We start from the raw sequence: 115343 nt of genomic DNA, 5'->3' as shown, positions 1-115343 counted from the left end.
CATTTGATCTATATAGTTAGATTCTTCTTCCTGTATAGTATTTTTTGTAACTCCCTTAAGGTAATCAAGCATATCTTTTCCAGTCTTTTCCCAACTTGCAGCATCTGCATATTTTCTATCATTATTGATTACATCCTTTAATATTCTTCTATCATCTATCCATTGTTCAGCATGCTCAAATAGCGTCCATCCTTCATTACCACAAATATCAACATCAGCTCCATTCTCTATCAGGTACTTTACTTTGTCCAATTGCCCATGCCTTACTGCATGAATAAGTGGTGTCCAGCCTTCACTATCTCGAACCTCAATATTTGCATTATTCTTTATTAAATATTCTAATATCTCTTGATTTCCTAAATTAACAGCAAAGTGTAAAGGTGCTAAACCGTAACTATCTTTAACATTAACATCTGCACCATGCTTTATTAGATATTTAGCCACTTCCATGTTTTTTATACTCATAGCAAAATGTAATGGAGATTTACCAGAACTAATATCTCGAGTATTAATATCTACATTGTGATCTATTAAGTATTTAGCTATCTCTGTATGTTTGAGTTCAATAGCATAATGTAGTAGTGTTTGAGCAGAGGTGTTTTTGACATTAAGATCTGCACCATGTTGAGCTAAATATTCCACCATATCCAGGTCACCTAGCTTAACAAAATGGAATATCGGATTACGTACATTAATATCTGCACCATTGTCCACAAGATATTTTACTAAAGCTGTGTTCTTTATAGCATAGTCGAGCGGCCTGAGATTGTGAGCATCTGGAATATTAGGATTTGCACCATGTTCCACTAAGTATTCAACTATTTCCATGTTTCCCGATTTTATGGCATAGTGCAAAGGTGTCTTAAAACAAGAGTAATCAGTTCCTTCGTAATAAATATCTTGAGAATTGAGATTTGCACCTTGATCGATAAGATATTTTGCTATTTCTGTATTTCCTGATTTAATAGCATGATGTAGCGGTGTTTGTCCGGCTTTATCTTTCGCGTCAATATTTGCGCTATGTTCTACAAGTTCGATAACTTCATTCAAATCCCCTGATAAAGAAGCAGAGTGCAAACGCGTCGCACCGGTTACCTCATTTGTTTCATTTATGTTTCCTATAGTATCTTCTGCATTATCTTCTTCAACTGCCCTTTTCTTTCTAGATTTGACTTCACTTTTCACTGTAACTTCTTCGTTCATAGGTTGATCACTAAACATAACTTCTGCATCTATCTGGTTACTATCTTTCTCCAACTCATGAGATAATTTTTCAGATAGCTGATCACCACTCAAATATGGTTCCTTTGAATATTTAGCGTAATTATAGGGATCAGTGCTGTCTGCTGAATAAAACCCACTTTCAAAGTCTGAGTAGAAGCTTTGATTGAGCGCGAAAAATAAATTTTCATAATCAAGTAGCATGTCATAATCAGAGCTAACACAATGCAAGAATTCACTATCTTCATAATCTGCTATATAGAATTTTTCGGAATCAAGGGTAATTTCATTTGTCCCCTTACCTTCTGCAGTAAACTGTAAAACTACTTCTGAACGCCCGTTACCTACGTCATTACCTTTTACCACTTTAAACAAGGTAATTTCACCTTTTTCTATGAACTCCTTTAATTTCTCATTCTTTTGATCTAATTCTTCTTCTGCTTGTCTTTTCTCTCTTATCAATTTCTCCTCTTTTTCAGTAGCTCCATTTTGCAACTGTAAAAACATCTCTTGTGTGGTTAAGCTATTTGTGTTGCTTAAAAAATTATCTAACATATTTGATGCAATTGGTGACAATTCACCGTGATCATCAAATACTTTTTCCTTTGCCTTATCATAGTGATTTGGGTTATAGATTGCATAAAGAGGATAAAAGCCATAATCTGCTATTGACGCCCCATCAGATGATAGTTCCATTGAGAATCCATAGTGATTAAGTGGAAGATTGGAAGTTAAATATCTACCGTTATCATCCCTAACGTATAGCTCACTTCTACCATTGTGCTCACTATATTTATTGTAGTAGATATAAAAATTCTCATGGTTAAGATTGAAGTGATCATCTAGGTTATCGAATTGAATTGTACTGCCAAGCTTCTCACGCAAAAGATTTTTGCTTTCATCTGTAAGCCTCATACGTGCAGAAAAGTAGTATCGATCTATAGGTTCGCCTTTTTCTATCTCAAAGTTCAAAGTAATCTTGTCGTTGACCATTGGTAGCCTCCAAACATTATGTAAATCTATTCATTATTTTATTTATCAATCATACGGTGTGTACTATGAAAAATGTGTTAAGTATTAAGATTTTTTTTTCTGTATCTAGATAAGGTAACAGTAATCTGTCATTTCAGCGCGTGAAGCTGGAATCCAGCTTTTTAAGTCATGAGAGCTACGAAAAATTACTTTACAAACTCCGCCAGCCCCCTTATCATGAAACTGAAGCTATTTATTTATCTTCGCAATCTGTGCAGGTTAATGACAAAAAACTTAGGGTATTTGGCGTCTCATGTTTAATTTTTCGCACTACGTGCATCGCATGTCTTTAAAAATTTCTGGGTTTTTACCTATAAAAGCCGAAACGCGCTTACAAAGCGTTTAAGACAGCAAAAAACGTCAAATTGACAAGGGAGAATTTGAATGCTAGCTACTACGGGGTTTCTTTGCCTTTTTTTCCGCTCAGTAAATTTCTTAACGTTTATAATTTAGGTTAGTTGCAAGTTAAAAGCAGCTAAATCGCTCTTAATCAAGCGTTTTAGAATAAAAAAACGCCGATATTTTAGTACATAGTAAATAGCCAACCACCAACGGGGTTTCTTTTGCCTTTTTTCTTCGTTTAGTAAATTTCTTAATGTTTATAGCTAAAGTAACTTAGGTTCATCGACAATCGTCATCCCGCTACGTGTTAGCGGGATCTATGCTAAGAGATACCGCGAATGAATCGCGGTATGACGGTTAATTATTCCGTGACGGTATCTGCTTTTTCCTTGATCCTAAGTTCCTGCATTGGCAATCTATTCTCATCAATACTCGTGCCATCTTCAAGTACTGCAGGTATTATGATCTTCTCAAACTGTCGCTCTGATTTTTTCTCTAAATAACCAAATATGTCGTAAACACTGATCCTTTGACCAATCACTAAAAATGGCGTATCAGCAGTATTACGCCTTGAAGTTATGCATTGTTCAAACTTTTGACAGGCACTGATCAGCGATACCCGACTATAAGCGCAGCTTGCATCATGTAAATCATCAAGGATAATGCAACCACCGTACTTTCGACCTTCATCAAAATCAAGAGAACTATCCCCAGCTCCTGTACCTGTTACATGCCCTGATATTGAAAAGCCATTAACAAAACCTCCTTCTTTAGTTCTAATTACTCGCGTACTTTTGCGACCAACTACTTTTACGTTTGGAAAGACTTGACGGTAAAATGGAGACTCAAGGACAATGTGCAGTTCATTGATTTTTTCACGCATCAAATCTCTTTGGTGCGTAATATACATAAACTTTGCCCTTGGATTATTACCGAGGGCAAACGCCACATGAAATATAAAACCCAGTGTTGTCTTAGCACAGCGTGGTGGTATGTTCCACCATTGACTGTGTGCTTTTTCAAACACCAAGCGATTAATGCTGCTGAACAGCACCCACAAATAGTTTTTGCTGCCATCTTTTCTTTTTAAATTTAATCTGATATTAAACACTCGCAGCATGCCTTGAAACGCAAAGAAACCAAAATCTTTGCGGCATAAAATAATATCCTCCTGAGATAGCATTTTTCATCCTTTAAACTAATTCCAGCATACACTAATTTATTGAAAAATTAAAAAAAATGTTGTAAAATTGTTACAGTAGTAGATTTTGGTAAAACTTATGGCAGACTTAAACGCTAATATAGTTCTCAGTAAAGAAACTTTACTGCACCTTGCCGAGCTAGCTGAGCTCACTAAGCAGCCTGCTCAAGAATTAGCAGAGAAACTACTCAAAGAAGCAATTGAGCTTGAAATCGAGGATTTTTTAGTGTCTAAAATTTCTGATGAGCGTGATGTTGAAGGCGCAGAAACAGTTGATTTTGAAGATATTAAGTGGGACTAGAACGTTATAAAATTAAGTCTCTAAAGAGCGTTACTGAAAGGGATTTACCAAATCTTCCAAAGACAATAAGGCTAAGAGTTCAAAAGGCTATAAAAGAACGACTTACAGTCGATCCAATAAATCTTGGTGAACCACTACATCATAACTTAAAAGGGCTCAGAAGGTTAAGAGTAGGTGACTATCGTGTGGTCTACAGGGTAGATCAATCAGAACGTACAGTGGTTATCACAGAGATAGGACATAGAGATACTATTTACAAGAGATAAGTACATTCTTTTCTTTATTGAAAAAATAAAATGCTGTAGTTGGCTATATTGCAGCCTTACCCGCAATCTGACCAAAATTATCTAACATTTGATTCATAGCTATCCAACGATCATTTAAAGATTTTCCGTAAGAAGTGTAACCACCACCTAGATTTTGACCAATTTGTGCACCAAGTCCATGTGCTCCGATAAGACTTTGCAGCCCTCCTAAAGATGAACCGATAAAGTCATTCAAGCCACGCGACGCAAGTTCAGAGTTTAAACTTGCAACTTTAGATAGACCATAGCTTGATTGATCAAGCCTACTTGCTCTTAATTGGTTGCCAATCATTTGATTGCTAATAAACTGCTGGTAAGGATTGCCTTGATATTGCGATGCTATTTGATTAATAAATCCTCCTGGACCATCTTTTCCTAAGCCCCCAAGACTATCCATGAATTTATTGTACCGACCATACAATTCTTTTTGTACTCCGATATTATTTTCAAATTGGCGATTAGCTTTAGAACTACCAAAAAGAAAGTCAAATAAATCTCCTAATACCAATTCCCGCTATACAAGTAACGGATAGACAATAATGGAAAAAAGCCATACTGGAGTAAGTAAAATAGCGAGGTTTAAATGGCATTAAGATCAAAATTATTGGATGAAAAAGTGAGCAAAAGAAATGCTGAAGAAAGTAAGAAATAATGCATATGTTGCAAAAAAACTAAATGCTGTAATTGCAGCAAAAAAGCATAGTATAACAGCCGTAGCAAAAATATGTTGCATTTCAAGAAAGGCACTTACTGCATGACCTAAAATTTGGCAGAGAAGAAAAATTATTTGCTCCACCTCAACGCCGTAGAAAAACTATATTGAACCAAAGCCAACTTGAACAAGTTGAAGCATGGATACAAGCATCGAACAGACGAAATCTGTCAAATCAGAAAGAAACACACAAATTTAAGTTTTTAGTAGTTTTCAAGTATAGTTGTACAGGGAGCGCCTCTGCAGTTATGACCGACATTTTCAATGGTGCCTAAGTGCCCGTATGCAAGCATGGTTTTGGAAGGAACGGTCAAATCATTGATGGAGTCATTTAGACTACCTCGGTTAGGAGATTGTACTATCAACCGTTCCAAGCTGAAGCGTTTCCCTATTACAAATTATATGTAGGAGTTACCATGAAAAAAGCAAAAAGTAAATTAGAAATCTAATGCAGCAGGAATAGACATTGGTTCAGCTGTACACTATGTGTGTGTACCTGAAGGAAGAGATGAACAACGCGTTCAGAAATTTGGCTGCTTTACTGAAGACCTTCATAACTTAGCACAGTGGTTGAAAAAGTGTAAAGTTACAACAGTAGCTATGGAATCAACAGGAGTATACTGGATTCCTTTATTTCAAATACTTGAGTCATACAAATTCGAGGTAAAATGCACGGCATGTAAAGAATGTACCTGGTAGGAAGTCTGACGTTCAAGATTGCCAATGGCTCCAACAACTGCATAGCTACGGACTGCTTCATGGATCGTTTAGGCCAGATAATCAGATGTGTGTATTGCGCAGTTACGTGCGGCAACGCAAAAATCTCACTGAAAGTGCATCTACACATATTCTGCGTATGCAGAAGGCATTAATTCAAATGAATATACAATTATACAAGGTTATTAGTCATATTACTGGGATAACTGGTATGAAAATCATTGAAGCTATAATTGAAGGCGAAAGAGATTCTGAAAAATTAGCAGAATTCAGGGACGTGCGAATGAAAAATGATCAGTCTACTATTGCAAAAGCGTTAGCTGGTGACTATAGAGAGGAACACTTATTCACGCTAAAGCAAGAATTTGAATTATATAATATTTATCAAGAAAAAATAGCAGAATGTGATAGAAATATTGAAGCCTATTATAAAACGTTTGAAACAAAGTCTTGTGAAAGCAAACAGCTAAGTAAGCAAAAGAATAAAAATAGCAAAAGTAAGCCAAGCTTTGCTTTGTATGAGGAACTGCACCGAATAACTGGTATGGATTTCACTAAAATTCCTGGATTTGATGTATTAAGTATACAAACCATAATTTCAGAAGTTGGTATAAACCATAGTAAATGGCCAACAGAAAAGCACTTTTCGTCGTGGTTGGGACTCAGTCCTGCTAATAAAGTTACAGGGGAAAAAGTGTTTAACACAAGAACACGTAAAGTCATTAACCGTGCTGCGAATGCTTTGCGAATAGCTGCTCATTCTGTAGGAAATAGTAAAAGTGCGTTGGGTGCATACTACAGAAGATTGAAAAAACGACTAGGAGCACCAAAAGCAATAACAGCTACTGCAAGAAAAATGGCATGCATATTTTATAGTATGCTCAAATACGGACAGGAATATGTAGAAAAAGGAATGGAATACTATGAAACACGCTATAAAGATAGAACTGTAAAAAATTTGATCAAAAAAGCGAGCGAATTTGGCTACATATTAGTTCAACAAGAAGAGTTAGTTGAGTGAGTTTCTTAGGAGAAAATCCCAACATTACCATTAAAGAAACGAGAATAAGAATTCAGGAAAAGTTTGGTTTAGCAAGTCTACAGTACACCGTAATATGCAAAGAATGAAATTCTCATATATCACACCAAGACCAGTGCATAACGGACAAGATAAAAGTAAACAAGAGGAGTTTAAAAAAAAATCTTAATGAAACTATAGTATTTTCTAAAACGAATGATAAACGTCTAAAATGGTATTACCAACTAAAAGGTGTAAGTCTGTACATTGATGCATTAGAGGTCTGAGGCGACTTTTGATGGTGTGCCAACAATGCTCTATCGGATTTAGATCGGGAGTGTTAAATAAACTGTGTCAAACCGAAAAAAAAGTAATAAATTGATATAAAAAAATGGAGGTTTGACAATGAGTCAGAAAGTAGTAAACAGAACTACCGGTTTGGTAGATTATAAAGAATTAGAAACAAATATCCTGTCGTCTATACGAGAAGGAAGACCGTTGACAGGAAGAGATGGAGCATTAACACCGTTTATAAAAAAGTTGCTGGAGGTAAGCCTGGAAGGTGAAATAGAAAACCACTTGTCGGCTGAAAGCGAAGAGAATAATCGAAGAAATGGGAGGAATGCAAAGACTTTACGTACAAGCGCAGGGTCATTTGAGCTTTTGACGCCAAGAGATAGGGAAGGAAGTTTCGAACCACAAATAGTCAAAAAAAGGCAAACAAACTTACATCCAGAGCTTGAAACGAAGATTTTGAGCACATTTGCCAGTGGTATGGGCTATAGAGATATAGTGTCACATGTTGAGGAAATTTATGATCACAAAATATCGGTGGCAGAGATATCAAGTATTACTGACAAATTGCTACCAGTAATCAACGAATGGCGTAGTCGCCCGCTGCAGTCTGTATATCCGATAGTTTTCATGGTTTTTTAAAGTCAAAGAGGACGGGCATTGCGTAAGTAAATGCATGTATAACATATTAGGCATAGATCAAAATGGCAAAAAAGAAGTATTAGGTTTTTATTTGGCTGAAAGTGAAGGAGCTAACTTCTGGTTGGGAGTGCTAAATGACCTCAAAGAAAGAGGAGATACCGTCTTGTTAGTCAACAAAAAAATTATAAAAATTTCCCAAGTTGCATCATAAAATACTTCCAATTGTGTAACAGTACACAGATTATAGTTAGTGGATATGTTGATAAGTAAACTTCATCTGTTTTGTGCGTATAAAACTAATTTATAGCTCTTCTCATAATAGTCAGAATAAAAAAGCAGAATCAACAGCTTGACGGAAAGACTTAAAAATAGGGATATTTTTTCTAGCTCTATTCTTTATAGCAAACCAATTATGCTCAATTTCGTTAAAGTCTGGAGAATATGGAGGAAGATAAAGAATTTCAGCACCAACTCCTCTAGCAAGATTATCTATTTTTTTAGATTTATGGAATGTAGCGTTATCAAGAATTACAGTTTGGCCAGACCTTAAAATTGGAGTTAAAAACTGCTCAAACCAAGCCTCGAAAACATCCTTATTGCAGTATCCTTCAAAGGTCAATGGAGCAATGATCTTCCTTTTATTTAGAGCTGCAATCATACTGACACGCTGAGTTTTTTTACCTGATTTTAATGAATGAAACCTCTCTCCTTTTCTGCAATATCCGTATGGGTAGTCTTCTGTATTATCTATTCCAGATTCATCAATATATACAAGATTTTCATGACGTTTTGTTGCTATAACCTTTAAAAATTGAGCTCGCTTTCCTTCATTTCTTTCTTTATATCCGTAGGTCTTTTTTTCTTGTAAATCCAATATTTTTAAGTGCGCGGTGAATCGTTTGTCGACTGATATTACCCCAGAGTTTAGCCATCTCTGACTGAGTTTTGCCACCATGGTTTTTTGCAAATTTGGTAAAAACATTCCAGTCAGTAATTTTATGGTTATATCCTACGCTTCCAGGCTTTTTTGACTGAAAATCTCCCGTTTCCTTACGCCTTTTCTGCCACTCATATAGAGTCGTTTTTCCAATTTTAAATCTCTCTGCAACAGTTGCTCTACTTTCTCCTTCATCCAATGCCTCCATTGCTTTTTTCCTTAAATCGTAACTATACGCTGCTGGCATACAAACCCCACTACCATAAATCCATATCTTAACTTGTTTGGATTATTATGAGAAGAGCTATACTTATCAACATATCCACTAACTATAATCTGTGTACTGTTACACAATTGGAAGTATTTTTTGATTTTATAATGCAACTTGGGAAATTTTTATAATTTTTTTGTTGACTAACAAGACGGTATCTCCTGTCATCCCAGCACCTTCTTCCTGTTATCTGAGTAGCTGACACTGTACGAACATTGTCTATCAGGAAGGTGTCATGCAAGTAGCTGACACTGGTTCTTTTATGACGGTGTCATTCTAGTCTGGAATCCAGGAAACTTAATTGCAAGTAATGCATTGGGTTTGGTGAGTATAAAAGTGTTGTGTTATGGCTAACGCTGGCTAGGTTTTCCTGCATCATACCCGCCGCGGTATCTCTAGATCCCGCTAACAAGTAGCGGGATGACGATTGTCAGGGTGTCATTCCAGCGCCCCTATAATGTCATCCCAGTGCTCCTATAATGTCATCCCAGTGCTCCTATAATGTCATCCCAGTGCTCCTATAATGTCAATCCCAGTGCTCCTATAATGTCATCCCAGTGCTCCTATAATGTCATCCCAGTGCGTGACACTGGGATCTCATTTCACTCTATAATAGCAGTGCTCCTTTCTTGTCATCCCAGTACTGATTAGCTATAAAATTTAAGAAGATATTTAAGAAATTTACCAAGCGGAAAAAAAGGCAAAAGAAGCCCCGTGGTGCGAGTTTTGACTCTATATTACTGTAAGTGGCGCTGTAATAATGTGCTAACGCTTAAAATAAGCGCGATTTGGCTGAATGTAGAAAAAATAAAAAAGACATGCAGCCGCTATAATTTTATGTAATCCGCCAATAAATACCCTGAGTTTTTACTGAATTTTGTCATTGAGCCTGCAGGTCAAAAACAAGTTTTGAGTCATGAATACCCTTATTATTATAATAAGGGGGCTGGCGGAGTTTGTCAAGCAAGTTTTTTTTCTACTGAATGACAGTTGTGGCTTGGGAGGTAGTGCAAGAAGTCTATTTCCACAAAAATGCTTCAATTTATCTTAACATTTTGTCAACTACCTTTATAGGAACGACAATTTAAAAGGGCATTTTTACATATTCCATATGGCTGCCAGTTGCACCCCTCACATGCGTAATCAAATTTCTTTAAAGACATTTTCTCTCTAATCTTTTTTACCGCCTCATTCCAAGTTAAAGTCTCGCCAATTTTTATTCCTAAAATTCCCATATGCCTTCTATCTAGCTCTAAAACTTTAGCTTGTTCGGTGCATTTACCTTGTTTAGTCTGGTTTGGGCAAGCACTACAAATACTATCAAGATTGCCAACTACTTTGATTTGAGTGTTAGGATCACTCATTACTTTGCTTGCTATCTTTTTATAATTTTCTACAAAAGCCTGAGAATACCCATATCCCCGAAACGCGAGGGTGCACATGAAATGATGAGGACGAAACCTTATCACTTTTTCAAATACTGCAAAACCGCTACGAGTAGAAAAATTTTTACCAAACCAGGAAGGATAAATGGTAAAATACCCACCATTATTGCTTGTCCCAGACCCAAGTAAACAGCAAGCCAACTAACACCACAAATAAAGATTACAACTGTACCAGCCAGACAACTTAAAGAATTGCGCGCGAGTAATTCACATTTAAGGCTTAAGAGTTCATTTACTTCACCCATCACTATGACAGCAGCTAAAAAGCCAATTAAATATCCACCTGTTGGTCCGAGAAAAATGTGATAACCACCAGAAAAATTCGCAAAAACAGGAAATCCTGCTGCACCAAGTGATAGATATGTAAGCACAGAATAGAATGCTGTTCTGCGGTTAAATTTAAGCCCAATAAGCATTACTCCTAAAGTTTGCAATGTGATAGGCACAGGCTGCAATGGTACGCTTATTTGAGCCATCAAGAATAAAAGTAAAACGCAAGACAATATTTCAGCCAGTGTTGATCTACTGCTAGATTGTGTTATAAACATACCTTCCCAATAAAAATAACTTATAAAATATAATATATATAAGAGGTTTTGCAATTTAAATTTTGCTTATATTGTGCTACAATGAATTATTTATGCACTATTAAATTAAAAATGATAAGTAAACAAGATCTATTATCGTTGATGAAAGCAAGACACAGCGGACGTTCATACGATACTACAAGAGCAATATCTCAGGAAGACATGGATATTTTAATGGAAGCTGTAAGGCTGACTCCCTCATGTTTTGGTGATGAACCTTGGAGATATGTGATATGCAACAAACAGAACAATCAAAGCGCATGGGAAAAGCTGCTAAATTGTCTTGATGAATCTAATCAAAAATGGGCAAAAGATGCACAAGTGTTAATCATATCTTTCAGTGCTAAAAACTTCCGTAAACGAGGTAAAGGAGAAAATCTTTGGGCTAGTCATGATACTGGTGCAGCAAATTATGCACTTATGCTACAGGCTGCATCTGTGAACTTAATGGCTCATCAAATGGGTGGATTTGATAGAGATAAAATAGTAGAAAGATTCAACATATCCGATGATTTTAATGTAATGTCAGTGATAGCGGTTGGTTACGAAGAAGAGGGTGCTGAAACAAGTAAGAAAAAAAGAAGACCAATAGAAGAAATATTTTTTTATGATGAGTGGCCAAGGTCCTAAAAATTTTATCAAGATGCACGGTACTGGCAATAATTTTGTTATCATAGACTCACGTTCAACAAACAATTTAGACTGGAACTATAGACAAATTGCTGATCAAAGCAGTTGTGATCAAGTGATAATTATAACAATGTCTAATGCTGCAGACTGCTTTATACATATCTATAATGCTGATGGTAGTCGAGCTGAAATGTGCGGAAACGCAGCACGCTGTGTTGGATATTTGATAATGTCAGAAAAAGGTACTGAGTATATCACTATTGAGCTGGTAAACAAACGCATTTTAGAGTGTTTTAAAGTTGGTGATAAACCCATAAAGGTTAACATGGGTAAACCTTTGCTAAAATGGCATGAAATTCCCTTGTCTACTGAGTGTGACACTCTTCACTTACCTATAGAGCTTGAAATGCTAAAAGATCCTGTTGCAGTAAATATTGGTAACCCTCATATAGTTTTTTTTGTTGATAACATAAGTGAAATACCATTGCGAAATTTAGGACCAAAGCTAGAAAATCACGTACTATTTCCTCAGAAAATTAATATTAGTATTGCACAAGTTGAAAAGTCTGGAGAAATAGCTTTAAGAGTTTGGGAAAGAGGTACAGGCATTACTGCATCATGCGGTAGTGCAGCCTGTGCAGCACTTGTTGCATCCACACTACGTGGATATCTGACTGCCCAACAGACTTCAGTAGATTTACCAGGAGGTAAGTTATTAATCGAATGGGCAAATAACGTATTCATGACCGGTGATATAGGATTTTTGTGATCGTTGTTTTCACAATGCAAAACTACTTGACAAACTCCGCCAGCCCCCTTATTATGATAGTGAAGGTATTCAGTTATCTTCATCTGTGCAGATTAAACAGCAAGAAAACAACGTAGTTGGCGTCTTATTTTTAATTTTTTGCACTATGTGCACCTTATGTCTTCACAACATTTCTGGGTTTTTACCTATATAAGCTGAAACGCGCTTATAAGTCGTTTAAGACAGTATAGTACGCCAATTTGCAGGATTAGAGAGTGACAACTAGCTAACACGGGATTTCTTTTGCCTTTTTTTCTGCTTAGTAAATTTCTTAAACATTTGAACTAAGGTGAGCTGCACTTAAAAGCAGCTAAATTGCAGTGTTTAAGACTTAAAAAAACGCCAATACAGAAAATAGACAATGACCAGGGCTTCTTTTGCCTTTTTTTTCGTTTGGTAAATTTCTTAACGTTTGTAGCTAAAAGAGCCCAAGAGAGGTTTCATCCCGCTGCTTGTTAGCGGGATCTATGTTAAGAGATACCGCGAATAAATCGCGGTATGACGTAGGAATGAATCGCGGTATGACGTAGGACTGCTGTCATCCCAGTGCCCAGACACTGGGATCCAGCTAAGTTAGTGAGTGTAAACAGTAGCCAACCTTACGTTAAAACACAACGTTCTTGATGAGATTGCATAAAAACTGGATTCCTTACATCATAGAGGCACTGCCATTATAGAGTGAACCAGTGTCTGGGCACTGGGATGACAAAAAAAGGGGCTACTTGGATGACAAAAAAGAGGCACTGGGATGACACCCTGACAATCGTCATCCCGCTGCTTGTTAGCGGGATCTGCTGAGATACCGTGGCGGCATGACGCAGAGCTCACGTTAGCTATACTTTTATACTCACCAACTCAGTATCCAATCTGGATCCCAGTGGGCTTTGTTGCATAGCAGCAGAAAAGCTAGTGATTACTGACTAAATTCATTATAAAATGACGATTTAAGGATAAATATGCCACAAAAAATGAGAGTCAGTAACCATAGAGAATATAACAAATTTCTAGAAAAAAGAGGAAATATTTTTTATTATATCAACGAAGCCATAGAAAATTGGTATGAAATTGGGCCAAAAATGTAGGGTGGCAACAATATTTACAGCAACAAAGTGGTAATTTTGATACATATAATAACCCATCTATTCAGAATAGGTTTGAGTGGGATTTTTAGAGGGATACATTGAACAAATAGGAAAAAATTTGCAGCTATTCACAAGCATCAAAAGAAACTTGATATTAAGATCAATGATTGCAGAGTTGATAAAAATAACATGGAAGATATCGAAATTGCTATAGACAGTACAGGAATTAGTATATACAACAACACACAGCAAAGAGAATAGCAAAGATAGAGAGTACCGCGGCTATAAACAAGTAAGAAAATTGCACATAATGTTGAGCAAACAAGTCATAGCTACAAAATACAGTAATGGCGTTTACTCTGATCACTATGGAGCATTGGGGAAATTTGATGTTAAATATGCTATAAAAGCTCTATAAGCTGTGTAATCAATATGGCATAAAAACGAAAATTCCTCCGAAAAACAACGCAGCAGAGCATCCAAAATTGGATTATATGCTTGATAGAAATGCCGCTATTCAGTTAATGAAATTACATGGTGAGAATGGTATAAAAAGATGGAAAGAAGAAGTAAATTACGGAAAAAGATCGTATATTGAAGGATTTTTCTCAAGGTTGAAGCGAATATTTGGGTTTAGTTTTAAGAATAAATCTGAGACAAATAGAGAGAAGAAACTGCTTATTAAATGCTACTTAATGAACAAATTTACTGCAATTGGTATGCCTAAATTTGAAATAGTCGCATAAAATTATTTACTCTGGAAAAAACTTACGTTGCTATGCAACAAAGCCCACTGGGATCTAGAAAAAAGAAATGTGGATTCCAGTGTCAAGGCACTGGAATAACACCACTTACTAAGTATTTAAACTATAATGTTCATCATTACACGCTGGCAGGATGTCATATATAGTGTTACCCAGGTAGCTGTGCTGGGGCTTATCGTCTTTAAGATCCCAATTAGATAGAAGGTTTATACTTTTTTCAAATCAAAGCTTGAATTTTTGCTTGAAAATCAATATATTATATATATGAAGTTTTAATTTAAATTGTTATGTTGACCCCAATGGCAAGCTTATGTGTTGATAGCAGAACCAATCTCATGCAATATATTGCTAGAGTGCAAAAATTTCCTATGCTGTCTCAAGAGGAAGAGGTACGATTAGCAAAAAATTGGAACCAATATAAGGATATTTCTTCTGCTCATAAATTGATTACCAGCCATTTGAATTTGGTAGTGAAAATTGCAATGAAATTCAAAAATTATGGACTATTGTTGATGGACCTGGTCATGGAAGGGAATATGGGTTTAATGCATGCAGTAAAAAAGTTTAATCCTGATTTAGGGTTTCGTTTTTCAACTTATGCAGTGTGGTGGATTGAAGCTTCAATAAAAGACTTTATATTGAAATCTTGGTCGTTCGTGAAAATAGGCACAACGCAAGCACAAAGAAGATTATTTTTTAGTTTACGTAAAATAAAAAAAAGAATTTTACAGTATACAAACAGAGAGACTTTAAGCAATGAAGAAATAAAAGCAATATCTAATGAGCTTTCTGTATCCGAAGGAGATGTTCTGCAGATGAATTACCGTTTGGCTTGTAAGGATCAGTCGCTAAACGATTGCATAAAAATAGGTGATGACTCTAAAAGGGAGTTGCAAGATATGATCCCATGTAACTTGGTCAGTCAAGAAGTAACCTATCAGAATCATGAAGAAAAAGAATTAAAAGAAACAATTTTAAACAATGCACTAGCAAGCCTTAACGAAAGGGCAAGAGACATTTTTATCAGTAGATATTTGTCTGAAAACACTCAAACTCTAGATGAACTTAGTAAAAAATATTGTGTTTCAAGAGAAAGAATAAGACAGTTGGCTGAGCAGGCGATGGCTAAGGTAAAACAATATATACAATCAGAAAGTTTGAAATTTGGTTTGCATGCGTAGTTTTTTTATATTTCTAATATTTTTTTCAATAGGCGCTTTTGCATCGGTTAGTGATGTGCAATTGAAGGAAAAATACAAAGACTGGCTTGTATATACTGCATCAGAAGATGGAGAGAAAGTGTGTTACATTGTATCTTACCCTAAGACAAAAAGCGAGCATTATACAACCAATCGCAAGCCGTATGTAATGGTCAGTTATGTTGATAAAAAAGCAGATGAGGTAAGCGTTACCTCTGGTTTTCAGTATGATAAGGAGCCTGTAGCTCTCAATATCGACAAAAAAATTAAATATACACTGCCTATAATACAGGGAAGTTTTGCGTGGGCAGAGCATACAAAAATAGATCAAGATCTCATTCTAAAAATGAAGCAGGGATTATCAATGGTAGTTAATGGAAAAACAAAAACAGTGACCATTGATGATACTTATTCCCTACTTGGTTTTCAAAAAGCGTATCAAAAAATGCATGATTTATGTCATACAAAGTAAATCATTGTAACAAAATACCCAGCTATAGTATAAACTGGACTACTCTTTCAATGGAAATATAAATAGCACTTTACTTTATATAGGATGTGGATATCATTTAAAATATATTTTTGAGAGTTAGCAATGTCAGAGGTTGCAGGTGTAGATACAGAAATCAAAAAGCAAAATTCTGTGTGCGAGCAGATGCGTTTTAGCGTGAGCCGTACAAGTCTTTTAAATACATTATCCAGAGTAAGTGGAGTGGTTGAAAGGCGTAATGCAATAGATGTTTTGGCATGTATAAATATCAAAGCACAACACGGCAGCATAAAATTAATGGCAACTGATCTTGACATTTCAATGTTTGCCTCACTTGCTGCAACCGTATTAACAGAAGGAGAAGTAAAAATTTCAGCGCATACTTTACATGACATAGTGAAGAAGTTACCCGCTGATTTGGATGTCAATTTTGAAGTAAACAACCAAAGAAAATTATTGATGTCTTGCGGAAATGCAAACTTTTCTTTACCGAATGTAGTTTCAAGCAGCTTTCCTGCTCTTGAAGAAGACAATTATAAACATGATTTTATTCTACTAAATACGGACCTGATAGACTTATTAACTAAAACAAAATTTGCTGTATCACTAGATGATACAAGGTATAATTTAAATGGAATATATCTACATACAGACGAGCAGTTTCTGTACTGCGTTGCAACTGATGGTCACCGTTTATCATGTATAAAGAGACCAAAGCCTGGGAACATCAATGGCGAATTTGGTGTGATCATTCCACGTAAAACTGTTATGGAGCTGTTAAAAATATTGGACGACTGTAATGAAATTAATGTAAAACTCTCAGACAGAAAAATCAAGTTTACATGCGGTGAATATATTCTAATATCAAAATTAATAGATGGGACTTTTCCAAATTATAAAGCAGTTATTCCAGCATCTCAAGATAAGCATATGATTATTGAAAGTAAAAAACTTTCAGATGTTATAGATCGAGTTTCCGTTGTTGTATCTGATAAAGTAAAATCCATTAAATTCTCACTACAAGAAAAGCTGCTGACTCTGCATTCAAACTCTCAAGAGTGCAATGATGCAACTGAATCCATAGAAGTGGACTACAATGAAGCCCCTATAGAAATAGAGTTTAACTCGCGTTATTTACTTGATGTTCTATCCTGCATAAAAAATAAATGTAAGTTTAGCTTAGCCGATGGTAATAGTGCTACAATTATCACTGATGAAGACGATTCAAGTGTATTATATGTAGTGATGCCAATGAGAACTTAAACTTGTCATCCCGCTTCTTGTTAGCAGGATCTGGAGATACCGTGGCGGTATGACACTTATTTCACTAAGAACGTTACTTTTTATTAAATTAGTAATCTATCTTTACCAAATATAAGCCAAAAGGTGGTGCAGTAACTCCAGCTGCATTTCTTTTGCATTGGTTTAATATATTTAGCATTTCTTGTGGATTAGTTCTATTTTTTCCAAATTCAACTAAAGTACCCACAATGATCCTCACTTGGTTATGTAAAAAGGAAATAGCAGATATTTTGATGTGTATATGATTCCCATTTTGTATTATATCGATATCATCAATTGTTCTCATCGGATTTGCGGCTTGACAATCTTTTGAACGAAAACTTGAAAAGTCATGTTTTCCAAGTAGATGTTTAGCAGCTTCACGCATAATATTTACATCAAGTGGGTTAAACACTTGCCATACATAACCTGTCTCCAGAGCGGCAGGAGCATAGCGATTAACTATTCTGTATTCGTAATATCTTTTTTTTGCTGAAAACCGTGCGTGAAACGCATCATCTACAACTTCTGCATTCAGTACAACTATGGGAATTGATTTTAAATGATAATTTATTGCGTTTCTTATTCTATAAAGCTCAAATTCCTTTTCCATATCAAAATGAGCAATTTGTCCTAAAGCATGAACCCCTGCATCAGTCCTGCCACCGCAGTACAAAGTAACTTTCTCACCACTAAAATTAAATATAGCATTTTCTATGGCTTCCTGGATTGAATTAGCAGAATGTTGCTGCTTCTGCCAGCCAGAGAAACTACTACCATTGTATTCTATCGTTATTTTGTATCGCACTGCAGAGTCTATCTAACTTTCTATCTTAATATAATTTAGGTAGCTAATTTTTCTACGATAACGTTCTTCGTTATTAAAAAACCCTTGGCAGGTTGTTCACGTTTGATTATCATGGAAGTTATACAAGTTAATAAATGATCCATGGCAAACAACTCAGAAGAAAGAAATAATGATAAGCAAAAAGCATTAGATAACGCAATAAGCCAGATTGAAAAAGCATTTGGTAAAGGTGCAATAATGAAGTTGAAGCAAAACCCTGTAGAGAAAATAGACACAATATCCACAGGATCAATTGCGCTTGATTCGGCTCTAGGTGTTGGAGGTCTGCCAAAAGGACGTATAATTGAAATATTTGGTCCCGAGAGTTCTGGTAAAACCACTCTTGCCTTGCACGTGATTGCTGAAGCACAAAAAAAAGGAGGATCATGCGCATTTATCGATGCAGAACATGCATTGGATGTCTTATATGCTCGTAAACTTGGGGTAAGCACTGATGATTTAGTAATTTCGCAACCAGACACTGGGGAACAAGCATTACACATTGTTGAGTACTTAGTGTGTTCTGGTGCGGTTGATGTGATAGTTATTGACTCTGTTGCAGCGTTAACTCCAAGAGCTGAAATTGAAGGTGATATGGGTGATCAACATATGGGGCTGCAAGCAAGGCTTCTAAGTCACGGGCTACGAAAGCTAACCTCTGCCGTTTCAAAAGCGAACTGTATATTGATATTTATTAATCAAATTCGTATGAAAATAGGAGTAGTGTATGGAAATCCTGAAACTACCACGGGTGGAAATGCATTAAAATTCTATACTTCTGTAAGGCTTGACATAAGAAAAGTTGGTGTAATAAAAGACAAAGAAAATATTACAGGCAATGAAACAAGAGTTAAAGTTGTAAAAAATAAAGTTGCTCCTCCATTTAGAGAAGCGAAATTTGATATAATGTACAATGAAGGTATATCAAAACTCGGAGAAATAATAGATATGGGAGCAAAGCTTGGTGTGCTTGAAAAAGCAGGTGCTTACTATTCATATAACAATACACGTCTTGGACAAGGAAGAGAGAATGTAAAAACTTACCTAAAAACAAACAAAGAAGTCGCAAATGAAATAGAAATGAAAATCAGAGATTTACTCAGAAATCATGATAATTCTATTATAATAGACGAGGATAGTGAGCAACTTTTAGAAGAATCAGTGTTCTGATCTAAACTTAGTTTGTGTTGGATGGGTTGTTACAGTATGACGGTGTGTGCTAATCTGTAATGTTACCTTGTATCAAGAGGACTTTGCTGAAGCAGTTAAAAAAAGCTTTTCATGAGAAATTATAAATGATAAATTGTTAACAATAGGTTATTGTGAATAAGATTATGTGTTTTAGTTTACCTAATATAAACAGGGAAGGTTATTTATTTATAGTCGTTGCCTTTATAGTAACGTGTATAGCATTCTCTATATCTTGGGGGTTTGGTGTTACGTGCTTGTTTCCGACATTATTGTGTACTTATTTCTTTCGCGATCCAACAAGAGCTGTGCCAAACAACAAGGATCTTATATTAAGTCCTGCTGATGGTGTGATTTCAAAAATTGAAGAAGTTAATTATCCTTTATCGGCAGAAAATGGAGAAGAGAAGAAGTTCACGCTTGTTAGCATATTTTTAAGTGTTTTGAACGTCCATGTGAACCGTATACCAATATCTGGTACGATAAAGGAAATGAATTATAAAAAAGGCAAGTTTGTATCCGCAATGAGCAATAGGTCTAGTAATGAAAATGAAAAGCAGGTTATTGTGATTGAATACGAAAAGGGAAAAGAAATTATTGTGGAGCAAATAGCTGGATTAATTGCACGTCGTATCGTTTGTAATTTAGGAGTATCCCAGAATGTGAAAGCAGGTGAAAGGTTTGGAATTATAAGATTTGGTAGTAGAGTGAATATTTATGTTCCTGCTGATATAGAAGTCAGAGTTTCAGAAGGGCAAACTGTTATTGGTGGTGAAACAATTATAGCAAACTTAAATAAGGAAAACGTTCAAGAGAAGCTTACTTTTGACGTTATATGAATAACGATGGAAGTAACAGTAGATTCTTACCTATTACTAAATTATTCCCAAACTTTATAACTTTATTGGGTTTATGTTCTGGTCTCACTTCAATTAAATTTACATTTAATGAACAATGGGAATTCTCAGTAATTTTTATCATCATTGCAGCAATAATAGATGGAATGGATGGCAGAATAGCTAGAATTCTAAAATCAACTAGCGATTTTGGAGCCCAGCTTGATTCTTTTGCAGATTTTCTAAATTTTGGTGCAGCGCCTGCATTTCTTTTGTATTTTTGGAAGCTAAACGAAATCAAAGTCATAGGTTGGATTTTAGTAATGATATACGTAATCTGCATATCAATAAGACTTGCAAGATTTAATGTTTCGCTACACTCAGAACAATCACACTGGGAAAAATTTTTCTTTTCTGGTGTTCCAGCTCCAGTGTGTGCTTTACTTTCTTTGTTACCAATAATTATTACCTTTCAATCTCATGAGAGTGAATACTTACTTCTCATAGAGCGATTTTTTAACACAAGAAACGTAGCTTGTTACTTTCTGGCCATTTCATTTTTTTCGATAAGTCACATTCCAACCTTCTCTGCAAAATATATTTATGTTCCCAAAAGCCTATCCTATATATTTGTGTCATTTTTTGGAGTACTTATTATATTTTTCATCAGTAAGCCCTGGATGACGCTACCAATTTTAGGTGTAGTGTATGTACTTACTATTCCAGTAAGCACTGGGCTTTATATATATTACTCGTATAAAGCTCGTTAGCTATAAGTTGTAATAAAAAGTAGTGAGCAGCATGATTGTAAAAATAAGTGAACTGTTAAATTCATTTCTGTACATAAAGATATTCAACATTCCATTTATAATTATTTGGGTAATTGCAACTGGGGTTTTTTGTACCATCCAATTCAAATTCACTAACTTTAGATTGTTCAAGCATGGAATACAGACGCTATTCAATCTAAAGTGTAATAACAATAACAATGGCATAATCACTCATATTCAAGCGTTTGCAACAGTAATTTCAGGAACAGTTGGTCTTGGAACAATATCAGGAGTTGCAATAGCTATCACAATAGGGGGCCCAAGTGCAGTTTTTTGGATGGTAATTACCGGAATACTTGGTATGTCGATAAAGTTTGCCGAGGTGGTGCTTGCATTCACCTATCGCTCTGAAAATGCAACTGGCGGGGCTTTTTATTACATGAAGTACGGGCTTGCAAAAATTGGATTTGCAAAAACTGGTAGATTTCTTGCCTTTACTTATGCGATTATGCTACTTATTGCAATGATTTTGGGCGGTATACCATTTCAAGCGAATCAGATAGCAGCATTGTCAAATAACCTCTTCGAATACAACGCATCTATTATTATATCCCTGCTTGTCTTTATTGTAATATTGGGAGGAATAAAGCGCATTGCTTTCGTTTCAACGAGCTTAGCACCAATTATGATAGTGCTATATATGGGTATGTGTATATATTTAATTTATGTAAACAGAAGTAATTTGCTGAATGCTCTATCCATAATATTCCAAGACATCTTCAATAAATCAGCTATAGGAGGCGGAGTATTGAGCGGATTAATAGCAGGAGTGAGAAGATCAGTGTTTGCTAACGAAGCAGGTACCGGAACAGCAGCTATAGCACATTCAGCTGTAAAAGAAGAAGATCCAATTAAAGTTGGATGCGTTGCAATGATTGCACCACTTATAGACACAATACTAATCTCATTTTTGACTGGTATCGTGATAATTATTACTGGTATGCATAGCACTGATAACGTGGGTGATATTACACTAATTAGTTCGGTATTTTCAACAGTTTTGCCCTTGTTCAGCAAGTTAGTTTTTCCGCTAATGATGTTTTCCTTTGCATTTTCTACAATAATAGCTTATTGTTACTACTGTGAAGTTGCTCTGCTGTATTTATTTGGTAATAAAAAAATACTGATACCGTTCCAAATTCTTATAGTGGTTTCAGTATATATCAGTTGTATGTCAAAAAATATAGAATTTATATCTTACCTAGGCGACAGTTTGTTCATGTGCCTTATGATTCCAAATGCTGTTGCAATATATCTACTAAGAAGGGAAGTTTTGAATACAATAGATTCTTATTACAATTCTAAAGGGTATTAACATGATTTATAGATTACTTTGTATGGTGTTATTTTGCCTATTGTTTAATGATGTGTACGCTGCTTCAGGTTTTTATGAAAGTTATGATGCTGTGTTGAATGGAATAAATAACTTCATGAATGAAGTGCTGTTTTTCAAAATCCTTTACGTGCCATTTATAATCTTTCTACTAGCTTTTGGTTATGTGTTTCTAACATTACGTTTTGGATTTCTCAACATAAGAATGTTTAAGCATGCGTTTGCTATTTTATGTGGAAAATATGACACGAATCACCATGATGGTCATATTACGCATTTTCAGGCATTTATGACTGCACTTTCAAGCACAGTAGGCCTTGGAACTGTTGCTGGAGTCGCAATTGCAGTTTCAATGGGAGGGCCAGGAGCGGTGCCTTGGATGATGATTACAGGTTTTTTTGGTATGTCAGCAAAATTTGCCGAAGTGACTTTAGCATTTAGACATAGAACAGAAGATCAGGAGCAATTGTTTAGTGGTCCCTTTCAGTATATAAGGAATGGTCTGGAGGAATTTGGATTTAAAAAACTTGGTATTGTTTTAGCTGCAATATATGCAGTATTCTTTGTATTATCAGGTCTTGGTGGAAGTGTAGCGTTTCAAACCAACCAAATGGTTTCAATATTATCTGGCTATTCAAGTTGGGTAGATGGTCACTCTTGGTTTCTTTCTTCCATAATCTCTGCGCTGCTTGCTCTAGTGATTATTGGCGGAATTAAAAGGATAGCTAGAGTATCTTCTGCACTAGTGCCTATTATGTCACTCATATATATATGTAGCTGCCTTATTATTATTGGATTTAATATCCACAATCTTGGTCACACATTTAAGATATTATTTTCCAGCATGATAGATTTTAATGCTGTTGGCGGAGGGATGGTAGGAGCATTTGTTGCTGGAATTCAAAGAGCAATTTTTGCCAGCGAAGCTGGTGTCGGCTCTGCTGCAATTACTCATGCAACAACTAAAGATGAAGAACCAGTAAGAACTGGGCTTGTTGCTATGATAGAACCGTGTTTTGATACAATGCTCACTTGCTGTTTAACTGGAATAACGATAGTAATAACAGGTGCATACCAGACTAGTGTTGGTGAAGGGATATTAATCACTCAAAAGGCATTTGAAACTGTTTCTTCATGGTTTCCTATACTTTTAACCATAGCTGCACCTTTGTTTGCATTTTCTTCAGTAATTTCGTTTGTATATTGTTGTGAAATGGGGTGGCTATATTTATTCGGTGCAAAAAGTATAGTGATATATCGCATAGCAGTAATAATTGTAGCGTTTTTTTCTGCTCTTTCTAAAGATATAATGGCTATTGCCAATATCGGTGGAACTTTGTTCTCTTGTTTAGCTCTCATCAATATGACAGCGCTTATACTGTTTAGTAATCAGATTAACGATGAAGTTCAGTGCTACCTAAAAAGGCTGAGGAATAATAAAATTAATTAGGTTCTTGGTATAATGGAAAAGCATGTAGTCCTTATACTATCCTACATATTAGGTTCAATACCGTTTAGCTTAATCATTACAAAAATAAAAGGGATAAACTTAAGAGAAGTAGGTTCAGGAAACATTGGCGCTACAAACGTTGCAAGAACAGGAAATAAATGTCTTGCTGCTCTGGCATTACTTCTGGATTCCTTAAAAGGATTCATCGCAGTTTATATAGCACAACAATTTTGTGATAATAACGATTTTTATATATATGTATCTGCAATTTTAGCAGTTTTAGGGCACATGTTTCCTATTTGGCTAAAATTTAAAGGAGGTAAAGGAGTTGCAACAACTCTGGGAGTGTTGATAGCGTTTAACATACCTGTGGCATTAGTGTTTATATTTGCCTGGATAGTGGTATTTTTTATCTTTAGATACTCTTCTCTTGCTTCTTTGACTGCTACTTCAACGGTTGTAGCATGGTCCTTTTTTTTTCAGAGGAATTTGTTCTTAACATTACTAGTTATAGGAACACTAGTTTTTCTCAAGCACTACAAGAATATTATGAATCTTCTGCAAGGCAAGGAACATAAATTTTTATAATTCATGTGCTGACCCTGTTGCTTCTTATATTATCGATGTTTGGGTCGGTTAATTTTCCTGGATTAATATATTCAAGATTTTCTATTGTATCTACTACATTCTGTTCACTACAATCCAAGCTAAACAAATTTCTCATTAAAGGTATCTTGATTTCTTGAATAAAATTAGAAGTTATTTGGTTACTGCTATCATCTGACTTATCCCAGGCATTGAGGATTTCTTTATGATTCTTCTTTTTTTGCAGCTCTTTCTTAATAAACTCACATGCCTCATCTTCTGCACATATTCCAATTCTATCTTCTACAAGGTATTCTACTCTAATACCAGGGTGTATTCCTTCTAATGACTTTAACATTGCACCAATAATACCAGTAAAGCAGGTTTCAGGAACAATTGTTCCTTTAGCATAGTTCATGGCATACATTAAAGACTTTACTAACTCTTGCCTTTTTACTGCAACTGATTCACTATCTCCACTATTACAAGCCTTTAGAACCAAATATAAAATTTGCCCCCCCATGAGTCCAGAAACATGAACTTGTTCATCATTATTGCACCATTCATTAAGAAAGTTAATAAATTCTTTTTTATTATTGTTTCCAAGCTCTTTTTCCCCTTCTACGAACTTAATAAACTTAACAAATTCATCATTATGTATAACACCATTAGGTTCTGGTATCTTCTCACCATATTTATCTTTTAGTGTATTAATACTGTCAATAATGCTATCATTTGCCATATGAGGCATCATATGTTCTTTCATAGCATTTATTACATTTTTTGTACCAACTAAATTCTCATACAAACCATCGGAAAGTAGCTTTAATGAAGCTTTAAGTAAGGCTATAGGGTTAAGTGTTGCTGGCCTTGTTTCGGGCTGCAATAGGATTATTCCAATTGCCAATGGTATCGGCGCCAGCAGCCAAGCTAATATTAAAGACTTAGAGAAAAAATAATAAATTGTTAGCCCAGCAATACATGAAACTGCGATTGACTTGATTATGTTACCTTGACCAAATATTTTTCAATATTCTTTATTACTTATTTTTTCCCCACCTTTTATTTTTTTATATCCAAGAAATGTTTTAATTTCTGTATCATATAGAGTAGATACTAAGCTAGCTATTATCGAAGTAGGAATGGTTACTATAGTTAACGCATAATAAAAAGATAAATAGAGAGCAATTCTAACTTTACTGGAACCACTGCGAGGAAATTGTATTTGAGAGATACCTATCATAGCTTACCTTCAACATCATTACGCTCTAGTAATAGCATAGTAATTTAAAACGTCAATGTTTAAGTATCTTATTATCCGCACACTCATCGTATTCGATCTCGACTGTAGAGTGTGCTATCTCGAACCTATTTAGTAGTATTTTTTTTATCTCATACAAAATATCAGTGTGTTGTGCATCTTGCTTTACTTTGGCATGCATGGTAATTATAAAATAATTATCAGACAGTGACCATGCATGTATGTGGTGCACATCTATCACTTCAGATAATTCTGATGTGATCTTACTTTTTATTTCCTCAGTAGATATCCCTTCAGGTGTGCCTTCAAGAAGTATGTGGCAAGAATTCTTTAGAATTTTGTAGCCACTATTCAAAATGATTATACTGACAAATACCGATAAAATCGGATCCACCATTTGCCATCCAGTAAACATGATAATTATGGATGCAAGTATAGCAGCTACAGAACCTAAAATATCTCCTATAACGTGTAGTACAGCACTTTTTATGTTTATATTGCTCTCGCATTTACTATGTAATATAAAAAAGACTATAATATTAGAGATCAGGCCAAGTGTAGCAATTACTAACATTACTTTCCACTCAACATTTACCGGAAAAATAAATCTTTTTATTGACTCAATTATAATGATTACTGCAATGAAGAATAAAGTTAAACCATTAACAAATGCTGCAATTATCTGCAACCGATGATACCCGTATGATCTTTGCAAATCAGATTTCTTAGCTGAAAATTTGTGTGCTAACCAGCTTAAAACTAAGGCAAAGAGGTCAGTGAGCATATGCCCTGCATCTGATAGTAGAGCAAGCGAATGTGAAATTATTCCACCTACTATTTCCATAAACATTGTTATCGCAACTATTATTATGGAATAGATTAAGCGCTTGGACTGTGCTGCTGAGTGTTTGCCGTTATGCACTGCTGTCATATAAAATCTTTTCATGAACAAAAACGTGGGTAACACTGGGTTCGAACCAGCGACCGCTTGCACGTCAAGCAAGTGCTCTACCAACTGAGCTAATTACCCATCGTGGTTTTAGTATAGTGCTTTGGTGGAATGAAAGTCAATTTGCTTTTAAATTCTTACCCTATCCTAATGTAACGTTAGAATTTAGATTTTTTTTGTGGTCAAGCTATAGAGCCTATAGCTAGTGCAGGTCAGGTTTTCCTACGTCATACCGCGATTCATTCGCGGTATCTCAGCATAGATTCCGCTAACACGTAGCGGAATGACGAGTTCATAGCTTACCAAATTATCGGTAAATCTAAATTGCTTTAGTTATAGCTATATCTTATATTGTTCATATTAAATTAATTACTTATATTTCTTCACTAAGATATAGATTATACCAATATAAAAATTCACACTTTTTTAGTAGAGATCACCTTATATTTGAAGAGTTAATAAATTAGAGATTAGAATTATGACAATCAATCAACAAATAAATAAAAATATAACTAAAGAAGAATACTTTAACAATAACGGCAAAGGGTTTAATTCGCCACATGTTGTAGAAGTTAAAGATTTAAATATTAAAGTAGAAGTTTATTCTCATAATTTAAGAGCAAGTAAAATTGCAACAATTGAAAGTGAGATAAAAGAAACAGCTACTAGTTTTAAAGATACATTCAAGTTAGAACACAGCAACTCAGAACAAACATTTAAAATTTATATGTTTGATGACAAGGATGATTACACTCACCTTGGCAGAAGCGAGCGTTTCGGTTCTTACCTTGGAGATGAGGGTGGTAAATGTTACTACAAAGGGGAAGCTGATGTTTTTGCTGAAATGTATGTCTATCAGCAAGGTGGCGTTCATAACCTTCAGCATGAATTTGCACATGGTTTAACTTACTTGGCTACAGGAGGTAAGCACCTACCTACAGTATTAATGGAAGGAATTGCAGATTACTTTGAGCATCATTCAGATCATAAATTCAATTCTCAAGGATCAAGTATCGATAAAACTGAAGCTGCAAATTTGGATTTAGATAAAATTTTAAGTTTAGAATATTCAAAGGACAGCGAAGCAAATAGCCTGGTTTATAAAACAGGTCATGCGTTGATAATGTACTTACAGGAAAAAGATCCTAGTTTATTAAGAGACTACCTAGATGCTTTACGTCAAGGTAACTCAGATGAGTCAAAAAGTTTCTTGAAAGACATAAAAGGACATGATGCTGACTTCAAAAGTTGGCTTGCTGAGAATGATACAGAAACTGCTATGGAAGAAATTAATGCCCTACAAGTTACAAAAGGAGATTTTATAGCAACTGGTCAAGAAATAGTTGGTGGAGAAATTAAAAACATATCCTACTATAAAGCAAATATAGAAAAAATAGATGGAGAAAACGTTGGAAGTTTTTCTCCTGTAGAACATGTGTCGTTTTATGATTATGCTCGTGCTGTTAATAGGGCAACAAATGATAACCTCGATATATCAAAGGAATATCATTTCTTAAAGGCAGTAAAAACTGCTGATGGGCAGGTTAAGCTGACTTACTCTGACCAACAAGGTAATGAATATCAAAACAGTCAAGAGTATAAAATGCAAGCTTTAAGGATGCTATCAAAATATGGTGAAGATCTAAGAAAATCTTACTCTAATGGGAAAGAAGACTTAGAAAAAATACGTGCGAGCGAGCTAGAAGACTTAGATAAGCAGAAGGATATAGAATATGATGATGTGTTGAAAGGCCTGCGTGAACAGGAGGAAACACAGCATCATGATGCATACGAGCAACACAAAAGAGGAGAGATCTCTTATGAGAAATTTGTAGAAAAATGCAATTCAGCCAGCACTAATTATTGTAATGAAGATAAGAGATTATATAGTGCTACACAAGACAAATATACACAACTGAAAGATGCAATACTAGATAAGTATGAAAATTTAAAAAGTACCTTGCTTGATAAAACCATAAACACTGGCTTAGAACAAGTAAAAGCGACTAAGAACATCGATGTAGAAAAGATGTTAGAAGAGATGATCAATATCGATCCAAACTTAATCAGAGGTACTCACATTAATCTACAAGAAGGTAAGATTTTTTCTATGCAAGCTCATGGTCAAGGAGATATGGGTGCACTGTCTATATATGACGGAAATACAAAGCTTGGAGAATTATTGAGCGAATCAGGATTTTTTAAGCAAGTTGAAGGCCAAACTAAAGAAACTTTTGTTTTTGAGGACATATTGCACAACTTAAATGTTCAATATGATGGTGGTGCTTATATGGCGGTTACAAAAGAAAATGGTCATTATAAAGCTTCTCTGATAGATGGCAGAACAGTTGAACGCGATGAATACTTTGATGAAGCACATTTACATGAAAATGAATTGTTGCATCCTAGCACTGGACACATCCAAAAAGATTTAGATTCTCTGCTCCTTAGAGGTACCAAAATTTTGAATCATCAGGATTCAAAGCATGCACAATATTCTGATGAGCAAAAGGCAAATGGAGTAATCGTGGAAAAAGGAAAATTACTGGATAATAAGGGAACAGATAGGACAGACGACGATGTATACGAAGCGGTTGTAAAGCAAGGAGACGAGCGCTTACATGAATTCAAAAATATGGGCTTTTATATTACCGAAGAGGTGAAAAATGAAAGAGGTGAAATTACAAATGGAAGTAACTTGTTCATTCATGATCACGGAAAAAATGTGCGCTATGAGTTACCTGAAAAAGTTACTCATCTAAAGTTAGTGCAAAAGGATGGACAATATAAGTTAGCACCATCTGATTCTGAAGGGAGAGAGTATAATGGCATACCAGATGAATATAGATATATAGATCCAATATTTGCACATGAATATGAGAAGAGAGATTATTCCCATAAACATGTAAATGTGGGCCTTATAAACTTAGAGAAATATGGCTCTGGCAAACTTTTTGCTATAAAGTACGATCCAAATGATTACCAAATACAAAGAAACTCTAGCGGTGAAATAGTTAGAATAAAAGATCAAGCATATTTCACTAAAGTAAAACTATTTGATGGTGATACTGATGAAGAAATTGGAATGTTATCTAATAATTTCCATAACTTCAAAGGGAAAATATTCTTTTCTGCTGATTATAACTACAGTTATAACGACTTCCTCGCATCTGTTTCTCCTCAAGTTGAAATTGAGGACATGGGGAATGGAAGTAAAAAAATAACTTTCGATCAAGGTGATGGTGATATCGGTGACACTAATAGAGGCTACACGGACTATCAGAGAATATTCACAAAAGAGAAACAAACCGAAAGTCCAAAAGGGCAAGTAAGTGAAACTAAGACAGAAGTTGATACATCACACATAAGTCACAATACTACTAATGTTGTTGCACAAGCTGCTGAAGAGAGAACTGTATCAAACGACAATAGTGAAATGCAGTCTGATCAGCCAATTCCATCACAAAGTTTAACAAGAACGAAAAGAACAGCTTCAGTGGAGGAGAAAGAGCAAGAACAGGTAGTATTAAAAGACACAATTCTCAAAATAGAAAAGAGTCGCGAGCAGGACTCAGAAGGGAAGCACAAGGCAAATGTAACCATAGATTATAATGATGTGAAAGCCTTGTATGATAGAGCGGAAGGAGCAGAAAAGCAATCTGTGTTAAAGTTTTGGCACAAATTGGCTGAATCAGGATATAAGGTTGGTGCTTTGCCGGAAGACAAATACTATTTTGAAAAAGGCAAATTCGTAATCCACGATAGTGGCACAAAGAAGCTTATAGTGTTACCTGAAGATAAGGTGTCCATCAAAATAATGAAGGATGGTGATAGTTATAGTTTAGCTATATCAAGTGGTAATGGCAAAGTAATAAGCAGCATTAGTAAAATAGATAATCCAAATTACGAATTGCTGTCAGATTCAAGTCATTTCAATTTAGGGGAGCAAGATAATATTGTATTATCAGATCAACATCACGAATATAATCTTTATCTAGAGAATGGCTTTGTGAAAATGTTTGATTACACAAGCGACCACATTTATCACGACCACAACTCAGCCTACATCTAATACATACAAGGAGGCAAGTATAGCTGACCCAAGCAACACGTCATACCGCGATTCATTCGCGGTATCTCTTAGCCGCTAACAAGTAGCGGGATACTTAACCGTCATACCGCGATTCATTCGCGGTATCTCTTAACATAGATCCCGCTAACAAGCAGCGGGATGACACCTCTCTTGGGCTCTTTTAGCTACAAACATTAAGAAATTTACCAAACGAAAAAAAAGGCAAAAGAAGCCCTGTGGTGCGAGTTTTGACTCTATATTACTGTAAGTGGCGCTGTAATAATGTGCTAACGCTTAAAATAAGCGCGATTTGGCTGAATGTAGAAAAAATTTAAAAGACATGCAGCCGCTATAATTTTATGTAATCCGCCAAAAAATACCCTAAGTTTTTTACTGAATTTTGTCATTGAGCCTGCAGGTCAAAAACAAGTTTTGAGTTAGAAATACCCTTAATACTACAATAAGGGGGTTGGCGGAGTTTGTCAAGGAAGTTTTGCATTTAATCCGTTTATGGCTTAGGTGCCGGCCAGCTACTTGACTCCCGGCTGGGTCGAATTTGTATAGCTACATTGTCGGTAAATCTAAATTGCTTTAATAATTTTGATTGAAAAATAGTTTTTCTATTATATAAATGCTACTTTAGGGTAATCAAAATGGAAGACGATAAATATAGCCTAGGTTTAAGAGTTATCCATTGGTTGATGGCTGTTTTTATTATTGGTATGCTTTGCTCTGGACTTTATATGAAAAGCTTACCACTTAGCAATGAGATTAAGTTCAACATATACGCTATTCATAAGGCTTGCGGTATCACTATTCTTGGACTAATCATAGTACGCATATTTTTTCGCGTCTTTACTTATGTTCCACGACTTCCAGCAAATTTTTCTCGATTTGTAATCAATGCAAGTAAAACAGTACACTTTGGTTTATATTCTTTAATGGTGCTAATGCCACTATCTGGCTATGTTATGTCTTCTGCTTCTGGCAAAAAGATCAAGTATTTTTTTCATATCCCTTTGTTGATTAATCAAAACAAAGATCTAGCTAACACGGCTAATCAGCTATATTCGATGCTTGCATGTTTTATGGTACTCTTTATAATCTTGCATATACTTGGCGCTTTGAAACACACATTTATAGATAAGCAAAACATTTTTAAACGTATGATATAGGTTATATGTTAAGTAGCCTCTGGAAAAAAGGAACAGATTTTCTTGGTAGTGAGTTTGCGATAATGGGTGGTGCTATGAGCTGGGTTTCAGAGAGAAACTTGGTTTCGGCAATCTCAAACGCTGGTGGTTTTGGTGTAATTGCATGTGGTGCAATGTTTCCAGACCTATTGAAAAAAGAAATCATAGAGACACAGAAATTAACTAACAAATCATTTGGTGTAAACCTAATTACTATGCACCCAAAGTTGAGTGAGTTGATAGATGTGTGCATTGAAACGAAAGTGAGCCATATAGTGCTTGCTGGCGGATTACCAACGAAGCCTAATATAGAAAAAATCAAGAGTGCAGGCATTAAAGTTATGTGCTTTGCACCAGCATTAAGCCTTGCGAAAAGGTTAGTAAAAATGGGAGTAGATGCGTTAATAATAGAGGGAATGGAAGCAGGCGGGCACATAGGGCCAGTTAGCACTTCTGTTCTCGCACAAGAGATATTGCCTCATTTTAAAAATGAACAAATACCAGTGTTTGTTGCAGGTGGAATAGGAAGAGGTGAAATGATAGTTAATTACTTAGAAATGGGGGCAAGTGGCTGTCAAATAGGTACATTATTTGTCTGCACTAATGAGTCAATTGCCCACAAAAATTTTAAGAAAGTGTTTATTAAATCAGCCGCACGTAATGCAATACCTTCTGTACAGATAAGTGCTGATTTTCCTGTAATTCCAGTAAGAGCTATAGCCAACAAAGCAAGTGATGATTTTATGAAGCATCAAAAAAAAGTTATTGATGAATACCAAAAGGGACAGATCTCAAAAGAAGATGGGCAGCTTGAAATAGAAAAGTTCTGGGCTGGAGCTTTAAGAAGAGCAGTAATTGATGGAGATGTTGAAACGGGATCTTTAATGGCCGGTCAAAGTGTTGGCATGGTTGATAGGGAAAAGCCTGTAAAAGAAGTGATAGACATATTAATTCAACAGGCAAACAATTATATTGAAATGTAGAAGTAGAAGAGCAAATAATTATCCATAATACGGCATAATTGCCCAGTTTTAATGTAAAATTAACGCTAAAAAGGTATCTATACATTTTATTATGTATGGAGAAGTCTATGCCAAGTTCTAAAAAAGATATTAACCAACAATTGCGCGACACTATATACAAAAAGGTAACAAAAAAAACACATAGTAATCAAAGTCCAAAAAAAAATGGAGATGGAACTATCGCAAAATGCATAGAGTTGTTCAACAAAGGAGCTGACCCTAACGTATTAATTCAATTAGAAAAATCACTGAGAGAGCAAGAAAAATATCAAAAATACTATAATTATTACACCGAGAAATTTCTTCCAGCATTGGAAGTAGAAATAACAAACTCAAAAAAACTAACTACAGCAAAAAGAACGGAAATAGAAAAAATAATTATGGAACTAATAACTTTAGATGTTGTTAGCAAGAGCAGCAGTGTAAGCTCAATACCAAGTGCTGTTAAAGAAAATATTGAAGATCAAATGCAGCTAGGACATATTGAAGAGCAAAACAACACACAAGAAACACCCTTGAATATAGCTGAGAAAAAAAGTGGTGATAATAAAATACTTAGTAATTTAGGTATTACAGAAGAAATACTTGAAAAAGATAGCAAGGTTGTGGAAGAAATAAAGGAGCATAAGCAGACTTCTGAACTCAGTAATGATAATGATTCAGATAGTAGAATAGATTCACCTAGAAAGAGTGAAGAAAGTTTGGAATTACCAGTAAGGAGCAGTATAAGCTCTACTGAAGAAGATAGTAATCCACAAAAAGCAGAAACTGAAAATAAAGTGCTGCTAGAACAGACCACAGAAAAAAAGCCAGCTCAGGTGTCATACCAGTGCGTGACACTGGGATCCAAAAAAAAAGAAAATATGGACCCAAGTGGTCAGGCTACTCAGAGGACAGGTAGTCAGCCAGTGAAATCTGAAGAACAAAAGGACAAAAAAAATACCATTACAACCATGCAGAAACCTCCTGTGAATGAGAAAAAGGGTGAAGATACTCCACTTAAACAACCCAATAACAGAAATCTTCACGTTGCACTTGTAGCAGGTTGTGCTCTCTCTACAATAGGGTGCATTGTTGCAGGAGCAATGACATCAGGACTGGTAGGAGCAGGACTACTTGCTATGGCTGCAGTGTTTGCTATAGCAGCAGTAGCTGAATTGCATTCAAACTTCCTATCAAGTAAATTAACATCCATTAATGTGGAACCTCTTGTTGATGATAAAAAGCTTACAGCATGTTCACATCTGTAAAAATTAAATATGTGTTACTTGTAGTGGATAAGTGAATTCAGTTCTTGCCTATTGATATAAAAGTTGTTATATTTGAGGAATATTTAAAGGGTATTTAGTTGATGCGCATTCAATTGAATAAAGTTTTGGTTTTTATAGCCTTATTAAGTTTCATTTTTGCATCATATTCTAGCGAAGCTTCGGTGAGTGATGAATTAAAGGATGTACAAGAAACAGTAAAAGATTTTATTTCTTCATTTTCAATTAAAGATACTGTAGAAAATATGAGTCCTTCAACAATCATAGGGTTGTGTATAGCTGCGGTGATACTTGCAGTAGTGTTCAGAGGTCTAATCTTTTTTATGATAATGTTTGGTGTACTGATCATGATGTTTGGTAGTACAGAAAAGGCAACAGACTACTTAAAAGAAAAATTTAATTTTGCAAAAGATATAAAATTACAATCCGATAGCGAAAAAAAAGATAAAAATTAAGATAGTATTTTTATCTTTTTTAATTATCTTTATTGAATACGCATATGCAGCTAAAAGTACAAGCAATTAACTCTAAGTTTGAAAAAAAGAACAACTTAGCATTACTAGAGAGCATTGATTTAGATTTCATTCCTTATGCTTGTCATTACAATGAAGAAACTATACTAACAAAACAGGGAGAGTTGTTAAAAATAATCAAGTTAGAAGATTATTCTTCTGTTGATAATTACAGCGACCTTAGAACTGAAATTAGAAAAAGCATATCAAAAAATATTAATAGCCTATATTTTACCGTTTGGATTCATACTGTCCGAAAGCGCAATAAATTGAGCTTAAAATGGAATAAAACTGAAGACTTCTCTGATAAGCTACATTCAGCGCGGTTTGATAAACTCACTGATAGTAAATTACAGTATATAAATGAATTATATATTGTAATATTGTTTAGCGATTTTGGTAAGAATACTAATAATTCATTTTTTTTTAATAGAATAAAGAATAAGCATAAGCTGTCTTTACAAGAAAGCCACCAGGAGTTGCAAAAGATAACTGACTTAATTCACGATGATTTAGGACCTTTTGGAGCTAAAAAACTGGGTCTAAGATTTAGTGAAGGTAAAATATATTCTGAAATGATAGAATTTCTCCACTATATTGTTACATTAACGCACAAAGATTATCCAATACATGAAAGGGACCTGTCGCAATATATTAGAAATTTTAAAATAGCTTTTGGTTTCAATACGTTTCAGACAATCTTTGAAAATCAACAGAAATTTGGCTCTGTTTTCAGCATAAAGGAATACCGAGAAATCTCCTTAGGCAATATAGATAGGTGCTTGCAGCTTGAATCTGAATTTATCATTACAGAAATAATGATATTTACTAGTAATAGTAAGGCAATAAAAGAATTTAATAAACAAATTAACATGCTGCAAATTAGTGAGGATAATACCTTACTTAAAAGCTCAGGAATTGAAGAAATAATAGAGCTTGAAAAGACCTCTAGTCTAGACTTCTGCCAACAGAAAATTATTTTTACAATATTTGCAGACGATAGGAATAAGTTAGCCGAAAATATTAGTGATTTATCTTCTATAATGTCATTAATTGGCTTCATGATATTTAGAACTGATCTACATATGGAAAGTCATTTTTGGGCACAACTTCCGGGCAATTTTACCTTTATTACACAACCGAAAAATATATTAGCAAAATATGCTTGCAGTTTTGCTATGCTGCATGATTTTACGTCAGGTACATTAAAAGGAGGAAGGTGGAAAGAAGCGGTAACAGTTTTTTTCTCAAAAGAAGGAAATCCTTACTTCTTTAATTTCTATGGAAAAAGAAATAATGGCCATACTACGATACTTGGAGCTCCAAATTCAGGCAGAACTTCACTCATTAATTTCCTATTATCAGAATCAAGAAAGTTTAACCCAAGAATTGTCATATTGGATAACACTGGAAAGTCGATAATTTTTACTAAAGCAGTGAGTGGTAAATATTATATAATCGATCCGAAGTATAAGGACAAAAGCCTAAAATTTAATCCACTAAACATTGAAGATAGTGCTTCCAATCGCAATATGTTGGTTGAACTGATCAAAAGAATGGTAGCCGATACGAGCTTGGTGGACGTAGAAGAAAAGATAAGAAAAATTGTGGATTCTATATTTGCTATACCCAAGGAGTCACGTTCTATTGCGCAAATTTCTGAGGTGCTTTTGCTCCTCGGGGGTAAAATAAGTAGATGGTGTGACGGTGGTGAGTTTGCTTACTTATTTCAAGATGGTAATGAATCAGATATTGACTGGGAAACAAAAATTATATCTCTCAACACCGCAAACCTCACAAAACGAAAAGAATGTATGTCCGTGATACTTTACTATTTTTTATATTCTTTTGAGGCAAAATGTGATGGCTCGCCTGCAATACTTGTTTTGGATGAAGCATGGGAGATAAGTAATATCTTTCCTACAGAGAAAGAGTTTGATAACTGGATGCAAAGAATGACGGAACTAAATGTTGTAGTAATCCTAAGTACTGAAAACTTAAACCTCGCATTTGCTAGCAAATTTACTCAATACTTAGATAAACATGTTGATACAAGGATCTTGATGCCAAACGTCAATGCAAATAGGTTATACATGAAAGCATTTTCTTTATCGAAAGAGGAGCTGAATATAATTCTGCAGACGCCAACACAGGAAGGTTTATTTTTGATAAAGCAGTATAAAGGGTTAGTAACTTTAAATTTAGATTTAAAGAATATGCAAGAAATACATGTACTTTCAGCTAACAAAGAGACGATAAAGTATATGTACGAGGCAATAAAGGAAAAAGGAGAAGAAGTTAATGAGTGGTTACCGGTGTTTTATGAGAAGTGTAAAGCTTAATTTCTTATTGATGTTCTTTTTGATACTTGGTCTTTCGTATCAAGGATATGCTGATTGTCCGAATTTTGTAACGAGTAATACTTGGTTAGAAGCAATAGTTAGCGGAGATTGGGTAAAAGAAATTAAAGTACAAGCAATAAAAGATCAAGGAGTTGATGGCTATTTTAATCCTAAAATTAGAGTATGTGCTTATGATGGAAAAAGTTATTGTTATGACTTACAAAGCGGGGAATCCTGCCGCCAAATACATGGAACACAAAGTACAGGTGGGGGTGTTTCTGCTGCAGCTTTTATTGACTGGGGAGGGGATAAAATGCTGAATGGTGGAAAAATTCATGGACAGGTGACACGGGGTCTTGAGTGGGAATGGGCAGATGGTGTTACTGATGAGGAAAAAAGAAGATTCGCTAACTCTCCTAAAATATGCGCTTGCAGTCAAAAGGGTGCTTGTATATCAGGTATTTCTGCATGGGGTTCTAGAGTTTTTTCAGGGGAAAATATCTTTCGCCCTGGAGAAATGGAAAATGTTTGTGATACTTGCTATCAGGAAAAAGTAAAATGTGCCCCTGTGCCACTTGCACCTGGCCCCCCTCCGTTCTGTGAGCAACTTGCGATGTCACCTCCACAAGTTAGAATTGTTCCTATAACAGATGAAGACAATGATTACTTTAACCCTAAAGTTAAGGTAATCATTGGTGATCTGAAAGGAGGAGACGGAGAGATTGGAGAAAAATTAGATTTCCCTAAAGGGTATGGAGAAGATAAAGCTGAGTGGCGCTCTATTTTAGACAAAGATGGCATCACGTACTACTTCAAAACTTATAGAGAAAAAGATAAGCTCTGCGCTGAATACCTTGGAACTCAAAGTATAGATGAAAAAAATCCACAGTTCGTCCGCTGTTTCCCGGCACCACCTACTCCAGAGCCTGAAGTAGTAGAGATAGTAAAAAGTAACACGCCTGGAAAACAGAGTAACACGTTAAAGATAAGAATGAAGATGAGTGAGAACACTTGTACTTATGAAGCACGTGGAACCTACAGCAATGGTTTATGTACTTTTAATGTTAATGCTGGTTCTTCTACAAACATTGGCCCTCTATCTTTAAAGGTAGTAAAACTGAGAATAGTTAAAAAAACAACTGATAGTAATAACGAAAAAAGTTATATTGATAATATTATAGAAGGTATATTAGAAAGTAATCCGCAACAATTTAAAGTTCTGAAAGAATATGACTATGTTCCTGATATTGAAACAGAATGTAAAGAGTTTCAAGGAAATAAATGCAAATTGAACAGCTTAGGACAACCAGAAGTAGAAATAAAATATAAAGAAAATTCTAACAGTAGAATGCTTTGTCTTTCTGGATGGCAGCCAGAACCAGAAGAGTTTGTTCTTGAAAGAGAAAATAAAATAATACCACTAAAATTAATGGGAACAAAATATATTAAATACAATGCTGTTTATTCAAAGGAATCAAATCGGTTCTATTATCTTCCAAGCAAGGAAAGGGAAACAGTCGACCTCTTAAAAATAAAAAGACTTCAAGATCAGTTGGATAAAATAATATTTAATAAGCAAGGGTATGTTTTCTTCCCTGACGACAATAAACAGGAAAAGGGGAAATGCAGTTACTGTGTAAAAAGAAATGATGAGATAGACAAGGCATTTAAATCTGGTAAAGGACTGAAAGTAGTATACAAATTGACTGATGTAGAGCATAGAGAAAAATGTAATCAAGGTGATGATGGTTGCATCTGCTCTGATGGAAAATGCAGCCGTTCAAAACAATATTTGAATAAAAATGAAAATGATAAGCCATTCTACTTAAGGTATGAGGAAGTGGATTGTAAAGATAAGGATGGTAAAGTATTAAGAGATGAAAAAAATGAAGTACAAAAGTGTACACAATTAAAAGATCAACTGATTAAAGCAGATAGAACAGAGGTCTTTTACGCTGATAAATTGTGTAGGTTCGATTTAGAAGGTCTCAAAAAGAAATTAAAAGAAAAATTAAAAGAGATAATCAAGGAACAGCTGAAAAATAAGAAACCAGATCTTGAAAAAAATAATGAAAAATCCTATGATCATGAAAATAAAGATGTTTATACAGATGACTTATCAATAAAATTTGATCGTGTTGAAATAGAAGCGTGGGGAAGTGGTGAAGCAGGTCATATAAAAGATACACCTATTAACTGCGAATCTTCTGTATGTTCCACTGAAAGTAGAGCAGGAATGCCAGGCGATTATATTAAAGCTAAACTGAAAATTGACCCTAATTATCCTGTAATTAAGGTGAAAGTTACAGAGGGAGGGGGTAACCAGGAAAATAACTCCTCAGATAAGGACGGAGGAGCTATTTTTATAAAAATGTGTCGTTCAGACAAACAAGATTGCAAGCCATTAATCACTGTTGCAGGTGGAGGTATGTATAGAACATATGGTCCTGAACGTACAAGTTATCGGGACACAATAATTCATGAACCGAGTTTAGAGTTAGAAAAAACAGTCATACCAGCAAGTGCATTGAAGTCTACTGAAGATAATAAAATAACATATATAGAAGATGGTCAAGTCAAGTATGAAATAATAGAGTGTGGAAGTGGTTTGAGAAGCAGTAAACCTGGTGCAGGTGGTTGCATTTATAAAAGCAAAGAAATTTATGGTAAAGGCTCTCCAGGGTATGTGAAGATTAGACCTATTATAAAGGAATTTGACAAAGAAGAAATAAATGATGCTATTGAAAAAGTGACAAGAGATCTATATGATCTTGAAGCTATGACTGATTTTTCGACGAAGGACCTTAATGTGAATATAAGAGAGAAAGTTGAAGAGGAAATCAAAAAAGAATTGTTAAGGTAAAAAGATATAACTCTGAAAATTATGCTCTCGTTTTAATAATTAATTAAAGTAAAGCATGTAGTAAATGGTGTATCTTAACAAAAAGGTATAACGAATGTAGGAGGGTGCTTTATGTCTCTAAAGAATAAAATTTCTGAGCTAATAGAACAACAATTTAGCATTAAATACCATGACAATTATTTGGCTACCACTATACATAAGTGGGCTGCAAATGAAATATCTAATTCTATTGCTTTTTGCATAATTGGTTGTGGAAATTGCAAGATTGGATATTAAGATGTTGCAAATTCATTCAACATAACAAAAGAAGAAATTGATCAAGGTAATATTGCAAGCATAGAAAGCAAAATAAAAAGTGAAGCTGAAAAATCAGGTAGTGAGTTTCTTAAGTTGATTTCTAGAATGGATCAATCGCTAAGAGAACAAAGTGAAAAGTCTATTGTACAAATTTTAAACTCATCTGCTGAGGAGATGTTACAGAGTTTTTGTGACAGCACTATATGGCAAAATAATTCTCCAGAACCTCAAGAAGTTAGTGCAACTCCTGCTTCATCTGAAGAGTCTGCTACAGAAGGTCCGGAAACTAGTGTTAATCCAGATCCTTTATCAACCTAATCAACCCCATATATATGTTTTTTTTGTACCCATGCTTTACGTTTTGGGGTGGAAAGAAAGCACCATTCTTCGTTGCATTTTTCTATTTTCATTACAACGAACTTGTCTATTTTCATAGTAATCTTGCTGTCTACACTCTGTTTTTGATATCCATAAGTATCTTCTTTTATCATTGCGTGGTGCTTATCACTAAGCAGATTGCCTTTTATCCATCCGCAGTCTTCATCTATATCGCAGACCTTTTTCCAACTCTCAAACTCTTCTATCACTTTCAGGGGCAGATTTTTGCAAGTGTATATCCATTTTACAGGATAGTGAAACCCTGGCCCTGTTCTCATGTTGATTTTGTTTGACTTTGTTGAAACAAAGTTATTAGCAAACAAGCTATGACTAAATAATAAAAACAATAGGATAATAGTACTGAACCAAGATCCCAGTGTCACGCACTGGGATGACGTGAGGGATAGTGTAACAGACTTATTCATCATAATTCACGATTAGATTGACATAAGATAAAGAGTAAATTAAAAATTGAATAGATCTTTAAATGCAAAATCAATGCCTATAGAAATATTAATGCCTGCTCTTTCACCGACAATGAGCAAAACTGGAGGAAAAATTGTCAAGTGGCATAAAAAAGAACAAGACAAAGTTGAAGTAGGCGACGTAATTGCTGAGATAGAGACTGATAAAGCCATAATGGAGTTTGAATCTATAGATGAAGGAGTTTTAGCAAAAATTTTAGTAACAGAAGGAACAAGTGGCGTGCCTGTAAATCAACCAATAGCTTTAATGCTGGAAGAAGGAGAAGATGAAAGTGCACTTAACAACTATACTTCAACTTCCATCAATAGTGCAGTTAAAAAGGAAGTGACAAAAAGTGCTGTTGATAATCAAAAATCAGAACACCAAGATTTAAACGGAAAGCCAACAAGTCATTCTTCGGTGTCATTCCAGCGCGTGACGCTGGAATCCAGAAGAAAAGAACCAGTGTCAGCTACTCAGATGACAGAGGGTTATATAGAAGGTAGAATAAAAATAAGCCCATTAGCTAAGAAAATAGCTCAAAATGAAGGGGTTAATGTGCAGCAATTAAAAGGTACAGGACCATATGGTCGCATAATTAAGGCTGATGTGTTGGAGTCTTTAGGTAGTGGTACACGCATTGAAAGTCGTGAAAGGCCCGAGGAAGATACCATGGTTGAAGTAAGCAATATGCGCCAAGTGATAGCACAGCGCTTAACTGAATCCAAACAGAATGTTCCACATTTTTATTTAACTGTAGACTGCCAGGTTGATAAGTTAATATCGTTAAAAAACGAGATTAGCTCAGCAGATGAAAATAACAAAGTAACAATTAATGACCTAATCATAAAAGCTGCAGCTTTCAGCATGAAAAAATTTCCTGATATAAATTCTTCGTGGATAGATAATAAAATACTTAAATACTCGAATGTAGACATTTCAATCGCTGTGGCACTTGAAGATGGGCTAATTACTCCTATAGTAAAAAATGCTGATAAAAAGGGTATTTTATCTATATCAAAAGAAGTGAAAGATTTAGTAAGCAGAGCAAGATCTGGAAAATTAAGGCCAGAAGAATTTCAAGGAGGTGGGTTTACTATTTCCAATTTAGGAATGTTTGGTATAAAAGCCTTCAGTGCTATAATCAATCCGCCGCAATCTTGCATTATGGCAGTTGGTGCATCCAAAAAACAACCAATTGTTATGAATGAGAAAATAGAGATAGCAGAAATAATGACAGTAACACTTTCTGTTGACCATAGAGCAGTTGATGGAGCATTAGGAGCAAAATTTTTAAATGCCTTTAAGCATTATATAGAGAGTCCTCTGGCGATGCTTATTTGAAACCTATTAGCATCGTTATTACAAAATTAATACCTCTAAGTTTATAATTCTACTAGTTAATAGGCTTAGAGGTAAAAAAATGAATACTACAGTAGAAAAAAATAATCCAAAAATTTTTCCTAAAAATGAAGGAAAGATTAACTCAAAAGGCATGGTTGCCCCACCGGTACCACCAAGAGCACCAGAGACCAAGTTATCGTCGCAGAATGAGTTAGAAAAAATAGTAAAGCTTAAGAAAGTTGCTCCACCTGTTCCTCCGAAATCTTCCCAAGCTAAATTTGCTGGAATAAAAGCGATTTTTGAGCGAAATGCATCTCATTCCCAAGCAAATGATAGTAATAAAACAGTAAGTAGCAATCTTGGAAGAACATTTGGCCCAACAATGCAAAAACTCATGAAAGACAATATTCATAGCACTTCTAACAAACAACGCCGTGATTCAGGGGATAGTGGTATCAGTGATGTTAGTAGCAGTACTCTTGATAAAAAAGCTAAAGCTTACAATCCACTTGATTGGAATCCAATCTATCAAGGTAAAAAGCGCTTTAGCTTAGACAATATGTCGAGTAATTCGTCTTCATGTAGTGAAAAAAGCAATATTTCAGATATAAGCGATAAGTCTAATAATTCAAACATTTTCAGATGTAATATTACTAGGAGTAACAGTAAGGAAGACCTTCGTAAACCTGATGCTTCACATAATGACAAATCTGCAGGTAAAAAATTATCTAATGTCAACGTAAGCGAATTAATCAGAAAGTTTGAACAAGGTAATAACATAGTAAAGGGGCGTTAATCAAATATTACCCTATCTTTGTATATGCAAAGGTAGGGTATCTTTTCAAAATATTATATCCTTTATAGCTTTGTTAATTTTCGATTCCTTCTCTGCAAAAGCAGCTTCTAGAGAGGTTTTAAGTTTTTCCCATTCCTCTTGACCATTTAGAATTAAAGATTTATATTCATTTTCAATTTTTTCCAATGCTCTTTGACATGAGGAATCTAACTCCTCATACAAATCAGTATTTACTGATTGCAGTATTACCAAAAACGAAAACAAATTTGGAGCAGGTAATTCTTCTCTTGTGTAATTCAGAAGACACAGCTTTATTTTTTTTACGCAGTATTCTATTGTTTTTAACGATAGTAAAAGGCTTTCTGCATAAAATATAAAACTATCTACAATCAAATTTTTTGACTTTTTCGGTAATTTAATATTTTCAAATAGTTCTTTTGTAAATTTTTCTATCGGTTGCTTCGGTAAATGTAAAGAGAGATCAGTAAAAGATTTTAGGTCAAAATTTGGTCCAAGTATCGTGCTAATGGCTTTATGCACATTGCTCTTATCTTTACTTACAGAAATAATGAAAACCAGCCCCTCCACATCAAGCATATACTTTATAGATTCCAAAAAATCGACAACGAATTTAGGGCGGCACACATCAAGATTATCCACCATTATATAAATGTTTTTGTCTTTTCTAATTCTATTAACTACTTTTGCCAATTGTGTTTTAAAATCCTTAATGTTTTCTTCTCTTCTTTGAAGAGTATTCAACTCTCTCAGTACAGAACCAATATCTTTCCTATCAGCCTCTTTTGTAGCGTCAAGCAATACGGAAAGCATAGCAAGTGGAGATTTACTGATCAGCTTTCCTAGTGTGTTTAGAGAAAATAGTTCTTGGTTTATGTTCTTGAACTGTTGTATAACGCTTCTTTTTACTTCATACGATGCAAATAAATCTTCAAATAGAAAATTTAAAAAAGAAGGAAGTGGTTGATCCAGTGCATTGATATCCCATGCGTTATAGTAAGCTGCAATTTCATTTTGCTGTTTTAACTCTTTTACCCACTCTTTCAGAAAAAACGTCTTACCCCATCCGTCATATCCTTCTAAAGATATTATTGTAAAAAACTGATCAATCGTTTTAATTATAGTGTTGAATTTGCCTGAAAATTGCTTATAGTTTAGACGGTCATTTTCCCAAGCCGCCACTTGAAGTGGTGGCGCTGTTTCTTTCTTCTTGAACGTTATTAACGATGCAAGTTTTTTTAAGCACATACCTTATTTTATATTTAACTCATATTCTTGTCTTGAAGTGAGGGCTGCTTTTAACGTTCCTTCATCTAGATAGTCAATTTCTCCGCCCATTGGTATGCCGCAAGCAAGACGTGATATTTTCACATCCAAATTTTTTAGCAATTCAATTATATATTGTGCAGTAACTTGACCCTCTAATGTCGGATTAATTGCAATAATTATCTCTTCAACTTTAGATTTTGTCACTCTTTCCAGAATAGTATCAAGGTTAAGTTCTTTTGGACCTATGCCGTTTATTGCAGACAATCTGCCCCCCAAAACATGGTATAAACCTGAATATATATTTCCTTTTTCAAACGCCCATAGATCACCCAATTCTTCTACTACACACAGTAACTTAGTGTCACGTTTTGGGTTAGTACAAATAGAACAAGGTGATTTAGTATCTAGATTTCCGCAAATCTCACATTCTACTATAAGATCTGCTAGCTCTTTAATCAAAGATACAAGTGGTAGCATAACTTTCTCTTTGTTTTGGAGTAAATGTATAACCAACCTGCGTGATGATGATGGTCCTAAACTTGGCAATTTAGAAAAAGCATGAACTAGATTCTTTATGTTAATGTTCATTCAATAAATTCAGAATAGTTCATCAAATGGTAACATCAAACCCTTTGTAAAGAAAGTGGTAAGTTTCTCTTGATCCCACTTTGATTAGCTATAGAAAAAATTTTTTACTCTAATGCAAAAAATTACTTCCGCACACTTAAAGCCTGATTATAATAGACTTCTTGCATAACCCAAACTAAGTAGAAAAAAGGTATAGCTGACCCAAGCGAGACGTCATACCGCCGCAGTATCTCCAGATCCCGCTAACAAGTAGCGGGATGACTACCCCTACAACAATATTGCAAGTATTGATTTTTCTCCCCATGAGAAGAGTCTGGAAGCTCTTTCACTCTAAACACGATGTTCACATCCTCAAAATTAATCTCAATTCGCTTAACTAATGTTCTAATAATATCACGTTTAGTTAGCCAGTCTGCATTATCAAGACTTGAGTTAATACTAGAGGAAAATCCCTCTAAATTTGTTACTACTAGAGTGAACTCTTGTGTGAGTTTTTTCTGATCAAATGTTTTTTTCTTTTGTTCTTCAACCATTTTTAAGTTTTGTTTCATTGCTTTAATTCTTGGCTCAAATTCTTCTTGATCAATATATTCTTGAGCATCACTATCAATTAACCTTGCAATACCACGTTTTAATTTATCTTCTTGTGCTTCAAGCAAAGCGCTTTTTTGATCTAGTGGTAAGTTCTGAAAGTCTTCGTTTATACTCCTCTAATATTCTATTCGGATTTTTTAATAGATGCTTTACTTCTTCCCACACAGCTATGTCTAATGTATCTGTACGAATTAATTTGTTGTTACACATTTTATTACCACCAAAACGGCGTGCCAATACAACGATAATACACCTGATTATTAGTTTTTTTCCCTCCTTATTCCTTGCAGTGCTAGTACCATAATATGCATAATTACAAAGCTTACATACTACTAAACCTTGCAATAAATATCTTGCTCCTCTTTGTCTTGTTCTTGCTATTTTTCTATTCTCTGCTAATTGTTCTTGAACTATATCAAATAAATCTTCGTTTACTATACTAGGTACTTTAATATAAATCCAATCCTCTTTTGGAACAGGATAAGTAGAATAATTATCTTTTGGTTGCTCGCAGGAGTTTTTTTTGGTCTTATATGTTTTAATTTTACGCCTAACCTTGTTTTACCAAAAGCTGCTTGTCCTCTATAAGCAGAGTTTTTTAACATACTCAAAACTACAGCCCTATCCCAATATTCTTTTCCTGTTCGCGTCATAACGGACATAGCACTTAGCCCACGACATACTTCTCCTATACTCGCTCTTTCTCTTCCTACCCAAAAAAATACTTTACGCACAACTTCAGCTTCTTCTTCATAAATTTCAAATAAGGCTTGTCCTGTCTCTGTATTTTTATTTATATAATGATAGCCATAAGGAGCAGCTCTCATTACACTTATATAACCCTTATTGGCTGCATAAATCTTTCCTCGGCAGCTTCCTTCCATGATTTTTGCACGTTCATATTCTGCTATCATACCTTGCATTTGTAATAGTAATTGAGATTCTGGATTATCGCTAATTAAAAAAAATGACTTCTACTCCTAGTTTCTTGAACTCTTCAAGTAATACCATCTGATATGCATACTTGCGAGATAAACGATCAGGAGAATGAATATAAACCTTATCAATGCTACCTTCTGCTATTTTATCACGTAATTTTTCTAAACCAGGACGGATTATATTAGAACCATTATCAATAAATTTATATTCATTTAATAATTTATGTCCGTCCATACTAATTTGATTCTCTATAGCAGCAATTTGACTTGCTATTGTACCTTCTTGTGCTTGTCTCCCTGAAGAAACTCTTGCATATAATCTAACTGTTACCATTTAACCCTCCTTAAATCTACTTTCTTACATTCAGAGTTTTCTTCCTTTTTGCTCACTTTTATTGGTTTACTTAACACTAATTTTTCATATGCATCTAATAGATACAACTCTGCTAATCTATTCACTTCATAACTACAACGAATACAAACTATTAATTTCTTGTTGCCCATTAGCTCTCCCATTTATTATTCATCGAGACATATGGTTATTTGATCACTAGCTCTATAAATAAATTCAACTCTCTGTTCTTTTTGTAGAAGCTTTCGGGAAATAGTTTTCTCAAGTTTCAGATTTCTTCCAATATTGTTGGCGGAGTCCCTACGTCATACCGCCGCGGTATCTCTTAGCCGCTAACAAGTAGCGGGATGACGATTCTTCAAATCGTCAAGGTGTCATCCCAGTGCCCTGACTACTTGGATCCAGAAAACTTAACTTTAAATAAGTGGCTGCATAATAAAGACTAGATTCCAGCGTCACGCGCTGGAATGACACCATTTTCGGTCTCTTAAGTTGCTTTAGCTACAAACATTAAGAAATTTACCAAATAAAAAAAAAGGCAAAGAACTCCCGTGGTGCGAGTTTTGACTCTATATTACTGTAAGTGGCGCTGTAATAATGTGCTAACGCTTAAAATAAGTGCGATTTGGCTGAATGTAGAAAAAATAAAAAAGACATGCAGCCGCTATAATTTTATGTAATCCGCCAATAAATACCCTGAGTTTTTTACTGAATTTTGTCATTGAGCCTGCAGGTCAAAAACAAGTTTTGAGTCATAAATACCCTTATTATCATAATAAGGGGACTGGCGAAACTTGTAAAGTAATTTTTTGCAATATCAGGGGATAATTTCGACCATAAACCCCTACCAATAAATTTTAACAAAAATACTTTAGTGCATTTTCAAATATAAGCATTCCATCACCATATTTTGGCACAGCAATACCTAAACGCTTGCTCTTTTCTTTTTCAAGAGGCCAATTATCTTGCTGAGTAAAAAATATTCCCCTCTCTGTATGGGGCATTAAAGCTAGCACTCTTCCACTTTTATCTGATAAAGCTGCTAGGTCGTATGTAGATCCGTTCGGATTGTAAGGAAATTGTAGGTTAGCATAGTTGCCATTTTCATCAATGTAACGTAATGCGGTGGAATTGCTCTCAATCAATTGGTTCAAAATATCTTGATCCATAAAAAATTTGCCTTCCCCATGAGCAATAGGGAGATATAGTTCACTCAGGCCCCGTAGCCAAACAGAATTACTCTGCGGATTAACTCCCACTCTAATCCAACGGCATTGATAATTGCCTATATCATTATGGATTAAAGCTAGACTAGAGAACTCTGGAATTAATTTTACTAATATCTGACAACCATTACATATTCCTATAATCAGCTTGTCCTGAGATAAAAACTCTTGAAACTCATCCAACAAGTTGTTTTTAATACGTAAAGCAAACGCATTACCAGCACCAGTGTTATCACCATAGGAAAAACCTCCTGGAATTGCAAGTATATTGCTTAATTTCAGTTCACTTGGATTATCTATGATATCATTAATGTGAACGATTTTTATTTCAATATTACTAATACCAAGTTTTCTGCTGCATTCCATAAATGCAAATGCGGTTTCTTTTTCGCAATTTAAGCCATAACCAGATAGGACTGTGATTTTCATGAATTGCTAAAAATTAAAAAATTCGAATTTCTTTTTTACAAAATTTGCTACTAAATTTAACGCAAATAACACCAATAATAAAGCTATAATTGCAATAGCAGCAAGTTCAATAAATGCAATTTCAGGACTACTTGACCATATGTATATTTGCACAGGCAGAACAGTCGCCGGATCGAAAAAGGACGTAGGTGTATCAGCAATAAATGCCACCATACCTATCATAAGTAAAGGGGAAGATTCACCTAAAATCCTTGCAATTGCAAGCACAGTACCATGTATTATTCTTGGTAACGCAATCGGTAAAGAGTGATCTAATATCACCTTGATGTGAGGCGCACCGAGCGCAAACGCTGCATCTTTTATCGTAATAGGAACATTCGCAAAGGCATTTTTTGTTGCAATTATAATATTAGGTAACATCATAAATGAAAGAGTCATTCCACCAACAAGTGGTGAAGAGCGCGGTAGCCCAAATATGCCAAGATAGAGAGTTAAGCCCACTACACCAAATATTATTGAAGGCACTGCAGCAAGATTATTCATGCTAATTTCTACAATATTAGTCATTAGCCTATTTTTAGGCATAAATTCGTAAAGACAGATGCCCGACATAATTCCTATTGGTAATGCTAATGCTATGCACACTATAATTGTCATTAATGAACCGATAAATGCCCCTAAAATCCCTGCATTCTCAGGTTCACGAGAGTCAGATTTAAGGAATAAAGACTTATTAAAAAATTTTTTCACTCTCCTCTTTTCTTTTAGCCAATCAAGTAATTTAGCATAACGATCATTCAAATGTTTATCTTTATTTATTGAATTAATTATACTTGACGCGGTAAACCAGATCTCATATTCACCACTATCTTTTACTTTCTTACGAAAAAATTTCTCTAGTTCTTTGTAAGAATTACGACTTAAAATTTCGTCACTGTCTTTAAAATCAGTTCCTTTAAACACCTTACGTAAAGAATCGTTGAGTAAGCCAATGGACTTATACCGCAAATCACTAGGATTATTTGTTAAAGTAAGATCAGCACTTATTTCAATTGGCAATAAAATTTTCGTTACTGTTAAGGCACTGTAAGAGTTAACTAATATACTCAACAATATACACACAGGACAGCCAAGTGAGATAACTAGTGCCGTGAAAGAGCAAAAGCGTAACGCTCTGTTCTTTTTATTTTTCCTTTTTATACGAGCATGTACACGCCTTGACTGAAGTAATTTAAGGGATTTTTTCTTTATACTCATTTATTTTCCCTGGATCCTATCGTCAAGCCCACAGCTGTACAAACGTCCAGTTTAATAAACGTTGATGTCATTCCAGTGCTTGACACTGGAATCCAGTTATAAAAATATTTACAAATCAGGCAATTGGTAACAGACTCCATGCTAAAAATAACATCCATGATATAGAATAAGGTAGATCCCAGTATCAGCTACTTGGATGACACTGGGGAAGTGCTGGGATGACACAATTGACATCACTCCCTATTGTATCTACTTAGATTTCTTTTTAACATAAGTAGTATGCTCTTTGATCCTTGCAGCTTTTCCAAATAGTTTGCATAGATAATACAGTTTTGCTCTACGAACCTTTCCTTTTCTTGTCACTTGCACTGAAACCAGTGCAGGAGAATAAACAAAAAATTGAGACACTATACTTTCTCCATGGCTCACTTTTCTGACTGCAAAAGAAGAATGCAACCCGCGGTTCCTTTTTGATATACATACACCTCTAAATATCTGTATACGTTCACTTGCACCGTCAACTACTTTAAAAGTGACCTTCAAATCATCACCAGGACGAAATTCTGGTATTTCTTTAGCTAACACTTGCATTTGCTGTTCGTTAAATTTTTTAAGTAAATTTGTCATTTATCTCTCCATTCAATAATTCAGGCCTACGCTTTTTTGTTATAACATGAGACTGCTTCTGCCTCCAATCACTTATTTTTTTGTGATTGCCAGATAACAAAACCTCAGGTACTTTATATCCCTTCCACTGCTCAGGTCTAGTATATTGAGGATATTCAAGCATACCACCATCATAACTAAAACTTTCTTCAATAATACTATCGGAATTATTTACTACACCTGGAAGAAGTCTAATGCATGCATCGAGAACCACCATCGCAGCTGGCTCACCTCCTGAAAGTATATAATCTCCGATACTTAATTCATAAGGAGTATACGCATCAATTATCCTTTGGTCAATACCTTCAAATCGACCACACAATATTGTTATATGAGGAAACTCTAATAATTCTCTGGCAATATTCTGATTAAACTTAGTTCCAGATGGAGTCATGTAAATAAACTTAGTGTTTTTATGAACAGAGAGCATACTATCTACTGCATCACCAACTACATCAGAACGCATAACCATTCCTGCTCCACCTCCATATGGAACATCATCCACAGTTGAATGTTTATCTTTCGCAAAAGAACGAATATTTATTACTTCAAGGTTCCATATTTTTTTTTCTAACGCTTTTCCGGCAAGAGAATAGTTCAAAAACCCAGGGAACATTTCTGGAAATATGGTTAATATTGTAACATTGAATGCCATTAAGGTTTATTTTAAGTTATTTGGAGCTATACTCTAAGAACAGTAAATTGATATAATATATAGTTAAATTAAGCATGTCACTGAATAAAACAATATACGAAGGTAAAGCGAAAGCCATTATTGAAACTGAAGACTCATCAACTGTTATACAGCACTTTAAAGATGATGTTACAGCATTCAATAAGAAAAAATATGAAATTATTGAGGGCAAAGGAATAATTAATAATCATGTTAGTGCTTTTATCATGGAAAAGCTTGAAGAAGCAGGAACTAGCACGCACTTTATAAAAACTCTAAACGAAAGAGAACAGCTAGTCAAAAAGCTCAAGATAATACCTCTTGAGGTGGTAGTTAGAAATGTTGCAGCTGGCAGCTTTTGCAAACGTTTTAATATCAAAGAAGGTGAGGCACTTACATCTCCTATAATCGAGTTTTTTTACAAAAATGATGACCTAGCCGACCCAATGGTGAATGAAAATCACATACTGTATTTTGATTGGCTATCTAGCAAAGAAATGGATGAAGTTAAAACTACAACTTTAAAAATCAACGAAATCTTAGTCCACCTATTTTCAAATGCAAGTATATATTTAGTTGATCTCAAGTTAGAATTTGGCAGATTAATAAATGACAGTACTAAAATCATTTTAGCCGATGAAATCAGCCCTGATAACTGCAGGTTATGGGATAAAAATACTTATAAAAAGCTAGATAAAGACGTCTTTCGTTTGAATTTAGGAGATTTAAAGGAAGCGTACCTAGAAGTTGCAAAAAGACTGTCAGTAAAGTTAGACTAACTAAATACTACTCTATCAAGTGGAGGGTTACATGCCTCATCAAGTTTTCCAATAATTTCAATTTTTTCTCCACGTTTTTGGAAATGATTTTTCACGTTTTGCATATTCTCAGGACTTACGATCAATACCATGCCAATACCACAATTAAATGTTTTTAGCATTTCTTTCTTCTCTATTTTACCCTCCTTTGTTAGCCATAAAAATATATCTGGCCATTTCCAGGAATTAATGTCTATGTTTGCAAATAAGTTTTTTGGAAGAATCCGCGGAATATTATCTATCAAGCCACCACCTGTTATATGTGCAATGCCTTTTACCTTTGGCATAATAGGCAACAAAGAATCAACATATATTTTTGTTGGTTCGAGCAACACTTCTTTCCAAAGCTGATTATTCCATGGAGATGAGTCGTTATAATTTATACCTAAGCCTTTGAAAATATGGCGCACCAAAGAAAACCCATTTGAGTGAATTCCACTTGACTCTAAGCCAACTATATAATCACCTACTTTCATCATGCTACAGTTTGGAAGAATTTGCTTTCGATCAACTACACCAACCACAAACCCTGCAAGGTCATAGTGATTATTATCATACATTCCAGGCATTTCTGCAGTTTCCCCACCAACCAATGCTATTTTAGCTTGCTTGCACCCCTTTGCAATGCCTTGGACCACAGATAATAAAACGTCCTTGCTCAAAACACCTGTTGCAAAGTAATCAAGGAAAAATAAAGGCGTTGCTCCTTGTGCAAGTAAGTCATTTACACACATTGCAACTAAATCTATACCTATAGTATCATGCCTATTCACTTCTTGAGCTATCAATAGTTTCGTACCTACTCCATCAGTTGAGGAAACAAGTACTGGATGGTCATATTTCTTACTTAGTGCAGCAAAATCAAACAACGCAGAAAATGAACCTATTTCGCTGATTACTTCTTCTCTAGTAGTTTCTTGAGCAATAGGCTTGACTTCTTTTATTAACTTATTATATAGTTCAAGATCTATTCCTGATCTGATATAAGTATTCATAATCCTTCTATAAATTTTAAAATTGTTAATACTATATTAATGCCTTGATATAAAAAGTGCAACGAAACTTTCTCTTAATTGACTATTATATGTTTACCAATATAGGGTAACTTAAATCATTTATAATTATCCAATGAACAAAAACATCAAAAACATACTGTTAATAACGGAGCTGCTATCAGGACGGCTGCTTCATGACTTTGCTAACTCTATGAATGGAATAATGTTTGGCTTAGAAGAGCTTGAAGTAATAGATAAGAACGATGCTGATGCGCAGAAGGAAGCGTTGTCGTTTCTTAAAGAAAGCTCCGATGATTTAATATATAAACATAAAGTTATGAAGCAGGCATATTCTTCTTCAGCAGATAATTACAGCTTTGATCAGACCAAATCTAATATCGAAAATTATTTATTAAAAAAAAAGTAAAGCTTACGTGGAAAATAGACGCATACTCTGCAAAAAATAAGGAAGATTTAATTGAAAAGATAAATAAGATAATTTCTAATATGGTGCTAACTATAGCCAGCGCAGTGGCGGAAGTTGAACTAGTGTCTGTTTTACTGAGTCAAACAGAAGATAAAATGCTATTAACTATAAAAATTCTAAATGAACACAAACCAATAAGCAAATCATTAGTAGACAAATTAATCAAAAAAAATGACACTAATTTAAATACAAAAGATATTAATATCTATATGACCTCTTTATTATTAGAGTACTATAAAACTGAAATGCATTGTACTTGCGAAAATAATTTGCTGGAGATAGGTTTAACTATACCTTGAGTTGCATATTTGGTTATTACAACTTTTTCTTCGTTTCAAGGCAAGACATTCCCCGACAAGGGGTACCAAATCTAATTTTTGTAATCACTTAAGTCTAGTACTATTTTATTAATGTAGCGCTCATTTGCATCTTTGATTATAAACTTCATACCATTTTTATATTTAATGACTTCATCTACAGAAGGCACTTTACCAGCAATCGAAAGAATCAAACCACCAAGTGTAACATAGTCTTCTTCAAGGTCACGTAATTCTATTTTTAGATCCTCTTCTATATCCTTTATAAGAACCCTTGCTGACACTTCAAACTTATTTTGAGACAATTCAGTAATGGTATATTCTGAATTTATTTCGTTCTCACTATCAATGTTTGGTATTAGCTCCTCTATAAGATCGGTCATTGAAATTAAACCATCAGTTCCACCATATTCATCCAATACAATAGCTAAGTATGACTTAGAAGATTTCATCCTAACAAAAAGATTAGTTGTCTTCATCGAGGGCGGAACAAATATTACGCTTTGTATAATATTTCTCAGATTAAAATTTTTATCCCTATTAAAAATAACATCTTTTACATAAAAAAAGCCTATTACGTTATCAAAGTTATTTCTATAAATTGGTATTTTAGTGTGGCAAGTGTTTTTTATCTTCTTTATTATTTCACGCTCGCTTGACTCAATGTCTACTGCGCATATCTCTGTACGTGGAGTCATTATATCCATTATACCACAATCGCGGAATTTTAATAGACCATTAAATATATTAAGGTCTGGCAGATCTTTCATTAATGCTTCAGTCGCACACTTTTTCAACACAGAAGCTTTTTTGAAAAGGAAGAGAAAAATTCTATATGCTATTTTTTCTACTAAGGTTCCTTTTTTACTCAATTTATTCCCTGTAATGGCAAAAACGTTTTCAGATCAGATTTATCAAGAAAACTGTTATTAAATGTTTAATAAGCATGTGAATAATGTCAAATTAATTTGTGAATTATTTGTTGATATAAAATACCAACAATTGATCAACAGTTTTTTCAACGACATATACATAGTTATGTAACAATGCATGATGGTAAAATGTTTTCCATAAAAGAAAATTACTGACACTCTGAACATCTTACTTATACACATAAATCATAACAGAAAATCAATAGCATATAGAAGTTGTTAACATATTTATCCACAAATTAAACAACGCCAATTTTTACTGAATTTTAAGTTAGTAACAAGTTGTTGATAGAACTATTATTACTACTATAATTTAGTATACAGAAAAATAGATAAAATAGATTGGAAAGCAGCAAAACAACAATAGTAGAAGTTATCAAACAAAATGAGCCAGGTGAAAGAGTGCCTATTTGGCTAATGCGTCAGGCTGGCAGGTCTCTTCCTGAGTACCGCAAAGCAGTGGAAAATATGAATAATTTTATGGAGATATGCTACAACACAGATTTAGTGACAGAATTGACGTTACAGCCGGTGACAAGATTTGACGTGGATGCGGCGATAATTTTTTCAGACATTTTAATAATAGCTGATGTTTTGGGTTGTGACGTGAATTTCCTGCGCAATGTGGGCCCGAGAATAAAACCTATAAAGAATCCTAAAGAATTGAAAAGTCCACAAGACATTGAAGCTAAAATTTTACCAATTCTAAACGCTATAAAGAAAGTCAGAAGTCAGCTATCAAAAAAAAAGTCTCTTATAGGATTTGCTGGTGGCCCATGGACAGTAGCTTCATATATCATAGAAGGTGGAAGCAGCAAAACTTTTTCCAAAGTATTAAATTTTTACCCTTCGTATTTGAAGGAAATAATTGAACGAATAACGGAAGCAACGATTATTTATCTAATTAAACAGATAGAATTTGGAGCAGATGTTATTCAGCTATTTGACAGTAATGCTGGTGCATTATCGGAACCATTGTTTAAAGAATATGTTATCGAACCAACAAAGAGAATTACCTTGGCAATAAAGGATAGATTTTCTGATTTTCCAATAATAGGATTTCCAAGGTCTGCTGGAAATCTTTATAAGGATTACTGCGAACAAACAGGTGTATCTGCAGTAAGTATAGATTATAATGTCCCAATAGAATGGGCGAAAGCGAATCTAAAAATCCCTCTACAAGGAAATCTTGATCCTAATCTTTTAGCCTATAATAAAACGGAAGCAATAAAAGAAGCAAAACGTATAATAGATTGCTTTAGAGATTCACCCTTCATATTTAATCTCGGACATGGAGTACTCCCTGATACTCCAGTTGAAAATATCACTGCGTTGGTGAATTTGGTAAAAAGCTACTAATACAATACACAAAATTCCTAGCTTTTTTGCTGTACAGGGTTTATCATTTGAATTTAGCTTCAGTAAGATATGTCAGACCTTGCAAAAAGAATGTCCCTAATAAAACCATCACCTACGATTGCTGTAACTGATAAGGCAAATAAGTTGAAAAATAAAGGAAAAAAGATCTGTGTTTTAGCTGCAGGAGAACCGGATTTTGATACTCCAGATCATATAAAAAAAGCAGCTATTCAAGCAATAAGTGAAGGTAAAACTAAGTATACTGCTGTTGATGGAACGCGTGAGCTGAAAGAAGCAATAATTAATAAGTTAAGAAGGGATAATAACCTCGAGTACACGTTTAACCAAATCTGTGTTGGTACTGGCGCTAAGCAGGTGTTATTCAATTTGTTTATGGCAACAATTAACTCTGGAGATGAAGTTATTATTCCAGCTCCTTATTGGGTTTCATATGTTGATATGGTAAATCTTTTTGGGGGCTTACCAGTTGTAGTGGAATGCAAACAAAATTTTAAACTGACAGCGGAATTATTGAAAAGCAGGATAACTAAAAAAACTAAATGGTTAATTCTTAACTCACCGAACAATCCTGCAGGAGTTGTGTACACATATGATGAATTGAAAGACATAGCACAAATATTGCTTGAATATCCACATGTGAATGTCGTTACAGATGATATTTATGAGCATATAATATACGACGAAAAGTTTTTTACTATCACTCAGGTTGAGCCAAAGCTTTACAACAGAGTTTTTGTAGTCAATGGAGTGTCAAAAGCCTATGCAATGACAGGCTGGAGAATAGGGTATATTGCAGGTAGAAGTGATGTAGTAAAAGCTATCTCTACGCTGCAGTCTCAGAGCACTTCTAACCCAAATTCGATAGCACAAGCAGCAGCAGCAGCAGCATTAAACGGTGACCATAGTTTTTTGAAAGAAAGAACAAGGATTTTTAAGAGTCGTAGAGATTTTATGGTGAAAAAGCTAAATTCTGCTCCGGGATTATCAGCATCCATTCCGCAAGGCGCATTTTATTTATTTGTCTCGTGTGAAGGATTGCTCAGTAAGAGTACAAAAAGTGGTAAAGTAATAAATAATGATCTTGATTTCACTGAATACCTGCTAGAGGATCATTTAGTTGCTGTGGTTCCAGGAATTGCGTTTGGTCTAGAAAATTTTATCAGAATTTCTTATGCAACCTCTCAGGAACAATTAGAAATTGGATGTGATAGTATTACTAAAGCGTGCCAGGAGTTAAAATGAAATAGACTATCCATAAATTACCCATTTCACCGCGTCAAAAATATTCACTAAGGGAGTGTTAAATAAACTGTGTCAAACCGCATTTTTAGTTCAACTTAATTTTCAATCTGCCAGGAAATAAAACATCAAGTTGAGAGATAGTTAATGCCCAATCATGTACAGGCATCGTCCACTTTTCCTCTGCCTTCTTTATAGCACAATATACCTGCTTATACAAGGCATTTATGCTGGTAAATGAGCCTTTGGTCTTAGTGAATTTCCTAATTTGCCTATGTAGCCCCTCTATGGGATTGGTGGTGTAGATTATCCTCCTAACTGGACCAGAATACTTAAAATAACCAGACAAGTTTTCCCAATTATTCTGCCAAGATTTTATAACCATAGGGTACTTTGTGCCCCATTTTTCATCCAATTCCAACAGATATAGCTCTTCTCATAATAGTCAGAATAAAAAAGCAGAATCAACAGCTTGACGGAAAGACTTAAAAATAGGGATATTTTTTCTAGCTCTATTCTTTATAGCAAACCAATTATGCTCAATTTCGTTAAAGTCTGGAGAATATGGAGGAAGATAAAGAATTTCAGCACCAACTCCTCTAGCAAGATTATCTATTTTTTTAGATTTATGGAATGTAGCGTTATCAAGAATTACAGTTTGGCCAGACCTTAAAATTGGAGTTAAAAACTGCTCAAACCAAGCCTCGAAAACATCCTTATTGCAGTATCCTTCAAAGGTCAATGGAGCAATGATCTTCCTTTTATTTAGAGCTGCAATCATACTGACACGCTGAGTTTTTTTACCTGATTTTAATGAATGAAACCTCTCTCCTTTTCTGCAATATCCGTATGGGTAGTCTTCTGTATTATCTATTCCAGATTCATCAATATATACAAGATTTTCATGACGTTTTGTTGCTATAACCTTTAAAAATTGAGCTCGCTTTCCTTCATTTCTTTCTTTATATCCGTAGGTCTTTTTTTCTTGTAAATCCAATATTTTTAAGTGCGCGGTGAATCGTTTGTCGACTGATATTACCCCAGAGTTTAGCCATCTCTGACTGAGTTTTGCCACCATGGTTTTTTGCAAATTTGGTAAAAACATTCCAGTCAGTAATTTTATGGTTATATCCTACGCTTCCAGGCTTTTTTGACTGAAAATCTCCCGTTTCCTTACGCCTTTTCTGCCACTCATATAGAGTCGTTTTTCCAATTTTAAATCTCTCTGCAACAGTTGCTCTACTTTCTCCTTCATCCAATGCCTCCATTGCTTTTTTCCTTAAATCGTAACTATACGCTGCTGGCATACAAACCCCACTACCATAAATCCATATCTTAACTTGTTTGGATTATTATGAGAAGAGCTATAATTCTCGGCAATTTCCTTGCTTGAAGCTTGATATACCTTCTTTAAATCGCTCAAAAAACTCTTCGCATCTTTACTGGCCACATACTTCAGTGAGTTGCGTATCTGATGCACTATACACATCTGCACTTCCGCATTAGGAAAGACACTGTTTATAGCTGCAGGAAAGCTTTTCAGCCCATCAACGCAGGCAATAAGGATATCTTCTACTTGTATCTTGTCAAAAGCATCTAATGTTTTAAGCTTAAGCATTAGGTGGAGAAGGGAGGAACTCTGTGCTTCTTCTTAGATATAAAATCTGTAGAGGAGATAAGAATTCCCTTCTCAAAAGTATAGGCTGGAAGGTATCGTAGAAAGACCTGAATGGTTCTAATTCTGTATTCACAAGACTAGCCTTACTTTTCATTTTTAATGGTAACGTATGGGGTTATATATGATCAACAACTTTTTGGGCATAGATATATCAAAAGATCGCTTTGATGTTTTTCTCTCATTTATAAGCAAAAAAGGAAAGCGTGAAACTAGAAAAAGAAGCTTTAAGAACGATGGTTTCAAAGTCTACTGAATTTTCTACACAAACATAATGTAGAAAAAGTAAAAACCTGCATGGAATCTACTGGTTGTTATAGCGAAGCACTGGCTGAATTTCTACACAATGCTGGACATTTTGTAAGTGTTGTAAATCCTTATTGCATAAAATCTTATGCAAGGAGTAAGCTGATACGACAAAAGAATGATCAGACCGATGCAGAAGTTATTGCTGATTATTGCCAAAGACAGGAACCTTCTAGTTGGACACCACCTTCTCCTGAAATGAAAAAATTAAAACATCTTTATCGTTGCTCAGTTGCGTTAAAAGATGAGTTAACATTAGTAAATAACCACTTAGAAAAAAAAGAGAGACTGCCTAAAGAAGTTGCAAATGCTTGGGAAGACCTTGCAATGAATATAGCTCAAAAAATAGAAACAATAAAAAACTCCGTACGTGAACTATTAAATCAACACAAAGAATTGTTGGAAAATTTTCAACTTCTATTGACTATTCCAGGCATAGGAGAAGAATCAGCAATAGCTATTTTAGCTGAAGTTTCTGATATAGAGGTTTTTAGAGATGCCAGGCAATTGGCAGCATATACAGGAGTTATACCACGAAATATGACGTCAGGTTCCTCTGTATATGCCAAACCCAGATTAAGTAAATCCGGTTCACAAACATTACGTAAGGCACTTTTCTTTCCTGCCATAGTAGCTAAGAATCACAATCCTATCATTATGAGCTTTTGCCAAAGATTAAAGGAAAAGGGTAAGCATAATATGGCCATCGTTGGTGCTGCAATGCGTAAGCTACTCCATATCATTTTCGGTATTCTGACATCCAAAAGTGCTTTTGATCCTAACCATATCAAAAACTACAGGGCTAGGAGGTTGACTGAAGGTTTAGTACTTTAAAATCAAAAATGCTTCCTATCTATCTTATGTAAAGTGGTATCTTACACAAATTTATTGAATGTTGTTGGTTAGTGGATATGTTGATAAGTAAACTTCATCTGTTTTGTGCGTATAAAACTAATTTACTTATCAACATATCCACTAACTATAATCTGTGTACTGTTACACAATTGGAAGTATTTTTTGATTTTATGATGCAACTTGGGAAATTTTTATAATTTTTTTGTTGACTAACAAGACGGTATCTCCTCTTTCTTTGAGGTCATTTAGCACTCCCAACCAGAAGTTAGCTCCTTCACTTTCAGCCAAATAAAAACCTAATACTTCTTTTTTGCCATTTTGATCTATGCCTAATATGTTATACATGCATTTACTTACGCAATGCCCGTCCTCTTTGACTTTAAAAAACCATGAAAACTATCGGATATACAGACTGCAGCGGGCGACTACGCCATTCGTTGATTACTGGTAGCAATTTGTCAGTAATACTTGATATCTCTGCCACCGATATTTTGTGATCATAAATTTCCTCAACATGTGACACTATATCTCTATAGCCCATACCACTGGCAAATGTGCTCAAAATCTTCGTTTCAAGCTCTGGATGTAAGTTTGTTTGCCTTTTTTTGACTATTTGTGGTTCGAAACTTCCTTCCCTATCTCTTGGCGTCAAAAGCTCAAATGACCCTGCGCTTGTACGTAAAGTCTTTGCATTCCTCCCATTTCTTCGATTATTCTCTTCGCTTTCAGCCGACAAGTGGTTTTCTATTTCACCTTCCAGGCTTACCTCCAGCAACTTTTTTATAAACGGTGTTAATGCTCCATCTCTTCCTGTCAACGGTCTTCCTTCTCGTATAGACGACAGGATATTTGTTTCTAATTCTTTATAATCTACCAAACCGGTAGTTCTGTTTACTACTTTCTGACTCATTGTCAAACCTCCATTTTTTTATATCAATTTATTACTTTTTTTTCGGTTTGACACAGTTTATTTAACACTCCCTTCACTAAGGTTATCTTGAATGTTCTAACTTGTATTTTTCTATGGAAGGCATTTTTATTGAGTGAGCAAGTGTCTTTCTAATATTGAATTCCTCATTTTTTTCATTTCGTTGCAGTAAGTTAATGTTATTTATTTTATTTACTAAATCTTTCCCTTTCTCCAGAGTCTTTAAATCACTTTCGTTAATGTGATGTTCATTGTAAAATTCTGCAACAATTTCTTTTCTTTTCGGGTGAGTATTTAAAAATTCCGACACCTGATGTTTAGCAACAGCTTGAATAAATTTCTTATTAAATCTTGAATCGTTATATAGATTTTCCAAACTTTTGTCATAATGTTTTGCTTCGTTTATAGTGAGTTTTATTATCTCTTCTATACCACTTAGAAGTTCCCTATACAATTTGTCATATCTATTGCCTGACACATGTGTAGCGAATGTTTGTTCAATGTATTTTGTTATGTAATTTTGCAGTGTGTTGTCTATTGTGCTTATGTTCATCAACCTACCTCAATGTTATATTAACTATTTTACATGTAGAAAGGTTAATATTGAGTTAATAGGGTACTTCTGAAGTCAAATTTTACTGAAAATTATAGTATTTAATATATAATTGTTAGCATGAAATAAAAACATAAATAAAATGGATCTTGTAACAAAAGTGAAGCTCAAGATAAAGATGAATAAGGGCAAAATCATAAATATACTTGTCATTTGTGGTGTAATTTTTTTCATATACCTTATTCATGAGCCAGTTGTAGATATGGTAGAAAAAATTATAAGTAAAATAAAAGGTCTCTTTTAAAAATAGAAAAAGTGAACTTTTTCCATCATCCAAACTTGAACCTGGAAAATTTAGTTAATGCATAAACTACTTATGTTGGCTATGAGTTCAACTGTATAAAATTCCGGTAAATTAAAATAAGTATTCATAAAAATATTGTTTTCTATAAACAGAGTATCTATAATACTAGCTTTGGGGTAAAGTACTGCAGAGGAATTTTTTAATCTGGTTGTTGGCGTCACTGTTTTATGCGTACCAATATATATTACGCGTAATTCCAAACATAATTGCGCCTGGATTGATAACAAAATTTAACATAAGTATTACAGATGTTGGCCAGTTTGGTGGGTTATACTATGTAGGCTATACGCTAGCTCATATACCTGTTGGTCTTTTCCTTGATAGATTTGGGCCAAAATTTGTTTTGCCTGCTTGTATTGTTTTAACATTTACCGGAACATTACCGCTTATATGTTTTGATGAGTGGTATTATTCAATACTTGGCAGAATAGTCGTTGGAATTGGGTCGTCCGCTTCAGCAATTGGGCTTTTTAAAGTTGCAAGCATGTATTTTGCGCAAGAAAAATCAGCAAGAATGGCTAGTTTATCCATAATTATAGGAACTTTGGGGGGGATATGTGGCGGATTACCGTTAGACTTCTTACTCAATAAATTTGGCTGGAATTATGTTATCTATACCTTCTCAGCATTCGGGTGTTTACTTGCTCTGTTACTGTTCTTAGTAACGCCTGAAAGCAATGCTCAACAGGAAAAAATTAGCATTAGAGACTTGAAAAACATACTTTTCAACAAGCATATTATTCTAATTAGCTTTTTTGGTGGACTCATGGTCGGTCCAATGCAAGGTTTTGCTGATGGTTGGGCGAAAGCATTCTTTTTTGAAGTATATGAAATGAATGAAGGCTTGGCATCTTCTCTCTCTTCCGTAATATTGATAGGAATGTTAACAGGATCATTCTCTTTGGCTTATTTATTGGAAAAGTATAAAAATAAGCATTATGAAGTAATAATTTCATGCTCATTTGCAATGATCGCCGGTTTTCTATTACTTTTTACTCAGATTGGTGGCTTGTATGTTGTATTACCTACGCTTTTTATTATCGGCTTTGCATCTGGATATCAAGTAGTTACAATTTATAAAGCACTAAGTTATGTAAATAATAACTTAGTAGGCTTAGCTACAGCTGTGTCAAACATGATAGTCATGGGTTTTGGCTATTTTTTTCACACTGGAATCGCAAAAATAATAAATTTGTGTTGGGATAGAACAGTAATACAAGGAAATCCTGTGTATAGTGCTGAATTGCTGATAAAAGCAACATCTATTATTCCTGTATGTTTGCTAATAGCTGTTTTTGGGCTCTTATGGTTAAAAAAGCAGGATAAGTAGTCTTAAAATTGCTTGTGCATCTTAAAATTAAAGCGAGGTTTGATCTATGATGAGTGTTTTAAAAAAAATCTGTGGCTCTAAAAATAGTTTAAAGTCTTTTGATAACGAGGTTTATCAGTTTATAGAAAAAGAGTTACAACGTCAAAAGTCACAATTGCAATTAATTGCATCAGAGAATTTTGCAAGTAAAGCAGTAATGGAAGCACAAGGCTCTTTTCTGACTAATAAATATGCAGAAGGCTATCCAGGCAAAAGGTATTACTGTGGTTGTGAGCATGTGGACAAAGTTGAAAGTCTAGCTATAGAAAGACTTTGTAAGCTGTTCGGTGTTAAATTTGCAAACGTTCAACCTCACTCTGGTTCTCAGGCAAATCAGGCGGTATTTGCTTCACTGCTTACTCCAGGCGATACAATACTTGGATTATCACTGAGTTGCGGTGGACATCTAACTCATGGTGCGGCACCAAGCTTTTCTGGTAAATGGTTTAAGTCAATTCAGTATACAGTTAACAAAGACACTTATCTGCTCAATATGGATGAGATAGAAAAGCTGGCGCTGGAGCATAAACCAAAATTGATCATAGCTGGTGCTTCTGCTTATCCGAGAAAAATGGACTTCAAACGCTTTCGCGAAATTGCAGATAAAGTTGGTGCTTATTTGCTTGCAGACATTGCTCACTATGCAGGGCTTATTGCAGCGGGCGAATATCCATCTCCTGCTGAATATGCACATGTTATGACTTCCACGACTCACAAAACTTTGCGTGGTCCTCGTGGTGGAATAGTGATGACCAATGATGAAATATTACACAAAAAAATTCAATCTGCAGTTTTTCCAGAATTGCAGGGCGGGCCACTTATGCATGTAATAGCTGCAAAAGCTGTTGCATTTAAAGAAGCATTAGCGCCAGAGTTTAAGACTTATAGCAAGAAAATCGTGGAAAATGCGAAAGTACTAGCTCAAGAATTGCAAAAGCATGGACTCGACATTATAACCGGTGGCACTGACTCTCATATAGTGCTAGTTGACTTAAGATCGCAGAAATTAACTGGAAAAGACGTTGTAGATAGCCTTGAGAGGGCTGGCATTACCTGCAATAAAAACTCTGTACCATTTGATACAGAAAAGCCAACCATCACTTCAGGGCTCCGTTTTGGCACCGCTGCTGAGACAACACGCGGACTTGAGGCAGAAAATTTTAAAGAGATAGCCAGCCTAGTAAATGAAGTGGTTCAGGGATTAATCAGCGGAAATAGCTCAAGTGTCGAAAAAGCAGTAAAAACTAAAGTTGAAAAGATTTGTAGTAATTTTCCTATTTATTAATTTATGTGGTGTCATCCAAGTAGCTGGTAGAAACGAAAAAACTTACTTGACAAACTCCGCCAGCCCCCTTATTATGACGATAAGGGTATTTATGACTCAAAACTTGTTTTTGACCTGCAGGCTCAATGACAAAATTCAGTAAAAAACTCAGGGTATTTTTTGGCGGATTACATAAAATTATAGCGGCTGCATGTCTTTTAAATTTTTTCTACATTCAGCCAAACCGCGCTTATTTTAAGCGTTAGCACATTATTACAGCGCCACTTACAGTAATATAGAGTCAAAACTCGCACCACGGGAGTTCTTTGCCTTTTTTTTCATTTAGTAAATTTCTTAATGTTTATAGCTAAAAGAGCCCAAGAGAGGTGTCATCCCGCTGCTTGTTAGCGGGATCTATGTTAAGAGATACCGCGAATGAATCGCGGTATGACCTAGGACTGCTGTCATCCCAGTGCTTGACACTGGGATCCAGTTTTCCATATAATCTCATCGAAAATGTTGTAACCACTTTCTATGCTAGTTTGCTTGCTTACAAGCAAACTTTTCTGGATCCCAGTGTCGGGGCACTGGGATGACACCATTCTTTTTCCTGGATCCAAGTAGTCTGGGCACTGGGATGACAAAAAAAGGGGCTACTTGGATGACACCCTGACAATCGTCATCCCGCTGCTTGTTAGCGGGATCTATGTGAGATACCGCGGCGGTATGACGGTTAATTATTCCGCGCGAGATGACAAGAAAGGAGCAGCAGGATGACACCTCACCATGTCATTCCAGCGCGTGGCACACATCTGTATGAACATTGTTATAATAAGAGTTCATGAAAGATGTCATCTGGAATCTTGTTCCAATGTTAAACAACACAAAGTTGAAAAAGTAGAGCAAGAATTACTTACAATTCAATAATTCTCCAAAATCAATTATGTTTGAAAAGTAATCACTATCTATAACGTCATCACTCACACCGTTAACGTGAATAAGGACTGGACGACATGAAAAGCCTTTTGGACGCTTTAGTGTATCTATTTTCTTTTGTACTTCTTGTATTATTGAATGACCGATTTTATTTTTTGAAAATTTGATTTCGCAAATGTAGAGAGTGTTAAACCTTGTTTGAATCATGTAATCAATTTGACAACCAGCACCTGTCTTCCTCTGAAAAAATGGATTTTCGCTTACTATTCCATCAATTCTCAAGATATTATGTATGCTCTTTCTATTGTTAAGCACCAAATTTTCAAACTGAAGTCCAATAATTGTATGCCACTCTGGTAGAGATGTAAGTAACCCTATAGAGTAGGTGTCGCGATTAATTTTTCCTAGATTTTTTTCAATATATTTTAGATAAAACCTTAAATAATTATCTTGAAGTCTGTACTTCCTGAGTCGTGAATCAGTACCCGTTTTTATATCCCAAGTGTGATCCTTTGCAATAAAACCGGCAAGCTCGAGCTCATATAGATACTCAGAAATGCGTCCGTGTCTTGCAATATTTAAAGCAGTACAAATTTCTTCCTGTTCTTTAGCTCCAGTAGAAAGAGCTCTCACTACTTGCTTATAAAAAGCTGTTTTTCGCATGAATAGATCTGAAAATATTTGGTCAAACTCCTCAACTAAAAACCCACCTTTTGTAAAACAAAGCTTTTTAATATTTTCTTCAGTACCATGTTTAAAATTTACCTCTTCTAAATATTTTGGAATTCCACCGGTTACTGCAAGCACCTTAAACTTTTCGTATGCTGAAATATTTTTTGGCCAAAATTCATTGCAATCAGAAAGTGATAACTCCCCGAGTGTTAAAGTCAACGATATTCTTCCTACAAAACCAGTACTACTAAGTATATTTTTTTCAATCCAGGATGAAGCTGATCCACAGACAACAAAAATTAGCTTGTTATTATTTTTTAGCTGTGTATCCCAAAAATTCTTTATTTTGCCTAAAAAAGTTGGATCTTTTGAGCCCATCCAAGAAATTTTATCAAGGAGCAATAATATTTTGCCAGATAGTAAACGTTCACCAACTGCCCATAGTAAGTCACTCCAGTCGTCATATCTAGCAAAAGATGTATTAAATTGTCTAGCAACTTGTCTAGAAAATTCATTAAGTTGGTGGGATGTTGTAGTATGCTTTTCTGGTGGCAAACCTGCAAATGAGTAATGTTGTTCGAAATGTTTACCAAACTCTTGAATTAAACGACTTTTTCCTATACGACGCCTTCCTTTGACTACTACAAAAGATGCAGTGTTTTTTTCCGTAAGCTCCAGCAGTTGCTTCAACTCGGTTTGCCTACCAATAAATGATGGAGACATAAAATACAAAATATAAATCTTTGTCTCCATTATACACAATAAAATTGGAGACGTAAATAAGTAAATTTCGATCTTTGTCTCTATAGTGCTATAGCTAAACTGACTTACGACAATTTGAAAAACCGTCATTCCGCTACGTGTTAGCGGAATCTATGCTGCGATACCGCGAATGAATCGCGGTATGACGGTTCGCGGCGGTATGACGGTTCGCGGTGGTATAGTAACTCGTCATTCCGCTACGTGTTAGCGCCGCGGCGGTATAGCTATAAATTGTTGATATCTTTTTTATATCACATTTTTAACTTATAATAGTTAGCCAGCGTTTCTTACATTAACCAAATCTTTCGAATTCTGCACTCACCACTACCTATAACTCACTTTCACGCAATATTGATCGTTCTTAAAAAGCAATCTAACATTTTTTATTCCTTGATTGCGAAGCTTTGATGCAGCTGATTTAGCAGCCTGAGCACTTTTAAAAAATGCAACATATCCCTTACTTTCTGCACTGTCTTGTTTCGGGTGACGTTTCTGCATTTCTTTTTCATATTGCTTTCTGTAATGAGGAGTATTTTGTATCAATTGTTCTGACATCTTTCTTAGGTATTGGACTTTTACCTTTGCAAGCCCTACTTTATGAAATCCTAAGACTTGAGCTGCTTTTTCTGATAAGTCTATTATTCTGCCTTCAATAAAAGGCCCTCTATCGTTAATCCTTACAACAAGCTTTCTTCCATTTTCTAAATTAGTGACAAGAGCAAAGCAGGGTAGGGGCAAAGTCTTATGCGCTGCAGAGATCAAGTGACGGTTAAACACTTCACCATTTGCTGTAAGCGTGCCATGATCTTCTATTCCATACCACGACGCTATCCCTATCTCTTCATAGTGTTTACAGTTTTTTGGATAATAAGTTATACCATTTATTGTGTAGCTGCAGCCAATTTTATAATGACCTGCAGTGCAATTAAACCTGTTGCTAAAACTGCAACTACTTATCAAAACAAATATTAGACATAGGAAGGCTAGGTTTTTTATCATTGTATTCGGTAAGAGGGTTCGATACTATGAGGATTTTAAATTATACTATAATAAATTTAGTAATGAGTAAACATCTACTGCTAAATATTAACAAAACTCAAAAAAGAATAATACATATAATTGGTATAGGTGGAATCGGAATGAGTGCCATTGCTGAAATTCTTCACAATTCCAATTACAAAGTTCAAGGCAGTGATGCACAATCAAACAACAATGTAGATAGATTACAAAGGCTGGGCATAGAGGTTTTTATTGGTCACAATGCTAATAATATAAGCCAAGCTCAAATAGTTGTACATTCTTCTGCGATAGAATCTGATAATGTGGAGTTAGTAACAGCGAGAAATAACAATAAAACCATTTTGCATAGATCAGACATACTTGCTGAAATTATGAAAGATAAATATGTGATAGCAGTTTCAGGTTCAAGTGGAAAGACGACAACAACGGCTATGATTGCTTCTATTTTTGATCATTCTGGCATTGATGCGACTGTAATTGTAGGAGGAATACTAAATTCGTATCAGAGTAATTCAAGACTTGGAAAGAGTGACATTTTTTTAATCGAAGCTGATGAGTCTGATGGAACCATGCTAAAAATTCCTGCAAATATTGCTGTCATAACGAGTATTAACGACGATCATATGGATCATTATGGTACATTCGACGATATTAAAAATGCGTTTTCTCAGTTTATAAGCAAAGCAGGTTTTGCAGTTTTGCCTGATTCTGTAGGCATTAATTATGATGCGAGTAATTCTATAACGTTTGGGTTTGAGAATGGTAGCATAAGAGCCAGCAACATTAAACAGCATGCTAACAGCATAGAATTTGACGTGTTGAACAACTGGATTCCAGCATCAGCTACTTGCATGACAAAAAAGCAGGTGTCATCCCATCACCTTCTGTCATCCCATCACCCTCTGTCATCCCAGTGCGTGACACTGGGATCCAGCCCTTTAAAAAACATAGTACTATCAAACGCAATAGGTATTCACAAAATGAGTAACGCCTTGGCTGCAATATCAGTTGCGATAAAGCTCGGGATTAGCAATGCAGAGATTAAAAAAGGCCTTTTGGAATTTCAAGGAGTAGCAAGAAGATTCTCTTTGATTGCCAATATTAAAGGTGTTAAGTTAATTGAGGATTATGCCCATCATCCAAATGAAATATATGCAACTTTAACGGCTGCACGTTCGATTACTAAAGGAAAAGTAATAGGAATTATCGAACCACTTCGTTTTGCTCGCGTTCGTAATTTTTTTGGTGAATTCATAAGGATCTTTATGATGTTTGACTATGTAATCCTTACTCCTATTCATCCCCCAGAAGACAAGCCTATTCCTGGTTGTGGGATTGATGATATACAAAAAGCTTTAATCAGTAATGGGTTTAATGATGTAAAGATTATGAATGATGCTCTACTCATTTCACATTTTATTAGTGATTCGACAAGTCCAGGTGATATAGTATTATTTATTGGTGCTGGTAGTAATATAGCTAAATTGGCAAAGGAAACTGCAGCACTTATTGCGGAAGTTAAGGTTTAATGCGATGAATAAGATAATCAACAACGTATTTGCAAGAGAAATTTTAGATAGCAGGGGTTACCCCACTGTTGAGGTGGAAATTGAACTCTGTGATGGAGCAATAGGTAGGGCCTCTGTACCTTCTGGAGCTTCAACTGGTAAATTAGAAGCCTTGGAACTCAGAGACCAAGATGAGAAAAGGTATTGTGGTAAAGGAGTGCTGAAAGCTGTTCAAGCTGTAAATGGAGTGATAGCAAATGAAATCATTGGCATGGATGCAACAAACCAAAGTGCAATTGATAAAGCATTAATTGAACTAGATGGAACAAAAAATAAATCTAAACTTGGAGCAAATGCAACTTTGGGTGTGTCTCTTGCGGTTGCAAAAGCAGCAGCAAACAGTTTCAAAATACCGTTGTATAGATATTTGGGAGGAGAGCAGATGCCGGTTCCACTCATTAACATAATTAATGGTGGAGTACATGCAGACAATAAGCTCGATTTCCAAGAATTCATGATTCTTCCGGTCGGTGCTGAGACTTTCAGTGAAGCAATCAGAATATCTGCGGAGGTGTTCCACAACTTACGTAGCATTCTTAAGAAAAAGGGTTATAGCACAAACGTAGGAGATGAAGGCGGTTTTGCACCAAATATTGAAAGTACTGAAGAAGCACTTGACTTGATCATATACGCTATAGAATCAGCAGGTTATTCAGCGCAAAGTGATTTTGCACTAGGCCTTGATGTTGCTTCATCTACTTTTTATGAAGATGGAATTTACAAATTTGAAAATAAAGAGCTTACTTCAAAAGAATTGACTGAATATTATTGTAGTCTTGTGGAAAGATATCCAATAATTTCTATAGAAGATGCAATGAGTGAAGACGATTACGAAGGTTGGAAATTACTTACTGCAAAATTGGGGAGTAAAATTCAATTGGTTGGGGATGATTTATTTGTTACAAATTGTGAACTAATAGGCAAAGGAATAGAAGAAAAAATGGCAAATGCTGTACTGATCAAGCCAAATCAAATAGGGACGTTAACAGAAACTTTTGCTGCTATTGAAATGGCAAAATCAAACAACTACAAAGCTGTTATTTCTCACCGCTCAGGTGAAACAGAAGACACAACAATATCTCATATAGCAGTTGCATCAAATTGCGGGCAAATAAAAACCGGGTCGCTGTCGCGTTCTGATAGGCTCGCGAAGTATAACGAGCTAATGAGAATAGAAGGCACATTAGGAAAAGATGCTAAATATTATCATGGGTTAGCATGGGTTTTATAGACGAAGTAAAATTGTACTTAAAAGCCGGTGATGGTGGTGACGGTTGTGCAAGTTTTCGTCGAGAAAAGTTCGTTGAATTTGGTGGTCCAAATGGTGGTAATGGAGGAAAGGGTGGAAACATAGTTTTCATCAGCGACGCTAATCTCAACACTTTGCTTCATTTTCGTTATAGAAGACACATTAAAGCAGATAATGGGAAAAATGGTGCAGGCAGGGATAGATCTGGCACAGCAGGGAAAGACGTTATACTTCGAGTTCCAGTCGGTGCACAAATAATTGATGAAGAAAGTGAAGAGATAATAGTAGATCTTGACAAGCCTGGTATGGAATTTCAAGTAGCACAGGGTGGAAAAGGTGGACTTGGAAATACTAATTTTAAATCTTCTACTAATAAGGCACCAAGACATTTTACTTACGGTCAGCCTGGCGAAGAAAAACATGTATTATTAAAACTAAAAGTTTTATCAGATGTTGGAATTATTGGCATGCCAAACGCAGGTAAATCAAAATTTTTGACTCGCTGCTCAAATTCCGATACAAAAGTAGGCGATTATCCATTTACCACCGTAAGACCCCACTTAGGTGTGACAAAAGTGGATGATAGCGAAGTTGTAATAGCAGATATTCCTGGAATAATTACTGATGCTCACCTTGGAGTTGGGCTCGGGCATAAATTTTTAAAGCACATAGAAAGGTGTCAAATTTTACTTCATTTAATCGATGTAACTCACGATGACGTTGTTTCGGCTTATAGTTGTATCCATAATGAATTGGAACTTTACAATAGTGATCTTGTTGAAAAAGAAGAGATTGTAGTATTAAACAAATGCGACTTATTGAGGGAAGCAGAAATTCTGGAAAAGAAGAATCACCTAGCTAATTATCTCAATAAAGAAGTGCTGTGCTTATCAATTAATGGTGATTTACAGCCTATTTTAAGATTATTAAGTGAAAAATTGAAAAAGAGTAATTCTAAGGAAATCGATGTATATGATCCTTTTAAGATGTGAATTTCATTTAGATAATTGATGTTTTTCATTTATTTTATCATATAACTAGAATATATGTGTACGAACGTTTGTTTTTGAAGGTGATTTGCACAGTAAATGGTCAGCGCGTGACGCACTGCCCAGTTCATGTTAGCTATAAATATTTAAGAAATTTACCAAACGAAAAAAAAGGCAAAAGAAGCCCTAGTCATTGTCTATTTTCAGTATTGGCGTTTTTTTATGTTTTAAACGTCTAATAACCGCGACTCAGCTGCTTTTTAATGCAACTAACCTTAGTTTAAATGTTTAAGAAATTTACTAAGCAGAAAAAAAGGCAAAAGAAATCCCGTGTTAGCTAGTTGTCACTCTCTAATCCTGCAAATTGGCGTACTATACTGTCTTAAACGACTTATAAGCGCGTTTCAGCTTATATAGGTAAAAACCCAGAAATGTTGTGAAGACATAAGGTGCACATAGTGCAAAAAATTAAAAATAAGACGCCAACTACGTTGTTTTCTTGCTGTTTAATCTGTACAGATGAAGATATAGCTCTTCTCATAATAATCCAAACAAGTTAAGATATGGATTTATGGTAGTGGGGTTTGTATGCCAGCAGCGTATAGTTACGATTTAAGGAAAAAAGCAATGGAGGCATTGGATGAAGGAGAAAGTAGAGCAACTGTTGCAGAGAGATTTAAAATTGGAAAAACGACTCTATATGAGTGGCAGAAAAGGCGTAAGGAAACGGGAGATTTTCAGTCAAAAAAGCCTGGAAGCGTAGGATATAACCATAAAATTACTGACTGGAATGTTTTTACCAAATTTGCAAAAAACCATGGTGGCAAAACTCAGTCAGAGATGGCTAAACTCTGGGGTAATATCAGTCGACAAACGATTCACCGCGCACTTAAAAATATTGGATTTACAAGAAAAAAAGACCTACGGATATAAAGAAAGAAATGAAGGAAAGCGAGCTCAATTTTTAAAGGTTATAGCAACAAAACGTCATGAAAATCTTGTATATATTGATGAATCTGGAATAGATAATACAGAAGACTACCCATACGGATATTGCAGAAAAGGAGAGAGGTTTCATTCATTAAAATCAGGTAAAAAAACTCAGCGTGTCAGTATGATTGCAGCTCTAAATAAAAGGAAGATCATTGCTCCATTGACCTTTGAAGGATACTGCAATAAGGATGTTTTCGAGGCTTGGTTTGAGCAGTTTTTAACTCCAATTTTAAGGTCTGGCCAAACTGTAATTCTTGATAACGCTACATTCCATAAATCTAAAAAAATAGATAATCTTGCTAGAGGAGTTGGTGCTGAAATTCTTTATCTTCCTCCATATTCTCCAGACTTTAACGAAATTGAGCATAATTGGTTTGCTATAAAGAATAGAGCTAGAAAAAATATCCCTATTTTTAAGTCTTTCCGTCAAGCTGTTGATTCTGCTTTTTTATTCTGACTATTATGAGAAGAGCTATAACTGAATACCTTCACTATCATGATAAGGGGGCTGGCGGAGTTTGTCAAGGAATTTTTGCATTTAATTCGTTTCTGCGAGCTACCTGGTTTTCCTACTGAAATTTTGAAAAATGTAATCTACTTCTATATTCAAATATATCAAGCAGTAATTCAAAATTAGCCATTGCGCCTTTTGCGTTATTATACGCGAGATTGAGCAGCTCTTTGTCCTGATATAAATCAGCAAATTTAAATTCCATACATCCTGATTGTTTTGTGCCTAAAATATCTCCACTGCCTCTTAGCATCATATCCCTTTCAGCAATGTAAAATCCGTCCTGTGACTCACACATGATCTTTAACTTTGAAGATGAGCTTTTACTTAAATTATCGTATAATAATACACAAAAAGATGGCTTGTTTCCTCGCCCTACTCTGCCTCTTAACTGATGTAATTGCGATAACCCAAATTGCTCTGCATTTTCTATAATCATAATGGTTGCATCTGGCACATCTATACCAACTTCTATCACAGTGGTTGCAACAAGCAAAGAAAGTTCATTTCTTTTGAAGGAAAACATAACTTGATCTTTCTGCTCCTGAGTCAATTTTCCGTGTATTATCCCGACTCTATCAAAAAATGTTTTTTGTAATTCCTGAAAACGCATCTCTGCTGCAGCAATATTGGTCTCTTCGTTTTCTTCTATATATGGACAAATCCAATATGCTTTTTCGCCCCTGTTTATAGCACCTTTTAGCTTTTCAATAACATCTGGCACCCTACTAATGTTCATAGTTACAGTTTTTATTGGCAATCTGGATTTTGGTTTTTCTCTCAAAATTGAACATTCAACGTCACCATACATAGCTTGCTGCAAGGTTCTTGGAATGGGAGTTGCAGTAACGAAAAGTATATCGGCATTTTCTCCTTTTCCTACCAAGCGATTTCTCTGCATCACTCCAAATCGCTGTTGCTCGTCTATGACTGCAAGCCCTAAATTTTTAAATGTAACGTTAGCTTGAAATAACGCGTGGGTGCCAATCACTATATTTAAAACACCACTTGCAAGTTCGTTCATGATAATCTTTCTTTCCTTGCGCGAAGTTTTACCAGTAAGCAGCGCAACTTTTATATCGGTACAGGATAAAACTTCCTCAATCCAATTATAATGTTGCTCCGCCAAGATAGTAGTCGGTGCCATTAGAGCTACCTGCATGTTGTTTTCTACCACATTTAGCATCGCAAAAAGTGCAACTACGGTTTTGCCACTACCAACATCACCTTGCAGCAAGCTCATCATGCGATACTTGGATTTTTGCCTCTCTGAAATTTCATCTATTGCACGAATTTGATCGTTTGTTAATTGAAACGATAATTCATTTAAAACTTGCTCTTTATATTTATTCAATACTATAAATTCTCTTCCCCTTTTTTTTACATGATTTTCTCTTGCAAGTTTCAGTGCTAGCTGATACGCAAACAATTCATCATAAGCAAGCCTTTTTCTACAAACCTCGGCTTCCGCCAATGAGCTTGGTCTGTGCAACTTTATGATGCTTTCCCTCCAACTTAGCCATTTTTTTTGCTTGATTAATGTATCATCTATCCACTCTGGCAAATCAGGCAATTCTTTCAGGTTAGAGCTTATTATGTTCCCAATGCTCTTATTGGTAATGCCACGGCATAATTGGTAGACTGGCTCTATGCGAGCTATTTCTTTAAATTGGTTGATGTCAAGCGACACGTAATCTGGATGAGTAATCTGCCAATGCTCAGCAAATTTTTCGAGTTTGCCACTGATGATTACATAGGCTCCAACTGGAAATAGTTTATATAAATACTTAACTGAGTGATTAAAAAAGACTATGAATATATACTGACTCTCACTTTCAACGACTATTTTATATGGTCTACCTCTAAAAGTGGGCGACTGATGCTCATAAACTTTTGCCATGAAAGTTGTAAATTCTCCAACTTGAGTATCAAGTAGTGACTTACTTCTATCTATATAACCAAGCGGCCTATAAAACAGCAGGTCCACCACTTTGTTCCCACCACAGAGTTTAGTTAATATTGCGGAATGGAACTTAAGCATATTTTCCAGCTTGCCATTTAGAAAAGCCAGCACATCTAATTGCTCATTGAGATTCATACATGTGTAAAAACTGTTTATCAATAATAGAGCCTTTTTAAAATCTTGTCACCTTATGGTCAGGTATGCACTATAGCTAGCACAGCTCTCTAATATCATACCACCGCGGTGCTAACAAGCAGCGGGATGACGGTTGTCGGTAAGCCTAAGTTACCCCTAACTATATTTGCTATCATAGGGCTTATAGCAGGTATTTTATTGAATTATTAATAATTTGTGATATAATTAATTATGATGTTAATAGGTCTATGATAGAAATGAATAGTACCAATCCAGTAGTTACATTAAGGGCTCAAGCAGAAGAGTTTGATTTTGGCAAATTAAGAGCTGGTAAAGATAATGCTGAAGCAAACTCTGGTGAACAGATGTATAAAGACATCAATAGAATGGATTTTGTTATTAATGGTAAAAGTATAGACCAAACTTTAACTAGTGCGTTGATGGAAGGAGCTAAGCAACGTGAATTCGATAAAATTTGGAGCGAATATTGTGAAAATGACAATACTCCTGATCATAAAAAAACTGACCAGTATGAAAAGGAATTTGAGAGATTTTACAATTTAGGCAAGGAGTATGCTCACCTATTACTAAAGGAAGAAGCCAGAAATTATCGCCCGTTTGCAAAAGAAGTTTTTAAGGAAATGTTTAAATATGCTGAAGCAAAAGTTCCAAGTGATTCTATTCTAGAAGAGCTAATTACTAATTGTAATCAAGCAGGGTATGAAGGCACTTTATTCACTGATGTTCTCTTTCAAGCATTTCGCCAGTCCGAATTTACGCTACTAAGTCCTCAAAAAACAATAGTTATTGATTGCACTGATCCAAATCATGTAAAAGTCAAATCTGAGATGGCAGTGCCTACGGTAAAATCTGATAATCCAGAAGAAGAAGTTTGTCAGATAAATAGCTCATTAGAGTTTACACTTGCATTCCAAGATGAGAAAAATGATGTAACATATAAAGATGGTAAATTGTTACTTACTGCTCCTCGAGAACTGAAAAATTACAAAATTGATGGCAAAAATTTATTTGATATTATTAAAGAGTATTTCCAGAAATTTTGCGAGAAGTTAGGATTTAAGTTTGAAGCAGAGATAGAACATAGTTTAGGTAATCCACTAGAAGTAAACAGCCATCTGGAAAATATGGAACCGCCCATTCATAGCAATGAGCATGGAAATACACCTGGAAAATAACAATTAAAATATTTCAAGCGCTGTTAGCTCATTTGCACAATCAATTACTTCAGAACTTGGGAACTGGTTTTTAAACCAAGTGTACTGGCGTTTTGCGTAGTGTCTTGTGTTTGTTTGAGCAATCTGTATCGCTTCGTCTAAAGTAATCTCACCTTTCAAATACTTTACAATTTCTGGCACTCCATGTGCTTTCATAGCTGGCAAATGTGGAGCTAAGTTCATACTAAGTAGCTTTTTTACTTCATCAATTGCTCCATTTTCGATCATTTTGATAAAACGAGAATTTATTTTTTGGTATACATCCTCACGTTTAGGCAAAATTGTATATATCTTAAAATTATCGAATAAAGGAGGCTGTCTATTTTCTTGCCATACAAAGATTGTCTTACCAGTTTCAGTGATAACTTCAAGTGCCCTTGAAAGGCGGTGCGAGTCATTCATGAATACTTTACCTTGAATCCTTGGATCTTTGCTTAGCACTAATTTGTAAAACTCCTCTTTACTTAAATTTTTCCTTAATTCGCTTACATTTTTCCTTACTTTCTGACTTATTTGTGGCATTGATGATAAGCCTTTGATTAAACTGCTGATGTAAAGCCCGCTTCCTCCAGTGATGATAGGTATTTGAGCATTTTCTAATGCGTGATTAACTTCTTTTTCTAAATCCTCTAACCATAGACCCACGGAATAATTTTCTTTTGCTGAAACATAACCATATAATTTATAAAATTCTTCTTGCTTTAGTGGTTGAGCAGTAATTATGGGAATTTCTTCATATACCTGCTTTGAATCACAATTTATTATGCTGATATTATTATATTTTTTTATCAGGTTATCACACAATTCTGATTTACCTGAAGCTGTAATTCCTGTAATAATTACTATATTATTTTTCATTTATATTAATTTAATTAACATATGATAGAGTGTAGTAAAAATTTGGGTCCTACAATCTAAAGTTTGGAGATTTTTATGGCAGAAAACAACAACAATAATTCATTTATTAAGCGTTTCACAAACAGGACTCCTGGCGGTACAGGGGAAGGTTTTTCCAGTAAGTATTCGTCTCAAAACACCAAAGAACGGGCATTAGGGGAAAAAGGGGGAATTTCTGAATTAGCAAACAAAAAAACCGAATCCAAGGAAGCTTTTTCTGAAAGTGGCGGCATAAAAAGTAAAAGCAGAACTGTCAATGAAAGATCTTTTGCTGATGCAACAAAAAGAAGTAGGTCAGATCTTATATATTTAGTCCGTGGTAAAGATCATGGAAAATCAGCGTGGCATTATGTATTAGTTGATAAAGAGAAAAGAGAAATGTTTCTAGCAAAAAGCAGAACTGGCTCTATAGATGTTGCAGACTATGGAGAGATTTTGTATTCAGGATGGGGAGAGGATCCACCACAGGCAATAGTTGATAAAGTCAATGAAGAGTTTGGGTTGTAGCAAGTCTGCATAACAAATGGTAAGCTGCGTTGCATTGCGTTCACAAAAACTAGCAGTTACTATATAAGATACAATGCAACAAAACTGATCTAGTTGTTATGAATAAGTTTTTAGCTATATGGTATCTAAAATAATAAATGCAATACAGAACAACTTGTTAGTGTGTTTTCCAACAGAAACAGTGTATGCTCTTGCTTGTAATGCATTAAATAATGAATCTATAGGAAAAATATATCAGATAAAGAAACGCTCTCAAAATAAACCACTGTCTATATTTGTTAGTGATATTTGCAGCTTGATGAGAATAGCAAAGCTAGAGAAAAAGTATATTGGTTTAGTAAATCACTTTTCTCCTGGACCGATTACCTATATTTTACCACTTAAAAACAATAATATATTGCCAAACGAATTCTTTAAAGATAGTATAGGCATCAGAATCCCTGAGCATCCTATTGCAATTTCAATACTAAACAAACTGAAAGTTCCAATAGTTGCAACTAGTATAAATATTTCAGGAGAAAAAAGTGTATGTAAGGCAGACGATATACCACAATCCATTAAGCAACATTTATCTGCAGTGATTGAAGATGATGAATTAGTTTCTGGTATAGAATCTACTATTATTGACTTAACCGAAGATAAGATTAAGGTTTTAAGGGAAGGTGCAATTTTATTACAAACAGTAACCAATGCATTTTCAAACTAAGATTTATAGGAGAAAGAATGAAAAAAGTAATAGGTCACAACCAGGCCAAAAAAAAATTAATGAACAACTTATCTGTTCAGTCTTGGCTGATCTGTGGTAAAAAAGGTATAGGAAAAGCAACACTTGCAAAATCCTTCTCCAATTGGTTACTCATAAAAAGCTATAATGAAGTAGCATTGGACTTACACATTGTTGAAGGTGATACTATCGGAATAGAAAAAGTCAGAGAAATGAAAAACTTTCTACACTTAAGTCCCATTCAATCAGAACACAAAATAGCTATAATAGATAGCTTAGAGGCAATGACTAATAACGCTAAAAACGCAATATTGAAAATATTAGAAGAGCCGCCAAAAAATTCTAAGATATTTATAATTAGCCATAAGCCATATGATATACAAACTACTATCCAGTGTAGGTGCTTTCAGCTAAATTTACTTCCATTAACTTATGACGAAACAAAGCAAGTTGCTTCATCTCAATGTAAATTTGATGATCAAACGTTTGACGAAATGATTACTTTATTTCCTGGAATGCCAGGAATGATAATAAATGCAATAAGTAGTGATGCTTATGAAGCATACAAATGCTTTTATAAATTTCTTCATGATTTAAAGAATCCCAATATGATTAATAAAGTAATTAATAGCGAAATCGAACTAGAACTAGCATCATATATAATTCAGGCCTTCATTTTAGAAAGCATAAAGAGAGAGGTAAATGGTGTTGAAATTTTACTAGGTCAGTGGAAAAAAATAGATGAACTTTTCGTTGTTGCTAAGCAACTTCACTTAGATAAAAAGCATGTTTTAGCTAATGTAGTTAATATCATGACATAAGTTTACAAAGTATAATACTTTTAACATAAATTCATGATAAAATTCTGTTAATTTAATACTCGAAGTATATAATTTGACTGATAATAAATTAACTGTATGGCAATCAATAGAAGTTTTGACGAAAGCCATACTAAACATGCAGAAAGAATTAAGTTCAATCAAGAATATAGCTTTAGACCAGGACGTCACCTTAGAAAAAGGAAAGGAGTTGTTAAGCGGCATTTATGAAGCAAATTTTAAGCTAAACAAGGCAATCAATATAGCTACTTTGCCAAAAATTGGCTATCATATGCTAAATGGTGAGCTTGTTGTACGTAATCATATCACGGAAGAGGAAGTAAAGATTCCTAGAGATTTTCATTACCTTAAAGTCGTTAAATCCGATCATGATGATTATAAATTAACGTTTTGTAATTTTTTAGGTAATGAGTTCTTTGAATATAAAAAGTATGATCCACAATATTCTGGCGTTTCAGATGAATATAAGTTTGTGGATTTTGGTAGTGTAAAAAAGACTCATAATCTAAAATTTAAGGAATACGTTGGTCATGCACCTAAGTTTTTTGCTGCAGAAGGGCCTATTGAGCCTGGATCTCAAAACCATGCAATTGATCTATTTGAGCTAGTCAAAAGTGGTAAAGGTAGCAAAGTGGGAACCCTCGCTGATGAATTTGGTTATTTTGATGATCAAAATAAATTACATTATTATAATTATCACAAAAGTGCTGAAAGTAATATTTACAATCCTGAAAATTTCAGTGTAAAAATGATCAATGTAGATGTGAGCAAAATCGATAAATTCTACCTTATTGCGGAACAAGGTGATATAATCATTCATCCTATTTTGGAAAATTTAGACATATTTTAAAGTTTTTTAGAGTATCTAATCTTATTGTTATTATAATTGGGTTTGGTAGCATTGTGTTATGGAAGATAAATTGCTTGAATCAGTAAAAAACAAAAGTTATTTCAGTAAAGCAGTCGAATGGTACTGCCATAGGTATCTGTTTTGTGTAGCAGAAAGATCTTGGATGGCATTAATAGTATCGCTTCTCCTAGTATGCTTATGTTTATTAATATTAAACATATACCTGTTATTTCCTGTTAAAAAAGATTTAAATTTTGTGAAGTACATGAACCACACAGAAGATGAGTTCTCTGCAATGCATAAGCTTAGTTTCAGTAAAAAGGAAGATGAATACACTTCCACAGCGAGGTACTTAATAAGTAAATACATTGAAATATACGAGTCCATTAAGATCGTTGAACCGAAGTACCAAGAAAATTTTATAAGAAACAATTCTATACATAAAATCTATCAAGGCTTTCAGGAAAAAACGAACAATGAAGCTGTTAGTTCACCTTCATCCAAAAGAAAAACTGCCAACATAAATGTAATAACATTATCTATTGATCGATCGACCAAGGACTTAGTTACATTTGCTGGAAATGCTACTGTAGTTTTTACAACCGAGCAAAATAAGGAGGTGAAAGATCATACTGTGGAGATTAGCTTCACTTTGTCGAGTATAAAAGCAACTCTGGCTGGTATAATACCATTTAAATTTATTGTTAATGGTTATAAATACAGATTTTAAAATATTATTTGGTAGCTAAAAAAAATAACTAAAGTGCATGTAGCAGTAATAACTGGAGGTAAAACTAGAAGAATTGGCGTTTTTTTAATAAAGTAATTCTGAGAAGGTTTTAAGAAAAAGGCATTGTAAATTATCGGTAAAAAGTACAGAGCGTTAAGTATAGTACTAACAATTAACACTAGAGTTACAAACACAGAAAGTATTACATTGCCAGAGTTGAAAACAGCTTGAAAAATGAGAAATTTACCCCAAAAAGTCGGAGCAGGCGGCACCCCTATCATAGACAATGCACCTATAGCAAATGCTGTCATGTTAATTGGCATACTGCGTCCTATACCGTGAATCTTATCTATATATTTCTCACCTGTTTTCGTTATTATTGCTCCGGCAATGAAAAACAAAGTGATTTTTGCAAATGCGTGGCAAACTAATTGAAAAATTGCAACCCTCATGCTGAGCTCACTAAAAATTGAAGCAAATAATATAATATACGACAATTGAGAGATGGTAGAGTAAGCAAGCAATTTCTTTAATTCTTTTTGCTTTAATGCAATCAATGATGCAGTAATAATAGTAAATCCAGCAGCGTACGGAAGCCACCCTCCAGCAAACCAATTTTGCTGCACAAAACGTTGTATGTTATCGACGCCGAAAGTGTATAATATAACTTTTATGATGATGAAAACTCCGGATTTCACAACAGCAACAGCATGTAATAGTGCACTCACAGGAGTTGGTGCAACCATTGCTTTTGGTAACCAAAAATGCATTGGCATTAATGCAGCTTTTCCTATTCCATAAATCAGCATAGCAAAACACACTGCAATGAAAGTGATGAGTGAAGTATCAAATTTGAATATTCCACCACTTACAAAGTCTAAAGTATGAAATTCATTATATAAAAGGCCTATTGCAGGAAAAAATAATACTAAAGAAGAGAAAAATAGCACGCCAAAGTAATAGCGCCCTGCAATCATTGATTCATTTGTTGAGTTGTAAGTAACCAGAGGGTATGTACTAATAGTTAGAAGCTCATAAAAAACAAATGTAGTGAGCAAATCTCCAGAAAAAGCAATAAACATTGCACAGCTAATCGATATTGAAAAAAAGCATAGAAAACTTGAGTGATTGCCATCAGCATAGTTATTCTGCATATAACATATTGCATATATACTGGTTAGTATCCATAAAAACGATATTAATAAACTGAATATTACTCCGGTAGACTCTAGCTTTAAACTAATGTGCAAATTATTACCAAAATCCATGAGAATAAATTGAGAATGATCACCATATACCCAATATAAAGTGCAAAGACACGTATACGTAAACAGAAGTACAGAAGAAATGACAGTAATACTATTGTTCACTCCGGGCCATTTACCAGTAAAAAAGATAACAAAAGCACTTAAAAGCGGAATCAACGCAGTAATTAATAAGTAATTCTCAGTAATTGAAAATGGTAAGGAAAGATACATTAAGATATAGTCCATTAAATTTTCTGTTTAGGTAAAGCTAGAATTATACTCAAATCATAGAAAAACCGCCATGTTTTTTTGGCAAACTAGTTGTTTGTGTATGCTATAGCTATACCGCCGCGGTATCTCTAGATCCCGCTAACACGTAGCGGGATATGAGGTTATCATCATACCGCTGCGAACCGTCATACCGTGATTTATTCACGGTATCTCTTAGCATAGATCCCGCTAACACGTAGCGGTATGACGAACTTGTCGTTACGTCATACCGTGATTCATTCGCGGCATCTCATCCGCTAACACGTAGCGGTATGACAAGCTTATCGTCATGCCACCGCGAACCGTCATACCGCCGCGGCGCTAACTAGTAGCGGAATGACGGTTTTTCAAATTGTCGGTAAACCTAAGTCAGTTTAGCTATATAGATAGCATAAAGTCAACTGCATAAATTGAAACAATATCTGCTAGACGCAAATTATAACAAATGCAGTAGCGTAATCTCCATCTTCACTCAGAGAAAGATGAATCTTGTAGTCCTTTGAGATGAAATCCTTTCTGACAGCAATATATGGTTTTCCTCTTACATCGCTGTATATTTCTATATCTTTCATTATAATGCCCTGGCTAAATCCAGTACCTCGTGCTTTAACAAAAGCTTCTTTTGCTGCAAAGCGTTTGGCAAAATACCTTGCTCGCATTTCTTGACTATTATACTTTCTACTTAGCTCTATTTCTTTTTCAGTGTAGATTCTATTGAGAAATTTTTCCCCGTATTTTTGTAATATTCTCAATACTCTTGGTATATATACTATGTCAGTGCCGATACCGCATATCATTTTGTGCTAAAGCGATTTATTGCTTCCTCAATCTGCATTTCTTTTACCTCTCCAGTTGCTCTATTTTTTACTTCAACTATATTTTCATCTATTGCCTTTTTTCCAACAATTATTTGCCACGGCAAGCCTATCAGATCCATTCTAGAAAATTTTACTCCTATACTTCTTTCCGTATCATCGTAAAGCACTTCATCACTTTTCAAAGCTTTGTATATTTTATCTGCAGCCTCCGTTACTTTCGTTTGTAAATTGATTAAACCAATTCTGAAAGGAGCTACCGCTTCTGGCCAGATAATTCCCTTATCATCATGAAAAGCTTCTATTATTGCACCGACAAGCCTTGAAACCCCAATGCCATACGAACCCATATGCATGTTGACATTTTTTCCATCTTGAGAAGTAACACTTGCCTTCATAGGCTTTGAGTATTTGTCGCCAAAATAAAAAATATGCCCTATTTCAATACCTTTACTAACATTTAACTGCTCTTGCGGCACAAGGCAAGTTTTAGGGTCGTGCATATCATCTGCAACTGCATATATATTCTTCAAACTTTCAACATCTTCACTTTCCAGTAGTTCAGAAAATTTATTGTCATAATATAAAGTGCTCTCACCAGTGTTTGCCAATATATGAAACTCGTGGCTCAAATTTCCTCCAATTGGCCCAGTGTCCGCTCTCACTCCAATTGGAGTAAGTCCCATGCGTTTGAAGATTTTTATGTAAGTTTTGTACATCAAATTATATGAATTCAGTGCACCTTCGTAATCTACATCAAAACTGTATGCATCCTTCATCAGAAATTCCCTACCCCTCATAACACCATAACGTGGTCTTACCTCATCACGGAATTTCCACTGGATATGATACAAACAAAGTGGCAAATCTTTGTAACTTTTTACCACATCTCTAATTAGATCAGTTGCTACCTCCTCATGCGTTGGACCGAAAAGCATATCTTCCTCATGCCTATCCCTTATACGTAGCATTTCCTTACCGTAATCATCGTAACGTCCCGATTCTCGCCAAAGATTTGCTGGTTGCACACAAGGCATTAATGCTTCAATTGCACCAGATTTATCCATTTCATCTCTGATAATATCTTCAATATTCTTAAGCACGCGCAGACCAAGCGGCAACCACGTATAGATGCCAGATGCTATCTGCTTTATTAAACCTGCACGTAAAGAATATTGATGGGAGATAATTTTAGCATGGGTAGGCTTTTCCTTTAGAGTTGGTAGGTAATATTTGGATAAACGCATATAATAGACCTGATTGTATTAAGTAATCTTAATACAATCAGACCTGTAGGTAAACTTATTTTAAAAAAGAAGGGAAGTGTGTGGTACTTCCCTTGATAATTTTATAGCTACCGTGGTCTTGGTACAACATTTTCATCCCGCTAACAAGTAGCGGGATGACGATTGTCAGGGTGTCATCCCAGCGCCCCTATGATGTCATCCCAGTGCCCAGACACCTTAGACGGGAGTGTTAAATAAACTGTGTCAAACCGCATTTTTAGTTCAACTCAATTTTCAATCTGCCAGGAAAGAAAACACCAAGTTGAGAGATAGTTAATGCCCAATCATGTACAGGCATCGTCCACTTTTCCTCTGCCTTCTTTATAGCACAATATACCTGCTTATACAAGGCATTTATGCTGGTAAATGAGCCTTTGGTCTTAGTGAATTTCCTAATTTGCCTATGTAGCCCCTCTATGGGATTGGTGGTGTAGATTATCCTCCTAACTGGACCAGAATACTTAAAATAACCAGACAAGTTTTCCCAATTATTCTGCCAAGATTTTATAACCATAGGGTACTTTGTGCCCCATTTTTCATCCAATTCCAACAGATAATTCTCGGCAATTTCCTTGCTTGAAGCTTGATATACCTTCTTTAAATCGCTCAAAAAACTCTTCGCATCTTTACTGGCCACATACTTCAGTGAGTTGCGTATCTGATGCACTATACACATCTGCACTTCCGCATTAGGAAAGACACTGTTTATAGCTGCAGGAAAGCTTTTCAGCCCATCAACGCAGGCAATAAGGATATCTTCTACTCCTCTTTCTTTGAGGTCATTTAGCACTCCCAACCAGAAGTTAGCTCCTTCACTTTCAGCCAAATAAAAACCTAATACTTCTTTTTTGCCATTTTGATCTATGCCTAATATGTTATACATGCATTTACTTACGCAATGCCCGTCCTCTTTGACTTTAAAAAACCATGAAAACTATCGGATATACAGACTGCAGCGGGCGACTACGCCATTCGTTGATTACTGGTAGCAATTTGTCAGTAATACTTGATATCTCTGCCACCGATATTTTGTGATCATAAATTTCCTCAACATGTGACACTATATCTCTATAGCCCATACCACTGGCAAATGTGCTCAAAATCTTCGTTTCAAGCTCTGGATGTAAGTTTGTTTGCCTTTTTTTGACTATTTGTGGTTCGAAACTTCCTTCCCTATCTCTTGGCGTCAAAAGCTCAAATGACCCTGCGCTTGTACGTAAAGTCTTTGCATTCCTCCCATTTCTTCGATTATTCTCTTCGCTTTCAGCCGACAAGTGGTTTTCTATTTCACCTTCCAGGCTTACCTCCAGCAACTTTTTTATAAACGGTGTTAATGCTCCATCTCTTCCTGTCAACGGTCTTCCTTCTCGTATAGACGACAGGATATTTGTTTCTAATTCTTTATAATCTACCAAACCGGTAGTTCTGTTTACTACTTTCTGACTCATTGTCAAACCTCCATTTTTTTATATCAATTTATTACTTTTTTTTCGGTTTGACACAGTTTATTTAACACTCCCAATGGGACTACTGAGTTTGTTAAGGTAATTGTTCACAGGTTTAGTTGATGGCTGCTTGCTTTTTCTTCAAACACATCCCAAAGGTCTTTTTCTAGCGATATATTATATAATTTATTGATATAAACCACTCCCGTGGGTGAAGTTGTGTTAATTTCGAGCAGGAAGTCATCTATAATATCAATACCAACAAATATTAGCCCCCTTTTCTTTAATTCAGGACCAATTTTGTTACATATTTCATTGTCTCTATCGTTCATTTGAGCGGGCTCAAAACTTGCTCCAAGTCGCATGTTTGTTCTGATCTCTCCACTGATTTTTGGAACTCGTTTCATTACTCCAATTGGTTGACCATAAAGTAGCAATATTCTTTTATCTTTATCTATGTTTTTACAAAATGATTGCGCAATTACAGGACATTCATATTTTGCTATCATGAGATCCACTACCACTTGAATGCTGTTTTCATCTCGTATTCTTATTACATCGTTTCCTCCATAACTATACAACGGCTTCAGAATAATATCTTGATAGTTGTGGTAGAAATCTCTAATCATCGATATATTTTCAGTGATCAAAGTCGGCGGAATTAGCTCTGGAAATAATGAAGTTATCAATTTTTCAGGACAATTTCTTATTTCTGTTGGATTGTTAATTACCAATGCGCTGGTTTTTTCTAAGATATAGGTTGTTGTAATGTAGCGCATATCAAAGGGTGGATCCTGTCTGATAAATATGATGTCCATTTCATTCAAGTTGATTGCTACATCCTCTTTAGAGATAAAACTAAAATCATCAACGCTGACTTTCTGAGCAAGAGCAATTGGATGGTTTAGCTTTAGTGCTAAATTGTTAGGAGCATAGACAAAAACTTCGTGCTTCCTCCTTTGTGCTTCCTTTATTAGCACGAATGTAGTGTCAGTTTCAAAATTTATATTTTCATCCATCTGAAAGGCAACTTTCATTTATGTTCTCTACCTATTGTCACAACTGTACAAATGTTATAATTTGAAGGCGATTTTTGCCTAATGGCGTAATTTACTGTACTTATATCGTACATAACTTACAACTTGTTTTACTCCCTTTACTTTTCTTGCAATTGATATTACAGCTTTTAATTCCGCTTTATTTTGGGCTATACCCATCAAATAAACAACTCTATCAACCGTATTAACGCTATAATTAATTGATTTAATATTTCTTTTCCCCAGAAGTCTTGTTCTTATTTCCGCTGTTATCATGCCATCTACAGTAGTGTCTAGCATGGAAGCCATTTGAATTGGTATTACTCTTATTTCATTTATCACTTCTTTAATTTCTTTTTGCTGCCAAGCTATTTTTTCTGCTGTAAGTTGTTTTTCAGGAGTGTCAACACTTCCAATGAGCAATACTCTTCCTTCACTTACTTTAACTTTTATGGATGAAAATAGCCCATGTTTTAAGAGCCCCTTATTAATTCTGATGACCATAGTCGTATCATCAATGATATTTCCCAAGGATTTGTCCTGCATTGTTATTGCTGTCGCTGTAGCCACCACACCACCTATTATAAGGGTTGTGCAACCACTTTGTGTAATCAAAAAAATTGCAAGTAAGAAGCTTGTTATTAATCTCATTATTGATTTTCAGGATTTAGAGCTTTCATTAAGAAATGTTAATAAGCTTTTTTGATTGTGTAAATACTATAAATTAAGTAAGACTTTAAACCTTGAATATTTTTAATGGAATACCTATAATAGGGTACTGAAAATTTCTTGCGGATATGGCGGAATTGGTAGACGTGCCAGGTTTAGGTCCTGGTGAGCTTGCTTGTGGGGGTTCAAGTCCCTCTATCCGCACTTTAAAGTCATGTAACTTAGGTTTTAAGGGAAAATTTATAATCACTGAATACACTTTTGTTTGTATAAAAACCTGTTCTTAAGGATTGTGTTTAACTTAAATTCTGGTAAAATGACTCTATTAAGATATGAATTAAAATGTTAATAAATGAATTATGATGTCTAATAATATACCTCAAAATACAGTCGAAGTAAGTAGCGTATATACCTACAAAGAGCTTAGTATAGATAAACTAAAGTATGAGTATGAAATCACAGTTGGTAGTGATTATATAAAACAAAAGGTAAATTCCAGGTTGCAAGAGATAGCAGAAAATGCAAAATCACCTGGGTTTAGGGCTGGAAAGATGCCCTATGACCTTGTTGTTGCAAATTATAAAAACGAAGCTTTGGAATATGTGATAAATAATACAATTGATTATTGCTCAAGTGATTTGATGAAAAAAATTGAAGTCAAGTCTCACATTTATCCTAAGGTTGATGTTATATCATTACCAGATCTGGGCAAAGAAAATGAGGAGGGCAATTTTGTATACAAGCTATCTTTTGAGTCGATGCCTGAAGTACCGATGATAGATCTTGACAAAATAAACTTAAAGAAAATTGAAGCAAAGATTGAAGAGGAAGATATAAAAGAATTTATTGATTCTATTAAAACAAAGTTCCCCAATTTCGCCTCTGTTGATGATGCTTCTTATCAAGCGAAAGATGGGGATAAATTGATAATTGATTTTGAAGGGCGGATTAGGAATAAGCTCTTTCAGGGTGGAAGTAGCAAAAATTTTGCCGTTAATTTAGGGTCTGGCACATTTATTAATGGTTTTGAAGATCAATTAACTGGTATGAAAAAGGGAGAAACAAAGGACTTTAAGTTGCAATTTCCTGAAAATTACCAAGCCATTTCACTTGCAGGACAGGAAGCTGATTTTTCTGTGCGAGTTAATGAGATTCAAATTGCCAAAGATTTTGAAAATGATGATGAAATAGCTAGGAGTATTGGTTTTAAAGATTATTCTTTGCTAATAAGTCATGCAAAAAAAATGATTGGTGATCAGTGCACCGAAATGAGAAATCTCTTAATTAAAAAGGAGCTATTTGATTATTTGGATGCTAATTATAGTTTTGATTTACCCACAGACATAGTAAAACAGGAGCAACAAAGAATGGAAGGAGAACTGGGTGCTCAAAATGATTCTTGTAAAGAAGCTGAAAAACGTGTAAAGCTTGCTATGTTATTTATGAAATTTAGTGCAGAAAATAAAATATCATTAACTCAAAATGATGTTTTGAATGTTATTGTAAATCAATATGTCAGTAAGGATGTACCGTTTGACAGAGTACTTAAGCATTTTGAATCAAATAAACAATTTCAAGAATTAGTTAGAGGGCAAGCGCTTGAGTATAAAGTGACAGATTATATAATAGAAAAAGTTAGTAAAGAAGAGCAGATTATTTCTGTGAAAGAATTAAAGGAATTGTTTGGTAATATTTAATAGGAAAAGGTATGACTCTTATACCAATTGTAGTTGAACAAACTAGTCGCGGTGAGCGCGCTTATGACATATATTCAAGACTAGTGAAAGAAAGAATAATTTTCGTAACAGGTCCTATTGAGGACAACATGGCCAGTGTAATAGTAGCACAGCTTTTATTTTTAGAATCGGAAAATCCCGATAAAGACATTTGTATGTACATCAACTCACCAGGTGGTATTGTAACTGCTGGTTTGTCGATCTACGATACAATGCAGTATATAAACCCAGACGTTTCAACTTTATGTATAGGTCAAGCTGCGTCTATGGGTTCCTTATTGCTTGCATCTGGTACAAAAGGTAAGCGCTACTCTCTACCTCATTCAAGAATTATGATACATCAGCCATCTGGTGGTTATCATGGTCAAGCAACTGATATAGAAATACATGCTAATGAAATTTTGCGAGTTAAGAAAAAACTAAATCAAATTTATGAAAAACATACTGGAAATTCACTGAAGAAAATTGAAGGAATGATGGAAAGAGATAAATTCATGGATCCTGAAGAAGCAAGGAAAATTGGCTTAATTGACAGGGTGATAGCTGAGCGTACAGATATTGAAATTGAAAATATTAAAGTTAAACAAAAGGTGGGTTAATGGATAACAATAATGATTTACACTACTGTTCTTTTTGCAACAAGGCGCAAGATGAAGTAGATAAATTGATTACTAACTCCTCGGATGGTTTAAAGGTGTTTATTTGTAATGAGTGCATAGAATTATCCCATAAAGCAATAAGTCAAAAGAAAGATAGATCTTTTAATTCAGATCGTATATCTGATATGAAGCTATTACTAAAGAAACCTGAGGATATAAAAAATTTTCTCAGCAAGCATGTTGTAGGTCAAGAACACGCGCAACACGTTTTATCTGTAGCTATGTATAACCATTGTCAATCCATGGTACAATTTCATGCTATAAGTGATATTGAAATCGAGAAGTCAAATATAATGCTTATTGGTCCCACTGGTTCTGGTAAGACTTTGCTAGCCAAAACACTTGCTAAAGTTTCAGATGTGCCATTTGCCATGGCTGATGCGACAACTTTAACTGAGGCAGGTTATGTGGGTGATGATGTAGAAAGCGTGTTGTCGCGTTTATTACAAGCTGCAAATTATGACGTTGCAAAAGCACAGCGTGGTATAGTGTTTATAGATGAAATAGACAAGATTACAAGAAAATCTGAAAGCACTTCAATAACCCGTGACGTTTCAGGTGAAGGGGTCCAGCAAGCTCTGCTTAAGATTATGGAGGGTACAGTTGCTTATGTTCCGCCACAAGGAGGGCGAAAACACCCACAACAAGAGTTTATACAAGTGGATACTAGTAACATACTATTTATTTGTGGAGGAGCTTTTGAAGGCCTCGATAAGATTATTGAAGCGAGAAAAAAGGGAACGTCAGTTGGCTTTGGAGCAGATATAAGTCAGTCTAAAGAGCAAAAGAAAAAGAATGCTTTACATGATGTTCAACCTGAAGATTTAATCAAATTCGGTTTAATACCCGAATTTGTAGGGCGGGTTCCAATAACTGCTGTTTTAGATGAGTTGGATCATGAAGATTTAATACATGTGTTGACAGAGCCAAGGAATGCACTAATAAAACAGTACAAAGCATTGCTTGCGTTTAGCAAAGTAAACCTTGAGTTTTCAGATGAAGCAATATCAGCTATTGCTAAAAAGGCTATAAGCTATAAAACAGGTGCAAGAATGTTACGTGCTATCTTGGAGTCACTTTTGCTTGACGTTATGTATACAGCTGGAAACGGAGATTTTGAAGGTAGCACTATAGTAATCACTAAGAAAATGGTAGAATTAGGAAAAGCAACGGTTAATCATAATAATAATGGCAATGTTATAACGGTTAATGATTAATTTGAGGCATATATTATGAACATTGAACGTGCTGTGAGCTCTAGTTTTACTGCATTGCCAGTATTACCTTTAAGAGATGTAGTAATTTTTCCAAATATAATGGTGCCTTTATTCATAGGCAGAGAAAAATCTGTTAATGCACTAGAATATGCAACAAGTAGTAGTAGTTACCAAAATGAGATTTTTCTTGTAGCACAGAAATGTGGCTCTGTTGATAATCCAGAGCCTGAAGATCTTTATGAAGTAGGTGTGTTAGCAAACATTATACAACCATTAATAAAATTGCCTGACAATGCAGTAAAAGTTATAATCCGGGGGATAAGAAGGGGAAGAGTTGTAGAATATATTAGCTCTCATACTTTATTACAAGCCAGGGTAGAGTTAGACAATCATTATAAAGAAGATGAAGACAATATTGATTTAGAAGCTTTAAGGCGATCTGTTATAGACGCGTTCGATAGCTGGTGTAAGCTAAACAAGAAAAATCAGCCTGAAGTTGCCATTAACCCCATTGATCAAATCAAAGAAGTTGATCAACTTGTAGACACGGTAGCTTCACATTTAAATATAAAAGTATCGGATAAACAAAGCATACTTGAGGCTTATGACCCAAAAGAGCGTTTAAAAAAAGCTTTTGCTTTTATTGAGGGAGAAATAAGTATTTTGAACGCACAAAACCGTTTATATAAGACAATTAAATCGCAAGTTGAAAGCGCTCAGAAAGTTTACTACCTTAACGAGCAATTGAAAGCTATACAGAAAGAATTAGACGAATTTGAGAATGGTGATGAAGGGAATATACTCAATGAATTTGAAAAAAAGATAAATGAAACAAAGCTTTCTCAGGAAGCAAGAGAGAAAGCTATAACTGATTTGAAGAGATACAAGAAAATGAATCCCATTTCTCCTGAAGCTACAGTTATATCTAGTTACTTGCATTGGTTACTTGATTTGCCGTGGGGAAAGTACAAAGATGCAAAAATTAACTTAAATGCAGCTAAGAAAATCTTAGATGAAAATCATTATGGCATAGAGAAAGTAAAAGATAGGATAATAGAATTTTTAGCAGTATTAAAAAGAGTAAAAGAGATAAAAGGTCCTATACTTTGCTTGGTTGGACCGCCAGGTGTTGGTAAAACTTCTTTAGCTAAGTCTATGGCAGGAGCAGTAGGAAGAGATTTTGTTCGCATAGCTCTTGGTGGTGTGCGTGATGAGTCCGAGATACGAGGGCATAGGAAAACTTATATTGGCTCAATGCCTGGTAAAATTATTCAACATATGAAAAAAGCTAATTCATGCAACCCGCTTTTTCTGCTTGATGAAATAGATAAGATGGGTTCTGATTCGCGTGGCGATCCTGCATCTGCATTACTTGAGGTTTTAGATACTGAGCACAATAAACACTTTACGGATCATTACTTGGAAGTTGAGTTTGATCTTTCAAGTGTAATGTTTGTAGCTACGGCAAACAGCTTAAATTTGCCACATCCTTTGCGTGATAGGATGGAAATTATACAATTGTCCGGGTATACTGAAGATGAAAAAATCAGTATTGCTACACACCACCTTATTCCGAAGTTAAAGAAGGAGCATGGTTTGTATCAGAAGGAATGGGACATAACTAATGAGGCGTTATACAAGTTGATACGTTTATATACACGTGAAAGTGGTGTGCGGAGTATGGAAAGGGAGCTTGCAAAGCTCATGAGAAAGGCAGTTAAAGAAATATTGACTGATAAAAATAAGAAAATATCCGTAGGGGTTGACAATTTACAAGATTATTTAGGGGTACGTAAATATACCTTTGGTATTGCAGAAAATGAGAGTTTAGTGGGAGTAGTAACTGGGCTTGCCTATACTGAAACAGGTGGTGATATTTTGATGATAGAATCAGTCCTAATTCCGGGCAAGGGAGAAATAAAATACACAGGAAAGCTTGGAGAGGTTATGCAAGAATCTATAAAAGCTGCGTATAGTTATATTCGATCAAATTGTTTGTTTTTTGGTATAAAGCCCGAAAAATTCCAAAATAATGATATACATTTACATGTACCTGAGGGTGCGGTACCAAAAGATGGCCCTTCTGCTGGCGGCGCGGTATGTACGTCTATTGTTTCTCTTATGACGAATATACCAGTTAACAAAAATGTTGCTATGACAGGCGAAGTGACATTGCGTGGTAGAGTTTTAGCTATTGGGGGCTTAAGAGAAAAATTGCTTGCAGCGCTCAGAGGATCAATCAAAACTGTGATTATACCAAGTGAAAATGAGAAAGATATGCAAGAGATTCCGGCAAGCATCAAAGAGGGGATCAACGTAGTTTTTGCTAAGAATATTGATAAAGTTATGAAAGTTGCTTTAATGCACCCTACTACTCCAATTGATAGTGATAATCAAAATAGTGTGCCTTCCTCTATAGAAAATAAAGATGATACTTTTCCTATGTCGGAAACATTGAAGCATTAGATTAAGAAGATATTATACAATCTCCATTTCTCTTTTGTCCGGCAAAAACCCACCAACTTGCGCATTCCATAAGGATATGACCTGCTTTGCTGTGATATTATTCATAAATGCCAATTAATTTGAAAAATTTATAGCGCTTTATATTATAATACTTTATCAATCAAAAATAAAAAGAGAAAATGACCGTGCTCAACATACAAAATAACGCTACACTTTGCAAACAGTGGATATTCTTAGCAGTATGTGCTCTTGCTTGCTCTGGGTTACTGTCAATAATTGTTATTTTTTTACGATTGCCTTTTATCTCCTCTCTCGTTCCTTCTGCACAATATATCTTTGATAATGCGCTGGTGATACACGTGAATTTGTCAATTTTGGTGTGGATGTGCTCTATAATATCTCTGCTCTTTATCATAAACCTACAAAATACCAATAGTTGGTTTAACTTTTCATGGGTTCTATCAACCCTTTCGATGCTGCTGATGTTTGTATCTGCATTCGTTCCAAACACTGAAGTTATCAAAAGTAACTATATTCCCGTGTTACAAAACAAATTATTCTTATTTGGTCTTGGTTTGTTTACCACCAGTATATTAGTAAATGCAATGCTAGCATACACATCAAAAAAAGAGGTTTCATTTCTCTCTGTGGGGCAAGTTGGGCTGGTTATTACACTTGTTTCGTCATTTCTTTGCTTTGTTTTAGCATATCAAAATATGCCTCCAGGTCTATATCACTCAGATAAGAATTTGTTTTACGAATATCTCTTTTGGGGAGGCGGACATTTATTGCAGTTTGCTTTTACTCAAGGAATGTTTTTAGTCTATTTAATAATGTTAAGCGATGCTAGTTTAGCTTCAAGCAATAAAATTACTATTTTACCACTATTTATAAACACAATTTTGGCTATGGGTGCATCGTTTATATATTTTGTTTATCCAATTGATAGCGCCAAGTTAATACAGTTTTTTACTTGGCATATGAGAATTGCTGGAGCAGTTTTGCCGTGCTTTTTGATAATATTAGTGTGCTGCAACATCAGGACTTTTACTAATGATAAAAGCAACTATTTATTACATTCATTTTTATTGTTCATTTATGGAGATGTGCTTGGAGTGCTGACTATTGAAGGAAATGTCACCATTCCCGCTCATTATCATGGTTCTGTAGTTGGGATCACTATAGCTTTTATGAATTTCATTTATTGGCTGTTACCTAAATTAAACTTTAAAGAGGTAAAAAGTTCCATGGTAAGATTACAGATTTATGCTTACAGTGTGGGGCATTTTCTCCATATTACTGGACTTGTATGGCTTGGTGGATATGGTGCCTTAAGAAAAGTTGCAGATCTGCCAAGTATTTCATCAATGTTGGCACGTGCTTGTTTTATTGCGGGTGGAGCTATATCAGTTATTGGTGGAATGTTGTTCGTAATAATTGTGCTTTTACATCTGTTAAAACGCAAAGCGCGTACCAACTAACCCATAGAAACGAAAAAACTTACTTGACAAACTCCGCCAGCCCCCTTATTATGACAATAAGGGTATTTATGACTCAAAACTTGTTTTTGACCTGCAGGCTCAATGACAAAATTCAGTAAAAAACTCAGGTATTTATTGGCGGATTACATAAAATTATAGCGGCTGCATGTCTTTTAAATTTTTTCTACATTCAGCCAAATCGCGCTTATTTTAAGCGTTAGCACATTATTACAGCGCCACTTACAGTAATATAGAGTCAAAACTCGCACCACGGGGCTTCTTTTGCCTTTTTTTCCGCTTGGTAAATTTCTTAATGTTTGTAGCTAAAGCAATTTAAGAGACCGAAAATGGTGTCATTCCAGCGCGTGAAGCTGGAATCTAGTCTTTATTATGCAGCCACTTATTTAAAGTTAAGTTTTCTGGATCCAAGTAGTCAAGCTACTCGGATGACACCTTGACAATCGTCATCCTGCTACGTGTTAGCGGATGAGATACCGCGAATGAATCGCGGTATGACGTAGGATTGCTGTCATCCCGCTGCTTGTTAGCGGGATCTATGTGAGATACCGCGGCAGTGTGACGGTTCGCGGCGGAATGACGATAACCTCGTCATTCCGCTACTCGTTAGCGCCGTGGCGGTATGACGTCTTAGCTATAGTTAACAATAGAAGCAAAACTCATCATTTTGAAAGAGGAGGAGATTTTTCTGGATCCTCAGCGGGGATTGATTTTGGATCTGATAATTCTGTATTTACCTTGATTGGCTCTAATGGAGTTTTCTGCTCTTCCGGTTTATCGTCTGGAATTGGAACAGGCCAATCCATAATGTTTTGCGGTATAACTTCTGCTTCTTTAGCTTCTTTTTGACCTGTTGAAGATGGTGTATCAACTCCTGCATTTTTAGTAACTTCTTGTTTTAGTTGTTTATTTTCTTCTTGTAATTGCTTTAAATTTTTCTTTAACTCGTCAATCTCTCTTATTTTTTGTTTTAATTGTTCAGATATAGTTAGTTTGTCTCTAGTCAATTTTTTGTTTTCTTGTCTTAACCCACTAGCTATTCTGCTTGAGTTGTTGTTTACAGCTTGTGTACCTTGGTCTTGCTGCTGCATGCTTGTTCCTCTACTTTCATATTCAACTTCAGTTTGAGTTGCCTGACCTTTTTCCTGCTGTAATATGTTCTGCAGTTGCTCTAGACTCTCTTTGACAGATGCCAGCTCTTCCTGTGTACACGTTAACATCCCTTCCTTTTCCTTAAGCTGTTGTTTAAGCTTATCTATTTCTGATTGTTGCTTTCTGAACGATGTTGAATCTGTACTTTTTGCTCTTAATTGTCTAAATAAATTTTCCTTTTCTTCTGCCAATTTTTCTATTTGCTCAGTCAGCTTATCTTTATTATCGATAAATTCAATCTCAGCTTGTTTTAGTTTACGGGTTAAATTTTCAATATACTCACTATCTTCGTTTTTTACTTCCGAATACTTTGCCCTTAAATCTTGAAGCTTTCCTTCTAATTTCTGGCTCTCTCTTACTATCTGCTGTATCTTTTCATCCTTCTGCTTAATTTCTTTTCTCAAACTCTCTATTTTCTCATTTTTCTCCACTTCTTCTATCTCATCTGCAAGAGACTTTTTACCTATACCAGATTGCTGAATTGCCATTTCTAAATCTTCTTTTTCTTTGTACAGTTGATTTAATTCCTTAACTAACTCTTGATTCTTTAATTGCTCTTTACTCATAAGCGACTCAATTAAAGTACCTTGTTCCTTTATTCTTTGATTTTTTTCAGATATAACTTGCCGTTGTTCATTAACTTCATCTCTCAAGAAGTCACGTTCTAATCTTAGATCCTCAAGCTGCTTTGCCTGCGCTGCAAAATATTTAGCAAATGTTTCTTTTTCTTTCTCTAATTCCTCAATTTCGTCTACTTCACCTTTTGCTCCTTCTTGTTCATGCTCTTCTTCATCACTAGACATATCATCCTCAAGTATTTCATCTTCATCACTAAATTCACTAACACTAGAGAAAGAACTTCTACGTGAAGAAGGTGTGCTAGGAGAGGAATACCCACTGCTGCTTGGTGTAGGTGACTGTGGTGATATATGTGGATCTTTTGTAAATATTTCCTCTGCTGGTACTTGCTGATCGTCTACACTCCTGGACATGTCAGTAAAAGCTTGATGCAGAGTTTTTCCATTGATAAAAACTTCTTTATTCTGCTCAACTAATTTTAATATTTTATCTTTTATTTCCTCTGGTGTGAACTTTAAATCACCAAACTTTGGCTCACCAATGACACTTTGTATACCACTAGAATCCAATTTTACGATCATGCTACAGTCTATGCTGTTACCTTCAGAATCTTTAGCCTGCCAGTTAATGGTCATTTCACATGAGCTTGAACCAGTAAAATCATAGTGCCTTTCGCTGCCTTTTTTGGTCGCAGTTATTTGACTATCTTTCTCTAAAGATATGTTATAAACCTTACCTTCTCTGCTGGCTCTTAAAATATTGCTAATTTCTATTGGTTTTTCTTCATTTTCAAATCTAATTTTGAAGTCGTTATCTTTTGTTGAATACGCTAAGAAATTTTGACCAGGCAGAGACGACTTAAGTTCTTTATGCATTGTGTTTATTGATTGCTCAAATTTTTGGAACTCCTTTTCCCACTTTAAATTTATCTGTCCTGTAATGTCCTCATCTTTGCGTAAAGGACCAATAAAGTACCAGATTAAATTTTCTTCCTCCAGTCTTTTAATAAAATCCTGAAGATCGTTGCAAGATTCAATGACACTTAGAATATCATTTTTCTTCTGTTCATCTACATTTAGACTTTGATTCTCAGCTATAAATACATTTTCGTTTTCCTGTGGCATAATTTTGCATCTTTAAAAAGTATACTATAATATTAACAGATTTTTTTTAAAAAATCAACTAATCGTTGAGTAAATAAACTTGAGCACTTGTCCATTATGTTATATAGTAGTTACTCCTTAAGCAGTGCAGTATGGACAATACCATTATAAGAAAATACGATATTAGAGGTATAGTAGGCAAAGATTTGCAGATTAATGATGGGTACGAGATAGGTAGAAAGTTTGGCCAAACCGTAGCTAGTGTTTGTGTCGGCTACGACAGCAGAATAGATTCACCAGGTATAGAAAGAGAATTAATTAGGGGCTTAACTTTATCCGGTGCAAATGTTATACGCGTTGGACTATGCTCTTCACCTATGCTCTACGCTGCAACACAAATCACGCAGGCGGATCTTGGTATTGTAATAACCGCTTCTCATAACCCAAGTGAATACAATGGCTTTAAATTTTTTAGTAATAAAAAAGTCTTCTCAGATCAAGAGATAAAGGAAATTATAAGCAATCCAATTAAAGACAGTACAAGGATTGGAAGCTTAATTAACATAAATATATATAGTGAGTACATTCGCATATTAAAAAGTGCAGTGAAGAACGATACTACACAGAAATTAAAAATAGCCTGGGATTGTGGAAATAGTCCAGCAAGTGGAATTATAAGGTATATTGAAAAGATCTTGCCTGTTCATACACACATCGTAACCAATAACTCTATAGATGGGGCATTTCCACTGCATGATCCAGATCCCATAGAGGAAAAAAATCTCGCTCAATTAATTGACATTGTGAAGGAATATGGATGTGATCTTGGCATTGCGCTAGATGGCGATAGCGATAGGGTGCGCTTAATTGATAATAAAGGCAGTGTTGTTTCCAATGACCATTTATTTATAATTTTTGCACGTGAAGTGTTGGAGGAATATCCAGAAAGCAAAGTTATTGCCAACGTAAAAATGAGTATGAAAGTGCATGATTTTGTTAGTAAGTTAGGAGGGCAAGTTATTACCTGCGCTACTGGACATTCACTAGTTAAGAAGAAGATGGTAGAGGAAGAGGCAAAGTTTGCTGGTGAATTAAGCGGGCACTTCTTCTTTTCTGAGCTAGGTTTTGATGATGGGCTATATTCTGCTGTTAAAGCAGTTGACATTTTGCTTAAGAAAAACCAAAGCCTATCTCAGGTAATTGAGGATTTACCGAGGTTATATATCACTCATGAAGTAAAGATTGTAGTGAAAGATGAGAAAAAATTTCAAATAATTGAATCAATAAAGAAAATACTGGAGAAGCAAAATATTGTATTTTCAGATCTTGATGGTGTTAAAGTAACCGATAATAAAGGTTGGTGGCTTCTTAGGGTATCAAATACGCAAAACTGCATTACAGCAAGATGCGAAGGAGAGACTTTAGAAGGTTTTGAACTTACTAAAAAGGTTTTGTTCCATTACATTGATGAAGCAAGGTCTTTAAATTGTAGCTATTCACAGAAATAAATTTGATTTATAAAATTGGCATGAAAGTATAAAGATAAATAGGCTAAATGTACTTATCACCTGGTCAGGCTGCAGCATTATTTCGTGTAACCGTTTGCGGGTCCACTTAATTCTGCAATTCTTTGATCTCACTCATGGAGAGGCCAGTAAACTTAACAATAGTGGTGACATCAACATTATTAGCCAGCATTGTTTTTGCAACTTCAATTTTTCCTTCCTTTTTAGCATCATCAAGTTTTTGTTCAAGAACAGCCCGTTCATCACGAATACGTTTTATTTCCTGTTCGTAGGCAATAAATTCTTTCTCTGACCAGTTGAATCTATTTAGTTCTTCATATGCCTTTTTAATTATTACATCACTACCTATTATCTTTTCCAATTCTTCTTCGCTAGTTTCATCTGCATATTTAAAATAATAGATCCATTTTTCAACTATACTCTCCAATTGGTCTTCTTTAGTTTTAGGAAATTTTGGTAACTCAATAAATGTAAAATAAAAATCTTTTAAATCATGTTCATAGCTATCTTTGTCTAACATTACATGATCTGACTTATACTCAGATTTATTAGGAAAGAGAATACAATCAGCAATAGCAATAAAGATAATTTCTTTAAGATTATGATATTGATCACCTTTATCAGCTTGCCTTGAATAAGCTTTAGCAGCGTAATATTGAGCGCGTTTTTCAAAGCCTTTAGTTTTGGCAACTTGCATTTCGACTATTACTTGCACCCCATTTTCATCCCTGCAGAGTACATCAACGATACTTTGTTTTTTAGAGGCAATTTCAGCATCTTGAATAGTGCTGAGGAATTCTATTTCTTTTATTTCATCTTTGCCAGTGAACCCCAAAATATCATTGAGAAAGTGAATGAGGATGTCTTTATTTTTTTCAGTACCAAAAATACGCCGGAACGCAACATCATTCTTGGGTCGAGAAATTTAGAAAGAGCCATAAAAAAATTTTTAAATGTATCTTTATATTATATATTCTTATTGATAATAATTCAATAATTTGTCATCTTTTTTGTTGACTTTACTGATGTTGCCAGAAGGAACGTTGTTGCAAAATTTTGTAAAATTTATTATCCTAAGGTTTCAAGTCTTCACAGGTTTATTGGAACTATATGTACAATGTGTTTATCAGTGAAAATCCGGAGAAAATGATGGGGGAAAAGTTAATACATTACTTTAGCCAGGGTAAATGCGAAGGCAATGCAGAAATGAAAAATCTGCTGGGAGGAAAGGGGGCAAATTTAGCAGAAATGTGCAATGTTGGCATTCCTGTTCCACCTGGTTTCACAATTTCCACCTCTGCTTGCAAAGTCTATTATCAAGACAATAGATCTTCTGTCATCCAAGTAGCTGACTACTCGGATCCAGAAAAAAATGTGGTCACGCACTGGAATGACATATGTAGTGAAATCAAAAACTACATGGCGATGCTCGAAAATGACATCGGTTGTAAGTTTGGGGATTTAAATAATCCCTTATTAGTTTCAATACGCTCTGGTAGTGTTAGTTCAATGCCGGGCATGCTTGATACTATTTTAAATGTTGGTCTAAATGATGAAACCGTTGTTGGGCTTGCAAAAAAAAGTGGCGAACGTTTTGCTTACGATAGCTACTGCCGCTTCATTATGATGTACTCCAATGTTGTACTACAGCTTGACCATCACCTATTTCAAGATGTTGTTGATAATAAGCAGCAAAAGAGTGGAGCAAAAAGCTTAGCTGATCTTGATGTTGATGTTTTAAAGAGAATTGTTAACAATTTCAAAAGGATAGTACATGAAAAAACAGGAAAACATTTTCCGCAGAACGTTGAAGAGCAATTGTTAAACTCAGTTAATGCAGTATTTACCTCTTGGAAAAATGATAGGGCTGTTTCCTATAGAAGAATACATAACATTCCTGAAAACCTTGGAACAGCGGTCAACGTGCAAGCAATGGTTTTCGGTAATTTAAATGATAATTCTGCAACTGGTGTGATATTTACACGAAATCCTTCAACTGGAGAAAAAAAGCTTTTTGGTGAGTTTTTGGTTAATGCTCAGGGTGAGGATGTGGTTTCTGGTGTTTATACTCCTATGCCAATTGACGGAGAGCAAGAAAACACCATGGAGAAGTTGCTGCCAAGTGTCTACCGAGAATTATGTGTGGTATGTGAAAAACTTGAAAGGCATTATAAAGACATGCAGGATATCGAATTTACTGTGCAGGACGGTAAGTTATGGATTTTGCAGACTAGATCTGGCAAGCGCACGGCTGAAGCTGCTATTCGCATAATAGTTGATATGGTAAACGAAGGAACGATTACAAAAGAAGAAGGAATATTGAGAATTGATCCAAAAACTTTTGACAATTTATTGCATCCAGTTCTTGACGTTAAGAGTGACCAAAAAGTAATAGGGAAGGGACTGCCGGCTTCTCCAGGGGTTGCTTCTGGATATGTAGTGTTTAGTGCAAGTGATGCTGAAAAAGCTGCAGAGCAGGGTAAAAAAGTGATTTTAGTAAGGTCAGAAACGAGTCCTGAAGATATTAATGGAATAAATGCTGCAAGTGGCATAGTAACAGCACGGGGAGGGATGACCTCGCATGCTGCTGTTGTAACCCGTGGAATGGGTAAGCCATGCATTTGCAGTGTAAGTGGACTTTATATCGATAAAGATGGAACTTTCTTTTCTGTGGGGGATACAAAAGTAAATAAAGGTGAACCAATTACCATCAACGGAGGAACAGGGGAGATTATGCTTGGCATTCTTCCTACAATTTCACCTGAATTATCGCAAGAATTCAAAACGATAATCAACTGGATAGATGAAATCAAAACGGTCAAAGTGAGAGCGAACGCTGATACTCCAAAAGATGCAAAAATTGCAAAAGAATTCGGTGCAGAAGGTATAGGCTTATGTCGCACAGAACATATGTTTTTCGTTAGTGATAGAATCGAATTCATTCAAAAGTTGATAATAGCTGACGATGAAAATGAAAGGGCAAATGCGCTCATTAAACTGGAAGAAATGCAAAAGTCTGATTTCAAAGAAATATTTTCTATTATGGAGGGTAGGGAAGTCACTATACGGTTGCTTGATCCACCCTTACATGAATTTTTACCCAATAATCAGTCTACTATAGAAAAAATCGCCAAATCACTTAGTAAGTCAGTTGAATCAGTAAAAAATAAAATAGCACAGTTGTCAGAAAAGAACCCAATGCTTGGCCATCGAGGTTGTAGACTTGCCATTTCTCATCCTGAAATATATAGCATGCAGATTAGGGCAATACTTAGTGCTGCAAATGAGCTAAAAAAGGAAAAAAGTGTAGAAATCAAGCCTGAGATCATGATCCCTTTTATAATGAATGAGAAAGAATTTATTCTGATATGCGAGCTAGCAAAGAAAGAATCCTCTGTCATCTCAGCTGGAATCCAGACGCAGATTCCAGCGTCACGCGCTGGAATGACATCAGACAAGGCTTATTCAATTGGAACGATGATAGAACTACCAAGAGCAGCACTGATTGCTGATAAGTTAGCAAAACATGCAGAGTTTTTTAGTTTTGGCACTAATGATTTAACGCAAACAACCATGGGACTTTCAAGAGATGATTCAGTTAATTTCCTCGATTCTTATAAGGAAAGCAATATATTTGACAATGATCCATTTGAAGTGCTGGACATCGAAGGGGTAGGGGAGTTAATCAAGATAGCCATTGAAAGAGGCAAAAAAACCCGAAAAGAAATAAAACTAGGTATATGTGGAGAGCATGGAGCAGATCCAAAATCTATAGAGTTTCTCATCGAATCAGGGGTGGATTATGTTTCATGCTCACCCTATAGAGTACCGGTTGCAAAGTTAGTGGCAGCACAGTTTAGTGTAAAATCTAAGTTTGTTGGGTAAGTGAGAAATATAGCAATAATATAACCACTGGTGACTTTCCTCACTTAGACAACTGTGTCAAGCACTGGAATGACACCCTACTTAACCGTTATACCGCCGCGGCGCTAACACGTAGCGGGATGACGATTGTCAGGGCCAGCGCCTCTATGATGTCATCCCAGTGCCCAGACTACTTGGATCCAGGAAAAAGAATGATGTCATGTAAGTAGCCTCCTTCTTCTGTCATCCCAGTGCTCCTTTCTCGTCATCCCAGTGCCCAGACAATGGGATCCAGGAAACTTAACTTTAAATAAGTGGCTGCATAATCAAGACTAGATTCCAGACTGGGATGACACCCTACTTAACCGTCATACCGCGATTCATTCGCGGTATCTCAGCCGCTAACAAGAGATCCCGCTAACAAGTAGCGGGATGACGAATTACTATCTACACCGTCATACCGCCGCGGTATCTCTTAGCCGCTAACACGTAGCGGGATACTTAACCGTCATACCGCGATTCATTCGCGGTATCTCAGCCGCTAACAAGAGATCCCGCTAACACGTAGCGGGATGACGGTTGTCGTTTAGCCATAAATATTTAAGAAATTTACCAAATGAAAAAAAAAGGCAAAAGAAGCCCTAGTCATTGTCTATTTTCAGTATTTGGCGTTTTTTAAGTCTTAAACACTGCAATTTAGCTGCTTTTAATTGCAACTAACCTACGCTGCAAATGTTTAAGAAATTTACTAAGCAGAAAAAAAGGCAAAAGAAACCCCGTGTTAGCTAGTTGTCACTCTCTAATCCTGCAAATTGGCGTACTATACTGTCTTAAACGACTTATAAGCGCGTTTCAGCTTATATAGGTAAAAACCCAGAAATGTTGTGAAGACATAGAGTGCACATAGTGCAAAAAATTAAAAATAAGACGCCAACTACGTTGTTTTCTTGCTGTTTAATCTGCACAGATGAAGATAACTGAATACGTTCAGTTTCATGATAAGGGGGCTGGCGGAGTTTGTCAAGTAATTCCGTTCCTTATGGGTAAAAAAAAGAGAAACTCTAAGTTGCAGCCGCACGATGTTTCTCTTTTCTGCTGTTGATGATTATTTCGCCTATTGTAACTGCTGCTAAAATAAAGCAGTAATATACCTGTGTTAATAAAGAAACAGGTGATACAAAGGCGATGCTACCTGCCAGCAATAGTTGAGAACCATAAGGTAAGATGCCTTTTGTAGCACAAGCAAAAATATCTAATAAGTATGCACTGCGGTATGGTACAATATCGTGTTTCTGTGCGAGTCTTTTTGCAATGCCACCACTTAGTAAAATAGCAATGGTATTATTGGCAACTAAGGTAGTAAACATAGACGCAATTCCTGCTATCAAAAATTCAGCTTTAGTTTTTGTGATATTGCTTTCATCGATGAGTTTATGCAACGCTTTTTGACCTTGTTTGTACATGATATGGCTCAACCCACCGATAAATAGAGCAAATATTACTATTTCGTTTACTTTTTTGAAACCGTCGTACACGTCATGAGGAAATTGAACGATGGCATAATCAAAAAAAGCTATTCCTAGCACACCAGCAATAATTATGTTTACAGTTATTGTTACTAAAGTGGTGACTTCAAGCAGCCCCATGATTATTAAAGAAATATAAGGAATAATTTTTATTATAGAATAATAATCTAAATTTGATATAGAAATAATTTTTGTACTACTTGAAATCACTGCCAGATAGGTGAGTGTTATAATACCTGCAGTAAATGCAACCTTAGAGTTTATTTTAAGTTTATCTTTTGCTGAAGCTCCCTGTGAAGAAACAGATGCAATGGTGGTATCAGATATCATTGAGAGGTTGTCACCAAACACGGCACCACCTACTACAGTTGCAGTTCCTATTTCAAGGCCAAAAGCTCCACTTTTTGCCAGATTAACAGCTATAGGTACCATCAGCGCAACAACTCCCATAGATGTACCAATTGCAGTTGAAATAAAAGCAGAAGCCAAAAATACTCCAGGCAGCATTAATCTTGCTGGAAGGAAATTAAGAATTAAATTAGCAACAGTGTCTGCGCTACCAATTGATTGAGTAACCGCAGAAAATGCTCCAGAAAATAAAAAAATTAAACACATAGTAAGGGTATTTTTGTCACCCATGCCCTTGATAACAGTATCGATGTTATGCTGAATTTTATTTGTACCACGTGAGACAGCAAAAAATAGCGCTGGTAACAAGCAGATTACTGGTGAAACCTGATGAAGTGGATTATCAGTTCCGATAAAAGAAAAATAAGCACCACTTCCAAGGTACAAGATTAAAAAAACAATCAAAGGGACAAAAGCTGTCATTTTACTGTACCTCAAACTTACGACTATAACTAATTAAGTGGTTTTAAGCAAGTTTGGTTTTCACTAGTTTTGCAGGAAGTTGACAGCAGAGTTTTAAACTTCATATTTAATCTACTAAATAAATAGCACATGTAGCCGAAGGGTTTATATCTTGTGCTATACTTTATTTTATGTCATGCAAACAGTTGATATTAGCATACATCCAAATAAAGTAATGGAGAATATAAAAACCATATCAGTAAAAGACGATAACGTTAGGCTGGATAGGTATATCAGAAGAATCTTTCCTGATCTAAAGCAATCTGTAATTGAAAAATCTTTAAGGAAAGGGTTAATCAAAGTTGATGATTGCAAAGCAAAGTCTAGTGATAGAGTAAATTCTGGACAAACTATAACGCTGAAGCACTTGAATTATATTGAGAACGCTAATTCTGATCGCAAATATAATGAAAAGTTAGTGAATCTACTAAGAGAGAACATATTATATGAAGACGAATATATACTAGCTATAAACAAGCCCGCAGGGGTCATCGTTCAAGGTGGCGTAAAAGTAAAGATTAGCATGAGTGATTTGCTTGACCAAATAAGAGAGGGAGAAACATTTAAAATTGTCCATAGGCTAGATAGAGATACGAGTGGAGTGATAATATTCGCACGCAACGCTAATGTTGCCAGATACCTTATGGAAGAATTTAAAGGACGAAGAGTAAAAAAAACTTATTTAGCATTAACTTCTGGCATACCGAGCAAGGATAGTGGAACAATAGACTATCCATTGGTGAAAAAATATGTTTCAGGTCAAGAAAAAGTGGTCGTTGATGAAAATTCACCTCAGAATGCCACTACGCATTTTTCAATTATAGCAAAATCCAAACACAATGTTGCTTATTTAAAATTACAACCAATTACCGGCAGAACCCATCAGTTACGTGCACATTTAGCTCATATAAATTGCCCTATTCTTGGTGACGGTAAATATGGTGGTAAAAAAGCTTTTATTGATGGGATAGCAAATAAAATTCACCTTCATTCGCATTCTTTATCTTTAAAACTGCCAAACAATAAAGAAATCACTATCACCGCTCCTATCACTAAACACATCGAAAAATCCATTGAAGCGCTATTTTTCGACTGAAACGATTTCACCAATCAACTTTTCTGTCTTTGGCTTTAATTTGAAGCACAGATATTAGGCTAATTAATGCGCAGGCAGTAAGATAAATGCCTGCTGCAAGTTTTGTTTCGGTTTTTTCTATAAGCCACATGCATATGGATGGAGAAAGGCCACCAAATATTCCTGCAGATATGTTATGTGCGAGGCTAAAGCCCGTGCACCTAACTTTCGTTGGAAATAACTCGCAAGCAAGAGAATTATATATTCCAAAAGATGCACTTATTGGTATGGTTATTAGCCAATAAGTGGGCGTTATAACATAGTGATTATCATACGATAATAGCGAAAGTACCGGCAAACCGGCGCAAGCTAGAGCTACTAATGTAGGAATCATTACATTTTTTCTTCCAACTTTATCAGACAGTATTGCAAACAGCACTGCAGACGCTCCAAATGTAATTTCAACTATAATCCTTACTACATTTTTAATATTGATGCCTGAGAGAATAAGTTCTTTTACAGATATGTTGTAAAACATGATTGCTGAATAAACGATTGCATTTTGGGCAACGCCAAGCCCAATTGCTAGCACAAATGCCTTTTTATAGTCCCTGATTAATTCTAAAAATGGAGAATCAGATAAGCTTCTATTTTGATCATGAATTTTATATGCTAGGCTCTCTTCCATTATGTATCTTATTAAGAAGCCTATTATGCCCATAATAAAGCAGAAATAGAAGAGCAACCTCCAGCCCCAAATTTCATAATTTTCACCTGTAAATTTTTTGCAAATAGCTATCATTACAAAACATGTAATAGAACCAAGAGCACCACTAAAAGCTTTCATGCTACCTAAAAAGCCTAGATTTTTTTTATCGCTTGAATGCTCTATTAAAAAGGCTGAATTGATACTCGTTTCCCCTCCTGTTGCCATTCCTTGTATTATTCTACAAAGCAGAAGTAATATAGGAGAAAATATTCCTATTTCTTTAAATCCTGGTATGACCGCAATTGCAGTAGATGATATCGAAGCTAATATTACGGAAGTCAGCAAAACTTTCCTCCTACCGTACTTATCTCCAATGCAACCAAAAATAAACGCACCAAGCGGTCTAAATCCAAATCCAATTGCAAAACTACCAAGAAATTTGATTGTGCTTAAATAATCGCTTTCTGAAGGAAAAAAAACATTGCTTATTATATGTGTTAAAACTCCAAATAGAGTTACTTCATACCATATAATCATATTGCAGATTATGCTTGATAGTATTGCTTTTTGAATATCGTTCATGATTTTCGGTTTACCACACTCCGCTATAAAAATTTTTATTCAATAACCTTTAAGGATAATTCACGTAAATGTTTATTGTCCACTTCAGAAGGAGCACCCATTAGAACATCTTCACCTTGCTGGTTCATAGGAAAACAGATTACTTCACGAATATTTGGCTCATCAGCAAGCAGCATAACCATTCTGTCAACCCCTGGTGCTATACCGCCGTGAGGCGGCACTCCGAACCTGAATGCACGCACGAGCGCACCGAATTTTGTATCAACTTCTTCTTTGCTGTAGCCTGCAATGGCAAAGGCCTTATACATGATATCCAGCTTGTTACTACGAATCGCCCCGCTTGACAGTTCTATTCCATTGCAAACAAGATCATATTGGTAAGCAAGGATATCCAGTGGATTTTTGTCCTCTAAATCTTTCAAGCCACCATGTGGCATGGAGAATGGGTTATGAAAGAAATCGATTTTTTTACTTTTATCGTCATATACAAAATAGGGAAAATCAATGATCCAACAAAACTTGAAGATATTATCATCTATAAGACTGAGTTCTGACCCTAAAAGAGTGCGCACTTTCCCTGCAATTGTTGCTGCTTCATTTTCCTTATCAGAAGCAAAAAATACACTATCTCCAGGCTTTACATCCGTTATTTCTTTTATAGAATTTAGCCTGTTTTCATCAAGGAATTTAGCAATTGGCCCTTTTGCGATGCCGTCCTTATCAAATGTTATATACCCAAGCCCCTTAGCGCCGAATTCTTTTTGCGCATGTTCTATTTTTTTATCAAAGAAGCTGCGTGGTTCTTCTGCTGTTTTAGGAGCAGGGATGGCTCTCACTACCATACCGCGCTCAATATTGCTTTTGAAAATATTGAACTCTGAATCACGGAAAATTTCTGTAACATCGCTGACTAATAATGGATTGCGCAGATCTGGCTTATCAGATCCATATTTGAGCATTGCGTCTTTGTATGTAATGCGCGGAAAATCTTTATCAACTGATTTGCAAGAAAATTTGGCAAACACTTTATATAAGGTAGACTCAATAATCTGAAAGATGTCTTCTTGAGTCACAAAAGACATTTCAAGATCTAGTTGATAAAACTCCCCCGGAGAACGGTCAGCCCTTGCGTCTTCGTCACGGAAACACGGTGCAATTTGAAAATATTTATCAAACCCTGAAACCATGAGCAATTGCTTAAAAATCTGTGGAGCTTGCGGCAATGCATAAAATTTACCAAGATTTAGTCTGCTTGGCACCAAATAATCACGTGCACCTTCAGGGGACGAAGCAGTAAGTATTGGAGTCTGAATTTCCAAAAACCCTTGCTCTATCATGAGCTTGCGGAGTTCTGCAATAATTTGTGAGCGCAGAATAATATTGTTGCGGGTGTTTTCTCGCCTTAAATCAAGAAAACGATATTTAAATCTCATATTTTCTGGGTATTCTTGTTCGCCAGCAATGCTCGCTAATATACTTCTTTCTTCTTTTGCTATTTCTTCATCACAGTGGAACTCAACTTCTGATTCAACGTGTAAATTGCTAACTACAACCTCAATTTCTCCGGTTGCGATAGAGCTGTTTACCGTATCTTCAGTTCTAGCTTCAACTATTCCTGTAACAGTAATTATACTCTCCAATTTTAAATTTGATGTCTCATCAAAAAAGTCTTTATCATTATTAAATACTAGTTGAGTGATTCCATAGAAGTCTCTTAAATCAACAAAAATTAAGTTACCGTGATCGCGCTTACGATATAACCATCCAGAGAGGGTAACTTCCTTTTCTACGTCGTTCTTCCTTAATTCTTCACACGTGTGAGTTTTATAGCAGTTCATATTTGTTTTACTTCTAAATTCTTTAAAAAGTATAGAAATAAACCTTACTACATACAAGCCCATTCTCAGATATTTGTCCAATTTACGAAATAGAGCAGTATTACTTTTATACTGTCTTTACCCGCAAAGAAATTGCACAATTTCTATAATTATGGTATAATAGTAAGGGTATTTTTAATGAATTAGATACAGGAAATGCCACTTACACAGATCATATTATATAGCGTAACATTACTTGCTGTAGCTGCAGTATTTCTCTTTTTGAGAAAAATATACAAAAATCGCATTAGAAAAATCATATTTCCTAGAAAAGTTTTTAAAGAAGAGTGGGAAGAAGACAGAAAATTCAACGAATTATATCAAAAAAATAAGCAAAAAGAGTTGATGAAACAACAGGAAATGCTACGCGAAAAGCAAAAAGATATACAGGTTTATAAAGAAGATCTAGAAATAGTTGACATAGCAAAACCGGTAGGTAAATGGACAAAGATGGTTATGATGGGTAATGGTTTAATGCAGCGTTTTGCACAATTGATACATAGAGAAGGCGGAAAGAAAGGATTTTGGGAGCTATTTGTAAAAGCTCAGGCTTCAACTCAAGGTAAACATAAGGGGAAGGGCAGATAATTCATGCTCGAATGTGAAAATTTATCCTGCGCTCGTAATAACAAAGTATTATTTAAACATCTCAGTTTTAAAGCTGAGCCAAAATCAAAGATTCTAATCACTGGTCCAAATGGTAGTGGTAAAACCAGCTTAATTAGAAGTTTATCTGGACTTTTACCGCCGGTATCAGGCAATATAAGGTACTGCGGAAAAGACATATATGATGATCCAAAATCCTATATACCTTCTATGGTCTACGTAGGGCATAAGAATGCCTGTAAAGATAGCTTAACTGTTGCCCAAAACATAGAATTCTGGGCAGGAATACGAAATACTAGGGAATTGATTGTGGCAGCTATTTGTTGCTTGCAGTTGCAGCCTGTAATTAATATTAGATATGGCGAACTTTCTGCAGGCTGGAGAAGAAGAGTTGCACTTGCTCGCCTCTTGATTTCTAATGCAAACGTTTGGCTGATAGATGAACCATTTTGTAATCTTGATAGTGCAACGTGTGAATTAGTGCTGAACCTAATCTCAATACGCTCTGAGCAAAATGGTATAGTAATTATTACAGGGCATAGCTCTACAGAGCAATTGTGTGATTTTACAACGATTGATATACGCGATTTCAATAGACTTCTTGCATAGTTTTTGGCAGCACGTTAAGAACCGTTAGAAACGAAAAAACTTCCTTGACAAACTCCGCCATCCCCCTTATCATGATAGTGAAGGTATTCAGTTATCTTCATCTGTGCAGATTAAACAGCAAGAAAACAACGTAGTTGGCGTCTTATTTTTAATTTTTTGCACTATGTGCACCTTATTTCTTCACAACATTTCTGGGTTTTTACCTATATAAGCTGAAACGCGCTTATAAGTCGTTTAAGACAGTATAGTACGCCAATTTGCAGGATTAGAGAGTGACAACTAGCTAACACGGGGTTTCTTTTGCCTTTTTTTCTGCTTAGTAAATTTCTTAAACATTTGCAGCGTAGGTTAGTTGCAGTGTTTAAGACTTAAAAAACGCCAAATACTGAAAATAGACAATGACTAGGGCTTCTTTTGCCTTTTTTTTCGTTTGGTAAATTTCTTAAATATTTATAGCTAAACGATAATCTTCATCTCGCTGCTTGTTAGCGGGATCTATGTTAAGAGATACCGCGAATGAATCGCGGTATGACGTAGGACTGCTGTCATCCCAGTGCTTGACACTGGGATCCAGTTTTCCATATAATCTCATCGAAAATGTTGTAACCACTTTCTATGCTAGTTTGCTTGCTTACAAGCAAACTTTTCTGGATCCCAGTGTCGGGGCACTGGGATGACAAAAAAGGGACTACTCGGATGACAAAAAAAGAGCACTGGGATGACAGGAGATACCGTCTTGTTAGTCAACAAAAAAATTATAAAAATTTCCCAAGTTGCATCATAAAATCAAAAAATACTTCCAATTGTGTAACAGTACACAGATTATAGTTAGTGGATATGTTGATAAGTAAATTAGTTTTATACGCACAAAACAGATGAAGTTTACTTATCAACATATCCACTAACCAACAACATTCAATAAATTTGTGTAAGATACCACTTTACATAAGATAGATAGGAAGCATTTTTGATTTTAAAGTACTAAACCTTCAGTCAACCTCCTAGCCCTGTAGTTTTTGATATGGTTAGGATCAAAAGCACTTTTGGATGTCAGAATACCGAAAATGATATGGAGTAGCTTACGCATTGCAGCACCAACGATGGCCATATTATGCTTACCCTTTTCCTTTAATCTTTGGCAAAAGCTCATAATGATAGGATTGTGATTCTTAGCTACTATGGCAGGAAAGAAAAGTGCCTTACGTAATGTTTGTGAACCGGATTTACTTAATCTGGGTTTGGCATATACAGAGGAACCTGACGTCATATTTCGTGGTATAACTCCTGTATATGCTGCCAATTGCCTGGCATCTCTAAAAACCTCTATATCAGAAACTTCAGCTAAAATAGCTATTGCTGATTCTTCTCCTATGCCTGGAATAGTCAATAGAAGTTGAAAATTTTCCAACAATTCTTTGTGTTGATTTAATAGTTCACGTACGGAGTTTTTTATTGTTTCTATTTTTTGAGCTATATTCATTGCAAGGTCTTCCCAAGCATTTGCAACTTCTTTAGGCAGTCTCTCTTTTTTTTCTAAGTGGTTATTTACTAATGTTAACTCATCTTTTAACGCAACTGAGCAACGATAAAGATGTTTTAATTTTTTCATTTCAGGAGAAGGTGGTGTCCAACTAGAAGGTTCCTGTCTTTGGCAATAATCAGCAATAACTTCTGCATCGGTCTGATCATTCTTTTGTCGTATCAGCTTACTCCTTGCATAAGATTTTATGCAATAAGGATTTACAACACTTACAAAATGTCCAGCATTGTGTAGAAATTCAGCCAGTGCTTCGCTATAACAACCAGTAGATTCCATGCAGGTTTTTACTTTTTCTACATTATGTTTGTGTAGAAAATTCAGTAGACTTTGAAACCATCGTTCTTAAAGCTTCTTTTTCTAGTTTCACGCTTTCCTTTTTTGCTTATAAATGAGAGAAAAACATCAAAGCGATCTTTTGATATATCTATGCCCAAAAAGTTGTTGATCATATATAACCCCATACGTTACCATTAAAAATGAAAAGTAAGGCTAGTCTTGTGAATACAGAATTAGAACCATTCAGGTCTTTCTACGATACCTTCCAGCCTATACTTTTGAGAAGGGAATTCTTATCTCCTCTACAGATTTTATATCTAAGAAGAAGCACAGAGTTCCTCCCTTCTCCACCTAATGCTTAAGCTTAAAACATTAGATGCTTTTGACAAGATACAAGAAGGGGCTACTCGGATAACAAGAAAGAGGCTACTCGGATGACACCCTGACAACCGTCATCCCGCTTCTTGTTAGCGGGATCTATGTTAAGAGATACCGCGAATGAATCGCGGTATGACGTAGGACTGCTGTCATCCCAGTGCCCAGACACTGGGATCCAGTTTTCCATATAATCTCATCGAAAATGTTGTAACCACTTTCTATGCTAGTTTGCTTGCTTACAAGCAAACTTTTCTGGATCCCAGTGTCGGGGCACTGGGATGACACCATTCTTTTTCCTGGATCCAAGTAGTCAGGGCACTGGGATGACAAGAAGAGGGCACTGGGCCGTCATAAAGGAATCAGTTTCAGCTACTCGGATGACAAGAAGAAGGCTACTTAGATGACGGGAGAAGGAGCTACTTGAATGACATCGTTTACTATACAATGTTCGTACAGTTAGTTGCCACCTGGATAAAAAAAAAGAAGCCTACTTAGCTAACAAATTTATAAACATCAGTATACAACTCATCAACGCTTGGTTCTTTACTATTTTTGGCAAAATCTTCCGACTTTTTTACTAAATCACGTACTTCCTTATCAATTACTTTACATTCTTCTTCTGAAGCAATTTTATTATCTATCATGTATTTCTTTAAAGTGCCTATAGGGTCATGATTTTGCTTCATATCTTCAACTTCTTCTTTTAAGCGATAAGTAGCAGGATCTGACATCGAATGGCCGCGATATCGATATGTCTTCATTTCAAGCAGGATAGGCCCTTTTCCGCTGCGTGTGTGTTCCGCTGCTTCGCTTGTAGCCGCATAAACAGAGAAAAAATCCATTCCATCAACTTGTTTTCCAGGAATACCAAAACTTTCTCCTTTTTTATATAGCTCAGTTACCAAAGTGGATCTTTCTACAGAAGTACCCATTGCATATCCGTTATTCTCTATAATATAAACTACAGGTAACTTCCATAAAGCTGCCATATTAAATGATTCATATGTTTGCCCTTGATTTACAGCACCGTCACCAAAATACGTGAATACCACGTTGTCTCTTTTCTTATATTTATTAGCAAATGCTATTCCTGTGCCAATTGGAACTTGTGCCCCCACTATTCCATGTCCGCCGAAGAATTTTTTTGCAACGTCAAATACGTGCATCGAACCACCTTTACCTTTCGAGCATCCTGTTTCTTTGCCAGTGAGTTCTGCCATTACAACATTTGGATCAGAATTACATGCGAGCATTAAGCCATGGTCTCTATAACTTGTGATAAAAGCGTCACCTAATTTTGATGCAGCTTGAGTTCCAACTGCAACTGCTTCTTGCCCTATTGATAGGTGACAGAACCCACCTATTAATCCCATTCCATATAATTGTCCTGCTTTTTCTTCAAATCTGCGTATGAGTAGCATTTTCATGTAGAATCCAATTATCTGTTCTTTAGTGAAATTTTCTGCTTTCATATCGATTTCTTTTTCATTAAACTAAAATAATATCAGAAATTTTTAACATTTTGTAATAAATCTCAATGGAT

98 protein-coding genes, 2 tRNA genes and 11 pseudogenes (2 of these 111 running past the window's edge) are annotated in these 115343 nt (G+C 35.3%); 61 read left to right on the top strand and 50 right to left on the bottom strand.

The genetic code is table 11. The features are described from left to right. Together ACFZP3_RS05620 and ACFZP3_RS05615 are read right to left on the bottom strand one after the other, a co-directional pair. On the bottom strand, positions 1 to 2214 hold the 5' portion of the coding sequence (locus ACFZP3_RS05620) for an ankyrin repeat domain-containing protein (RefSeq protein ID WP_386087013.1). It extends 111 nt beyond the left edge of the window; 2214 of the gene's 2325 nt are visible here — the first part of the coding sequence; it begins with the start codon at positions 2212 to 2214; its stop codon lies off the left edge, out of view. A 742-nt stretch (positions 2215 to 2956) separates the two neighbouring features. Next, positions 2957 to 3778 carry a hypothetical protein gene (locus ACFZP3_RS05615; protein ID WP_253309217.1) on the bottom strand — a complete coding sequence of 274 codons (822 nt, stop codon included), beginning with the start codon at positions 3776 to 3778 and terminating at the stop codon, positions 2957 to 2959. 97 nt (positions 3779 to 3875) lie between these two features. Between ACFZP3_RS05615 and ACFZP3_RS05610 the strand changes: the two genes are divergently transcribed. Continuing rightward, the gene (locus ACFZP3_RS05610) at positions 3876 to 4097 is read left to right on the top strand and encodes a hypothetical protein (RefSeq protein ID WP_253309216.1); all 222 of its coding nucleotides are present in this window, start codon (positions 3876 to 3878) and stop codon (positions 4095 to 4097) included. Next, positions 4088 to 4363: a type II toxin-antitoxin system RelE family toxin gene (locus ACFZP3_RS05605; RefSeq protein ID WP_386087012.1), complete on the top strand. Its 276-nt coding sequence runs from the start codon at positions 4088 to 4090 to the stop codon at positions 4361 to 4363. Before ACFZP3_RS05610 ends, ACFZP3_RS05605 begins: the two co-directional genes overlap by 10 nt. Before the next feature lie 43 nt (positions 4364 to 4406). Here the strand turns inward: ACFZP3_RS05605 and ACFZP3_RS05600 are convergent, their stop codons facing one another. Next, positions 4407 to 4910 (bottom strand): hypothetical protein, encoded by a 504-nt coding sequence (locus ACFZP3_RS05600; protein WP_386087011.1) that lies wholly within the window; start codon positions 4908 to 4910, stop codon positions 4407 to 4409. A 75-nt stretch (positions 4911 to 4985) separates the two neighbouring features. Here ACFZP3_RS05600 and ACFZP3_RS05595 point away from each other — a divergent pair. From ACFZP3_RS05595 to ACFZP3_RS05580, 4 pseudogenes are all read left to right on the top strand, one after another. Beyond that, positions 4986 to 5263: pseudogene (locus ACFZP3_RS05595) on the top strand (IS630 family transposase); the annotation flags it as partial. Between the two features lie 267 nt (positions 5264 to 5530). After that, positions 5531 to 6852 (top strand): annotated as a pseudogene (locus ACFZP3_RS05590) (IS110 family transposase). A 14-nt stretch (positions 6853 to 6866) separates the two neighbouring features. Continuing rightward, positions 6867 to 7030 (top strand): annotated as a pseudogene (locus tag ACFZP3_RS08620) (helix-turn-helix domain-containing protein); the annotation flags it as partial. Positions 7031 to 7254: 224 nt separating this feature from the next. After that, positions 7255 to 7957, top strand: a pseudogene (locus ACFZP3_RS05580) (transposase); the annotation flags it as partial. Between the two features lie 150 nt (positions 7958 to 8107). Here ACFZP3_RS05580 and ACFZP3_RS05575 read toward each other — a convergent pair. Then, positions 8108 to 8969, bottom strand: a protein-coding gene (locus ACFZP3_RS05575; RefSeq protein WP_386086489.1) for an IS630 family transposase whose coding sequence is annotated in 2 segments (ribosomal slippage) — positions 8108 to 8645 and positions 8644 to 8969 — 864 coding nt in all. Because the reading frame shifts where the segments join, the coding sequence is not laid out codon by codon here. A 525-nt stretch (positions 8970 to 9494) separates the two neighbouring features. Between ACFZP3_RS05575 and ACFZP3_RS05570 the strand changes: the two genes are divergently transcribed. Beyond that, positions 9495 to 9644 carry a hypothetical protein gene (locus ACFZP3_RS05570; RefSeq protein ID WP_386087010.1) on the top strand — a complete coding sequence of 50 codons (150 nt, stop codon included), beginning with the start codon at positions 9495 to 9497 and terminating at the stop codon, positions 9642 to 9644. Positions 9645 to 10051: 407 nt separating this feature from the next. On the opposite strand, the gene ACFZP3_RS05565 is transcribed toward ACFZP3_RS05570, so the two are convergent. Then, positions 10052 to 10462: a DUF1284 domain-containing protein gene (locus tag ACFZP3_RS05565; protein ID WP_386087009.1), complete on the bottom strand. Its 411-nt coding sequence runs from the start codon at positions 10460 to 10462 to the stop codon at positions 10052 to 10054. Further along, a complete protein-coding gene (locus ACFZP3_RS05560) occupies positions 10459 to 10986 on the bottom strand; it encodes a biotin transporter BioY (protein ID WP_386087008.1) in 528 nt (175 codons plus the stop codon). Before ACFZP3_RS05560 ends, ACFZP3_RS05565 begins: the two co-directional genes overlap by 4 nt. 81 nt (positions 10987 to 11067) lie before the next feature. Between ACFZP3_RS05560 and ACFZP3_RS05555 the strand changes: the two genes are divergently transcribed. From ACFZP3_RS05555 to dnaN, 7 genes are all read left to right on the top strand, one after another. Continuing rightward, on the top strand, positions 11068 to 11655 hold the full coding sequence (locus ACFZP3_RS05555) for a nitroreductase family protein (RefSeq protein WP_253309416.1): 588 nt from the start codon (positions 11068 to 11070) through the stop codon (positions 11653 to 11655). Next, positions 11636 to 12424 (top strand): diaminopimelate epimerase, encoded by a 789-nt coding sequence (gene dapF, locus ACFZP3_RS05550; RefSeq protein WP_386087121.1) that lies wholly within the window; start codon positions 11636 to 11638, stop codon positions 12422 to 12424. Before ACFZP3_RS05555 ends, dapF begins: the two co-directional genes overlap by 20 nt. 995 nt (positions 12425 to 13419) lie before the next feature. Continuing rightward, positions 13420 to 13545 (top strand): hypothetical protein, encoded by a 126-nt coding sequence (locus ACFZP3_RS05545; RefSeq protein ID WP_386087007.1) that lies wholly within the window; start codon positions 13420 to 13422, stop codon positions 13543 to 13545. A 524-nt stretch (positions 13546 to 14069) separates the two neighbouring features. Beyond that, positions 14070 to 14291, top strand: coding sequence for a hypothetical protein (locus tag ACFZP3_RS05540; RefSeq protein WP_341814210.1), 222 nt, complete (start codon positions 14070 to 14072; stop codon positions 14289 to 14291). A 305-nt stretch (positions 14292 to 14596) separates the two neighbouring features. Next, a complete protein-coding gene (locus tag ACFZP3_RS05535; RefSeq protein ID WP_253309418.1) occupies positions 14597 to 15490 on the top strand; it encodes an RNA polymerase factor sigma-32 in 894 nt (297 codons plus the stop codon). Then, entirely contained in the window at positions 15483 to 15980 is a 498-nt protein-coding gene (locus ACFZP3_RS05530; protein ID WP_164225010.1) for an invasion associated locus B family protein, read from the top strand. The genes ACFZP3_RS05535 and ACFZP3_RS05530 overlap by 8 nt, the downstream gene beginning before the upstream one ends. 123 nt (positions 15981 to 16103) lie before the next feature. Beyond that, positions 16104 to 17261, top strand: a complete 1158-nt coding sequence (gene dnaN / locus ACFZP3_RS05525) for a DNA polymerase III subunit beta (protein WP_386087006.1) — start codon at positions 16104 to 16106, stop codon at positions 17259 to 17261. Between the two features lie 88 nt (positions 17262 to 17349). Here dnaN and truA read toward each other — a convergent pair whose 3' ends face one another. After that, the gene (gene truA, locus ACFZP3_RS05520) at positions 17350 to 18087 is read right to left on the bottom strand and encodes a tRNA pseudouridine(38-40) synthase TruA (RefSeq protein ID WP_096617503.1); all 738 of its coding nucleotides are present in this window, start codon (positions 18085 to 18087) and stop codon (positions 17350 to 17352) included. Between the two features lie 141 nt (positions 18088 to 18228). On the opposite strand from truA, the gene recA reads away from it, so the two are divergent. From recA to plsY, 6 genes are all read left to right on the top strand, one after another. Further along, complete coding sequence (recA, locus tag ACFZP3_RS05515; protein ID WP_264687864.1) at positions 18229 to 19296, top strand: recombinase RecA; 1068 nt, start codon at positions 18229 to 18231, stop codon at positions 19294 to 19296. 164 nt (positions 19297 to 19460) lie between these two features. Further along, positions 19461 to 20153: a phosphatidylserine decarboxylase gene (locus ACFZP3_RS05510; RefSeq protein ID WP_253309960.1), complete on the top strand. Its 693-nt coding sequence runs from the start codon at positions 19461 to 19463 to the stop codon at positions 20151 to 20153. Continuing rightward, on the top strand, positions 20150 to 20920 hold the full coding sequence (locus ACFZP3_RS05505) for a CDP-alcohol phosphatidyltransferase family protein (RefSeq protein ID WP_386087005.1): 771 nt from the start codon (positions 20150 to 20152) through the stop codon (positions 20918 to 20920). Before ACFZP3_RS05510 ends, ACFZP3_RS05505 begins: the two co-directional genes overlap by 4 nt. 31 nt (positions 20921 to 20951) lie before the next feature. Continuing rightward, on the top strand, positions 20952 to 22295 hold the full coding sequence (locus tag ACFZP3_RS05500) for an alanine/glycine:cation symporter family protein (protein ID WP_253309421.1): 1344 nt from the start codon (positions 20952 to 20954) through the stop codon (positions 22293 to 22295). A gap of 1 nt (position 22296) precedes the next feature. Continuing rightward, entirely contained in the window at positions 22297 to 23763 is a 1467-nt protein-coding gene (locus ACFZP3_RS05495; protein ID WP_253309422.1) for an alanine/glycine:cation symporter family protein, read from the top strand. A gap of 12 nt (positions 23764 to 23775) precedes the next feature. Next, positions 23776 to 24351, top strand: a complete 576-nt coding sequence (gene plsY, locus ACFZP3_RS05490; protein WP_253309423.1) for a glycerol-3-phosphate 1-O-acyltransferase PlsY — start codon at positions 23776 to 23778, stop codon at positions 24349 to 24351. Between the two features lies 1 nt (position 24352). Here plsY and ACFZP3_RS05485 read toward each other — a convergent pair whose 3' ends face one another. From ACFZP3_RS05485 to ACFZP3_RS05470, 4 genes are all read right to left on the bottom strand, one after another. Continuing rightward, positions 24353 to 25255 (bottom strand): hypothetical protein, encoded by a 903-nt coding sequence (locus ACFZP3_RS05485; protein ID WP_386087004.1) that lies wholly within the window; start codon positions 25253 to 25255, stop codon positions 24353 to 24355. Between the two features lie 120 nt (positions 25256 to 25375). Further along, the gene (locus ACFZP3_RS05480) at positions 25376 to 25591 is read right to left on the bottom strand and encodes a hypothetical protein (protein ID WP_386087003.1); all 216 of its coding nucleotides are present in this window, start codon (positions 25589 to 25591) and stop codon (positions 25376 to 25378) included. A gap of 52 nt (positions 25592 to 25643) precedes the next feature. After that, positions 25644 to 26540 carry a cation diffusion facilitator family transporter gene (locus ACFZP3_RS05475; protein ID WP_264687861.1) on the bottom strand — a complete coding sequence of 299 codons (897 nt, stop codon included), beginning with the start codon at positions 26538 to 26540 and terminating at the stop codon, positions 25644 to 25646. Between the two features lie 26 nt (positions 26541 to 26566). Next, a tRNA-Val gene (locus tag ACFZP3_RS05470) sits at positions 26567 to 26639 on the bottom strand. Positions 26640 to 27036: 397 nt separating this feature from the next. Between ACFZP3_RS05470 and ACFZP3_RS05465 the strand changes: the two genes are divergently transcribed. The 9 genes from ACFZP3_RS05465 (at position 27037) to ACFZP3_RS05425 (ending at position 40445) form a co-directional block, all read left to right on the top strand. Beyond that, positions 27037 to 30630, top strand: a complete 3594-nt coding sequence (locus ACFZP3_RS05465) for a peptidase M2 (protein WP_386087002.1) — start codon at positions 27037 to 27039, stop codon at positions 30628 to 30630. A 653-nt stretch (positions 30631 to 31283) separates the two neighbouring features. Further along, positions 31284 to 31805, top strand: a complete 522-nt coding sequence (locus ACFZP3_RS05460) for a cytochrome b (protein ID WP_386087001.1) — start codon at positions 31284 to 31286, stop codon at positions 31803 to 31805. Positions 31806 to 31810: 5 nt separating this feature from the next. After that, complete coding sequence (locus tag ACFZP3_RS05455) at positions 31811 to 32806, top strand: NAD(P)H-dependent flavin oxidoreductase (RefSeq protein WP_253307206.1); 996 nt, start codon at positions 31811 to 31813, stop codon at positions 32804 to 32806. Between the two features lie 107 nt (positions 32807 to 32913). After that, positions 32914 to 34095 (top strand): hypothetical protein, encoded by a 1182-nt coding sequence (locus ACFZP3_RS05450; RefSeq protein WP_253307205.1) that lies wholly within the window; start codon positions 32914 to 32916, stop codon positions 34093 to 34095. A gap of 101 nt (positions 34096 to 34196) precedes the next feature. Further along, positions 34197 to 34568, top strand: coding sequence for a hypothetical protein (locus ACFZP3_RS05445; RefSeq protein WP_187297371.1), 372 nt, complete (start codon positions 34197 to 34199; stop codon positions 34566 to 34568). A gap of 44 nt (positions 34569 to 34612) precedes the next feature. Then, complete coding sequence (locus ACFZP3_RS05440; RefSeq protein WP_386087000.1) at positions 34613 to 36967, top strand: type VI secretion protein; 2355 nt, start codon at positions 34613 to 34615, stop codon at positions 36965 to 36967. Then, positions 36948 to 39830: a hypothetical protein gene (locus ACFZP3_RS05435; protein ID WP_386086999.1), complete on the top strand. Its 2883-nt coding sequence runs from the start codon at positions 36948 to 36950 to the stop codon at positions 39828 to 39830. The genes ACFZP3_RS05440 and ACFZP3_RS05435 overlap by 20 nt, the downstream gene beginning before the upstream one ends. Before the next feature lie 111 nt (positions 39831 to 39941). After that, positions 39942 to 40106 carry a hypothetical protein gene (locus ACFZP3_RS05430; RefSeq protein WP_265016560.1) on the top strand — a complete coding sequence of 55 codons (165 nt, stop codon included), beginning with the start codon at positions 39942 to 39944 and terminating at the stop codon, positions 40104 to 40106. Between the two features lie 126 nt (positions 40107 to 40232). Continuing rightward, positions 40233 to 40445 carry a hypothetical protein gene (locus ACFZP3_RS05425; protein WP_253307210.1) on the top strand — a complete coding sequence of 71 codons (213 nt, stop codon included), beginning with the start codon at positions 40233 to 40235 and terminating at the stop codon, positions 40443 to 40445. On the opposite strand, the gene ACFZP3_RS05420 is transcribed toward ACFZP3_RS05425, so the two are convergent. After that, a complete protein-coding gene (locus ACFZP3_RS05420) occupies positions 40442 to 40933 on the bottom strand; it encodes an SH3 domain-containing protein (RefSeq protein ID WP_264687854.1) in 492 nt (163 codons plus the stop codon). The two genes, ACFZP3_RS05425 and ACFZP3_RS05420, sit on opposite strands and share 4 nt — an antisense overlap. Positions 40934 to 41003: 70 nt before the next feature. Between ACFZP3_RS05420 and ACFZP3_RS05415 the strand changes: the two genes are divergently transcribed. Together ACFZP3_RS05415 and ACFZP3_RS05410 are read left to right on the top strand one after the other, a co-directional pair. Then, positions 41004 to 42314, top strand: coding sequence for a pyruvate dehydrogenase complex dihydrolipoamide acetyltransferase (locus ACFZP3_RS05415; protein ID WP_386087120.1), 1311 nt, complete (start codon positions 41004 to 41006; stop codon positions 42312 to 42314). A 79-nt stretch (positions 42315 to 42393) separates the two neighbouring features. Beyond that, positions 42394 to 43110: a hypothetical protein gene (locus tag ACFZP3_RS05410; RefSeq protein ID WP_386086998.1), complete on the top strand. Its 717-nt coding sequence runs from the start codon at positions 42394 to 42396 to the stop codon at positions 43108 to 43110. A gap of 45 nt (positions 43111 to 43155) precedes the next feature. Here the strand turns inward: ACFZP3_RS05410 and ACFZP3_RS05405 are convergent, their stop codons facing one another. The 11 genes from ACFZP3_RS05405 to trmD form a co-directional block, all read right to left on the bottom strand. Continuing rightward, positions 43156 to 44376, bottom strand: a complete 1221-nt coding sequence (locus tag ACFZP3_RS05405; protein ID WP_253307213.1) for a P-loop NTPase fold protein — start codon at positions 44374 to 44376, stop codon at positions 43156 to 43158. Positions 44377 to 44379: 3 nt separating this feature from the next. After that, a complete protein-coding gene (recR, locus tag ACFZP3_RS05400; RefSeq protein ID WP_253310001.1) occupies positions 44380 to 44979 on the bottom strand; it encodes a recombination mediator RecR in 600 nt (199 codons plus the stop codon). Positions 44980 to 45227: 248 nt separating this feature from the next. Further along, the gene (locus ACFZP3_RS05395) at positions 45228 to 45644 is read right to left on the bottom strand and encodes a hypothetical protein (RefSeq protein WP_386086997.1); all 417 of its coding nucleotides are present in this window, start codon (positions 45642 to 45644) and stop codon (positions 45228 to 45230) included. After that, entirely contained in the window at positions 45637 to 45924 is a 288-nt protein-coding gene (locus ACFZP3_RS05390) for a zinc ribbon domain-containing protein (RefSeq protein WP_253307215.1), read from the bottom strand. The genes ACFZP3_RS05395 and ACFZP3_RS05390 overlap by 8 nt, the downstream gene beginning before the upstream one ends. 89 nt (positions 45925 to 46013) lie before the next feature. Then, positions 46014 to 46502 carry a recombinase family protein gene (locus tag ACFZP3_RS05385; protein WP_264328685.1) on the bottom strand — a complete coding sequence of 163 codons (489 nt, stop codon included), beginning with the start codon at positions 46500 to 46502 and terminating at the stop codon, positions 46014 to 46016. A gap of 31 nt (positions 46503 to 46533) precedes the next feature. Continuing rightward, positions 46534 to 46851, bottom strand: a complete 318-nt coding sequence (locus ACFZP3_RS05380) for a recombinase family protein (RefSeq protein WP_264687852.1) — start codon at positions 46849 to 46851, stop codon at positions 46534 to 46536. Next, on the bottom strand, positions 46845 to 47021 hold the full coding sequence (locus ACFZP3_RS05375; protein WP_264687851.1) for a hypothetical protein: 177 nt from the start codon (positions 47019 to 47021) through the stop codon (positions 46845 to 46847). Before ACFZP3_RS05375 ends, ACFZP3_RS05380 begins: the two co-directional genes overlap by 7 nt. Positions 47022 to 47726: 705 nt before the next feature. Beyond that, the gene (locus tag ACFZP3_RS05370; protein ID WP_386086996.1) at positions 47727 to 48524 is read right to left on the bottom strand and encodes a phosphoribosylformylglycinamidine synthase subunit PurQ; all 798 of its coding nucleotides are present in this window, start codon (positions 48522 to 48524) and stop codon (positions 47727 to 47729) included. A gap of 6 nt (positions 48525 to 48530) precedes the next feature. Next, entirely contained in the window at positions 48531 to 49781 is a 1251-nt protein-coding gene (gene pstA / locus ACFZP3_RS05365; protein WP_386086995.1) for a phosphate ABC transporter permease PstA, read from the bottom strand. Between the two features lie 249 nt (positions 49782 to 50030). Continuing rightward, positions 50031 to 50408, bottom strand: coding sequence for a 50S ribosomal protein L19 (gene rplS / locus ACFZP3_RS05360; protein ID WP_386086994.1), 378 nt, complete (start codon positions 50406 to 50408; stop codon positions 50031 to 50033). Next, positions 50392 to 51102, bottom strand: a complete 711-nt coding sequence (gene trmD, locus ACFZP3_RS05355; RefSeq protein WP_264328690.1) for a tRNA (guanosine(37)-N1)-methyltransferase TrmD — start codon at positions 51100 to 51102, stop codon at positions 50392 to 50394. The genes rplS and trmD overlap by 17 nt, the downstream gene beginning before the upstream one ends. Positions 51103 to 51176: 74 nt before the next feature. On the opposite strand from trmD, the gene purC reads away from it, so the two are divergent. Continuing rightward, positions 51177 to 51899, top strand: a complete 723-nt coding sequence (gene purC, locus ACFZP3_RS05350) for a phosphoribosylaminoimidazolesuccinocarboxamide synthase (protein ID WP_253307224.1) — start codon at positions 51177 to 51179, stop codon at positions 51897 to 51899. Here the strand turns inward: purC and purM are convergent. Continuing rightward, positions 51896 to 52933 (bottom strand): phosphoribosylformylglycinamidine cyclo-ligase, encoded by a 1038-nt coding sequence (purM, locus tag ACFZP3_RS05345; protein ID WP_253307225.1) that lies wholly within the window; start codon positions 52931 to 52933, stop codon positions 51896 to 51898. The genes purC and purM overlap by 4 nt on opposite strands. Positions 52934 to 53066: 133 nt before the next feature. On the opposite strand from purM, the gene ACFZP3_RS05340 reads away from it, so the two are divergent. Further along, entirely contained in the window at positions 53067 to 53360 is a 294-nt protein-coding gene (locus tag ACFZP3_RS05340; RefSeq protein ID WP_253307226.1) for a hypothetical protein, read from the top strand. A 104-nt stretch (positions 53361 to 53464) separates the two neighbouring features. Then, positions 53465 to 53719: a hypothetical protein gene (locus ACFZP3_RS05335; RefSeq protein WP_386086993.1), complete on the top strand. Its 255-nt coding sequence runs from the start codon at positions 53465 to 53467 to the stop codon at positions 53717 to 53719. Positions 53720 to 53790: 71 nt separating this feature from the next. Here ACFZP3_RS05335 and ACFZP3_RS05330 read toward each other — a convergent pair whose 3' ends face one another. Further along, positions 53791 to 54609 (bottom strand): transporter associated domain-containing protein, encoded by an 819-nt coding sequence (locus tag ACFZP3_RS05330; RefSeq protein ID WP_386086992.1) that lies wholly within the window; start codon positions 54607 to 54609, stop codon positions 53791 to 53793. A 402-nt stretch (positions 54610 to 55011) separates the two neighbouring features. Here ACFZP3_RS05330 and hemE point away from each other — a divergent pair, with 402 nt between their 5' ends. Next, on the top strand, positions 55012 to 56028 hold the full coding sequence (gene hemE, locus ACFZP3_RS05325; protein WP_264687846.1) for a uroporphyrinogen decarboxylase: 1017 nt from the start codon (positions 55012 to 55014) through the stop codon (positions 56026 to 56028). A 69-nt stretch (positions 56029 to 56097) separates the two neighbouring features. Then, positions 56098 to 57291 (top strand): pyridoxal phosphate-dependent aminotransferase, encoded by a 1194-nt coding sequence (locus tag ACFZP3_RS05320; protein WP_264687845.1) that lies wholly within the window; start codon positions 56098 to 56100, stop codon positions 57289 to 57291. Positions 57292 to 57376: 85 nt separating this feature from the next. Here the strand turns inward: ACFZP3_RS05320 and ACFZP3_RS05315 are convergent. The 3 genes and pseudogenes from ACFZP3_RS05315 to ACFZP3_RS05305 form a co-directional block, all read right to left on the bottom strand. Then, positions 57377 to 57721, bottom strand: a pseudogene (locus ACFZP3_RS05315) (transposase); the annotation flags it as partial. A 12-nt stretch (positions 57722 to 57733) separates the two neighbouring features. Continuing rightward, a protein-coding gene (locus ACFZP3_RS05310; protein ID WP_386086489.1) for an IS630 family transposase occupies positions 57734 to 58595 on the bottom strand; the annotation gives its coding sequence in 2 pieces (ribosomal slippage) (positions 57734 to 58271 and positions 58270 to 58595; 864 coding nt in all). Positions 58596 to 58660: 65 nt separating this feature from the next. Next, positions 58661 to 58864, bottom strand: a pseudogene (locus tag ACFZP3_RS05305) (transposase); the annotation flags it as partial. 223 nt (positions 58865 to 59087) lie between these two features. On the opposite strand from ACFZP3_RS05305, the pseudogene ACFZP3_RS05300 reads away from it, so the two are divergent. Then, positions 59088 to 60103, top strand: a pseudogene (locus tag ACFZP3_RS05300) (IS110 family transposase). 228 nt (positions 60104 to 60331) lie between these two features. Here the strand turns inward: ACFZP3_RS05300 and ACFZP3_RS05295 are convergent. Both ACFZP3_RS05295 and ACFZP3_RS05290 read right to left on the bottom strand, forming a co-directional pair. Then, a pseudogene (locus tag ACFZP3_RS05295) lies at positions 60332 to 61034 on the bottom strand (transposase); the annotation flags it as partial. Positions 61035 to 61116: 82 nt separating this feature from the next. After that, a complete protein-coding gene (locus ACFZP3_RS05290) occupies positions 61117 to 61605 on the bottom strand; it encodes a hypothetical protein (RefSeq protein ID WP_253309502.1) in 489 nt (162 codons plus the stop codon). Positions 61606 to 62093: 488 nt separating this feature from the next. Between ACFZP3_RS05290 and ACFZP3_RS05285 the strand changes: the two genes are divergently transcribed. Continuing rightward, the gene (locus tag ACFZP3_RS05285; protein ID WP_386087119.1) at positions 62094 to 63299 is read left to right on the top strand and encodes an MFS transporter; all 1206 of its coding nucleotides are present in this window, start codon (positions 62094 to 62096) and stop codon (positions 63297 to 63299) included. A 46-nt stretch (positions 63300 to 63345) separates the two neighbouring features. Beyond that, positions 63346 to 64623 carry a serine hydroxymethyltransferase gene (glyA, locus tag ACFZP3_RS05280; protein WP_386086991.1) on the top strand — a complete coding sequence of 426 codons (1278 nt, stop codon included), beginning with the start codon at positions 63346 to 63348 and terminating at the stop codon, positions 64621 to 64623. Positions 64624 to 65066: 443 nt separating this feature from the next. Here the strand turns inward: glyA and ACFZP3_RS05275 are convergent, their stop codons facing one another. From ACFZP3_RS05275 to ACFZP3_RS05265, 3 genes are all read right to left on the bottom strand, one after another. Beyond that, on the bottom strand, positions 65067 to 65246 hold the full coding sequence (locus ACFZP3_RS05275) for a hypothetical protein (RefSeq protein ID WP_386086990.1): 180 nt from the start codon (positions 65244 to 65246) through the stop codon (positions 65067 to 65069). A gap of 265 nt (positions 65247 to 65511) precedes the next feature. Beyond that, on the bottom strand, positions 65512 to 66933 hold the full coding sequence (locus tag ACFZP3_RS05270) for an AAA family ATPase (protein ID WP_386086989.1): 1422 nt from the start codon (positions 66931 to 66933) through the stop codon (positions 65512 to 65514). A 363-nt stretch (positions 66934 to 67296) separates the two neighbouring features. Then, complete coding sequence (locus ACFZP3_RS05265; RefSeq protein ID WP_253309498.1) at positions 67297 to 67971, bottom strand: septal ring lytic transglycosylase RlpA family protein; 675 nt, start codon at positions 67969 to 67971, stop codon at positions 67297 to 67299. Between the two features lie 26 nt (positions 67972 to 67997). On the opposite strand from ACFZP3_RS05265, the gene murC reads away from it, so the two are divergent. The 4 genes from murC (at position 67998) to ACFZP3_RS05245 (ending at position 73248) form a co-directional block, all read left to right on the top strand. Continuing rightward, a complete protein-coding gene (gene murC, locus ACFZP3_RS05260; RefSeq protein WP_265016471.1) occupies positions 67998 to 69521 on the top strand; it encodes a UDP-N-acetylmuramate--L-alanine ligase in 1524 nt (507 codons plus the stop codon). Positions 69522 to 69525: 4 nt separating this feature from the next. Then, the gene (gene eno, locus ACFZP3_RS05255; RefSeq protein WP_253309496.1) at positions 69526 to 70791 is read left to right on the top strand and encodes a phosphopyruvate hydratase; all 1266 of its coding nucleotides are present in this window, start codon (positions 69526 to 69528) and stop codon (positions 70789 to 70791) included. Beyond that, positions 70779 to 71801, top strand: coding sequence for an Obg family GTPase CgtA (gene cgtA / locus ACFZP3_RS05250; RefSeq protein ID WP_264688220.1), 1023 nt, complete (start codon positions 70779 to 70781; stop codon positions 71799 to 71801). The genes eno and cgtA overlap by 13 nt, the downstream gene beginning before the upstream one ends. Positions 71802 to 72386: 585 nt before the next feature. After that, positions 72387 to 73248 (top strand): IS630 family transposase gene (locus ACFZP3_RS05245; RefSeq protein WP_386086489.1). Its coding sequence is split into 2 segments (ribosomal slippage): positions 72387 to 72712 and positions 72711 to 73248, totalling 864 coding nucleotides; the frame shifts between segments, so codons are not numbered across the junction. Positions 73249 to 73360: 112 nt separating this feature from the next. Here ACFZP3_RS05245 and recG read toward each other — a convergent pair. Then, on the bottom strand, positions 73361 to 75400 hold the full coding sequence (recG, locus tag ACFZP3_RS05240) for an ATP-dependent DNA helicase RecG (RefSeq protein ID WP_386086988.1): 2040 nt from the start codon (positions 75398 to 75400) through the stop codon (positions 73361 to 73363). Positions 75401 to 75657: 257 nt separating this feature from the next. On the opposite strand from recG, the gene ACFZP3_RS05235 reads away from it, so the two are divergent. Continuing rightward, the gene (locus tag ACFZP3_RS05235; protein ID WP_386087118.1) at positions 75658 to 76596 is read left to right on the top strand and encodes a hypothetical protein; all 939 of its coding nucleotides are present in this window, start codon (positions 75658 to 75660) and stop codon (positions 76594 to 76596) included. A 3-nt stretch (positions 76597 to 76599) separates the two neighbouring features. Here ACFZP3_RS05235 and miaA read toward each other — a convergent pair whose 3' ends face one another. Continuing rightward, positions 76600 to 77493 (bottom strand): tRNA (adenosine(37)-N6)-dimethylallyltransferase MiaA, encoded by an 894-nt coding sequence (gene miaA / locus ACFZP3_RS05230; RefSeq protein WP_253309493.1) that lies wholly within the window; start codon positions 77491 to 77493, stop codon positions 76600 to 76602. A 75-nt stretch (positions 77494 to 77568) separates the two neighbouring features. Between miaA and ACFZP3_RS05225 the strand changes: the two genes are divergently transcribed. From ACFZP3_RS05225 to ACFZP3_RS05205, 5 genes are all read left to right on the top strand, one after another. Further along, complete coding sequence (locus ACFZP3_RS05225) at positions 77569 to 78039, top strand: hypothetical protein (protein WP_386086987.1); 471 nt, start codon at positions 77569 to 77571, stop codon at positions 78037 to 78039. 118 nt (positions 78040 to 78157) lie between these two features. Continuing rightward, positions 78158 to 78745 (top strand): L-threonylcarbamoyladenylate synthase, encoded by a 588-nt coding sequence (locus tag ACFZP3_RS05220; protein ID WP_253309491.1) that lies wholly within the window; start codon positions 78158 to 78160, stop codon positions 78743 to 78745. A gap of 17 nt (positions 78746 to 78762) precedes the next feature. Next, a complete protein-coding gene (locus tag ACFZP3_RS05215) occupies positions 78763 to 79584 on the top strand; it encodes a DNA polymerase III subunit delta' (RefSeq protein WP_253309490.1) in 822 nt (273 codons plus the stop codon). 73 nt (positions 79585 to 79657) lie between these two features. Beyond that, on the top strand, positions 79658 to 80452 hold the full coding sequence (locus tag ACFZP3_RS05210) for a hypothetical protein (protein ID WP_253309489.1): 795 nt from the start codon (positions 79658 to 79660) through the stop codon (positions 80450 to 80452). A 58-nt stretch (positions 80453 to 80510) separates the two neighbouring features. Beyond that, on the top strand, positions 80511 to 81182 hold the full coding sequence (locus tag ACFZP3_RS05205; protein WP_253309488.1) for a VirB8/TrbF family protein: 672 nt from the start codon (positions 80511 to 80513) through the stop codon (positions 81180 to 81182). Here the strand turns inward: ACFZP3_RS05205 and ACFZP3_RS05200 are convergent. The 6 genes and pseudogenes from ACFZP3_RS05200 to ACFZP3_RS05175 all read right to left on the bottom strand — a co-directional run bounded on the left by ACFZP3_RS05200 (position 81179) and on the right by ACFZP3_RS05175 (position 87933). Then, positions 81179 to 82675 carry a proton-conducting transporter membrane subunit gene (locus ACFZP3_RS05200; RefSeq protein ID WP_386086986.1) on the bottom strand — a complete coding sequence of 499 codons (1497 nt, stop codon included), beginning with the start codon at positions 82673 to 82675 and terminating at the stop codon, positions 81179 to 81181. The two genes, ACFZP3_RS05205 and ACFZP3_RS05200, sit on opposite strands and share 4 nt — an antisense overlap. A gap of 449 nt (positions 82676 to 83124) precedes the next feature. Then, the gene (locus ACFZP3_RS05195; RefSeq protein ID WP_386086985.1) at positions 83125 to 83496 is read right to left on the bottom strand and encodes a holo-[acyl-carrier-protein] synthase; all 372 of its coding nucleotides are present in this window, start codon (positions 83494 to 83496) and stop codon (positions 83125 to 83127) included. Next, on the bottom strand, positions 83493 to 84761 hold the full coding sequence (gene proS, locus ACFZP3_RS05190; RefSeq protein ID WP_264688213.1) for a proline--tRNA ligase: 1269 nt from the start codon (positions 84759 to 84761) through the stop codon (positions 83493 to 83495). Before proS ends, ACFZP3_RS05195 begins: the two co-directional genes overlap by 4 nt. A gap of 256 nt (positions 84762 to 85017) precedes the next feature. Then, positions 85018 to 86248: pseudogene (locus ACFZP3_RS05185) on the bottom strand (IS256-like element ISWpi15 family transposase). Between the two features lie 104 nt (positions 86249 to 86352). After that, the gene (gene gshB, locus ACFZP3_RS05180) at positions 86353 to 87282 is read right to left on the bottom strand and encodes a glutathione synthase (RefSeq protein WP_264688409.1); all 930 of its coding nucleotides are present in this window, start codon (positions 87280 to 87282) and stop codon (positions 86353 to 86355) included. Between the two features lie 60 nt (positions 87283 to 87342). Next, positions 87343 to 87933 (bottom strand): BON domain-containing protein, encoded by a 591-nt coding sequence (locus tag ACFZP3_RS05175; protein WP_264731345.1) that lies wholly within the window; start codon positions 87931 to 87933, stop codon positions 87343 to 87345. 140 nt (positions 87934 to 88073) lie between these two features. On the opposite strand from ACFZP3_RS05175, the gene ACFZP3_RS05170 reads away from it, so the two are divergent. The 6 genes from ACFZP3_RS05170 (at position 88074) to ACFZP3_RS05145 (ending at position 95510) form a co-directional block, all read left to right on the top strand. Then, positions 88074 to 88155 (top strand) — tRNA-Leu (locus tag ACFZP3_RS05170). A 158-nt stretch (positions 88156 to 88313) separates the two neighbouring features. Then, positions 88314 to 89648 carry a trigger factor gene (gene tig / locus ACFZP3_RS05165; RefSeq protein WP_264688507.1) on the top strand — a complete coding sequence of 445 codons (1335 nt, stop codon included), beginning with the start codon at positions 88314 to 88316 and terminating at the stop codon, positions 89646 to 89648. Positions 89649 to 89659: 11 nt separating this feature from the next. Continuing rightward, the gene (clpP, locus tag ACFZP3_RS05160) at positions 89660 to 90286 is read left to right on the top strand and encodes an ATP-dependent Clp endopeptidase proteolytic subunit ClpP (RefSeq protein ID WP_253309482.1); all 627 of its coding nucleotides are present in this window, start codon (positions 89660 to 89662) and stop codon (positions 90284 to 90286) included. Beyond that, positions 90286 to 91563, top strand: a complete 1278-nt coding sequence (gene clpX, locus ACFZP3_RS05155) for an ATP-dependent Clp protease ATP-binding subunit ClpX (RefSeq protein ID WP_253309481.1) — start codon at positions 90286 to 90288, stop codon at positions 91561 to 91563. The genes clpP and clpX overlap by 1 nt, the downstream gene beginning before the upstream one ends. A 15-nt stretch (positions 91564 to 91578) precedes the next feature. After that, on the top strand, positions 91579 to 94029 hold the full coding sequence (gene lon / locus ACFZP3_RS05150) for an endopeptidase La (RefSeq protein ID WP_386086984.1): 2451 nt from the start codon (positions 91579 to 91581) through the stop codon (positions 94027 to 94029). A gap of 185 nt (positions 94030 to 94214) precedes the next feature. Then, positions 94215 to 95510, top strand: a complete 1296-nt coding sequence (locus ACFZP3_RS05145; RefSeq protein WP_309166004.1) for a cbb3-type cytochrome c oxidase subunit I — start codon at positions 94215 to 94217, stop codon at positions 95508 to 95510. Positions 95511 to 96190: 680 nt separating this feature from the next. On the opposite strand, the gene ACFZP3_RS05140 is transcribed toward ACFZP3_RS05145, so the two are convergent. Next, positions 96191 to 98383 (bottom strand): hypothetical protein, encoded by a 2193-nt coding sequence (locus tag ACFZP3_RS05140; protein WP_386086983.1) that lies wholly within the window; start codon positions 98381 to 98383, stop codon positions 96191 to 96193. 131 nt (positions 98384 to 98514) lie between these two features. On the opposite strand from ACFZP3_RS05140, the gene ACFZP3_RS05135 reads away from it, so the two are divergent. After that, positions 98515 to 99870: a phosphomannomutase/phosphoglucomutase gene (locus ACFZP3_RS05135; RefSeq protein ID WP_386086982.1), complete on the top strand. Its 1356-nt coding sequence runs from the start codon at positions 98515 to 98517 to the stop codon at positions 99868 to 99870. Positions 99871 to 99976: 106 nt separating this feature from the next. Here ACFZP3_RS05135 and ACFZP3_RS05130 read toward each other — a convergent pair. Next, positions 99977 to 100827 (bottom strand): annotated as a pseudogene (locus ACFZP3_RS05130) (Rpn family recombination-promoting nuclease/putative transposase). Positions 100828 to 101037: 210 nt separating this feature from the next. On the opposite strand from ACFZP3_RS05130, the gene ppdK reads away from it, so the two are divergent. Beyond that, positions 101038 to 103773, top strand: coding sequence for a pyruvate, phosphate dikinase (gene ppdK / locus ACFZP3_RS05125; RefSeq protein WP_386087117.1), 2736 nt, complete (start codon positions 101038 to 101040; stop codon positions 103771 to 103773). Between the two features lie 1040 nt (positions 103774 to 104813). Here ppdK and ACFZP3_RS05120 read toward each other — a convergent pair. Further along, on the bottom strand, positions 104814 to 106109 hold the full coding sequence (locus ACFZP3_RS05120; RefSeq protein WP_386086981.1) for a Na+/H+ antiporter NhaC family protein: 1296 nt from the start codon (positions 106107 to 106109) through the stop codon (positions 104814 to 104816). 175 nt (positions 106110 to 106284) lie between these two features. Between ACFZP3_RS05120 and ACFZP3_RS05115 the strand changes: the two genes are divergently transcribed. Next, positions 106285 to 107244, top strand: a complete 960-nt coding sequence (locus ACFZP3_RS05115; protein WP_253309474.1) for an RluA family pseudouridine synthase — start codon at positions 106285 to 106287, stop codon at positions 107242 to 107244. 7 nt (positions 107245 to 107251) lie between these two features. Here the strand turns inward: ACFZP3_RS05115 and ACFZP3_RS05110 are convergent, their stop codons facing one another. Together ACFZP3_RS05110 and aspS are read right to left on the bottom strand one after the other, a co-directional pair. After that, on the bottom strand, positions 107252 to 108514 hold the full coding sequence (locus ACFZP3_RS05110) for an MFS transporter (RefSeq protein WP_253309473.1): 1263 nt from the start codon (positions 108512 to 108514) through the stop codon (positions 107252 to 107254). Positions 108515 to 108549: 35 nt separating this feature from the next. Further along, entirely contained in the window at positions 108550 to 110352 is a 1803-nt protein-coding gene (gene aspS, locus ACFZP3_RS05105) for an aspartate--tRNA ligase (protein WP_253309964.1), read from the bottom strand. Positions 110353 to 110547: 195 nt separating this feature from the next. On the opposite strand from aspS, the gene ACFZP3_RS05100 reads away from it, so the two are divergent. Both ACFZP3_RS05100 and ccmA read left to right on the top strand, forming a co-directional pair. Then, positions 110548 to 110979: a hypothetical protein gene (locus tag ACFZP3_RS05100; RefSeq protein ID WP_253309472.1), complete on the top strand. Its 432-nt coding sequence runs from the start codon at positions 110548 to 110550 to the stop codon at positions 110977 to 110979. Between the two features lie 3 nt (positions 110980 to 110982). Next, a complete protein-coding gene (gene ccmA, locus ACFZP3_RS05095) occupies positions 110983 to 111606 on the top strand; it encodes a heme ABC exporter ATP-binding protein CcmA (protein WP_253309471.1) in 624 nt (207 codons plus the stop codon). A 545-nt stretch (positions 111607 to 112151) separates the two neighbouring features. On the opposite strand, the gene ACFZP3_RS05090 is transcribed toward ccmA, so the two are convergent. The 4 genes and pseudogenes from ACFZP3_RS05090 to pdhA form a co-directional block, all read right to left on the bottom strand. Then, the gene (locus ACFZP3_RS05090; RefSeq protein ID WP_265017381.1) at positions 112152 to 112286 is read right to left on the bottom strand and encodes a hypothetical protein; all 135 of its coding nucleotides are present in this window, start codon (positions 112284 to 112286) and stop codon (positions 112152 to 112154) included. Positions 112287 to 112579: 293 nt separating this feature from the next. Further along, a pseudogene (locus ACFZP3_RS05085) lies at positions 112580 to 113595 on the bottom strand (IS110 family transposase). A gap of 304 nt (positions 113596 to 113899) precedes the next feature. Continuing rightward, entirely contained in the window at positions 113900 to 114130 is a 231-nt protein-coding gene (locus tag ACFZP3_RS05080; RefSeq protein WP_264688224.1) for a hypothetical protein, read from the bottom strand. Between the two features lie 161 nt (positions 114131 to 114291). Next, positions 114292 to 115272 carry a pyruvate dehydrogenase (acetyl-transferring) E1 component subunit alpha gene (gene pdhA, locus ACFZP3_RS05075; RefSeq protein WP_386086980.1) on the bottom strand — a complete coding sequence of 327 codons (981 nt, stop codon included), beginning with the start codon at positions 115270 to 115272 and terminating at the stop codon, positions 114292 to 114294. 65 nt (positions 115273 to 115337) lie between these two features. Here pdhA and hemJ point away from each other — a divergent pair, with 65 nt between their 5' ends. Then, positions 115338 to 115343: the beginning of a protoporphyrinogen oxidase HemJ gene (gene hemJ / locus ACFZP3_RS05070; RefSeq protein WP_253302778.1), read on the top strand. 423 nt of this gene lie beyond the right edge of the window; only the first 6 of its 429 coding nucleotides appear in the window; its start codon is at positions 115338 to 115340; its stop codon lies beyond the right edge, outside the window.

Source organism: Wolbachia endosymbiont (group A) of Norellia spinipes (assembly GCF_964273535.1).
This window is presented reverse-complemented; position numbering and strand designations above follow the sequence as displayed.

Bases quoted from the DNA above. Each gene is read 5' to 3' on its own strand.
- ACFZP3_RS05615 (WP_253309217.1), bottom strand. From the start codon at position 3,778: ATGCTATCTCAGGAGGATATTATTTTATGCCGCAAAGATTTTGGTTTC.
- ACFZP3_RS05610 (WP_253309216.1), top strand. From the start codon at position 3,876: ATGGCAGACTTAAACGCTAATATAGTTCTCAGTAAAGAAACTTTACTG.
- ACFZP3_RS05570 (WP_386087010.1), top strand. From the start codon at position 9,495: ATGTCATCCCAGTGCTCCTATAATGTCAATCCCAGTGCTCCTATAATG.
- ACFZP3_RS05560 (WP_386087008.1), bottom strand. From the start codon at position 10,986: ATGTTTATAACACAATCTAGCAGTAGATCAACACTGGCTGAAATATTG.
- ACFZP3_RS05555 (WP_253309416.1), top strand. From the start codon at position 11,068: ATGAATTATTTATGCACTATTAAATTAAAAATGATAAGTAAACAAGAT.
- dapF (WP_386087121.1), top strand. From the start codon at position 11,636: ATGAGTGGCCAAGGTCCTAAAAATTTTATCAAGATGCACGGTACTGGC.
- ACFZP3_RS05545 (WP_386087007.1), top strand. From the start codon at position 13,420: ATGCCACAAAAAATGAGAGTCAGTAACCATAGAGAATATAACAAATTT.
- ACFZP3_RS05540 (WP_341814210.1), top strand. From the start codon at position 14,070: ATGAAATTACATGGTGAGAATGGTATAAAAAGATGGAAAGAAGAAGTA.
- ACFZP3_RS05535 (WP_253309418.1), top strand. From the start codon at position 14,597: ATGTTGACCCCAATGGCAAGCTTATGTGTTGATAGCAGAACCAATCTC.
- ACFZP3_RS05530 (WP_164225010.1), top strand. From the start codon at position 15,483: ATGCGTAGTTTTTTTATATTTCTAATATTTTTTTCAATAGGCGCTTTT.
- dnaN (WP_386087006.1), top strand. From the start codon at position 16,104: ATGTCAGAGGTTGCAGGTGTAGATACAGAAATCAAAAAGCAAAATTCT.
- recA (WP_264687864.1), top strand. From the start codon at position 18,229: ATGGCAAACAACTCAGAAGAAAGAAATAATGATAAGCAAAAAGCATTA.
- ACFZP3_RS05510 (WP_253309960.1), top strand. From the start codon at position 19,461: ATGTGTTTTAGTTTACCTAATATAAACAGGGAAGGTTATTTATTTATA.
- ACFZP3_RS05505 (WP_386087005.1), top strand. From the start codon at position 20,150: ATGAATAACGATGGAAGTAACAGTAGATTCTTACCTATTACTAAATTA.
- ACFZP3_RS05500 (WP_253309421.1), top strand. From the start codon at position 20,952: ATGATTGTAAAAATAAGTGAACTGTTAAATTCATTTCTGTACATAAAG.
- ACFZP3_RS05495 (WP_253309422.1), top strand. From the start codon at position 22,297: ATGATTTATAGATTACTTTGTATGGTGTTATTTTGCCTATTGTTTAAT.
- plsY (WP_253309423.1), top strand. From the start codon at position 23,776: ATGGAAAAGCATGTAGTCCTTATACTATCCTACATATTAGGTTCAATA.
- ACFZP3_RS05480 (WP_386087003.1), bottom strand. From the start codon at position 25,591: ATGATAGGTATCTCTCAAATACAATTTCCTCGCAGTGGTTCCAGTAAA.
- ACFZP3_RS05475 (WP_264687861.1), bottom strand. From the start codon at position 26,540: ATGACAGCAGTGCATAACGGCAAACACTCAGCAGCACAGTCCAAGCGC.
- ACFZP3_RS05465 (WP_386087002.1), top strand. From the start codon at position 27,037: ATGACAATCAATCAACAAATAAATAAAAATATAACTAAAGAAGAATAC.
- ACFZP3_RS05460 (WP_386087001.1), top strand. From the start codon at position 31,284: ATGGAAGACGATAAATATAGCCTAGGTTTAAGAGTTATCCATTGGTTG.
- ACFZP3_RS05455 (WP_253307206.1), top strand. From the start codon at position 31,811: ATGTTAAGTAGCCTCTGGAAAAAAGGAACAGATTTTCTTGGTAGTGAG.
- ACFZP3_RS05450 (WP_253307205.1), top strand. From the start codon at position 32,914: ATGCCAAGTTCTAAAAAAGATATTAACCAACAATTGCGCGACACTATA.
- ACFZP3_RS05445 (WP_187297371.1), top strand. From the start codon at position 34,197: ATGCGCATTCAATTGAATAAAGTTTTGGTTTTTATAGCCTTATTAAGT.
- ACFZP3_RS05440 (WP_386087000.1), top strand. From the start codon at position 34,613: ATGCAGCTAAAAGTACAAGCAATTAACTCTAAGTTTGAAAAAAAGAAC.
- ACFZP3_RS05435 (WP_386086999.1), top strand. From the start codon at position 36,948: ATGAGAAGTGTAAAGCTTAATTTCTTATTGATGTTCTTTTTGATACTT.
- ACFZP3_RS05430 (WP_265016560.1), top strand. From the start codon at position 39,942: ATGTCTCTAAAGAATAAAATTTCTGAGCTAATAGAACAACAATTTAGC.
- ACFZP3_RS05425 (WP_253307210.1), top strand. From the start codon at position 40,233: ATGGATCAATCGCTAAGAGAACAAAGTGAAAAGTCTATTGTACAAATT.
- ACFZP3_RS05420 (WP_264687854.1), bottom strand. From the start codon at position 40,933: ATGATGAATAAGTCTGTTACACTATCCCTCACGTCATCCCAGTGCGTG.
- ACFZP3_RS05415 (WP_386087120.1), top strand. From the start codon at position 41,004: ATGCCTATAGAAATATTAATGCCTGCTCTTTCACCGACAATGAGCAAA.
- ACFZP3_RS05410 (WP_386086998.1), top strand. From the start codon at position 42,394: ATGAATACTACAGTAGAAAAAAATAATCCAAAAATTTTTCCTAAAAAT.
- ACFZP3_RS05405 (WP_253307213.1), bottom strand. From the start codon at position 44,376: ATGTGCTTAAAAAAACTTGCATCGTTAATAACGTTCAAGAAGAAAGAA.
- ACFZP3_RS05385 (WP_264328685.1), bottom strand. From the start codon at position 46,502: ATGCAAGGTATGATAGCAGAATATGAACGTGCAAAAATCATGGAAGGA.
- ACFZP3_RS05380 (WP_264687852.1), bottom strand. From the start codon at position 46,851: ATGGTAACAGTTAGATTATATGCAAGAGTTTCTTCAGGGAGACAAGCA.
- ACFZP3_RS05375 (WP_264687851.1), bottom strand. From the start codon at position 47,021: ATGGGCAACAAGAAATTAATAGTTTGTATTCGTTGTAGTTATGAAGTG.
- ACFZP3_RS05370 (WP_386086996.1), bottom strand. From the start codon at position 48,524: ATGAAAATCACAGTCCTATCTGGTTATGGCTTAAATTGCGAAAAAGAA.
- pstA (WP_386086995.1), bottom strand. From the start codon at position 49,781: ATGAGTATAAAGAAAAAATCCCTTAAATTACTTCAGTCAAGGCGTGTA.
- rplS (WP_386086994.1), bottom strand. From the start codon at position 50,408: ATGACAAATTTACTTAAAAAATTTAACGAACAGCAAATGCAAGTGTTA.
- trmD (WP_264328690.1), bottom strand. From the start codon at position 51,102: ATGGCATTCAATGTTACAATATTAACCATATTTCCAGAAATGTTCCCT.
- purC (WP_253307224.1), top strand. From the start codon at position 51,177: ATGTCACTGAATAAAACAATATACGAAGGTAAAGCGAAAGCCATTATT.
- purM (WP_253307225.1), bottom strand. From the start codon at position 52,933: ATGAATACTTATATCAGATCAGGAATAGATCTTGAACTATATAATAAG.
- ACFZP3_RS05340 (WP_253307226.1), top strand. From the start codon at position 53,067: ATGAACAAAAACATCAAAAACATACTGTTAATAACGGAGCTGCTATCA.
- ACFZP3_RS05320 (WP_264687845.1), top strand. From the start codon at position 56,098: ATGTCAGACCTTGCAAAAAGAATGTCCCTAATAAAACCATCACCTACG.
- ACFZP3_RS05290 (WP_253309502.1), bottom strand. From the start codon at position 61,605: ATGAACATAAGCACAATAGACAACACACTGCAAAATTACATAACAAAA.
- glyA (WP_386086991.1), top strand. From the start codon at position 63,346: ATGATGAGTGTTTTAAAAAAAATCTGTGGCTCTAAAAATAGTTTAAAG.
- ACFZP3_RS05270 (WP_386086989.1), bottom strand. From the start codon at position 66,933: ATGTCTCCATCATTTATTGGTAGGCAAACCGAGTTGAAGCAACTGCTG.
- ACFZP3_RS05265 (WP_253309498.1), bottom strand. From the start codon at position 67,971: ATGATAAAAAACCTAGCCTTCCTATGTCTAATATTTGTTTTGATAAGT.
- murC (WP_265016471.1), top strand. From the start codon at position 67,998: ATGAGGATTTTAAATTATACTATAATAAATTTAGTAATGAGTAAACAT.
- eno (WP_253309496.1), top strand. From the start codon at position 69,526: ATGAATAAGATAATCAACAACGTATTTGCAAGAGAAATTTTAGATAGC.
- cgtA (WP_264688220.1), top strand. From the start codon at position 70,779: ATGGGTTTTATAGACGAAGTAAAATTGTACTTAAAAGCCGGTGATGGT.
- recG (WP_386086988.1), bottom strand. From the start codon at position 75,400: ATGAATCTCAATGAGCAATTAGATGTGCTGGCTTTTCTAAATGGCAAG.
- ACFZP3_RS05235 (WP_386087118.1), top strand. From the start codon at position 75,658: ATGAATAGTACCAATCCAGTAGTTACATTAAGGGCTCAAGCAGAAGAG.
- miaA (WP_253309493.1), bottom strand. From the start codon at position 77,493: ATGAAAAATAATATAGTAATTATTACAGGAATTACAGCTTCAGGTAAA.
- ACFZP3_RS05225 (WP_386086987.1), top strand. From the start codon at position 77,569: ATGGCAGAAAACAACAACAATAATTCATTTATTAAGCGTTTCACAAAC.
- ACFZP3_RS05220 (WP_253309491.1), top strand. From the start codon at position 78,158: ATGGTATCTAAAATAATAAATGCAATACAGAACAACTTGTTAGTGTGT.
- ACFZP3_RS05215 (WP_253309490.1), top strand. From the start codon at position 78,763: ATGAAAAAAGTAATAGGTCACAACCAGGCCAAAAAAAAATTAATGAAC.
- ACFZP3_RS05205 (WP_253309488.1), top strand. From the start codon at position 80,511: ATGGAAGATAAATTGCTTGAATCAGTAAAAAACAAAAGTTATTTCAGT.
- ACFZP3_RS05200 (WP_386086986.1), bottom strand. From the start codon at position 82,675: ATGGACTATATCTTAATGTATCTTTCCTTACCATTTTCAATTACTGAG.
- ACFZP3_RS05195 (WP_386086985.1), bottom strand. From the start codon at position 83,496: ATGATATGCGGTATCGGCACTGACATAGTATATATACCAAGAGTATTG.
- proS (WP_264688213.1), bottom strand. From the start codon at position 84,761: ATGCGTTTATCCAAATATTACCTACCAACTCTAAAGGAAAAGCCTACC.
- gshB (WP_264688409.1), bottom strand. From the start codon at position 87,282: ATGAAAGTTGCCTTTCAGATGGATGAAAATATAAATTTTGAAACTGAC.
- ACFZP3_RS05175 (WP_264731345.1), bottom strand. From the start codon at position 87,933: ATGAGATTAATAACAAGCTTCTTACTTGCAATTTTTTTGATTACACAA.
- tig (WP_264688507.1), top strand. From the start codon at position 88,314: ATGTCTAATAATATACCTCAAAATACAGTCGAAGTAAGTAGCGTATAT.
- clpP (WP_253309482.1), top strand. From the start codon at position 89,660: ATGACTCTTATACCAATTGTAGTTGAACAAACTAGTCGCGGTGAGCGC.
- clpX (WP_253309481.1), top strand. From the start codon at position 90,286: ATGGATAACAATAATGATTTACACTACTGTTCTTTTTGCAACAAGGCG.
- lon (WP_386086984.1), top strand. From the start codon at position 91,579: ATGAACATTGAACGTGCTGTGAGCTCTAGTTTTACTGCATTGCCAGTA.
- ACFZP3_RS05140 (WP_386086983.1), bottom strand. From the start codon at position 98,383: ATGCCACAGGAAAACGAAAATGTATTTATAGCTGAGAATCAAAGTCTA.
- ACFZP3_RS05135 (WP_386086982.1), top strand. From the start codon at position 98,515: ATGGACAATACCATTATAAGAAAATACGATATTAGAGGTATAGTAGGC.
- ppdK (WP_386087117.1), top strand. From the start codon at position 101,038: ATGGGGGAAAAGTTAATACATTACTTTAGCCAGGGTAAATGCGAAGGC.
- ACFZP3_RS05120 (WP_386086981.1), bottom strand. From the start codon at position 106,109: ATGACAGCTTTTGTCCCTTTGATTGTTTTTTTAATCTTGTACCTTGGA.
- ACFZP3_RS05115 (WP_253309474.1), top strand. From the start codon at position 106,285: ATGCAAACAGTTGATATTAGCATACATCCAAATAAAGTAATGGAGAAT.
- ACFZP3_RS05110 (WP_253309473.1), bottom strand. From the start codon at position 108,514: ATGAACGATATTCAAAAAGCAATACTATCAAGCATAATCTGCAATATG.
- aspS (WP_253309964.1), bottom strand. From the start codon at position 110,352: ATGAACTGCTATAAAACTCACACGTGTGAAGAATTAAGGAAGAACGAC.
- ACFZP3_RS05100 (WP_253309472.1), top strand. From the start codon at position 110,548: ATGCCACTTACACAGATCATATTATATAGCGTAACATTACTTGCTGTA.
- ccmA (WP_253309471.1), top strand. From the start codon at position 110,983: ATGCTCGAATGTGAAAATTTATCCTGCGCTCGTAATAACAAAGTATTA.
- pdhA (WP_386086980.1), bottom strand. From the start codon at position 115,272: ATGAAAGCAGAAAATTTCACTAAAGAACAGATAATTGGATTCTACATG.